General features: G+C 63.1%; 98 protein-coding genes, 13 pseudogenes and 2 riboswitches (2 of these 113 cut by a window edge). Of the genes and pseudogenes, 65 read left to right on the top strand and 46 right to left on the bottom strand.

Annotation, left to right across the window (positions count from 1 at the left end; genetic code table 11):
* On the top strand, window positions 1-493 hold the 3' portion of the coding sequence (locus GKC70_RS11985; RefSeq protein ID WP_342648749.1) for a LysR family transcriptional regulator. It extends 440 nt beyond the left edge of the window; 493 of the gene's 933 nt are visible here — the last part of the coding sequence; its start codon lies beyond the left edge, outside the window; it ends in the stop codon at window positions 491-493.
* Window positions 494-512: 19 nt separating this feature from the next.
* Here the strand turns inward: GKC70_RS11985 and GKC70_RS11980 are convergent, their stop codons facing one another.
* The 6 genes from GKC70_RS11980 to GKC70_RS11955 all read right to left on the bottom strand — a co-directional run bounded on the left by GKC70_RS11980 (window position 513) and on the right by GKC70_RS11955 (window position 6,681).
* On the bottom strand, window positions 513-824 hold the full coding sequence (locus GKC70_RS11980; RefSeq protein WP_029612643.1) for a hypothetical protein: 312 nt from the start codon (window positions 822-824) through the stop codon (window positions 513-515).
* A gap of 104 nt (window positions 825-928) precedes the next feature.
* On the bottom strand, window positions 929-2,233 hold the full coding sequence (locus GKC70_RS11975) for an MFS transporter (protein WP_342648748.1): 1,305 nt from the start codon (window positions 2,231-2,233) through the stop codon (window positions 929-931).
* Window positions 2,234-2,556: 323 nt separating this feature from the next.
* Complete coding sequence (locus GKC70_RS11970) at window positions 2,557-2,769, bottom strand: hypothetical protein (RefSeq protein WP_342648747.1); 213 nt, start codon at window positions 2,767-2,769, stop codon at window positions 2,557-2,559.
* Window positions 2,770-3,003: 234 nt separating this feature from the next.
* Window positions 3,004-4,251, bottom strand: a complete 1,248-nt coding sequence (locus GKC70_RS11965) for an IS256 family transposase (protein WP_342648746.1) — start codon at window positions 4,249-4,251, stop codon at window positions 3,004-3,006.
* A gap of 340 nt (window positions 4,252-4,591) precedes the next feature.
* Entirely contained in the window at window positions 4,592-5,617 is a 1,026-nt protein-coding gene (locus GKC70_RS11960) for an IS110 family transposase (protein ID WP_342648745.1), read from the bottom strand.
* 281 nt (window positions 5,618-5,898) lie between these two features.
* Window positions 5,899-6,681: a hypothetical protein gene (locus tag GKC70_RS11955; RefSeq protein WP_342648744.1), complete on the bottom strand. Its 783-nt coding sequence runs from the start codon at window positions 6,679-6,681 to the stop codon at window positions 5,899-5,901.
* Window positions 6,682-6,919: 238 nt separating this feature from the next.
* On the opposite strand from GKC70_RS11955, the gene GKC70_RS11950 reads away from it, so the two are divergent.
* On the top strand, window positions 6,920-8,170 hold the full coding sequence (locus tag GKC70_RS11950; protein WP_342648743.1) for a hypothetical protein: 1,251 nt from the start codon (window positions 6,920-6,922) through the stop codon (window positions 8,168-8,170).
* Between the two features lie 114 nt (window positions 8,171-8,284).
* On the opposite strand, the gene GKC70_RS11945 is transcribed toward GKC70_RS11950, so the two are convergent.
* The 6 genes from GKC70_RS11945 to cprA form a co-directional block, all read right to left on the bottom strand.
* The gene (locus tag GKC70_RS11945) at window positions 8,285-9,133 is read right to left on the bottom strand and encodes a DUF1989 domain-containing protein (RefSeq protein WP_342648742.1); all 849 of its coding nucleotides are present in this window, start codon (window positions 9,131-9,133) and stop codon (window positions 8,285-8,287) included.
* Between the two features lie 16 nt (window positions 9,134-9,149).
* Window positions 9,150-9,827, bottom strand: coding sequence for a GntR family transcriptional regulator (locus tag GKC70_RS11940; RefSeq protein WP_029615162.1), 678 nt, complete (start codon window positions 9,825-9,827; stop codon window positions 9,150-9,152).
* Window positions 9,824-11,329, bottom strand: a complete 1,506-nt coding sequence (locus GKC70_RS11935) for an amino acid ABC transporter permease/ATP-binding protein (RefSeq protein WP_342648741.1) — start codon at window positions 11,327-11,329, stop codon at window positions 9,824-9,826. Before GKC70_RS11935 ends, GKC70_RS11940 begins: the two co-directional genes overlap by 4 nt.
* Before the next feature lie 15 nt (window positions 11,330-11,344).
* Window positions 11,345-11,914, bottom strand: coding sequence for a transporter substrate-binding domain-containing protein (locus GKC70_RS11930; protein WP_342648740.1), 570 nt, complete (start codon window positions 11,912-11,914; stop codon window positions 11,345-11,347).
* On the bottom strand, window positions 11,829-12,173 hold the full coding sequence (locus tag GKC70_RS11925; RefSeq protein ID WP_342648739.1) for a transporter substrate-binding domain-containing protein: 345 nt from the start codon (window positions 12,171-12,173) through the stop codon (window positions 11,829-11,831). The genes GKC70_RS11930 and GKC70_RS11925 overlap by 86 nt, the downstream gene beginning before the upstream one ends.
* 211 nt (window positions 12,174-12,384) lie before the next feature.
* Complete coding sequence (gene cprA / locus GKC70_RS11920; protein ID WP_342648738.1) at window positions 12,385-13,542, bottom strand: cationic peptide resistance protein CprA; 1,158 nt, start codon at window positions 13,540-13,542, stop codon at window positions 12,385-12,387.
* Window positions 13,543-13,970: 428 nt separating this feature from the next.
* On the opposite strand from cprA, the gene GKC70_RS11915 reads away from it, so the two are divergent.
* Window positions 13,971-15,437 carry a hypothetical protein gene (locus GKC70_RS11915; protein ID WP_342648737.1) on the top strand — a complete coding sequence of 489 codons (1,467 nt, stop codon included), beginning with the start codon at window positions 13,971-13,973 and terminating at the stop codon, window positions 15,435-15,437.
* Entirely contained in the window at window positions 15,418-16,131 is a 714-nt protein-coding gene (locus tag GKC70_RS11910) for a hypothetical protein (RefSeq protein ID WP_342648736.1), read from the top strand. The genes GKC70_RS11915 and GKC70_RS11910 overlap by 20 nt, the downstream gene beginning before the upstream one ends.
* Window positions 16,132-16,342: 211 nt before the next feature.
* On the opposite strand, the gene GKC70_RS11905 is transcribed toward GKC70_RS11910, so the two are convergent.
* On the bottom strand, window positions 16,343-17,368 hold the full coding sequence (locus tag GKC70_RS11905; protein WP_342648735.1) for an IS110 family transposase: 1,026 nt from the start codon (window positions 17,366-17,368) through the stop codon (window positions 16,343-16,345).
* 59 nt (window positions 17,369-17,427) lie between these two features.
* On the opposite strand from GKC70_RS11905, the gene GKC70_RS11900 reads away from it, so the two are divergent.
* Window positions 17,428-20,034 (top strand): hypothetical protein, encoded by a 2,607-nt coding sequence (locus GKC70_RS11900; RefSeq protein ID WP_342648734.1) that lies wholly within the window; start codon window positions 17,428-17,430, stop codon window positions 20,032-20,034.
* Here the strand turns inward: GKC70_RS11900 and GKC70_RS11895 are convergent.
* On the bottom strand, window positions 20,018-21,265 hold the full coding sequence (locus GKC70_RS11895; protein ID WP_342648733.1) for an IS256 family transposase: 1,248 nt from the start codon (window positions 21,263-21,265) through the stop codon (window positions 20,018-20,020). The genes GKC70_RS11900 and GKC70_RS11895 overlap by 17 nt on opposite strands.
* An 81-nt stretch (window positions 21,266-21,346) precedes the next feature.
* Here GKC70_RS11895 and arfB point away from each other — a divergent pair, with 81 nt between their 5' ends.
* Entirely contained in the window at window positions 21,347-21,760 is a 414-nt protein-coding gene (gene arfB, locus GKC70_RS11890; protein WP_342648732.1) for an alternative ribosome rescue aminoacyl-tRNA hydrolase ArfB, read from the top strand.
* 111 nt (window positions 21,761-21,871) lie between these two features.
* On the opposite strand, the gene GKC70_RS11885 is transcribed toward arfB, so the two are convergent.
* Complete coding sequence (locus tag GKC70_RS11885) at window positions 21,872-22,459, bottom strand: FAD-binding oxidoreductase (RefSeq protein WP_342651453.1); 588 nt, start codon at window positions 22,457-22,459, stop codon at window positions 21,872-21,874.
* Here GKC70_RS11885 and GKC70_RS11880 point away from each other — a divergent pair.
* Both GKC70_RS11880 and GKC70_RS11875 read left to right on the top strand, forming a co-directional pair.
* Complete coding sequence (locus GKC70_RS11880; RefSeq protein ID WP_342651452.1) at window positions 22,440-22,940, top strand: IclR family transcriptional regulator; 501 nt, start codon at window positions 22,440-22,442, stop codon at window positions 22,938-22,940. The genes GKC70_RS11885 and GKC70_RS11880 overlap by 20 nt on opposite strands.
* Window positions 22,928-23,047, top strand: a complete 120-nt coding sequence (locus GKC70_RS11875) for a hypothetical protein (RefSeq protein ID WP_342651451.1) — start codon at window positions 22,928-22,930, stop codon at window positions 23,045-23,047. Before GKC70_RS11880 ends, GKC70_RS11875 begins: the two co-directional genes overlap by 13 nt.
* Window positions 23,048-23,083: 36 nt before the next feature.
* Here the strand turns inward: GKC70_RS11875 and GKC70_RS11870 are convergent, their stop codons facing one another.
* A complete protein-coding gene (locus GKC70_RS11870; RefSeq protein ID WP_342651450.1) occupies window positions 23,084-24,001 on the bottom strand; it encodes a LysR family transcriptional regulator in 918 nt (305 codons plus the stop codon).
* Window positions 24,002-24,095: 94 nt separating this feature from the next.
* Between GKC70_RS11870 and GKC70_RS11865 the strand changes: the two genes are divergently transcribed.
* The 7 genes and pseudogenes from GKC70_RS11865 (at window position 24,096) to aepX (ending at window position 32,232) form a co-directional block, all read left to right on the top strand.
* A complete protein-coding gene (locus tag GKC70_RS11865) occupies window positions 24,096-25,301 on the top strand; it encodes an MFS transporter (RefSeq protein WP_342651449.1) in 1,206 nt (401 codons plus the stop codon).
* 15 nt (window positions 25,302-25,316) lie between these two features.
* Window positions 25,317-26,141, top strand: a complete 825-nt coding sequence (locus tag GKC70_RS11860) for a hypothetical protein (RefSeq protein ID WP_342651448.1) — start codon at window positions 25,317-25,319, stop codon at window positions 26,139-26,141.
* 102 nt (window positions 26,142-26,243) lie between these two features.
* Window positions 26,244-27,464, top strand: coding sequence for an MFS transporter (locus tag GKC70_RS11855; RefSeq protein WP_342651447.1), 1,221 nt, complete (start codon window positions 26,244-26,246; stop codon window positions 27,462-27,464).
* Between the two features lie 216 nt (window positions 27,465-27,680).
* On the top strand, window positions 27,681-28,910 hold the full coding sequence (locus GKC70_RS11850; RefSeq protein WP_342651446.1) for a pyridoxal phosphate-dependent aminotransferase: 1,230 nt from the start codon (window positions 27,681-27,683) through the stop codon (window positions 28,908-28,910).
* Window positions 28,911-29,029: 119 nt separating this feature from the next.
* Entirely contained in the window at window positions 29,030-29,884 is an 855-nt protein-coding gene (locus GKC70_RS11845) for a hypothetical protein (protein WP_342651445.1), read from the top strand.
* Between the two features lie 30 nt (window positions 29,885-29,914).
* Window positions 29,915-31,299: pseudogene (gene fumC, locus GKC70_RS11840) on the top strand (class II fumarate hydratase).
* 42 nt (window positions 31,300-31,341) lie between these two features.
* Window positions 31,342-32,232, top strand: a complete 891-nt coding sequence (gene aepX, locus GKC70_RS11835; protein WP_342651444.1) for a phosphoenolpyruvate mutase — start codon at window positions 31,342-31,344, stop codon at window positions 32,230-32,232.
* 84 nt (window positions 32,233-32,316) lie between these two features.
* Here the strand turns inward: aepX and GKC70_RS11830 are convergent, their stop codons facing one another.
* Window positions 32,317-32,952, bottom strand: coding sequence for a hypothetical protein (locus tag GKC70_RS11830; RefSeq protein ID WP_342651443.1), 636 nt, complete (start codon window positions 32,950-32,952; stop codon window positions 32,317-32,319).
* A gap of 299 nt (window positions 32,953-33,251) precedes the next feature.
* Between GKC70_RS11830 and GKC70_RS11825 the strand changes: the two genes are divergently transcribed.
* The 14 genes and pseudogenes from GKC70_RS11825 (at window position 33,252) to GKC70_RS11760 (ending at window position 46,215) form a co-directional block, all read left to right on the top strand.
* Window positions 33,252-33,848: a hypothetical protein gene (locus GKC70_RS11825; RefSeq protein ID WP_342651442.1), complete on the top strand. Its 597-nt coding sequence runs from the start codon at window positions 33,252-33,254 to the stop codon at window positions 33,846-33,848.
* 402 nt (window positions 33,849-34,250) lie between these two features.
* Window positions 34,251-34,706 (top strand): hypothetical protein, encoded by a 456-nt coding sequence (locus GKC70_RS11820; RefSeq protein ID WP_342651441.1) that lies wholly within the window; start codon window positions 34,251-34,253, stop codon window positions 34,704-34,706.
* 76 nt (window positions 34,707-34,782) lie between these two features.
* The gene (locus GKC70_RS11815; protein WP_342651440.1) at window positions 34,783-36,030 is read left to right on the top strand and encodes an IS256 family transposase; all 1,248 of its coding nucleotides are present in this window, start codon (window positions 34,783-34,785) and stop codon (window positions 36,028-36,030) included.
* A gap of 415 nt (window positions 36,031-36,445) precedes the next feature.
* Window positions 36,446-37,675, top strand: coding sequence for a methyl-accepting chemotaxis protein (locus GKC70_RS11810; RefSeq protein ID WP_342651511.1), 1,230 nt, complete (start codon window positions 36,446-36,448; stop codon window positions 37,673-37,675).
* 10 nt (window positions 37,676-37,685) lie between these two features.
* A complete protein-coding gene (locus GKC70_RS11805; protein ID WP_029612024.1) occupies window positions 37,686-38,054 on the top strand; it encodes a response regulator in 369 nt (122 codons plus the stop codon).
* Window positions 38,055-38,077: 23 nt separating this feature from the next.
* Window positions 38,078-38,362, top strand: a complete 285-nt coding sequence (locus GKC70_RS11800; protein ID WP_342651439.1) for an STAS domain-containing protein — start codon at window positions 38,078-38,080, stop codon at window positions 38,360-38,362.
* A 42-nt stretch (window positions 38,363-38,404) separates the two neighbouring features.
* On the top strand, window positions 38,405-40,444 hold the full coding sequence (locus GKC70_RS11795; RefSeq protein WP_342651438.1) for a chemotaxis protein CheA: 2,040 nt from the start codon (window positions 38,405-38,407) through the stop codon (window positions 40,442-40,444).
* A 30-nt stretch (window positions 40,445-40,474) separates the two neighbouring features.
* Window positions 40,475-42,129, top strand: a pseudogene (locus GKC70_RS11790) (methyl-accepting chemotaxis protein).
* 35 nt (window positions 42,130-42,164) lie between these two features.
* Window positions 42,165-42,704 carry a chemotaxis protein CheW gene (locus GKC70_RS11785; RefSeq protein ID WP_342651437.1) on the top strand — a complete coding sequence of 180 codons (540 nt, stop codon included), beginning with the start codon at window positions 42,165-42,167 and terminating at the stop codon, window positions 42,702-42,704.
* Between the two features lie 9 nt (window positions 42,705-42,713).
* Window positions 42,714-43,523, top strand: a complete 810-nt coding sequence (locus GKC70_RS11780; protein WP_116888310.1) for a protein-glutamate O-methyltransferase CheR — start codon at window positions 42,714-42,716, stop codon at window positions 43,521-43,523.
* Window positions 43,520-44,053, top strand: coding sequence for a chemoreceptor glutamine deamidase CheD (cheD, locus tag GKC70_RS11775; protein WP_342651436.1), 534 nt, complete (start codon window positions 43,520-43,522; stop codon window positions 44,051-44,053). The genes GKC70_RS11780 and cheD overlap by 4 nt, the downstream gene beginning before the upstream one ends.
* A pseudogene (locus GKC70_RS11770) lies at window positions 44,016-45,097 on the top strand (chemotaxis response regulator protein-glutamate methylesterase). Before cheD ends, GKC70_RS11770 begins: the two are co-directional and overlap by 38 nt.
* A 91-nt stretch (window positions 45,098-45,188) precedes the next feature.
* On the top strand, window positions 45,189-45,626 hold the full coding sequence (locus GKC70_RS11765) for a DUF3592 domain-containing protein (RefSeq protein ID WP_342651435.1): 438 nt from the start codon (window positions 45,189-45,191) through the stop codon (window positions 45,624-45,626).
* A gap of 10 nt (window positions 45,627-45,636) precedes the next feature.
* Complete coding sequence (locus GKC70_RS11760; protein WP_342651434.1) at window positions 45,637-46,215, top strand: hypothetical protein; 579 nt, start codon at window positions 45,637-45,639, stop codon at window positions 46,213-46,215.
* A gap of 9 nt (window positions 46,216-46,224) precedes the next feature.
* Here the strand turns inward: GKC70_RS11760 and GKC70_RS11755 are convergent, their stop codons facing one another.
* The 13 genes from GKC70_RS11755 to GKC70_RS11695 form a co-directional block, all read right to left on the bottom strand.
* Window positions 46,225-46,974, bottom strand: coding sequence for a hypothetical protein (locus GKC70_RS11755; protein ID WP_342651433.1), 750 nt, complete (start codon window positions 46,972-46,974; stop codon window positions 46,225-46,227).
* Window positions 46,975-46,997: 23 nt separating this feature from the next.
* Entirely contained in the window at window positions 46,998-48,182 is a 1,185-nt protein-coding gene (locus tag GKC70_RS11750) for a DUF2252 family protein (protein WP_342651510.1), read from the bottom strand.
* Between the two features lie 63 nt (window positions 48,183-48,245).
* Window positions 48,246-48,596: a hypothetical protein gene (locus GKC70_RS11745; protein WP_342651432.1), complete on the bottom strand. Its 351-nt coding sequence runs from the start codon at window positions 48,594-48,596 to the stop codon at window positions 48,246-48,248.
* Window positions 48,593-49,975, bottom strand: a complete 1,383-nt coding sequence (locus tag GKC70_RS11740; RefSeq protein ID WP_342651431.1) for an ATP-binding protein — start codon at window positions 49,973-49,975, stop codon at window positions 48,593-48,595. The genes GKC70_RS11745 and GKC70_RS11740 overlap by 4 nt, the downstream gene beginning before the upstream one ends.
* Window positions 49,972-50,634, bottom strand: a complete 663-nt coding sequence (locus tag GKC70_RS11735; protein WP_039577803.1) for a response regulator — start codon at window positions 50,632-50,634, stop codon at window positions 49,972-49,974. The genes GKC70_RS11740 and GKC70_RS11735 overlap by 4 nt, the downstream gene beginning before the upstream one ends.
* Window positions 50,635-50,637: 3 nt before the next feature.
* Window positions 50,638-51,279 (bottom strand): tetratricopeptide repeat protein, encoded by a 642-nt coding sequence (locus GKC70_RS11730; RefSeq protein ID WP_342651430.1) that lies wholly within the window; start codon window positions 51,277-51,279, stop codon window positions 50,638-50,640.
* Complete coding sequence (locus GKC70_RS11725) at window positions 51,276-52,082, bottom strand: SDR family oxidoreductase (RefSeq protein WP_342651429.1); 807 nt, start codon at window positions 52,080-52,082, stop codon at window positions 51,276-51,278. The genes GKC70_RS11730 and GKC70_RS11725 overlap by 4 nt, the downstream gene beginning before the upstream one ends.
* The gene (locus tag GKC70_RS11720; protein WP_342651428.1) at window positions 52,069-52,749 is read right to left on the bottom strand and encodes an iron-containing redox enzyme family protein; all 681 of its coding nucleotides are present in this window, start codon (window positions 52,747-52,749) and stop codon (window positions 52,069-52,071) included. Before GKC70_RS11720 ends, GKC70_RS11725 begins: the two co-directional genes overlap by 14 nt.
* Window positions 52,750-52,757: 8 nt before the next feature.
* Window positions 52,758-54,221 (bottom strand): AMP-binding protein, encoded by a 1,464-nt coding sequence (locus tag GKC70_RS11715; RefSeq protein ID WP_342651427.1) that lies wholly within the window; start codon window positions 54,219-54,221, stop codon window positions 52,758-52,760.
* Window positions 54,211-54,888, bottom strand: coding sequence for a thermostable hemolysin (locus GKC70_RS11710; protein ID WP_342651426.1), 678 nt, complete (start codon window positions 54,886-54,888; stop codon window positions 54,211-54,213). Before GKC70_RS11710 ends, GKC70_RS11715 begins: the two co-directional genes overlap by 11 nt.
* Before the next feature lie 194 nt (window positions 54,889-55,082).
* Window positions 55,083-55,403, bottom strand: coding sequence for a hypothetical protein (locus GKC70_RS11705; protein ID WP_342651425.1), 321 nt, complete (start codon window positions 55,401-55,403; stop codon window positions 55,083-55,085).
* The gene (locus GKC70_RS11700) at window positions 55,400-55,558 is read right to left on the bottom strand and encodes a hypothetical protein (protein WP_162889530.1); all 159 of its coding nucleotides are present in this window, start codon (window positions 55,556-55,558) and stop codon (window positions 55,400-55,402) included. Before GKC70_RS11700 ends, GKC70_RS11705 begins: the two co-directional genes overlap by 4 nt.
* 49 nt (window positions 55,559-55,607) lie before the next feature.
* Entirely contained in the window at window positions 55,608-56,117 is a 510-nt protein-coding gene (locus GKC70_RS11695; protein ID WP_342651424.1) for a peroxiredoxin, read from the bottom strand.
* Window positions 56,118-56,301: 184 nt separating this feature from the next.
* Here GKC70_RS11695 and GKC70_RS11690 point away from each other — a divergent pair, with 184 nt between their 5' ends.
* The 5 genes and pseudogenes from GKC70_RS11690 to efeO (GKC70_RS11670) all read left to right on the top strand — a co-directional run bounded on the left by GKC70_RS11690 (window position 56,302) and on the right by efeO (GKC70_RS11670) (window position 62,022).
* The gene (locus GKC70_RS11690; RefSeq protein ID WP_039577781.1) at window positions 56,302-57,672 is read left to right on the top strand and encodes a gluconate:H+ symporter; all 1,371 of its coding nucleotides are present in this window, start codon (window positions 56,302-56,304) and stop codon (window positions 57,670-57,672) included.
* Between the two features lie 141 nt (window positions 57,673-57,813).
* The gene (efeU, locus tag GKC70_RS11685) at window positions 57,814-58,662 is read left to right on the top strand and encodes an iron uptake transporter permease EfeU (protein ID WP_342651423.1); all 849 of its coding nucleotides are present in this window, start codon (window positions 57,814-57,816) and stop codon (window positions 58,660-58,662) included.
* Between the two features lie 72 nt (window positions 58,663-58,734).
* Window positions 58,735-59,879, top strand: a pseudogene (gene efeO / locus GKC70_RS11680) (iron uptake system protein EfeO).
* Window positions 59,876-61,186, top strand: coding sequence for an iron uptake transporter deferrochelatase/peroxidase subunit (gene efeB, locus GKC70_RS11675; RefSeq protein ID WP_342651422.1), 1,311 nt, complete (start codon window positions 59,876-59,878; stop codon window positions 61,184-61,186). Before efeO (GKC70_RS11680) ends, efeB begins: the two are co-directional and overlap by 4 nt.
* A gap of 20 nt (window positions 61,187-61,206) precedes the next feature.
* Window positions 61,207-62,022: an iron uptake system protein EfeO gene (gene efeO, locus GKC70_RS11670; RefSeq protein WP_342651421.1), complete on the top strand. Its 816-nt coding sequence runs from the start codon at window positions 61,207-61,209 to the stop codon at window positions 62,020-62,022.
* A gap of 206 nt (window positions 62,023-62,228) precedes the next feature.
* On the opposite strand, the gene GKC70_RS11665 is transcribed toward efeO (GKC70_RS11670), so the two are convergent.
* From GKC70_RS11665 to GKC70_RS11655, 3 genes and pseudogenes are all read right to left on the bottom strand, one after another.
* Complete coding sequence (locus tag GKC70_RS11665) at window positions 62,229-63,041, bottom strand: hypothetical protein (protein WP_342651420.1); 813 nt, start codon at window positions 63,039-63,041, stop codon at window positions 62,229-62,231.
* A gap of 35 nt (window positions 63,042-63,076) precedes the next feature.
* A pseudogene (locus tag GKC70_RS11660) lies at window positions 63,077-63,262 on the bottom strand (RHS repeat-associated core domain-containing protein); the annotation flags it as partial.
* A complete protein-coding gene (locus GKC70_RS11655; protein WP_342651419.1) occupies window positions 63,229-64,827 on the bottom strand; it encodes a hypothetical protein in 1,599 nt (532 codons plus the stop codon). The gene GKC70_RS11655 and the pseudogene GKC70_RS11660, both read right to left, overlap by 34 nt.
* 274 nt (window positions 64,828-65,101) lie before the next feature.
* On the opposite strand from GKC70_RS11655, the gene GKC70_RS11650 reads away from it, so the two are divergent.
* The 3 genes from GKC70_RS11650 to GKC70_RS11640 all read left to right on the top strand — a co-directional run bounded on the left by GKC70_RS11650 (window position 65,102) and on the right by GKC70_RS11640 (window position 67,668).
* Window positions 65,102-66,349 (top strand): IS256 family transposase, encoded by a 1,248-nt coding sequence (locus GKC70_RS11650; protein ID WP_342648733.1) that lies wholly within the window; start codon window positions 65,102-65,104, stop codon window positions 66,347-66,349.
* 261 nt (window positions 66,350-66,610) lie between these two features.
* Window positions 66,611-67,504 (top strand): DUF1176 domain-containing protein, encoded by an 894-nt coding sequence (locus GKC70_RS11645; protein WP_342651418.1) that lies wholly within the window; start codon window positions 66,611-66,613, stop codon window positions 67,502-67,504.
* The gene (locus GKC70_RS11640; RefSeq protein ID WP_342651417.1) at window positions 67,501-67,668 is read left to right on the top strand and encodes a DUF1176 domain-containing protein; all 168 of its coding nucleotides are present in this window, start codon (window positions 67,501-67,503) and stop codon (window positions 67,666-67,668) included. Before GKC70_RS11645 ends, GKC70_RS11640 begins: the two co-directional genes overlap by 4 nt.
* Before the next feature lie 19 nt (window positions 67,669-67,687).
* Here the strand turns inward: GKC70_RS11640 and GKC70_RS11635 are convergent, their stop codons facing one another.
* On the bottom strand, window positions 67,688-68,434 hold the full coding sequence (locus tag GKC70_RS11635; RefSeq protein ID WP_342651416.1) for a sulfite exporter TauE/SafE family protein: 747 nt from the start codon (window positions 68,432-68,434) through the stop codon (window positions 67,688-67,690).
* 89 nt (window positions 68,435-68,523) lie between these two features.
* Between GKC70_RS11635 and GKC70_RS11630 the strand changes: the two genes are divergently transcribed.
* Window positions 68,524-69,414 carry a LysR family transcriptional regulator gene (locus GKC70_RS11630; protein ID WP_342651415.1) on the top strand — a complete coding sequence of 297 codons (891 nt, stop codon included), beginning with the start codon at window positions 68,524-68,526 and terminating at the stop codon, window positions 69,412-69,414.
* 128 nt (window positions 69,415-69,542) lie between these two features.
* Window positions 69,543-70,802, top strand: a complete 1,260-nt coding sequence (locus tag GKC70_RS11625) for a DUF2254 domain-containing protein (protein ID WP_342651414.1) — start codon at window positions 69,543-69,545, stop codon at window positions 70,800-70,802.
* A 30-nt stretch (window positions 70,803-70,832) separates the two neighbouring features.
* On the opposite strand, the gene GKC70_RS11620 is transcribed toward GKC70_RS11625, so the two are convergent.
* Both GKC70_RS11620 and GKC70_RS11615 read right to left on the bottom strand, forming a co-directional pair.
* Window positions 70,833-72,125, bottom strand: a complete 1,293-nt coding sequence (locus GKC70_RS11620) for an MFS transporter (RefSeq protein WP_342651413.1) — start codon at window positions 72,123-72,125, stop codon at window positions 70,833-70,835.
* Window positions 72,126-72,237: 112 nt separating this feature from the next.
* Window positions 72,238-72,432, bottom strand: a pseudogene (locus GKC70_RS11615) (DJ-1/PfpI family protein); the annotation flags it as partial.
* 44 nt (window positions 72,433-72,476) lie between these two features.
* Window positions 72,477-72,684, top strand: a riboswitch (cobalamin riboswitch).
* Window positions 72,685-72,792: 108 nt separating this feature from the next.
* Here GKC70_RS11615 and GKC70_RS11610 point away from each other — a divergent pair.
* The 3 genes and pseudogenes from GKC70_RS11610 (at window position 72,793) to GKC70_RS11600 (ending at window position 75,555) form a co-directional block, all read left to right on the top strand.
* Window positions 72,793-73,569 (top strand): ABC transporter ATP-binding protein, encoded by a 777-nt coding sequence (locus GKC70_RS11610; protein WP_039583185.1) that lies wholly within the window; start codon window positions 72,793-72,795, stop codon window positions 73,567-73,569.
* Complete coding sequence (locus tag GKC70_RS11605; RefSeq protein WP_342651412.1) at window positions 73,566-74,534, top strand: ABC transporter substrate-binding protein; 969 nt, start codon at window positions 73,566-73,568, stop codon at window positions 74,532-74,534. Before GKC70_RS11610 ends, GKC70_RS11605 begins: the two co-directional genes overlap by 4 nt.
* Window positions 74,534-75,555 (top strand): annotated as a pseudogene (locus GKC70_RS11600) (iron ABC transporter permease). Before GKC70_RS11605 ends, GKC70_RS11600 begins: the two are co-directional and overlap by 1 nt.
* A gap of 76 nt (window positions 75,556-75,631) precedes the next feature.
* On the opposite strand, the gene GKC70_RS11595 reads toward GKC70_RS11600, so the two are convergent.
* Window positions 75,632-76,153 (bottom strand): acyloxyacyl hydrolase, encoded by a 522-nt coding sequence (locus GKC70_RS11595; protein ID WP_342651411.1) that lies wholly within the window; start codon window positions 76,151-76,153, stop codon window positions 75,632-75,634.
* Between the two features lie 214 nt (window positions 76,154-76,367).
* A complete protein-coding gene (locus GKC70_RS11590; RefSeq protein ID WP_342651410.1) occupies window positions 76,368-77,240 on the bottom strand; it encodes a LysR family transcriptional regulator in 873 nt (290 codons plus the stop codon).
* Between the two features lie 117 nt (window positions 77,241-77,357).
* Between GKC70_RS11590 and GKC70_RS11585 the strand changes: the two are divergent.
* The 10 genes and pseudogenes from GKC70_RS11585 to GKC70_RS11540 all read left to right on the top strand — a co-directional run bounded on the left by GKC70_RS11585 (window position 77,358) and on the right by GKC70_RS11540 (window position 88,409).
* A pseudogene (locus GKC70_RS11585) lies at window positions 77,358-78,742 on the top strand (aldehyde dehydrogenase family protein).
* Between the two features lie 258 nt (window positions 78,743-79,000).
* On the top strand, window positions 79,001-80,071 hold the full coding sequence (locus tag GKC70_RS11580; protein ID WP_342651409.1) for an enoyl-CoA hydratase/isomerase family protein: 1,071 nt from the start codon (window positions 79,001-79,003) through the stop codon (window positions 80,069-80,071).
* A gap of 15 nt (window positions 80,072-80,086) precedes the next feature.
* The gene (locus GKC70_RS11575; RefSeq protein ID WP_342651408.1) at window positions 80,087-81,238 is read left to right on the top strand and encodes an acyl-CoA dehydrogenase family protein; all 1,152 of its coding nucleotides are present in this window, start codon (window positions 80,087-80,089) and stop codon (window positions 81,236-81,238) included.
* Between the two features lie 586 nt (window positions 81,239-81,824).
* Complete coding sequence (locus GKC70_RS11570) at window positions 81,825-82,889, top strand: 3-deoxy-7-phosphoheptulonate synthase (RefSeq protein WP_342651407.1); 1,065 nt, start codon at window positions 81,825-81,827, stop codon at window positions 82,887-82,889.
* 112 nt (window positions 82,890-83,001) lie between these two features.
* Complete coding sequence (locus GKC70_RS11565; protein WP_029615238.1) at window positions 83,002-83,283, top strand: peptidylprolyl isomerase; 282 nt, start codon at window positions 83,002-83,004, stop codon at window positions 83,281-83,283.
* Between the two features lie 46 nt (window positions 83,284-83,329).
* The gene (locus GKC70_RS11560; protein ID WP_342651509.1) at window positions 83,330-85,171 is read left to right on the top strand and encodes an extracellular solute-binding protein; all 1,842 of its coding nucleotides are present in this window, start codon (window positions 83,330-83,332) and stop codon (window positions 85,169-85,171) included.
* Window positions 85,168-86,226, top strand: a complete 1,059-nt coding sequence (yejB, locus tag GKC70_RS11555) for a microcin C ABC transporter permease YejB (protein ID WP_295481962.1) — start codon at window positions 85,168-85,170, stop codon at window positions 86,224-86,226. The genes GKC70_RS11560 and yejB overlap by 4 nt, the downstream gene beginning before the upstream one ends.
* Window positions 86,226-87,242 (top strand): ABC transporter permease, encoded by a 1,017-nt coding sequence (locus tag GKC70_RS11550; RefSeq protein ID WP_342651406.1) that lies wholly within the window; start codon window positions 86,226-86,228, stop codon window positions 87,240-87,242. Before yejB ends, GKC70_RS11550 begins: the two co-directional genes overlap by 1 nt.
* Before the next feature lie 39 nt (window positions 87,243-87,281).
* The gene (hbdH, locus tag GKC70_RS11545) at window positions 87,282-88,049 is read left to right on the top strand and encodes a 3-hydroxybutyrate dehydrogenase (protein ID WP_342651405.1); all 768 of its coding nucleotides are present in this window, start codon (window positions 87,282-87,284) and stop codon (window positions 88,047-88,049) included.
* A gap of 84 nt (window positions 88,050-88,133) precedes the next feature.
* Entirely contained in the window at window positions 88,134-88,409 is a 276-nt protein-coding gene (locus GKC70_RS11540; RefSeq protein ID WP_342651404.1) for a peptidylprolyl isomerase, read from the top strand.
* A 21-nt stretch (window positions 88,410-88,430) separates the two neighbouring features.
* Here the strand turns inward: GKC70_RS11540 and GKC70_RS11535 are convergent, their stop codons facing one another.
* Together GKC70_RS11535 and GKC70_RS11530 are read right to left on the bottom strand one after the other, a co-directional pair.
* A complete protein-coding gene (locus GKC70_RS11535) occupies window positions 88,431-89,057 on the bottom strand; it encodes a LysE family translocator (RefSeq protein ID WP_342651403.1) in 627 nt (208 codons plus the stop codon).
* A gap of 105 nt (window positions 89,058-89,162) precedes the next feature.
* Window positions 89,163-95,515: pseudogene (locus GKC70_RS11530) on the bottom strand (amino acid adenylation domain-containing protein).
* Between the two features lie 412 nt (window positions 95,516-95,927).
* Here GKC70_RS11530 and GKC70_RS11525 point away from each other — a divergent pair.
* From GKC70_RS11525 to GKC70_RS11515, 3 genes are all read left to right on the top strand, one after another.
* Window positions 95,928-96,692: a helix-turn-helix transcriptional regulator gene (locus GKC70_RS11525; RefSeq protein WP_342651402.1), complete on the top strand. Its 765-nt coding sequence runs from the start codon at window positions 95,928-95,930 to the stop codon at window positions 96,690-96,692.
* Window positions 96,693-96,709: 17 nt separating this feature from the next.
* Window positions 96,710-98,128 (top strand): efflux transporter outer membrane subunit, encoded by a 1,419-nt coding sequence (locus GKC70_RS11520; protein ID WP_342651401.1) that lies wholly within the window; start codon window positions 96,710-96,712, stop codon window positions 98,126-98,128.
* Between the two features lie 143 nt (window positions 98,129-98,271).
* Complete coding sequence (locus GKC70_RS11515; protein WP_162889535.1) at window positions 98,272-98,445, top strand: hypothetical protein; 174 nt, start codon at window positions 98,272-98,274, stop codon at window positions 98,443-98,445.
* Between the two features lie 15 nt (window positions 98,446-98,460).
* Here the strand turns inward: GKC70_RS11515 and GKC70_RS11510 are convergent, their stop codons facing one another.
* The gene (locus GKC70_RS11510) at window positions 98,461-99,231 is read right to left on the bottom strand and encodes a TraX family protein (RefSeq protein ID WP_342651400.1); all 771 of its coding nucleotides are present in this window, start codon (window positions 99,229-99,231) and stop codon (window positions 98,461-98,463) included.
* A pseudogene (locus tag GKC70_RS11505) lies at window positions 99,180-100,267 on the bottom strand (metal-dependent hydrolase). Before GKC70_RS11505 ends, GKC70_RS11510 begins: the two are co-directional and overlap by 52 nt.
* Window positions 100,268-100,459: 192 nt before the next feature.
* Here GKC70_RS11505 and GKC70_RS11500 point away from each other — a divergent pair.
* Window positions 100,460-101,344 carry an alpha/beta hydrolase gene (locus GKC70_RS11500; RefSeq protein ID WP_317871115.1) on the top strand — a complete coding sequence of 295 codons (885 nt, stop codon included), beginning with the start codon at window positions 100,460-100,462 and terminating at the stop codon, window positions 101,342-101,344.
* A 13-nt stretch (window positions 101,345-101,357) separates the two neighbouring features.
* Here the strand turns inward: GKC70_RS11500 and GKC70_RS11495 are convergent, their stop codons facing one another.
* Window positions 101,358-102,089, bottom strand: a complete 732-nt coding sequence (locus GKC70_RS11495; RefSeq protein ID WP_029613507.1) for a hypothetical protein — start codon at window positions 102,087-102,089, stop codon at window positions 101,358-101,360.
* Between the two features lie 160 nt (window positions 102,090-102,249).
* Window positions 102,250-102,467: riboswitch (cobalamin riboswitch) on the top strand.
* Window positions 102,468-102,563: 96 nt separating this feature from the next.
* On the opposite strand from GKC70_RS11495, the gene GKC70_RS11490 reads away from it, so the two are divergent.
* The 6 genes and pseudogenes from GKC70_RS11490 (at window position 102,564) to GKC70_RS11465 (ending at window position 108,757) form a co-directional block, all read left to right on the top strand.
* Complete coding sequence (locus GKC70_RS11490; RefSeq protein ID WP_039578008.1) at window positions 102,564-102,749, top strand: CbtB-domain containing protein; 186 nt, start codon at window positions 102,564-102,566, stop codon at window positions 102,747-102,749.
* A 10-nt stretch (window positions 102,750-102,759) separates the two neighbouring features.
* Window positions 102,760-103,452, top strand: coding sequence for a CbtA family protein (locus GKC70_RS11485; protein WP_342651399.1), 693 nt, complete (start codon window positions 102,760-102,762; stop codon window positions 103,450-103,452).
* Window positions 103,452-103,844 carry a cobalamin biosynthesis protein gene (locus GKC70_RS11480; protein ID WP_342651398.1) on the top strand — a complete coding sequence of 131 codons (393 nt, stop codon included), beginning with the start codon at window positions 103,452-103,454 and terminating at the stop codon, window positions 103,842-103,844. Before GKC70_RS11485 ends, GKC70_RS11480 begins: the two co-directional genes overlap by 1 nt.
* A 28-nt stretch (window positions 103,845-103,872) precedes the next feature.
* The gene (gene cobM, locus GKC70_RS11475) at window positions 103,873-104,625 is read left to right on the top strand and encodes a precorrin-4 C(11)-methyltransferase (RefSeq protein WP_342651397.1); all 753 of its coding nucleotides are present in this window, start codon (window positions 103,873-103,875) and stop codon (window positions 104,623-104,625) included.
* Window positions 104,626-104,878: 253 nt separating this feature from the next.
* Window positions 104,879-105,493 carry a response regulator transcription factor gene (locus GKC70_RS11470; RefSeq protein ID WP_039578027.1) on the top strand — a complete coding sequence of 205 codons (615 nt, stop codon included), beginning with the start codon at window positions 104,879-104,881 and terminating at the stop codon, window positions 105,491-105,493.
* A gap of 10 nt (window positions 105,494-105,503) precedes the next feature.
* Window positions 105,504-108,757 (top strand): annotated as a pseudogene (locus tag GKC70_RS11465) (transporter substrate-binding domain-containing protein).
* Here the strand turns inward: GKC70_RS11465 and GKC70_RS11460 are convergent.
* A pseudogene (locus tag GKC70_RS11460) lies at window positions 108,732-110,051 on the bottom strand (PAS domain-containing methyl-accepting chemotaxis protein). The pseudogenes GKC70_RS11465 and GKC70_RS11460 overlap by 26 nt on opposite strands.
* Before the next feature lie 113 nt (window positions 110,052-110,164).
* Window positions 110,165-111,184: a LacI family DNA-binding transcriptional regulator gene (locus GKC70_RS11455; RefSeq protein ID WP_295481935.1), complete on the bottom strand. Its 1,020-nt coding sequence runs from the start codon at window positions 111,182-111,184 to the stop codon at window positions 110,165-110,167.
* A gap of 195 nt (window positions 111,185-111,379) precedes the next feature.
* Here GKC70_RS11455 and GKC70_RS11450 point away from each other — a divergent pair, with 195 nt between their 5' ends.
* The 3 genes from GKC70_RS11450 to GKC70_RS11440 all read left to right on the top strand — a co-directional run bounded on the left by GKC70_RS11450 (window position 111,380) and on the right by GKC70_RS11440 (window position 113,765).
* A complete protein-coding gene (locus GKC70_RS11450) occupies window positions 111,380-111,919 on the top strand; it encodes a gluconokinase (RefSeq protein WP_039578034.1) in 540 nt (179 codons plus the stop codon).
* Between the two features lie 106 nt (window positions 111,920-112,025).
* On the top strand, window positions 112,026-113,378 hold the full coding sequence (locus GKC70_RS11445; RefSeq protein ID WP_317871109.1) for a GntP family permease: 1,353 nt from the start codon (window positions 112,026-112,028) through the stop codon (window positions 113,376-113,378).
* Between the two features lie 84 nt (window positions 113,379-113,462).
* A complete protein-coding gene (locus tag GKC70_RS11440) occupies window positions 113,463-113,765 on the top strand; it encodes a hypothetical protein (RefSeq protein ID WP_342651396.1) in 303 nt (100 codons plus the stop codon).
* 50 nt (window positions 113,766-113,815) lie between these two features.
* On the opposite strand, the pseudogene GKC70_RS11435 reads toward GKC70_RS11440, so the two are convergent.
* Window positions 113,816-114,360 (bottom strand): annotated as a pseudogene (locus tag GKC70_RS11435) (alpha/beta hydrolase) (it continues 381 nt past the right edge of the window).

The raw sequence follows: 114,360 nt of genomic DNA, 5'->3' as shown, positions 1-114,360 counted from the left end.
CCTGCCGGATTCGCAACTGATCGCCATCCCGTTGGGCAGCATTTACAGCGTGCTCTGCGCCTCGCCCGACTATCTGGCTCGCCAAGGGATACCCAAGCAGCCCGAAGACCTGCACCAGCATATCTGCCTGCGCACGGTGGATCCGTTGTTCGAAGAAGACTGGCCCTTCGGTGAAGGGCCGGACGCGTGCGTGATCCATCCGCAGGACACCTTTCTGACCAACGTTGCAGACGCCATGGTCAAGGCTACTGAGCTGGGAATGGGGATTGGCTTGCTGCCTTATTACTCGGCCAGTCAGGCGTTGCAAAATGGCAAGTTGTTGCGACTGTTGGCGCCATATCGTCTGCGCCAGCGGGAGATCTACGCGATCTACCCTTCGCGGCACTATCTGGATGCCAAGGTACGAACCTGGCTGGACTTTCTCAAGGAACAACTGCCGCTGTTGTTCCAGGCCCATGAACAGCGGGTGGACGATCGCACCTGCTGGCGTTGATCGTCCACCGCCCAGATGCTTATTTGCTGTCCTGGTCCTCGGCGGCGCCACCAGTCACACCGGCGCCACTGCCGGTGGCTTCACCGGTGCTGCTGGAGCCTCCGGTGCTACCGTCAGCTGCACCCGCGCTGCTGGTATCGCTGCTGTCGTTATCACGCGTGCCACCTGGGTTGTTGACGCTGGTGCCGTTGCCAGGGGTCTTGCTTTTCTGGATTTCGGCGTTGGAGGCTGGGGCCTTGTGATCGGTGCTGTTCATCTCGCCGGCGGCGAAGGCAGCACTGGAGGTCAGGCCGATGGCCAGGGCGAGTAGGAGCGGACGCGTGCGAACCATGGTGAATCTCCTGTGGGTGATCGTCTTTCGTTCGGCTACCGAGCCGGGGCAGGGTGCCCGGTAGCCGACGAACGGTCGTGGTACGGGTCCACGACCTGACGCCTTCACGCCGTTTCGGTACGCGCGGGTGTAGCGCTCTCGCCGGTTACCGCGTCGACGATCGGCGGGTGGTCCTGGGCGGCGTGGATCAGCTCTTCGGTCATGCGCAGTTCTGCACCCGTCGGCGAGAACGTGGCCGTTGGTGCGAAAGGCGCCGGATGCTCCGGCGCCGGCCGCTTGCCACGACGCCACATGAAGAAGCTGACCATGGCCAGGTTGATCACGGCGAATGCCCAGAACAGACCATCCGCACCGTAGGAGGTCATCACCGGCGAGATGGCCAGCGGACTCATCGCCGAGCCCAACGAGTTGATCAGCAGCAGCCCCTGGATCATCGGCACCAGCGCGTCCATCGGCGCGCGGTCGGCGGCGTGGCTGACCGCCACCGGATACACCGCGAACACGCCGCCGCCGAACAGGAACAACACCGCCGGTAACCAGGGCGAGGACGAAGGCAGCAGCAAGATCACCACCGAGAGCACCACGCACAGCGCGCCCAGGGCGATCAGCACGTCCTGGCGGTCCTTGCGGTCCGACCAGCGTCCGACCGGATATTGCAGCAACATGGCGCCGAGGATCACCCAGGCCATCATGTGACCGACTTCCACCACATCCATGCCAATGCGTTGCAGGTACAGCGGCAGCAGGGCATACACCGCCGCGATGGCCACGCCCGAGCCGAAGCAGCCGACCAGCCCGCTGGGCGTCACGCCCAGCAGTTGCCGTGGTTTGAGCGGCTCGACCTGTTCGAGCAGCGGCGAGACCCGTGGCAGGATCACGATCGGCAGCACCGACAGCGCCGCGAGCATGCCGGCCACGGTGAAAGGTGCGCTGTCGCCGAGACTGACCAGGTCGCCGAGCAAGGCCTGGCCCAGCACGCCTGCGCCATACAGGGCGATCATGTACAAGGCCAGCAGGCGGCCACGGATCTTCGCATCCCCGGCCAGCAGCAGCCAGCTTTCGATCACCAGGAACACTCCGACCGTGGCCCAGCCGTTGAGCAGGCGCAGGGCGAACCAGCCCCAGGTGTCGACGAACAGACCTTGCAGCAGGATGGTGGCAGCGATCAGTGAGGCGAAGCTGCTGTAGGCGCGGATATGGCCGATGCGCAGGATCAGCCGGTCGTTGAAAACGGCGCCGAAGGTCAGGCCGATGAAGAAGCCGGAGGAGACGATACCGATCATCGTCGCCGATTCGCCGGTCTCGCCCAGGCGCAGGGTGGTCAGGGAGTAGAGCAGGCCATTGCCCAAGGCAATGATGAACAGTCCAAGCAGGGGTGCCAGCGCCATGGCCAGCAAACGCGGTGACATACGTACCTCAAGTGATCGATCAGCGGATGAGCCTTTTCGATCACACAGGCCAGGCCGGCCGTTGAAGGGGCGGGGCTGTGCGACGGTGCCAGGGTGGGGTGCGACCAGGGCAAGACTCAACCGCAGACTCGCGCAGGCGAGGTCGGGCGGGGTCGGTTGAGCCTGTGGCACATGGGCGATGTGGGTTAGGCGCAGACGTGGTCATTGCTGCCGGTGGCCACCGTACGAGGCGACTGGGCGAAAAGGGCGCGGCATTCTACGTCCTGGGCCGCGCGCTTGCCAAAGGCCGGCAGGTGCGACAGGACGCCGCACCTTATCCCGAATCAGGATGAGGGTTTAGCGGCCTTTTCCTGATGTTCAGCGCTGGAGGAGGATTCACGGGTAGCCAGAGCCTGGGTGGAGTCTTGGGCTTGTTGCTGTTGTTGCTGGGCCCAGCGGGCATGGTGTTCCTGCAGGCGTTCGGCGCCGCCTTCGGCCAGGGCGGTGGTCATGGTGGTGGCGGTCAGTAGGGCCAGGAGGTAGGGCAGGGATTTCATTTGGGTGGATCTCCGTCATCGATTTGGGTTTCAGGCCGGGTTTAGGGCCGATGGAGGGGATGATGGAGGGGTTGGATTTTCTCAGGATTAACAGGGGTGGGGTTTTGTGGCTGGTTTGGTTTTGGGTGATTACCCGGTGGCTTTGGTGGGGCTTAGTCACCTTTTCGCCCTTAGAGAGTGTCAGATTTTTTGTGTGCGGGCCGATAACGGCCTGCCGTCAGGCTGGCCATGCTTTTACCAGGTCGGCCTGATAAATCGATCTCCGTACAGCATCGCGAATTGATTCATCGCATTTTTCCAGTCATGGGCCGCTGAGCCCCAGTTTGCCGTGATGTTCCGCAGCCCCAGCCAGATCAGCTTGGTGGCGGCCTCATCCGTTGGGAAGTGACCACGCGTTTTGATGATCTTGCGTAGCTGGGCGTTGATGCTTTCGATCGCGTTGGTCGTATAGATCACTTTTCGAATGCCTGACGGGAAGACAAAGAATGGAATCACTCGATCCCAGGCTCTTCTCCATGCCGCAACTACCGTTGGGTACTGTTTGCCCCAAGGGCCGTTTTCAAAGGCATCCAGTGCCTGCTCAGCCGCCTCGGCGTTGATGGCCTGATAGATCGGCTTGAGCGCTTTGGCCAGATCACGACGCTTATCCCACGCTGCATAATCGAGACTGTTGCGGATCAAGTGGACGATGCATGTTTGCAGCGTGGTGGCCGGAAACACGGCGCTTAGCGCCTCTGGCATCCCTTTGAGGCCGTCGGTGACGGCGATCAGCACATCCTCAACGCCGCGCGTCTTGAGGTCATTGAAGACCTTCATCCAGAACTTCGCACCTTCGGTATTTTCGATCCAGATCCCGAGAATATCGCGCGTCCCATCGGGTAGAACGCCCAGCGCCAAGTAAATCGCTTTGTTGCGCACAAGGCCTTCTTCGCGAATCTTGACTCGTAGTGCATCAAAGAAAATGACCGGGTACATCGGCTCCAGCGGCCGCTGTTGCCACGCGCCGATTTCCTCCATCACCTCGGCCGTGACCGAACTGATGAAGTCATGCGAAACATCCGTTCCATACTGCTCGGAGAGGAATGCGCGAATTTCCCGAACGGTCATGCCTCGGGCATACATGGCGATGATCTTGTCATCGAAACCGGTATAACGGCGCTCGTGCTTGGGAATCAGGATGGGCGCAAAACTACCGTCTCGATCACGGGGGATATCCAGCCGCAGCGGCCCCTCTCCAGTCAGAACCGTCTTGCCAGTCCTGCCATTGCGCTGATTGGTTTCATCCTCTGGGCGCTGCGCGCCCGGCAGATACCCCAGGTGGTGACTGAGCTCGGCGTTCAAGGCCCGTTCGATCAACGCCTTCTTGAATGCCGCAGAGGCATCTTCGATAGCCTCCGCAGTCATCAGGCCCTCACCGAACTGCTCGAGCAGCTCCTTGGGGATTTTTGGTAGGTCACGCAGGGGTTTCTTCTTGGTTGGCATACATGCACCTCTTGCTCATGTTATGCCCGAACACAAAATTTCTGACATACCCCGCCCTTACGGCGACCCCCTTTTTTCTTGGAAAAATCTATGGTCACCCCCTTTTTTGCAATACTGATCATTGGGTGAAATGGATGGCTTGCGTAAATCTATCCGGCGTCGATTGGGCTGGTATCCCGCGCCACGATGAGTATTTGCACCTGGCGATCCTAATAAAGTAAGCGGCTTCTGAGAGCCAATTTTTCTTCCAGGATCATCGCCAGGCCGATCGGCCGTTTATTTCATCCGTTGTTCAGCTATCGCAAAACCTGATGGTAAAACTCGGTGCAGCACAACGGGGTCAGGCGTTCAGCGCGCCTGGCTCCGTTTCATATTGCGAGTGTCGAGTGGCAATGGCCCACGCGATGCGTGTCAGTTTGTTGGCCAACGCGCAGGTCACCACGTTGGAGTGGCGTCGTGTTGATAGCGTACGTACCCAGTCGGCCAATGGGCCACTCTGGTACTTCAAACGAAGCATGTAGACACGGGCGCAGAGCACCAGCAAATGCCGAAGGTTCTTGTCGCCACGTTTGCTGATTCCCAGCAAAGTCGGCTTGCCGCCGGTGCTGTATTGCCTGGGGACCAAGCCTACGGATGCTGCAAAATCACGACTGCTGCCGTACTGCCGAGCATCTCCCATTTCTACGGCCAGCAGGCTGGCGGTGATCGGCCCGACACACGGAATAGTCAGCAAGCGACTACCCAGATCATCGTCAGCCAGCTGGCTTGCCAGCTCTTCATCCAGCAGCTTGATCTGCTCGGTCAGGTAGACGAAGTGATCATGCAGGCGCTGCAGCAGTGCGACGAGGCGTACAGGCAGGTCGTGCTCTTCAAGCACTGAAGCGAGGCGTTTGATCACCGCCAGTCCCGTTGGCAGGCTGACGCCGAACTCGAGCAGGAAACCATGCATCTGGTTCACCGTTTTGGTCCGGTCGCGAATCAGTGATTCACGCATCCGATGAGAAACAGAGAGCGTCTGCTGCTCAGGCGATTTTGGCGTCACAAAGCGCATGGAAGGTCGGGAAGCGGCTTCACAGATGGCTTGCGCATCGACAAAGTCATTCTTGTTGCCCTTGACGAAAGGCTTAACGAACTGAGGTGAAATCAGCTTTGCTTCATGCCCTATCGCTTTGATTTCTCGCGCCAGGCAGTGTGAGCCGGCACAGGCCTCCATCACTACCGTGCAAGGGGGATGATTGGCCAGAAACCGCATCATCTGCGGCCTTGAACATTTTTTGCGCAACACTTCTTTGCCGGACTTTTCCTGGGCGTGTAGGTGGAAGGTATGTTTGCCGATGTCGATGCCGATCAGGGTCACGTTGCTCATGATGACGGTCTCCGAAGTAAAAACACCCTACGAAAGCGTACGCCTCGTAGGGTGCCGGGGTGACCATCTCATTAAGGGGGTCGCCGTAAGGGCGAAAAGGTGACTAAGCCTCACCAAAGCCAACGGATAATCACCCAGAGCCCAGAGCCCAGAGCCCAGAGCCCAGAGCCCAGAGCCCAGAGCTCAGAGCCCATGTGGCGCACCGCCGGCAGATCGCGGGGGTCGCTGGCGCAGACGCCCAGGTCCGCCACGCCACCGAACAGGACCTGCATATCTGCCCCTTAGCCACGCCGGGTCGCCGCGCAGCCACGCAGCACGGCTGCCAGCCCCAGGGTCAGCAGCACTGCCAAGCCGATGGCCAGCAGGAAGGTGAGGACGATACCCACATGCGCTAGCAGCCCGCCGAGGCTGAGGTAAAAGGCAATCACGCCGACGCCGCCGATGGCATTACCGCGGATCATGCCGGCCATAGTGAAGCGTCCGCCTTGAACATGCGAGAACACCACCAGCGGCCAGGCGATCACCGGAATCGGCGCGAGCATGCCGCTGACCGCCGGGCCCAGCCAGTGTGCCGCGCCCGTGGTGAGCATCAGCAGCGCTGTCGCGGCGACCATGCGCAGGGGAATCTCCCACCAGCGATGCCGAATCTGCGCCAACTCCGCCGGCCGCGGTTCCCGGGCCGTGGCCCAGACCAACAGCGCGATCAGCCCCAGCGCCAGGCCGATGGACAGCTGCAAGCCACCCCAGTGGGTGAGCGCATAGGACGCCACGGCATACAAGGCCAATGCCAGCATCGCCGAATGCGCGATTGCGAAACGGCGGCTGGCGAACAGGTAACAGGCGTAACTGCCTTGCACCGCCGCCAACCCGCCCAAAGCGCCGGGTACTGCATTCAGGGAAAAGGCCGTGCCCTGTTCCAGGCACAGGAACAGCATGACCAGCGCCGAGGTGATCGGCATGCCGGACAGCAAACCACCGAGCAGGCCGCCCCATCGCCGTGAGGCGAGGGAGACGGCCCACATCAGCAGCGGTGTGGCTACGAGCTTGAGGTAAAGGAGCGTCATGTCGAGCATCTGTCCGATGTGGGCCTATATAGCGACTGGGGCATACCTGCGGCCGCACATTGTCGACGATCCCTACTCTCGAACCAAGCCGCAATGATTCAATCATGAGTACTCACCGAGACCTGACATTTTTGTCAGTGGAGCCGCCCAGCAGCCATGCACTAATGTCGTGAAGGCTTTCGTAAAGATTGATAACAACAGCGCGCGCACCTCATCAAGTTCAACCGGAGGACATGGCATGAAAACAATACGCTCACGCTATCCGCATTATGCGGCCGTTGTGTCTACGACGCTTTTGATGCTACTGATGAGCGGATGGGCGCGCACGCAGACAGAAATGCCACTGCAGGCCTCGACTCAAGCGAATGTCAATTCACTGGAGCTCTATCGGCCGCGCTTTCCTGACTCCTCATCGAGCACTGTGGATGTGGAGGCGGTGGATAATGGAGTCACGATCAGCTTTCTTTATAAGCCCATGACCAAAGGCGATAGCGTCGGCCTGCGCTGGAAGGGCACCAGTCAATGGGATGCACAGGTTCAAACCGTCAACACACCGGGTCAACCGCTGCGGTTTGAAGTTCCTAAGCACGAAATCGTAAAGGATGTTGGAAAGACAGCAGTTGTCACTGCCAGCGTAGGCGCAGGCAATGACCCGCTGCTCATCTCTCCGCCTTTTAACGTCAGTGTCGTTCGAGGTGAAACACCGCCCGATAAGGGACAGGAAGTTGCCGCGCGCCTGAATGGCCGGTACAACGCCACCGCGCACAGCTGCCCAGGAAACTTACCCGCTTACTACTGCAATGGCATCATCATCCGTTCAGTTGACAATGGCAACTTCAACCCTTGGGATCCCAGTCCGACGGCCATAAAGTTGGGGGCGGTCTCTTTTTCCTACTTCCGTGTTGATTCCTATGTCAACAACTTCTACAGGAATGCAGGGTTCATATTCCTCCCACAGACCGAAGCCGCCGCGCAAGGAAAAGGGATGGAGTATTTATGTATCTACGCCTACGATGCTGGCACTATAGTCGGTACCCGGGCTGCGAAAGGCTGCGGTTTGAAGCCACGTACGGCACCTGCGACAGCCGACCTCAGCACCTGCGCCATTAAGAATGCGACCACCGTGTCAAACTGGTATGCATTCACCAAAACCATTCCCAATCGTGACTTTCAATGCTCATTGAGTACGCAAGATGCCGCGCAGTTCGCAGTCAGCTATCAAGTGCGCGCTAACCGCCCCGGGAATATGGAGGCACTGTGGAATGAGATGATGGTCAACCTGTGGCCACAGAACGACGGCGCGAACTTACCGATCGAGGCGTTCTTCTACAAAGTGGGCAATACCATTTCACTCAACGATGCCAAGATATTCCAGACCAAGTTCAAGAATGCGACAGGAAAATGGGTACCGGTGATTGCTCTGGACCTCAATAAGGTCTCAGGCTCACCGTTCAGCTATAGTAGCGCCAATCAAGCCGTTCAGCCTTGAGCGGCACTCGCCGATGACAGGGCTGCCCGATAGCTGCCCCGTCATCTGTTGACGCGCCCCCACTGTACTGACTGCGGACTAGGCGATGTTGGAAACACAGCGACGTTTAGCCGATCACTCCCACTCGGCCTTGGCAATCGCCAGCCCGTGCATGCCTTCGTAGCTTGCGCGCTTGGGCTGCGTCCAGCCTTCCAGCAAGCTGTTCTCAAGGGCGTAGATTTCCACCCCCAGCGGCCGGCAGACCGACAGCGGATCCTGGGCTTCGGGTCCCCACATCGGCAGCGACAGGTCGCCGCCCGGGCAGGTCGACAACGCGCACAGCACATCGATTTCGGCAAAGAACTCCAGATAGTCGCCTTGCTTGGCCGGGCAGGCTTTCATGAAGTACATGTCGTCATGGTTCAGGCCCGTGCACTGGAAGATGTTCAGTACATCGTGCACGTCGAACTCGGTCAGGCCATGGGGCAGCACGGCGCGGGTCAGGTTGGAATGGCAGTGATGGTGGAAATTCTCGCCGGTGAGCATCTTGTTCACGTAGGGGTCGCAGCGGGTGCCGAGCAGGTCGTGGACGCGTCCGCCGTGTTCGTCGACGCCGTAGTCGGCCAGGCTGTCGTCGGTGATGGTCACCAGCGGACGCAGGAACGGCAGGTTCGACCACAGGCGGTCGTAGGTGGTGACGTGGGCGCCCTGCAACTGGCGGGTGCGCGCTGCCCACAGGCGCTCGCGCGGATCGTGGGCGTTCCAGATGTTGAAGTCGCCGACCTGCGGGCCGACGGGGGTGGTGACGCGAAACACGTGACCGGCTGGCACTTTCCAGGCCCGGCCGGTGCGGATCGGCACGTCGAACTGTTCGATCAAGGTGCGTGCATCCTGACGCTCGCGCACGCGGTCGTAGAAGGCCTTGTCCACTTGCAGGGCGGCGCCTTTGCTGACTTGGTAGGCTGCGGGGTAATCCTTGTACATGGGTAAGTCTCCGGTTTCAGGAACGGGGTGGGTGACTGAACAGGTCGAGCAGGGCGTGCTCGGAGTCGTCCAGGTAGCGGGTCATGGCTTCGGCAGCGTCCAGGCGCAGGCCGTCGGCGAGCAGGTCGTGGATCTGCCGGTCACGCTCTAGCCAAGGGCTCTGGAAGTTCTTTTCATCCGGGGCCACGGCGAACACCAAGCGCATCTGCGCTGCGATGTTGGTGAAGAAGGCGTCGAGCAGCGGACTGCGCAGCAGGCCGACGATGTGCTGATGAAAGCGCAGGCTGTGGGTGCCGAAGGCCTGCCAGTCTTCGCGCTCACGGGCCAGCTCCGCGGCCTCGATGGCATCGAGCATGCGGTCGGACTGGTACTCGCGCAGCGGCTTGCTGCCGTGGATCGCCTGCACCTCCAAGGTGCGCCGCACCAGGAAGATGTCGCGCACTTCGGCCACCCCCAGGCGACGGACCATCACGCCTTTGTTGCGCACGTAGGTGGTCAGACCCTCGTGGCCCAACTGGTGCAGGGCTTCGCGCACGGTATTGCGCGAGGCGTTGTAGCGACCGGTGAGGTCCGCCTCGACCAGCGCCATGCCCGACACCAGGCGCCCACCGATGATGTCCTCACGGATTTCGCAGGCCACCTGATCGGCCAGGGACAGGCGCTCGTCGGTCTTTTCCGCGGTTCGATTGCTCATGCCAGTTGCACGTCCTTGAGGAAGCGGCCCATGCGCTCGCTGCGGTTGTCGAGCAACTCGCGCGGCGCGCCGGCCTGGATGATTTCACCGCGCTCCATGAACACCACGCGGTCGGACACCTGGAAGGCGAACTTCATTTCGTGGGTGACGATGACCATGGTCATGCCTTCGCGGGCCAGGTCTTCGATGACCTTGAGCACATCGCCTACCAGTTCCGGGTCCAGCGCCGACGTCGGCTCGTCGAACAGCATCACTTGCGGGCGCATGGCCAGAGCGCGGGCGATCGCCACCCGTTGCTGCTGACCGCCGGAAAGCTGGTGTGGGTATTTGCCAGCGTGCTCGCGCAGCCCCACCTTGCTCAACAGTGACAAGCCGAAGGCGCGCAGTTCGGCGGCACTGGCGTGGCCGTGATGCTGCGGGGCGAGCATCACGTTCTCCAGCACGGTCTTGTGCGGGAACAGGTTGAAGCCTTGGAACACCATGCCGACCTGGACGATGCCTTCCATGTGCAGGCGACTGCCGAGGCTGCCACCTTCCTCATCATGGCCGCGCAGGAACGGTGCGCCGCACAGTTCGACCTGGCCGCGATCCAGGCCTTCGAGCCCATTGAGCGTGCGGATGAGCGTCGTCTTGCCCGACCCCGACGGCCCGATGATCGATACCACTTCGCCGAAGCGGATATCCAGGTCGATGCCCTTGAGCACCTCCAGTGGCCCGTAGTGTTTGCGCGCACCGAGCACACGCATGGCGAACTCGCCGCGCCGCGCGGGGCTGGCACGGGGCGCCGGTGCGGCCTGCGCCGTGTCGTCGGCGACCACCTTGGGCAAGCGCTGGGTAACGTCCAGGTAGCGCTCCAGGCGGCGCAGCAGGTAGCTGAACACTGTCACGATCAGCACGTAGTAGAAGGCCACCGCGAGCATGGTCTCCATGACCAGGAAGTTCTGCGTGTACAACTGCTGGCCGACCAGCAGGATCTCCGATAGAGAAATCACCGACACCAGCGAGGTCAGCTTGACGATGGTGATGTACTCGTTGGCCAAGGTCGGCAGCGCCACGCGCAAGGCCTGGGGAATCACGATCAGCCGTTGCACGCCGGTATAGCGGATGCCCAGCGCCTTGCCCGCTTCCAGTTGACCCTTGGCCACCGCCAGCAGGCCGCCGCGATGGATCTCGGCGATGTACGCGGCTTCGCTCAAGACCAGGGCGATCAGGCCGGCAGCATAGGGGTTGGACAGCAGTACGCTGGTGCTGGGAAATACCTGGGGCAGGTTATAGACGAAGATCAGCAGCACCAGCAGCGGCAGGCTGCGGAAGAACCAGATGTACAGCGCCGCACCACGGTTCAGCGCGCGGTGGCGAGATTGCCGTGCCAGGGCCAGCACGAAACCGAACACGATGCCCAGCAACCAGGTCTCGACGCTCAACTCCACCACGGTGCCGACCGCTTTCCAGAAGTCGCCGTTGACCAGCAGGCCTGCGGCGTAATCCCAATCGAATTGCATGCTTGACGCTCCCGCTTACTGCGCTGCCGCTTGAGGGTTCTGGCCCAGGGCCTGGGCCACTTCGGCCGCGCTCGGTTCAGCGAGGTTGTAGCGGCTGAGCAAGGTCTGGTATTCGCCGCTGGCCTTCATGTCGGCGAAGCCTTGGCGCAGCTCGCTGAGCAGCGCCTCGTTGCCCTTGCGCACGGCCAGGCCGATGACCACGGGGTAGATGAGTTCGTTGGAGCTGATCAGCACACGGCCCTTGAGCTTGTCGGCGGTAATGGCGGCCACGGCGGCGTCTTCGAACTGCACGTCCACGGCCTTGGCCAGCAGCGCCTGCGCCGCTTCCGGCGAGGTGGGGAATTCACGCGAATCAATGGCCGACTGACCATTGGCTTCGCAGTGGCTCTTGGAAAGTGCCATCAGCTTGGGAATCCACGAGCCGCCCTTGATCGAACCAATGCGCTTGCCACACAGGTCTTCTGGCCGTTGGGGCGGAAGCTGTCGCTGGCACGTACCATCAGCGAGGCGCCGCTCTTGAGGTACGGCAGGAAATCGACCTGGGCCGCGCGCTCGGGGTGACGTACAGCGCCGACGCCACCACATCGAAGCGCCGCGCGTTGACCCCCATCACCAGGTTGGCGAAGCGGGTGTCCTGGAACTGGGTGGTCAGCTTGAGGTGCGCGCCGAGCAGGTTCATGAACTGCGGGTCGAAGCCAGCAGGTTTGCCTTGATCGAGGTAGGTATAGGGCGGGTAGGTGAGGTCCGAACCCACGGACAGGCGATCGGGTTGCAGGGTGCCGTCGGCGGCCTGGGCGGCAGCGCTGAGGGACAGGGCGAGGGTGAGGACGGTGGCTCGGGACATAAGGGCTGCTCCACGTGTGATTGTTCAACAATCGTTGCGGAGTGGCTAATCAATAGACGTGCCAACTATGAGTTTGTGCCCGTTGACAAGGATGATTTCGGCAGCGTGGTTGGAAGGTCGCGGGCGGGCGTGCACGCTTTTCGCGCATCCGTATCACCTCGTGAAACACCTGGGTGCCGGGGCCGAAGGTTGGCCCCGGTCTGATCAAGGCTTACTTGAAGTCCCACTGCATCTGCGTGGCGATACTGACGCCGCTGGAGGAGCGCACGCACACGTCCAGGTAGTCGGTGAAACGCGGCGCAGCGGCAATGCCCTCGTCGAGCAGGCGCTGATTGTCGAACAGGTAGTTCAGGTCGGCGAAGCCGCTGTACAGGCGCAAGGCGCGCAGTACCAGCCGTGGGTTGGCCGGGCCGATGCGCGACTCGAAGCTCACTGCCAGCTCCTTGAGGCTGTCGACGTCGATCTTGCGGTAGCGCTCGCCCACCGGGTCCGCACCATTGGCCAGGGCGAAGGCACGGTCGATCTCGGCGAATGTACAGGCCGAGTCATGGCCGGCCGAGATGTGGTACAGGTCGTGATTAAGGCGCGGCTTGAGGGTCAGGCCGATCAGGGCTTCGGCGCAGTAGTCCACCGGGATCACGTCGATCTGTTCGTCCAGCCCGCAGGTGAAGCTCTCCAGGGCGAAGCCCATGCGGAACACCCAGAAGATGCTGCCAGAGGCCTGGCAGCCCAGGCTGCGGTGCCCGACCACGATCGAAGGGCGCGCCACCACCAGGGGCAGGCTGGGCAGGTTTTCGCGCATGCGTCGCTCGATCTCGGCCTTGGAGGCGGTGTAGTCCACCAATTGCTGCTCGGCCTCGGGGAACTCCCACGACTCGCTGATCGGCGACTCGCGCTCTGGCCCGCAACACATGGCGGTACCGACATGCAGGAAGCGTTTGAGGCGCCGCGAGCGGCTCATGACCTCGGCGAAGGCGAAGGTGCCTTCGACGTTGACCGGCCAGATGGTCGGGTTCTTCGAGAAGGAAGCGACGGCGGCGCAGTTGATCACGCGGTCCACCGTCATCAGACGCGGCGTTTCGCGCGCCAGCCAGGTGGTGTCGAGGAAGTCCCCGCAAATGATCTGCTCGGCGCGCAGCGCCATGCGCTCGGCCAGGCCGACGCCGTGCTGTTGCAGGTTGGCGCGCAGACGCTCCAGACCCTGTTCGGCCTCATCGGCACGCACCAGGAACATGAGCTGCGCAGCCTGGCCGCTGGCGATCAGTTGAGCGACGACCGACCCGCCCAGAAAACCGGTGGCGCCGGTGATCAGGATGCATTCGGGCAGCGTGGTAAAGGTGATGGGTTCACCGGTGGTGAGCATGTTCATAATTATCCTCAAGGGCGAGTAGGCCGCCGTTGAATGATAAGTGTGCCGTTCGGAACACGTAATGAACTTAAAGTCATCCGTACGTTCAGTAAAAAGTTACGCCCCAGGCGCACGGTGGCGTAACTGCGGCATTCAATCCGCGGCTGACAAGGTGCGTGGGTTAACTTCAGATGAAAGAAAGTTTACCAGCCACCAAACCACTTCCCCTTGTAAACGCGCAATCGTCCTGGCGCTTCTCTGCGAGATACCGGGAGCCAGGCCGAACAGCACCTAGAAGCGCTTGGCCTGCCCGCTGCGTAAAACGTCCCCGTCGCCTGATAACTTTGTCAGTTGTGGCCTGTCTCTGTGCGCCGTTCAATGGCCCTCATCTCTCGAGCGCTCAGCGCACCCGATCACCTGGGCTACATCCCTTCACGGAGGCGCGTGACATGACCCAGACTTCGAAGACCGAAACGCGGCACGACCCTTACCTGATCTCCACCCAGCCCGACGGTTTGCTCCCCGATATGACCGATTTTTCGCTCGAGCGGGTCGGCAGTGTCGACGGCGGCTGGTGTACCAGCAGCACCCTCAAGGCAGGCCGCGCACTGGCCGAGGGCGAAGTCTTGAGTGCGTTTCTCATCGACCGACTCGACGGCGATATCCGTCGTGTCGATTACTCCGCACCCAAGGCCCAGCGCGCTGCCAAGCAGTGGCCCAAGGCATTCGCCGATCATCTGGCCGCCGCAGGTGAGCCGATGACCGCCGGGGGCTGGAGCGCGGACAACGTCTTTTCGACGGCCACCGAGCCTCTCAGGCTGTGGAGCCCGGCGCGCTACCGCGCGTTCAGCAACGCACCGTTCGCCGCTAACCTGGTGCAGGCATTGGCCTGCGACGACGCCTTCAGCCTTTCGGCGGGTGCAACGCTGTGCCTGCAAGTGCGCGACCTGACCTCTCAGGCCCTGTACGAGCAGCACTTCTTCACCGCGACGGCCGAGCAAGCCGGGACGAACTGGTCCAAGGCGTTGTGCGAGCAGGTCAACCGTGACAGCCGGGTGCTGCGGGCGGGTGTCCTCGACACTTGCACCGTGACCCCCGCCGAAAACGGCAATGCCTTTTGGGTGCCGCAGTGCGCCGAACTGTGTGTGACCCTCACCGAGGCGCACTGGTGGCAAAGCCAGACAATCGAAGGCGGGCAAGCCCTCGATGACGCTCAGCCAATCCAGGCGTGGGTCTACGATGGCTTTTCCCATCGCCTGCTGGCTCACCATCAGTGGACACCCAGCAAGGCCCAGCGCGCCTCAGGCAAGTGGCTCGGCGCCTGGGCGACTGCGCTCAATGGCTCACCGGTATCCGCCTTCCTGCGCGCCTCGACGCATAACCCTCAGGCCGGCCAGGCCGATGAGGCCGACAACCTGTTCCTGTGGCAACGCGGCGATGCACTGCGCATTTTCACAACCCTGCCCGACGCCGTCGGGCGCCAGGCAGGCCCTCACCTATCCTCGGCCTGGAAGGCTGACGCCGGGCACGCGGTGCTGATCACGATTCGCCATCCGTTCAGCCACAAGTTGCTGCACCGTGCCCTGTTCAAACCCCAGGATGCCAACAAGGTCAGTGACCGGGCCAGCTGGTTGCAGGCCTTGGCCGATTTCCTCAAAACGCAGGCCTGGCCGGAATTGCGGATCGACGCCGGCGACCAACCCCTGACCGTACCCCGTTTCAGCGAGCTGCACGTACTGCTGGAGAACGTCGGCGATGGCAAAAGCTGGAGCGACGGCGACTACGTCAAGTACCTGCTCGAGAACGACGACTGGCCGGGTCGCCAGAGCGCCGAACAGGCTCGGTTCACGCTGGCGGCCGGCGATGGCACCGTGCAGATCGACGTTCAGGCGCTCAATGGGGAGCTGGAATTCTGAAAGCGCGCGCGACAAGACCATGCTGACCGTGGGCCATGTCGGCGCCTTGCACCCCAGCCACTTCTGGCACGGCGTGCAGGCCGTGGCGTTCACGCCGTCGCCGCCGATGGACGGGTATGAGGCCATCAGCTTCCTGTGCGAAGACTACGGCAACACCAACCACTCCGAAGTCTTCGACACCAGCCATCACGACCGCACCGGTGTGGACGAACGCAGTGGCCTGTTCCACGCCCATTATCCAATCGCTACCCTGCAAGGCCTGCGTGGACTGGGGCCAGTATGCGACCTGACCTTGCACTACTCGGCGCTGCGCGGTAATGAAGCCGGCCTGGGCGATGGATGGGCATGGCGCTTCTCCAGCATCATCACCAGCTCCGTGCAGGAGATCGATCACCGTGTGCTCACCCTCGCCGAGGGCAGCCCAGTGGTGTTCAACGCCGAGCAGTGGGCCCAACTGGGGGCAGGCAAAGCCGTCAAGACCCCGGCCTGCCGGGTGACCAGCAACAAGGACTACAGCACCTTCACCGTGGAGTACCCCAGCGGTCGTCAGGAGATCCTCAGTAAACCTTCGGCGCCGGGCAGCGACGAGGTTGAACCCAACGATGCCTTTCGCAAAAAAGTGCTTGAGGCACTCAAAGCCATCAAGAAGAAATCTATGGTCACCCCCTTTTTTGCAATACTGATCATTGGGTGAAATGGATGGCTTGCGTAAATCTATCCGGCGTCGATTGGGCTGGTATCCCGCGCCACGATGAGTATTCGCACCTGGCGATCCTAATAAAGTAAGCGGCTTCTGAGAGCCAATTTTTCTTCCAGGATCATCGCCAGGCCGATCGGCCGTTTATTTCATCCGTTGTTCAGCTATCGCAAAACCTGATGGTAAAACTCGGTGCAGCACAACGGGGTCAGGCGTTCAGCGCGCCTGGCTCCGTTTCATATTGCGAGTGTCGAGTGGCAATGGCCCACGCGATGCGTGCCAGTTTGTTGGCCAACGCGCAGGCCACCACGTTGGAGTGGCGTCGTGTTGATAGCGTACGTACCCAGTCGGCCAATGGGCCACTCTGGTACTTCAAACGAAGCATGTAGACACGGGCGCAGAGCACCAGCAAATGCCGAAGGTTCTTGTCGCCACGTTTGCTGATTCCCAGCAAAGTCGGCTTGCCGCCGGTGCTGTATTGCCTGGGGACCAAGCCTACGGATGCTGCAAAATCACGACTGCTGCCGTACTGCCGAGCATCTCCCATTTCTACGGCCAGCAGGCTGGCGGTGATCTGCCCGACACACGGAATAGTCAGCAAGCGACTACCCAGATCATCGTCAGCCAGCTGGCTTGCCAGCTCTTCATCCAGCAGCTTGATCTGCTCGGTCAGGTAGACGAAGTGATCATGCAGGCGCTGCAGCAGTGCGACGAGGCGTACAGGCAGGTCGTGCTCTTCAAGCACTGAAGCGAGGCGTTTGATCACCGCCAGTCCCGTTGGCAGGCTGACGCCGAACTCGAGCAGGAAACCATGCATCTGGTTCACCGTTTTGGTCCGGTCGCGAATCAGTGATTCACGCATCCGATGAGAAACAGAGAGCGTCTGCTGCTCAGGCGATTTTGGCGTCACAAAGCGCATGGAAGGTCGGGAAGCGGCTTCACAGATGGCTTGCGCATCGACAAAGTCATTCTTGTTGCCCTTGACGAAAGGCTTAACGAACTGAGGTGAAATCAGCTTTGCTTCATGCCCTATCGCTTTGATTTCTCGCGCCAGGCAGTGTGAGCCGGCACAGGCCTCCATCACTACCGTGCAAGGGGGATGATTGGCCAGAAACCGCATCATCTGCGGCCTTGAACATTTCTTGCGCAACACTTCTTTGCCGGACTTTTCCTGGGCGTGTAGGTGGAAGGTATGTTTGCCGATGTCGATGCCGATCAGGGTCACGTTGCTCATGATGACGGTCTCCGAAGTAAAAACACCCTACGAAAGCGTACGCCTCGTAGGGTGCCGGGGTGACCACCTCATTAAGCAAGCCTGACTTCCCGAAATTCCCCAGTCACTGGACACAGTGGGTACTGATGGCGCTGGCCCCGGATGTGTATAGAGGTGCAACGGTCATCGATTACACCGAAGCCCTGAGCGCATGGTCCGAGCACGCCAACACCCACGAGCTGAACAGGCGTATCGCCCTGTACGAACGGCCGTTCGTGCAGCTATTGCCTTCACGCATCGTCTCGCAATATGGCGAAGCGCTGGATCTACAGTGGAAGCGCCAGAACGGCCAATTCCTGCTGATGAGCATCAAGAGCGGCGAGTCCGCGCTGTTCAGTGCGCAGTACCTCAGTCCTGAGGCCAAGGCGGGCAGCCAGGTGAAGATGCAGCTGTGGTCTGGGAGCCCGGAAGCGTTCGAGATCGAGCTCAGGCTCGAACACTACCTGCTGCGCACGCTCAAGCGCGTGCAAAAGGGGGCCGTGTTACAGCAGGTGGAATGCGGCTACGACGACGACCCGACCCTGGACCGCGTGCTGTGCCGCCTGCAGGAACAGGACGGGTCGGTAGAGTGCGTGCAGTACGTCAAGCAGGATGCCAAATTGAAAAGCTCGCCTGCCTTGCCGCGCGTGGCCTTGCATGCGCTGCTGCCGGGCGCGGGTCAGCAGAACCATATCGGTCGCTACACCTATACCGGTAGCTACCAGCACCCGGATGACCAAGTTTTCATTGCCGCCGTGCAAAGCGGTCCCCACGCCGCCGTGACCCATGAGTTGCATGCTTTTGGCCTTGATGAGGAAGGAAACCGCACGCCGCTGTTACAGGGCGCGGGCTCTGCGCAGTCCCATTGGTTGGAGTTTTCACTGGGTGATCCGCACACCAAGACCACCTTTCGCTATACCGGGTGGGGGGATGAGTTGGTTGAGATCATCGAGCGAATGCTGCTCAGGATAAACGGTAGCCAGATCGAGGTGACCGCAAAATCTGCACCGGTGGAACGCAAGACGGCGGTGTTGCAATTGTTATGGCGGTATTCGACCAGGAATCGCAAAAAGCTGGCGAGCGAAATCAAGCACCTGCTGAGCCTGTCTCCAAAAACCCAGCGCGCACGTCTGGGCAAAACCGTAGACGCCACCACCATCGTGACCAACGCTCAAGGCAATCCCCTGCGCCTGCGGGTCAAAGGCTCGCACTCCATCCACTACTGCTATTACGGGGACGAGACGCAAAATCAAATTGTGCTGAGCGGCGTGGAAGGCCTGGGCGGGCTACCGAAGCTGGCATGTCCGTTCGTACCGGAATACGCCAGTGCGCCATTGATGGCCGAGTATCAATGTGACGGCTATGGGAATCCTCAGGGACTGAAGCTCTACGGCTACCGGAAAGTCAACCGCGCTGACCGCGATTACCTGGAGTTGGCCGAGGTGGTGTTGGTGGAAGGGGTGCGTGGCACGCTGACCGACGATACGCTCGACAAAAGTGCCACGTGGAAGCTGACCGGCGAACATGCGCTGTGGCATCAGATCAGCACGTCCGTCTCGCAACTGACCATGAGAGTGACGGCGAGCGGAGACAGCAAGGTTTTCGATTGGTCGATCACCCAAAAACAGACCACGTGTGCTCACAACCAGCGCCTGACGCTAACCAACGCTCAGGAGTTTGTCGACAATCCCACGCGGCCCGGCATTCAGGTGACCGCCAATGCAACCACCGCAGCAGGCACGGCCCGAGTGAGTAAGGAAGTTCGCTCACGCCACAGCCGGCGCGCACTGGAAAAAATCGAGAATGGCGTGGAGACGCATTGGGAGCGCGATGCGTCAGGGCGGGTAACTCGAGAAACCGGCTATGTGCTGGCTTCTGGCAGCACGGGCAAGACCGCGAAGCAGGTGGCCGATGAGGATGTCTCATCAATCTACAGCGCCGATGGCAGAAAGGTCGAACGCACGCATAAGGATGGTAGTCAGAGCCTCTCGCACCTTGACGGCCTGCAACGGGCATGGCGAACCGCATGGCGCAAGGCCGCCAACGCTGCCTATGTACCCTTGGAAGAGCACCGTTTCTCAGGATTGGACGAATCCTCGGCGGTTCAGACCTGGGCCTGGGATTATCTACCGGGGGGACAAGCAGTCTGCAAGGACACGCTTAGGCGTGAGTTGGCGGGTAGACAACCGTGGTTGGCGCAGGAAGGTGTCGCAGTGGGGAATCTTCCTGTTACCCATGGACCGGATGTTGCACAGGTATCGGTTAATTTTGCTAAAGATATCTTCCCGCAAAAAACGACCGCAGTTATATTTGAAAACTTAAATATGGCTCGCGAGATGCCAATTGAAAATAGAATTAATTATGTTTTTAATCTACTATCAAAAACACTCCCTAAGAAAAATCTTGAGAAATCGAGATTAAAAGTCGCACTCGGGCATATATTAAGAGGGCCTACCTCGTCCTCAAGCGATAACTTCAATGCCTGGCTTACTTCCATCCTGGAAGAATCTTCAGAGAGGGATCACAATTATTTAAAAGACTTTGGAAAGATCGAGCTGACCCTGAAATCGGAGAGTGTCAGATTTTTTGTGTGCGGGCCGATAACGGCCTGCCGTCAGGCTGGCCATGCTTTTACCAGGTCGGCCTGATAAATCGATCTCCGTACAGCATCGCGAATTGATTCATCGCATTCTTCCAATCATGGGCCGCTGAGCCCCAGTTTGCCGTGATGTTCCGCAGCCCCAGCCAGATCAGCTTGGTGGCGGCCTCATCCGTTGGGAAGTGACCACGCGTTTTGATGATCTTGCGTAGCTGGGCGTTGATGCTTTCGATCGCGTTGGTCGTATAGATCACTTTTCGAATGCCCGACGGGAAGACAAAGAATGGAATCACTCGATCCCAGGCTCTTCTCCATGCCGCAACTACCGTTGGGTACTGTTTGCCCCAAGGGCCGTTTTCAAAGGCATCCAGTGCCTGCTCAGCCGCCTCGGCGTTGATGGCCTGATAGATCGGCTTGAGCGCTTTGGCCAGATCACGACGCTTATCCCACGCTGCATAATCGAGACTGTTGCGGATCAAGTGGACGATGCATGTTTGCAGCGTGGTGGCCGGAAACACGGCGCTTAGCGCATCTGGCATCCCTTTGAGGCCGTCGGTGACGGCGATCAGCACATCCTCAACGCCGCGCGTCTTAAGGTCATTGAAGACCTTCATCCAGAACTTCGCACCTTCGGTATTTTCGATCCAGATCCCGAGAATATCGCGCGTCCCATCGGGTAGAACGCCCAGCGCCAAGTAAATCGCTTTGTTGCGCACAAGCCCTTCTTCGCGAATCTTGACTCGCAGCGCATCAAAGAAAATGACCGGGTACATCGGCTCCAGCGGCCGCTGTTGCCACGCGCCGATTTCCTCCATCACCTCGGCCGTGACCGAACTGATGAAGTCGTGCGAAACATCCGTTCCGTACTGTTCAGAGATGAATGCGCGAATTTCCCGAACGGTCATGCCTCGGGCATACATGGCGATGATCTTGTCATCGAAGCCGGTGTAACGGCGCTCATGTTTGGGAATCAGGATGGGCGCAAAACTACCGTCTCGATCACGGGGGATATCCAGCCGCAGCGGCCCCTCTCCAGTCAGAACCGTCTTGCCAGTCCTGCCATTGCGCTGATTGGTTTCATCCTCTGGACGCTGCGCGCCCGGCAGATACCCCAGATGGTGACTGAGCTCGGCGTTCAAGGCCCGTTCGATCAGCGCCTTCTTGAATGCCGCAGAGGCATCTTCGATAGCCTCCGCAGTCATCAGGCCCTCACCGAACTGCTCAAGCAGCTCCTTGGGGATTTTTGGTAGGTCACGCAGGGGTTTCTTCTTGGTTGGCATACATGCACCTCTTGCTCATGTTATGCCCGAACACAAAATTTCTGACATACCCGATAAGGTGGCAATCACGAGGACTCAGCGATGTTGACCATTTCGAATACCGTGCATCTGTCAGATGCCGACATCGAACTCACTTATATTCGTGCACAAGGCGCCGGTGGGCAGAACGTCAACAAGGTGTCCAGTGCTGTACACCTGCGTTTCGACATCCGCGCCTCGTCCTTGCCCGAATTCTACAAAGGGCGCCTGCTTGCACTGCGTGACAGTCGCATCACCGCCGATGGCGTGTTGATCATCAAGGCCCAGCAGTACCGAACCCAAGAGCAGAACCGTGCGGATGCATTGACGCGTCTTGCCGAGCTGATCGTGTCTGCGGGCAAGACCGAGAAGAAACGCCGCCCCACCAAGCCGACGCTGGGTTCCAAGACCCGTCGCCTGGATGGCAAGGCCAGACGCAGTACCGTCAAGGCGGGTCGGGGCAAAGTGGATTTCTAACCCTGCGCACGGCAGATCGGGTTTCAGTGCGCGCTCGGGATCGCCCCGGACGCGATACAGGCAACGCCCGAGCACGCCCTGCTTTTCACCGCCACACGGATGCCCGCCTCATCAAGCGATGGCATCCAGCATCCGATACCAGGCTATCCCCGCGCCCAGGTACAAACGCTGGAGGCTGTGGAAGGGGATCGGATCCACGCGGGTAATGGGAAACGGTAAAGCCTGGGTCGTGCCGAGAATGCGTTGCGACAGGTGCTTGGCCAGCGTGGTGGACATGGCGATCCCTCGGCCGTTGTAACCCAGCAGAATGCTCAAACCTGGCTCGGGTTCATGCACGTGCGGGAGGAAGTCCCGGGTTAGGCCCACCCTTCCACTCCAGTGATGCTCGAACCCAACGCCCTGGAGCTGAGGGAACACAGAGATCGCCGCACGCTTGAGCGGGTTGAAATCGTTCTGGGATTTCGGTTCTGAGAAAGGCCCGCGCCCGCCAAGCAGCGAACGTCCTGCCGCATCCTTCTTGTAGTACAGCAGGAGCCTGCGTGAATCCGAGCAGACCTCGCCTTGCGGCAGAATCTGCTGGGCGATGTCCTCGGGCAGCGGCGGGGTAGACACGATGAAGCTGTTGGCCGCGATCACGGTTTGCTTGAGACCCGGCCATAGATCGTCGGAGTAGCCATCCGTGAGAAAGAACGCCGTCACCAAGCGATTCCAGCTCACTGCCGAGATCATGGAGATCGGCTACAACTACCTCGCCTCCAACACCCTGGTGGATGTCGCCAATCCCTTCCTCGCAGAGTTGGCCCAGGTCACCGGTGAAACCACCAACCTCACGGAACCGGTCGGGCAGGACATGATCTACGTGGCGCGCTTCGTGGGCCCGAAGTTCATTCCTATCCATCTGCCGCTGGGCAGCCGCATCCCGATGTACTGCACGGCCTCGGGCAGGGCTTACCTGAGCGCGCTCGACCAGGCGCAGATGCTCGAGCGCCTCAAGGGCTGCGAGCTTGTCCAGCACACCCACCAGACCTTGACCACCCTTGAGCAGATCTTCGAGCGGATCGAGCAGGCCCGCAGAAATGGTTTCGCCACCAACTGTGAGGAGCTGTTCCTCGGGACATGGCGCTGGCGGCGCCAGTGCGCAACAGCGACGGTATTCCGGTGGCAGCCGTGCACGTGGTAGCGCCCACCAGCCGCTGGACGGTGGAGGACGCCGAGCGGCGCCTGGCACCGGCCGTGCTGGAGTGTGCGCGCGCGATCACCACGTCGATTCGAGCGTTGCAGCTTTGAGCAGGCACCAGCTTGTTTAGCGCCCCACGGCCCGGACTAGAGCCCGACTGCTGGGGCTCTAGCCTGCAGCAGTTCGTCGAGCACGCCCATGAAGGCGTCCACCAGCTGGCTGCGGCCCTGCTTGCGCGTCAGCACCAGCAACGGCGCGGTGGCGGAGGGGTCGGCGAGCGGGCGATAAGTGACGCCTTGTTTCGCCAGGGCCTGGGCACAGCGTGGCACCAGGGCAACGCCCTGGCCGGCGGCGACCAAGGCGATGATCGAGGTGATTTGCCGGCCGCTGGGCCCTGGACGCACGGGTAGGCGGTCGCGTCGGTAGAGTTGCTCGATGGCTTCGTTGAGCCCTGAGCCGTAGTCGGCCGGAAACAGAATCAGCGGATGCTCACTGAGCTCGGCCAACGTCACCTGTGCCTGCGCGGCCAGCGGGCTGTCGCTGGAGATCGCCGCCACCAGCGGTTCGTCCCCCAACGAAAGTGACTGGATGTCGCTCCGCTCGCACGGCGGCTGCATGCGGCTCATGCCGATGTCGATGCGTCCGTCGGCGATCTGCGACCACTGGCTGACCGAAGCACCTTCCACCAAGGTCAATTGCACGTCCGCAAAGCGCTGGGCAAAGGCCTGAAGTGCCTGGCTGAACAGGTCCGAGAGTGCAATGGAACTGGCGTAGCCCAAGGCCAGTTGCCCGGCACGCCCTGCCGCCAGCTTGTCGGCCATGACCTGGGCCAGCTCCACCTGCTCCAGCACGGCCCGGGCGTACGGCAGGAAAGACCGGCCCTGGGCGGTAAGGGTCACGGTGCGGCTGGTGCGGTCGAACAAGCGGAACCCCAGTTCGGCCTCCATGGCCGAAATCTGCCGGGTCAGCGGCGGTTGCGCCAGGTGCAGGCGCAGTGCGGCACGACCAAAATGCAACTCTTCGGCGACTGTCAGAAAGTAACGCAACTTGCGTAGATCGAGCATCCTGTTCCCTAGGTATTGATCGGTCCGAATTCGGTATTGGTCCTGGTCTGTCGACATATCTTATAAAGCCCGCTGGCCATAAACGAGATGTTGCATGAATTCGCGTCAACAGCGTGCACGCCTCGCCTTGTTTCTGTGTGGCTGTGCGGCATTTCTCAACCTGTATGCGACCCAGGGCATTCTCCATGAATTGGCCCAGAGTTTTCACGTGAGCGTCCGGCAAGCCGGCTGGAGCATCACCGTCACCACCCTGGCGGTGGCGGTCACTGCGCCCTTTGTCAGCCGTTTGACCAAGCGTTTCGATCAGCGCCAGGTAATTGTGCTGGCCGCGCTGGCGCTGGCGTTGCCGGCTGGCTTGGCGGCCTACGCCGGCAGCTTTTCCCAACTGCTGGTCTGGCGACTGCTGGAGGGCGTGCTAATTCCAGTGGTGTTCGCCACCAGCGTGGCCTACATCGGCGACCGTTGGCGAGGTGGTAGCGTGACCGAAGTGACCAGCCTGTATGTGGCCGGCACCGTGCTGGGCGGCTTCGCCGGACGCTTCATCACCGGACTTATGACCGAATACGTAGGCTGGCGCGAAGCCTTTGCCTTGCTCGCGGGCCTGAGTCTGCTGATCGGGGTGGCCATTCATCTGCTGCTGCCGGCCAATCCGCCCCTCGCAGCACCCCGCGCCACCGCAGGCCTCAGCGCCTTGCGCGAACTGTGCCGGCGCCCCTTGCTGGCGGCTTATGGCGTGGGCTTCTGCGTGCTGTTCTCGCAAGTGGCGACGTTTACCTATGCCGGTCTGTACCTGAGTCAGGCGCCGTTCGAACTAGGCGCCGCTGCGCTGGGTGCGATCTACAGTGTGTTTCTGGTGGCCTTGGTGGTGACACCGATCGCCGGACGCCTGAGCAAATCGCGGCCACAGGCCGAGTTGCTGGTGATCGCTGCGCTGCTCGGGGTCTGCGGTTCGGCCCTGACCCTGCTGCCGTCGTTATGGCTGATCGTGCTGGGCCTGGCCTTGAGTTCCACTGGGGTGTTCCTGGCCCAGGCCGCCGCCAACGCGTTCACCACCGCCACGGCCCGCCACAACAAGGCCGGCGCCGTGGGCCTGTACCTGACCTGCTATTACCTGGGCGGCAGCTTCGGTGCTGTGGTTCCGGCGTTGCTCTGGAGCCGTTGGGGCTGGCAGGGCTGTGTCGTGCTGATCGTGGTGTTCCAACTGCTGTCGCTGCTGATCGCCTGGACCGGCTGGAAGCCGCTGGTGCCGCAAACCCCGCCCCCCGAACCGTCGACCCCTAGATTCATCATCCAACAATAAATGCGCGAGGTGACCATGAATAACGTACTGACCCGGCAGAGCCAGTTGCTGAAGATCGTCGAACCCGTTTTGAACGACATGCCGGCCGGTGTCTTGAAGCATGCGCTGTTCGAAGCGTTTTGGAGCGAAGAGGGCGCCCTGGTGGACATCGAGCAGGCCTTCGAGGTGCTCACCTCGCGTCGCCACCCGCCGGCGGTGCTGCGCATGTTCTTCGCCAGTTGGTCGAAGACCAACAACTCCGCTACCAGCGTGTCAGGGCTGGCCAACCGCATCACCTTGCTGGCCCGCTCCGATCAGGGCTCGCAAGCCGCCGACGGCCTGTACCGGGCCTGCGGCAGCCTTCAGCGCATCACCGATGAAGACCTGGGCGCTCTGGGCAATACCCTGCATTCTGACCTGTTCTACAACATGGCCACGCCGATCTGCGGGGATGACCAGTGGCTGCTCAAGGAAAACTGCCTGCCCTCGGCCCAGCACTTCAAGGACTGGACGGATTTTCGCCGCCTACGTGATCGCGACCTCCTGCAGGGCTTGCTGACGACACTGATCCACGAGGTCTATACCCACGGCGAAGTGGAGTTCATCCACCCACTGTACAAACAGTGGTTCGTCCGCGACATGGGAGTGCCAGCTGAGAAAGCGCGCGCCACCGTGGCCTGGGTCACGGTGCATACCGGCGGCACGGAGAGCAATCATTTCGCCCATGCGGTGGCGGCGGTCAACGAGTTCGTCGAGGCCATGCAGGTGCAAGTCGATCCGCAGGCCGCGCGGCACATATTCGCCGAATACCTGCAGCACAAGGCTCAAGTCATGCGCGACTGTGCCCAGCTGTTGCATTGATGGCTACGGCCTGGCCCTGGCAACGGGGCTTCTGGCAGACCCCGGCTCGCCTATCCTCTGGGTGATTGGCCCTTTCTTTCCCTTTTGCAGTCTGTCTTGACCATGAATGAGCTGAAATCTCTTGCCTCCTCCGAGGCATTGCCCGCGGCCGATGTGTCGGTGCGCCGCCGTTCCCTGGTGGCAGGGTGCGGTGCCCACGCTGTGCATGACGGCCTGACTGACGTGATCTATGTGCTGCTGCCGATCTGGCAGTCGCAGTTCGCCTTGAGCTACGCCCAGATCGGCCTGCTGCGCGGTGCCTATTCAGGGATGATGGCCGGCTTCCAGTTGCTGGCCAGCCGCGGCGCCAAGCGTTGGGGGCGCGAGCGCCTGCTGGTGGGCGGCACTGCCCTGGCCGGGCTGGCATACGTGCTGGCGGGACAGGCCGGAGGGCTAGGCGTGCTGCTCTTGGCGCTGCTGCTGGGTGGCCTGGGAGCCAGCACCCAGCACCCGCTGGCGTCCTCGATCATCACCGACACCCACGAGGCTGGGGGTGGTGTCAAGCAAGCGCTGTCCCAGTACAACTTCGCCGGAGACATCGGCAAAACCCTGATTCCTGGGTTGGTGGGGCTGCTGCTGACCGTGATCAGCTGGCGTACCAGCGTGACGCTGATCGGCCTTCTGGGGCTGGCCGCTGCGCTGGCGCTGTGGTGGCTGATTCCATCGCGCACGGTGACCCTGGCCATGCAGCAAAAGGCGCCTAAGACGGTCAAGGGCCAGGGCTCGGTCGGCGGCCTGCGTGCACTGATCCTCACCGGCACCCTCGACAGTGCGGTACGCATGGGTTTCCTGACGTTCCTGCCGTTCCTGCTCAAGACCAAGGGTGCTGGCACCGCCGGTATCGGCCTGGCACTGACCCTGCTGTTCGTCGGTGGCGCTTTCGGCAAGCTGCTGTGCGGTTACCTCGGGGCGCGCATCGGCATGATGAAAACCGTATGGATCACCGAATTCACCACCGCCAGCCTGATCGTGCTGGCGGTATTCCTGCCCTATGTGGGGTTGATGGTGATGCTGCCGCTGCTGGGGTTGGCGCTGAACGGTACCTCGTCGGTGCTCTATGGCGCGGTGCCGGACCTGGCGGGGGCGGGCAAGCGCGAGCAGGCATTCTCGTTGTTCTACACCGGCACAATCGGCGGCGGTGCACTAGCCCCGATGATGTTTGGCAGCCTTGGCGACGTCACCGGAATTCCTTTGGCAGTGATGGCCCTGGCCGCGACCCTGCTGCTGACTTTACCGCTGTCCTGGTACGTGCAGCGTGGCCTGGACGACGACGCTCGGTCTTAGGCTGAGACCGGCAGTGCAGGCTCGGTGCTGGCGTGGTAGGGCCTGCTGCAGGGTGTGTTTTTCCAGTATCAATCACGACACAAACGGTATTGGCGCTTTTTGCGGCTGTCATCAGACTGTAAGACGACCAGCCTGGACCCGCTTTTCAGGTTGCCGGGGTCGCAGGGGTACAAGCTTGGGTCACTCTGTCTTCCGATTGATTTCGCAGGTACAAAAATGACAAGCAGCGAAGCCACGGTCAGCCGTTTTTCCTTGTCCCAGCGTGCGCTGGGCCTCAGTGCTCCAGGCACCTCGAGCATGCGCAGCAAAGCCAACGCCTTGAAGGAGAGCGGCATCAAGGTGATCAATTTCGCTGCCGGCGAATTGTCCTTCGATGCCTGCGAAGACATGCGCGCCGGGGCCACCGAAGCCATCGCCAATGCGCGCAACCGCTACACCCCGCCCATCGGTCTGCCGGCCCTGCGCGAGAAGCTCGCACAACGGGTCAGCCAGCGCACAGGCGTGACGTTCACGGCTCATGAAGTGGCGGTCACGGCTGGAGCTAAGCAGGCGCTCTATAACGCCTGCATGGTGCTGCTCAACCCCGGCGACGAAGTCGTAGTGCCGACGCCATACTGGGAAACCTTTCCCACGCAGATCCGTCTGGCCGGCGCCACCCCGGTGTGCGTACAGACCCGCGCCGACCACTACCGACTGACGGTGGACGCGGTGCGTGGCGCGCTCACCGAGCGCACCCGGATGATCGTCATCAACACCCCCAACAACCCCACCGGCACCGTCTATGAACGCGAGCAACTACTGGCCATCGCCCAGTTGGCTCGGCAGCGACAACTGTGGGTGATGTTCGATGAGTGCTATCGCGGCTTGGTACGCGAAGGCCATGAGCACTCCAACATCCTGGCGCTGTGTCCGGCCTTGAAAGGGCAGACGGTGCTGATCGATTCCTTCTCCAAGAGCCAGGCGGTGACCGGCTGGCGCGTCGGCTATGCCTGCGCCCCGGCGCCAGTGATCGCGGCCATGCACAACCTGCAGGGGCACACCACCTCCAACCCGAGCAGCCTGTCGCAATACGCAGCGCTCAATACCCTGAATGCCGATTCGTCGCACTTCGCCGACCTGGTCAACCCGTTCCTGCAGCGCCAACTGCACGCCGCACGTACCTTTCTGGACCGCCTGGAAGGGGTGAGCTATGCGCCGCCGGAGGGCGCGTTCTACCTGTACATCGATGTCTCCTCCAAGCTCGGCGGTTACTACCACGGCGAACCGGTGCGCGATGTGGATCACCTGGCGGATCTGATGCTGACGGAGGCGCATATCGCCGTGGTACCCGGCTCCGGTTGCGGTGACCCCCACTGCATCCGCATTTCCTACGCCGTGGACTATGAGGAGTTGATCGAAGGCCTGGGCCGTTTCGCCCAGTTCATTTCGATGATCGTCATCGACTGAAGCGATTTTCGCCAACCTGTTCCCAGTGGGACCGAGCCCGCTCCCGAGCCACCAAGGCCGGGCCGGTGTCGTGCAGCTTGTTGTCCGTGAAGTGAAAAACAATGACAGGAGAGAACAACATGGAGAGTTCCCGCAAGGCGTTCGTCGGCTATGTGCACCAGGCTCTGGTTGACGTCGAGGACCGCAACTTGGTGGAGGCCCTGCTGACGGGCTTTGAGAACCACCCCGACAAGCTGGACGGCTACTGCTTGACCTACCAGCACCTGACCTCGCGCACGTGGTCCGAGGACTCGCTATGCACCTTCTTCTGTGGCTGGCGCAGCCCGGATGGCGCAGCCCACGCGGTGTCCAGCATCATCGTGCGGCTACTGCAGGCCGGCGAGGAGCTGTCTGGGGAAGACAACAAACTCAAGCTACTGGAGGCGGCCCGGCACTGCGGCGAGATCATCGTCGAAGACGTGGGCCTGGGTGAGATGCATGGCCATCCCCATCATTCCAAGCTCTACCACCGCATGGCCTCGGCGATCTGCGGCTCGGACAACTGGCGCTTGCAGGACAAGTACCTGAACCCCATCACCAAGGAGTTCTCCACTTGGGTTGGCGAAAAGCGCCCGCTGGCTCCGAACCTGGTGGAGGCCTTGGAGATGATGGCCCTGACCGAGCTCTTCAATACCGGCGAGTACAACCTGATGACGCCGCTGTGGAAGAACTGGCTGCGCGAGTGCCGCGGCTACCCTGCCGGGGAGGCCAACCGCATCGCCAGTTTCCTCAGCGTTCACTGCGGCCCCGTCGAAGCCCGGCATTTCCGCCACGCCACCGAGGCCTTGAAGCTGTACACCCAGGCCATCGGCCAGCAGATCGACTACCGGCGTATCGCAGCCCTGTCCGATGAGTACGTGCTGCGTGCTTGTCAGCACCTGGAGAAGATGGCCAGCGTACTCAGGGAAACAGCGCCGGCCGAGCAGGGCGCCTGACCCTCAATCATCTATTGGAGTACTACCCACATGCGCGTCGAATCCGATTCCATGGGTTCCATTTCGGTACCGTCCAACAGGTACTGGGGAGCCCAGACCGAGCGCTCCATCCACAACTTCCCCATTGGCCGTGCACGCTTCCAGTGGAGCGCACCGATGATCCGCAGCCTGGGCATCCTGAAGAAGGCCGCAGCCCTGGCCAATCTCAAGCTTGGCGAGCTGCCGCAGGCCATTGCGCTGCCCATCGTCCAGGCGGCCGATGAAGTCATCAGCGGACGATTGGACGAGCATTTCCCATTGGTAGTGTTTCAGACCGGCTCCGGCACCCAGTCCAACATGAACGCCAACGAAGTGATCGCCAACCGGGCCATCGAGCTGCTCGGCGGCGAGCTGGGCAGCAAGCAGCCGATCCACCCCAACGACCACGTCAACCGTGGCCAATCGTCCAACGACACCTTCCCCACGGCGATGTACATGGTGGTGGTGACGGAGGTCTTCGAAACCCTGCTGCCGGGTGTGTCGGTGCTGCGCGACACGCTGTCCGAGAAGGCCGAGCAGTATCGGTATGTGGTCAAGGTCGGGCGCACTCACTTGCAGGACGCCACCCCCATCACCCTGGCCAGGAGATCGGTGGTTGGGTCGAGCAGATCGACCATGCCTTGGCGGCCATCGAGCGCAACCTCACCGGACTCTACGATCTGGCCATCGGCGGCACGGCAGTGGGGACCGGGCTCAACGCTCATCCGCAGTTCGGCGAGGAATGCGCCCAGGCCATCGCCGAGCTCACCGGCTACCCCTTCAGGTCCTGTGCCAACAAGTTTTTCGCTTTGTCAGCCCACGATGCCTTGGTCAATACCTCGGCGGCGATCCGCACCTTGGCCATGGCCCTGATGAAGATCGCCAACGATGTACGCTGGCTGGCCAGTGGGCCGCGCTGCGGCATCGGCGAAATCGACATTCCGGAGAACGAGCCGGGCTCCTCGATCATGCCGGGCAAGGTCAATCCGACCCAGTGCGAGGCGTTGACCATGGTCTGCACGCAAGTGTTCGGCAACGATGCCACCGTGGCCTTCGCCGGCAGTCAGGGCAATTTCCAGCTCAACGTCTACAAGCCGGTGATGGTGCACAACGTGTTGGAAAGCATCACCTTGCTGGCCGAGTCATGCCGGGCTTTCAACGACCACTGCGCGGTAGGCATCGAGCCGAACCGCGCGCGCATCGAGACCAACATCGAGAAGAACCTGATGCTGGTGACCGCCCTCAACCGGCACATCGGCTATGACAAGGCCGCGATCATCGCCAAGACCGCTCATCACGAGGGCAAGTCGCTGCGGGAAGTGGCCCAGCAGTTGGGCTATGTCTGTGCGGCGGATTTCGACCGCTACGTGGTGGCCCTGGACATGACCCACCCCTGAGCGAAGCCGGTGTTCCCCAACCACAAGAGGCGTGTGAATCCCATGCAGGAAGCTGATAATCGCCGAACCCTCCTGAGCCAGCTGCTGCGCCGCAAGCGCTGCCTTCGTGTGCTCGAGGCCCACAGCCCCATCTCCGCCTTGCTGGCAGAACAATCCAGGCTGGAGCAGGGCAGCGGACCGAGTCTGGTCTACGACGCCATCTGGTCCAGCTCCCTCACCGACTCGACCCACAAAGGCCTGCCGGACATCGAGATCCTCTCGCCGAGCAACCGCTTGCACGGTATCCGCGAAATTTTCGATGTGTGCTCGCTGCCGATGATTTTCGACGGCGATACCGGGGGCAAGGCCGAGCATTTCGCCATCCACGTGAAGATGCTGGATCGGGCCGGGGTATCGGCGGTGGTGATCGAGGACAAGTGCGGATTGAAGAAGAACTCGCTGTTCGGCAACGCGGTGAGCCAGTCGCAGGACTCCATCGACGAGTTCTGCGAAAAGATCCGCGTAGGCTGCGCCAATCGCAGCCACGAGGATCTACTGATCATCGCCCGTTGTGAAAGTCTGATCCTCGACAAGGGCATGGACGACGCCATCGAGCGCAGCCTCGCCTATGTCGCGGCCGGCGCCGACGGCATCATGATTCACAGCCGCAAGCAGGACGGCCTGGAGGTCCTCGAGTTCGCCCGGCTGTTCCGCCGCCAGTGCCCGCGAGTACCGCTGATTTGTGTGCCCACCAGCTACGCGCACTTGAGCTTCGACCAACTGGAGGAGGCCGGCTTCAACGCGGTGATCTACGCCAACCACATGCTGCGCAGTGCCTACATGGCCATGCGTGATGTGGCGGCAGGGATTCTCGAACATGGGCGGACGCTGGAAGTGGAACCGCGGTGCCTGGGGATCGACGAGATTCTTGATTTGGTGCCGGGGACGCGTTAGGTCGTGTGGGCGTAGTGATGTTGCAGGAAGTGGGGAAGGGCGACGCCCCCTATAGGGGGGCGTCGCAGCCTGCACTGACGCCCGTTACTCGCGGAACAGCCGCTCGTGAATCCAGCCATTGTTCGTCAATACGAAGGCGCGCTTTTCGCGAATGGGTTTTTCCTGGCTGGCAACCATGCGTTTGACGTCGCTATTGACGTCCATCAACGCCGGGGTGGAGGCCCACTTGGGCAGATCGTCGACCTTGTAGGTGTAGGTCACCTCAGAAATCCGGTGGCCCATCATGTCCCCAGGCTCGCTGAACTGCTCAATCTTGTCGACCTTTGCGCGGCCGATGCACAGGCCTGGAATGACGGTGCCATCAGGCTTCGTACGCGCGTCATCTTTGAGGTACTTGCGGCCTTCGTCAGTGAGTTCGTACCGATATTTGATTTCGGTATGGGCTTTCTGAAAGATGTTTTCGGGATAGTCTTTGCGAGACGTCTCCACGGCTGTCAGCACCCCGACCTCGGCCAAGGCATTCAAGGTCTTGTTAGTGCCGTAGACGTCGAATTCCTGGGTGTTCATCGGGAACGTCGATGTGACCAGGCACTCTGGATAGGCCTTGTCGAGCCAGGCCTGCGCGGCTTTTTCGAAGTTTTCTTCGGAGGCTTTCTTGGGGTCCGAGCAGCCGACGAGTGCAGTGATAACGATGGCTAAAGGGAGCAGCATGGTGCGCATTGCGGAGCGTCCTTGTCAGTTGGGATGGACCGGCATCCTGCCAGTGACTGGAATACCGGATGCGGGGTTGGAGAGATTTGCGTTGTGATGGTTCCGTGGGGACGGGAAAGATCTGGTTCTAGGCACAGTTGAGCGGGAACTTGTTTACTTCGTGCCGCCGCGTTTGGTTGACGCTGGTAGATAACTAAACTAAATGAATATTTAGTGTAGTTATTGCTAAATGCTATATCCCCATTGCAGCCTTCAGGGTTCAGCTATCTGGCCTACAATCGCTGTTCCCATTACTAGGAAGTAGGGTCATGTCTAAGCCACTCGTGTTTCTCGACAACTGCACGTGGAATTTTCTTTACGCTAAGCAGGTAGATCTTTTGGCTGAACAAGGGGATGAATACAGCTTTACCGTCAGCGCTCGCGGCTTTCTGGAGATTCCACGGCTCGACCATCCTGATGAGTCTGTCAGACTCATCGGCCTCTATGCTCATGAACAACTAAACCGTCTCGCAGCTCAGCCCGCTAATCGATTTGGTTTTGGCTCTCTTGGTGAGGATGCGCCGTTAGGCACAGCCGGTTTTGGCAGCCTGGAACCAGACGGAACGGTCACTGGCGGTGGCTATTTTGGAACTCTGGAAGGCCAAACTTTTCGTGATGACCCAACCTTGCACAAGAAGATCGGCGGCTTATCTGGTGTCAAGAAAACGAATAGTGGACTTCTCAAGAATGAAACTGATGTTGACTATGGTGAGTGGTCGCTTGATTTCCCGTTGATCACTGACAATCTTAGGGATTTCAAAAATGCCAAATATTTGATCAACATCAAGGATTGGCAGCATGGTCCATTTGGTGATTTTGTCACCTCAGAATTGCTCCGGCTCTCATTCCCAGTCCATACAGCGTAGAGCGGTCATGAACAGCGGTGGCCAGCAGCTAACTGAGCGTTGCCTAGATCACTGGGCCGCCGCTGTTCATGATCGCCGTCAACCGAAGGGCGACAGCTAGATTTCTGCCCAGCCACATCCCGATAGCCTCATACGATGGTGCGCATAATGTATATTATGTTAAATTACATAATGACCGCCTAGTAAAGACGACTTCTCTGATGGGTTCGCCTCAAGGCATGCGTTAACGTGCCCGTCCAATTTCGGCCCAATCAAAGGACAGTCCGTGCCCAATACCACCCCAGTTACCACCTATGCCCCTGACCAGCCAGACCAGAGCATCCCCCGCAGACAACCGAAGACCGCCCGTTCTATGTCGTTTCCAGAGGTAAATTCCTTACGCTCTGGATTCTTTCATTTGGCATGTACCAGCTCTACTGGGCTTTCGCGAACTGGAAGCAACTCGAGCGCAGTACCGGCGAAAAGCTGTGGCCGATAGCTCGCGCACTGTTCTCGGTGTTTTTCACTCATTCCCTTTACCGTGAGGCCGATACTCACCTCAAGCGTAATGGCAGTGATTTTCGGTGGAATCCCATGAAACTAGCGACCCTCTTCGTGATCGTCATGCTAATCGCTACATTAGCCGAAGTTTTGTCGAGCCATAACATTGGTCTCCCCATTGTTGAACTACTGAACCTAGGGCTGCTGCCGGTCACTGGCTGGGTCACTTGGCTAGGCCAGCGTGGACTGAACGCTGCTGCTGGCGACCTCGAAGGTCGCAGCAATGCGCAGTTCACGCCTCTAAACTATGGGTTCATGATGCTTGGTACGCTGTTGCTGGCGCTGGCGTGCTTAGGGCTAATCCTGCCTGCGGAGTGATCACTTAAGTTAGTCAATTGACGGGGGTATGTCAGAAATTTTGTGTTCGGGCATAACATGAGCAAGAGGTGCATGTATGCCAACCAAGAAGAAACCCCTGCGTGACCTACCAAAAATCCCCAAGGAGCTGCTTGAGCAGTTCGGTGAGGGCCTGATGACTGCGGAGGCTATCGAAGACGCCTCTGCGGCATTCAAGAAGGCGCTCATCGAACGAGCCTTGAACGCCGAGCTCAGTCACCATCTGGGCTATCCGCCGGGCGCGCAGCGCCCAGAGGATGAAACCAATCAGCGCAATGGCAGGACTGGCAAGACGGTTCTGACTGGAGAGGGGCCGCTGCGGCTGGATATCCCCCGTGATCGAGACGGTAGTTTTGCGCCCATCCTGATTCCCAAGCATGAACGCCGTTACACCGGCTTCGATGACAAGATCATCGCCATGTATGCCCGAGGCATGACCGTTCGGGAAATTCGCGCATTCCTCTCTGAACAGTACGGAACGGATGTTTCGCATGACTTCATCAGTTCGGTCACGGCCGAGGTGATGGAGGAAATCGGCGCGTGGCAACAGCGGCCGCTGGAGCCGATGTACCCGGTCATTTTCTTTGATGCACTGCGAGTCAAGATTCGCGAAGAAGGGCTTGTGCGCAACAAAGCGATTTACTTGGCGCTGGGCGTTCTACCCGATGGGACGCGCGATATTCTCGGGATCTGGATCGAAAATACCGAAGGTGCGAAGTTCTGGATGAAGGTCTTCAATGACCTTAAGACGCGCGGCGTTGAGGATGTGCTGATCGCCGTAACCGACGGCCTCAAAGGGATGCCAGATGCGCTAAGCGCCGTGTTTCCGGCCACCACGCTGCAAACATGCATCGTCCACTTGATCCGCAACAGTCTCGATTATGCAGCGTGGGATAAGCGTCGTGATCTGGCCAAAGCGCTCAAGCCGATCTATCAGGCCATCAACGCCGAGGCGGCTGAGCAAGCACTGGATGCGTTTGAAAACGGCCCTTGGGGCAAAGAGTACCCAACGGTAGTTGCGGCATGGAGAAGAGCCTGGGATCGAGTGATTCCATTCTTTGTCTTCCCGTCGGGCATTCGAAAAGTGATCTATACGACCAACGCGATCGAAAGCATCAACGCCCAGCTACGCAAGATCATCAAAACGCGTGGTCACTTCCCAACGGATGAGGCCGCCACCAAGCTGATCTGGCTGGGGCTGCGGAACATCACGGCAAACTGGGGCTCAGCGGCCCATGATTGGAAGAATGCGATGAATCAATTCGCGATGCTGTACGGAGATCGATTTATCAGGCCGACCTGGTAAAAGCATGGTCAGCCTGACGGCAGGCCGTTATCGGCCCGCACACAAAAAATCTGACACTCTCATTGACGGGGGCTGAACTCTTCACTCCCCGTTCCCGCCAGACGCGTCCCCAGACGATCGAACGTGTTTCTCACTGGTCCACAGGCGAGCATAGTTCGATCAGCACCGCTCGGACAGCGCACGTACGACACCATCTGTTCCCAGCTCTCGTCACTCGGCCTCACCGCCTCATGAGCTTTAGCGCAGATTGCGAAGGGCAAATCCTGCGCTGGCTCCGTGAGGTAACGGCTGTTCGCCTTTCCCCATTCAGTGCGTGCGTCAGAAATACCTCTGTCAAGAACCCGACGGAAGGCACCTCCAAAACCTCAAGTCCAGGGGCACAGCGCAGATAACCCTCTATCGTTAAAACCGAAACATCTTCCAAGGACGGAACCATGACCCAGCGTCACTCCCCCTCCTCCCCGCTCCCGCTCAGCCGCGTTTTCTCTGGTTCGCCCTGATCCCTGTGCTGCCCGCAGTGGTGTGGCTGCTCACGCAATCCATCTCCACGGCCAACCTGCTGGCCTGTACGGTGCTCGTGCTGATCGGCCTGGGCGTCGGCGTCTTGAGCGCGAAATCCCAGGCCGAGGCCATTCGCCGTGCGCAGGCATTCGCGCTGGATCACGTCACGGCGCAGGCAACGCAGGCCAACACGGCTTCGCGTGCCCAGCTCGACGAGGTGCTGCTCGGCGCGATGCCGATCTGGGCCAAGCAGGTGGAAAGCTCGCGTCAGCAGACCGAAGAAGCGATCGTATCACTGGCCAACCGCTTCACCGGCATCGCCCAGCGTCTGCAGGACACCGTGCAGGCCTCGCAGCACGCCGCCGGCGAACTGGATGGACAAAGCGCCGAAGGCGCGCTCAAGGTGCTGGCGCGCAGCGACAGCGAACTGAGCCAGGTCATCGATTCGCTCAAGGCCACGCAGACCAGCCGCGACCAGACCCTGTCCCAGGTCCGCAGCCTTACCGCGTACACGGGTGAACTGCGCACCATGGCCGCCGATGTGGCCGCGATCGCGGCGCAAACCAACCTGCTAGCCCTTAACGCAGCCATCGAAGCCGCACGTGCCGGTGAGGCCGGGCGCGGCTTTGCGGTGGTGGCCGATGCCGTGCGCAGCCTGTCGAGCAAGTCCAGCGAAACCGGTCAGCAGATGTCGGCCAAGGTCGACATCATCAACAACGCTATCACCCAGCTCGTTCAGGCCGCGTCCAACAGCGCCGAGCAGGACGGTCTTTCGGTGAGCGAGTCGGAGCACAGCATCCAGCAGGTGCTCGAACGCTTTCAGAGCATCACCGGGCGCCTGGCCGAATCGGCCGACCTGCTCAAGCAGGAGAGCTACGGCATCCGCGACGAGATGACCGAGGTGCTGGTCAACCTGCAGTTCCAGGACCGTGTCAGCCAGATCCTCAGTCATGTGCGCGACCACATGCACGATTTGCACGAACACCTGCAGCAAGCCAGCCAGGCGCCGGACCAGGCCGTGGCGGTCGATGCCCGCCAGTGGTTGGCGCGCATGGAGGCGACCTACGCCACCGACGAGCAACGCCGCAACCACCATGGCAACGCGGCCGAACAGCAGCATTCCCAAGACATCACCTTCTTTTAGGAAGTACACCATGGCGAAGAACGTATTAGTGGTCGACGACTCCAGCAGCGTACGGCAGGTGGTGGGCATTGCCCTGAAGAGCGCCGGTTACGAGGTGATCGAAGCCCGCGATGGCCAGGACGCCTTGAGCAAGCTCACCGGACAGAAAGTGCACTTGATCATCAGCGACGTGAACATGCCGAACATGGATGGCATCACCTTCGTCAAGGAGGTTAAGAAGCTCGCCAGCTACAAGTTCACGCCCATCATCATGCTGACCACCGAGTCCCAGGAATCGAAAAAGGCCGAGGGCCAGGCCGCCGGGGCCAAGGCCTGGGTGGTCAAGCCGTTCCAGCCGGCGCAGATGCTGGCGGCGGTGTCCAAGCTGATCCTGCCCTGAGCGTCGTGGACCAGGAGTTCTGCATGCCTATCACTCGCGAAACGCTCGACGGCACCGTCCACCTGGTCATCGACGGTGAGCTGACGATCTACACCGTGGCCGAGCTGGCCGCTGCGCTGCTGCCCGAGATGGGCGCAACAGCGTGTGTGCAGCTCGATCTGTCCCAGGTCACGGAAATGGACGGCGCCGGCGTGCAACTGCTGGCGGTCGTCCAGCGCGAAGCCAGCGCTGCCGGCACGGCGTTGACGCTGACCGACCAGAGCCAGGCGGTCAAACAGGCGTTGCAACTGTGTCGCTGCCTCGTCTAGCCCTCGCCATATGCTGTTCAATCATCGACAAGGACCGTTCAGGTGAGCATCAATCTCGATCAGGCACTGCAAACCTTCATCGTCGAGGCGCGCGAACTGTTGCAGGCCATGGAGCAATCCTTGCTGCAACTGGAAAGCGAACCGGACGACGAGGATGCCATCGGCGCGGTGTTTCGTGCCGCCCACACCATCAAGGGCTCTGCCGGGCTGTTCGGACTGACGCCGATCGTCACGTTCACGCACATCGTCGAAGATGTACTCGACCGGCTGCGTGACGGACTGATAGCGGTCGATGCCGCACTGATCGCCGTGCTGCTCAAGTCCGGCGACCACATGCTGGAGCTGATCGAGGTGGTTGCCAGCCGGGGTGAAGCGCTCTCGCCCGTCGCCGTTGAGCGCGAAGACGCGTTACGCCAAGCGTTGAATGCCTATCGGCACCTGGATGTCCCGCTGACCGGACTCGAAACCGACACCCCTGCTGCACGCGCAGAAGGCCAGGTGCTCTGGCATATCTCGCTGCGTTTCGGCGAGGACGTGTTTCGCAACGGCATGGACCCGCTGTCCTTCCTGCGCTATCTCGAAACCCTGGGGCAGATCGTGCAGTTGCGCACCCTTACCGAGCGCATTCCAGACCTGAGCCGTTGGGATCCTGAAAGCTGCTACCTGGGCTTCGAGCTCGATCTGAGTTCCAGCGCCGGCCACGCCAGCCTCAACGAAGTCTTCGATTTCGTGCGTGAAGACTGTGACGTACACATCAGCCGCGTCGATGAGGCGAGCGAAAGCGCTTCAGTGTCCGGCACCGAGCTGGTCCTCCAGCCCGAGGTCGTGCCTCTGGTGGGCACGCCCCAGCGCGTGACGGCGCCTGCCGAAGGCAAACCCCGCGACGGTAACTATGTGCGGGTCAACGCCGACAAGCTCGACGAACTGATCAACCTGGTGGGCGAGTTGGTCATCGCCAGCGCCGGAGCGAGCCTGCTGGCCCGTTCGTGCGACAACGACCCGTTGCAGGAAGCCACCTCCAGCGTGTCGGGCCTGGTCGAGGAAATCCTCGACAGCGCCCTGCACCTGCGCATGATCCCCATCGGCGACACCTTCAATCGCTTCCGTCGGGTGGTGCGCGATGTCAGTCAGGAACTGGGCAAGGACATCGAGTTGATCATCAGCGGCGCTGAAACCGAGCTGGACAAAACGGTGGTCGAGAAGATCGGCGATCCGTTGATGCATCTGCTGCGCAACGCCATGGACCATGGCATCGAGAATGCCCAGGCGCGGCAGGCGGCGGGCAAACCGAGCAAGGGCCACTTGAGGCTCAATGCCTATCACGACTCCGGCAGCATCGTCATCGAAATCGCCGACGACGGCGCTGGCCTCAACCGTGAGCGCATTCTGCACAAGGCGCAGGAGCGCGGCCTGGTCGCCAGCGGCGCGACACTGACCGACCAGGAGATCTACAACCTGATCTTCGAGCCGGGCTTCTCCACTGCCGAAGCGGTGACCGACCTCTCCGGACGCGGCGTGGGCATGGATGTGGTCAAGCGCAACATCACCCTGCTGCGCGGCACCGTCGATCTGGACAGCCGTCACGGCCAGGGCACGCTGGTGCGCATTCGGCTGCCGCTGACCTTGGCCATCATCAATGGCTTCCTGGTGGGGATCGATCAGTCCACCTATGTGATCCCGCTGGACATGGTCCAGGAATGCATCGAGCTCGACGAACACCAGCCGGTGTCGACGCGTGACCAGGGCTACCTGGATTTGCGGGGCGAGGTACTGCCGCTGGTGGACCTGCGCGAGCACTTCAACCACGAGGGTGCGCCTGCGCGGCGCCAGAACGTCGTGGTGGTGCGCTATGCCGAGCACAAGGCCGGGCTGTTGGTGGACGAATTGCTCGGCGAGTTCCAGACCGTCATCAAACCCCTGGGCAAGCTGTTCGGGGCGCTGCGCGGCATCAGTGGCTCGACCATCCTGGGCAGCGGTGCGGTCGCGCTGATCCTGGACGTCCCTGCCCTGCTCAATCAAATCGTACAACTGGAAGCCCGCCCGGCTCCGGCGTCCCAGGCCCTGTCGGGCACCACGCGTTGACGTTCTTGCACTTCCATGGAGGTTTCCCCGATGAAATGGTTCTACGACCTGAAAATATCCACCAAGTTGATCAGCGCGTTCTTGCTGGTCCTGGCGCTCACCGCGGTGATGGGGGGCTTCGCCATCGTCCAGTTGGGCGCCGTCAACCAGGCGGCGCAGGACATCAAGAGCAACTGGATGCCGTCGATGCGCGCGGCGGCAGGCATGCGCTTTTTGCCGCCAACTATCGCCTGAAGGAAAACCGCAGTCTCGGCACTGACATCGCCGAGCAGAAAGCCCAGGCCGAGCTGGAAGCGGCCGATGCACGCAAGGAGTTCGAGACTCGGCTGGAAACCTATGAAGGCCTGATCGTCAGTGATGAGGATCGGCAACTGCTGTCGAACGTGAAAAGCGCGTGGGCCGCGTACCTCAAGGCCAGTGCGCGACTGTTCGAGCTGTCGCGCCAGAACCAGGAAGCCGAGGCCCGCAGCCTGATCAGGGGCGAGTCCAAGACCCATTTCGACGAGGTCACCGGCCACTTGCAGAAGATGGTCGAACTCAACGACGCCGGTGCCACCGCCGCAGGGGACAAGGGCACCGCCCTGTATGAAAGCTCACGCTGGTCGATCATCGCCGTGTTGATCGCGGCGCTGCTGATCGGCCTGGGCCTGGCCTTGTTCATCGCCCGGATCATCGCCCGCCCGTTGCGCCAGGCCGCCACGGCAGCCGAGCAACTGGCCGAAGGCAACCTCAGTGCCCATATCGAGCCCGGCGCGAAGGATGAAACCGGCATGGTGCTCAATGCCATGCGCAATATGGTCGGCAAGCTGGCGCATATCATCGGCGAAGTGCGCAATGCTGCCGACTACCTGGCCAGCGCCTCGGAGCAGGTCAGCGCCACTGCGCAGTCGATGAGCCAGGCCACCAGCGAACAGGCGGCCAGCGTCGAGGAAACCAGTGCATCGGTGGAGCAGATGAGCGCCAGCATCAACCAGAACACCGAGAACGCCAAGGTCACCGATGGCATGGCCAGCAAGGCGGCCAAGGAAGCCACCGACGGCGGCGACTCGGTACAGCAGACGGTAGTGGCGATGAAGAAGATTGCCCAGCGCATCAGCATCATCGACGACATCGCCTACCAGACCAACCTGCTTGCCCTCAACGCCGCGATCGAGGCCGCGCGGGCCGGCGAGCACGGCAAGGGCTTCGCGGTGGTGGCCGCCGAGGTGCGCAAGCTCGCCGAGCGCAGCCAAGTGGCCGCCCAGGAAATCGGCGAGCTGTCTTCGAGCAGCGTCGAGATGGCCGAGAAAGCCGGCAAGCTGCTGGACGAGATGGTGCCGTCGATCAACAAGACCTCCGACCTGGTGCAGGAAATCAGCGCAGCGTCCGAGGAGCAGGCCGCAGGCGTCGCGCAGATCAACACCGCGATGACCCAGCTCAACCAAGTCACCCAGCAGAACGCGTCGAGCAGCGAAGAGCTGGCCGCCACCGCCGAGGAAATGAGCAGCCAGGCCGAGCAGTTGCAACAGGCCATGAGTTTCTTCGTGCTGGATTCGACCACCAAGGCCGTGGCACAGGGTAACAATGTCGACAGCAGCGGCAAGCTCGCCCGCCCCTCGCCACGCCCGGTCCAGCAGGCACCGCGCAAGGCCTTCGCCTACAGCATGGCCGGTGCGCCGGACGAGTCGGAGTTCACCCGTTTCTGATCAGGGAATTGGCACGGGCCAACCAGGAGAATCATATGGGCGCAGTGATCGCCACCCGTCAGACCGCCAGTGCGGCGGACGAGGATGGGCAGTACCTGACCTTCATGCTCGGGGGCGAGATGTTCGCCATCGGCATTCTGGGCATCAAGGAGATCATCGAATACGGCAGCCTGACCGTGGTGCCGATGATGCCCACCTTCGTGCGCGGCGTGATCAACCTGCGCGGCGCGGTGGTGCCGGTGGTGGACCTGTCGGCGCGTTTTGGCAGGCCCAACTCCACCATCACCCGGCGCTCCTGCGTGATCATCATCGAGGCCAGCACCCAGGAGGGGCAGCCCCAGGACCTCGGGCTGCTGGTCGATACCGTCTCGGCCGTGCAGGAAGTACCGGCCGCGCAGATCGAACCGCCACCCAGCTTCGGCGCGCGGATTCGCGCCGACTTCATCAGCGGCATGGCCAAGGTCGATGGCAAGTTCGTCATCGTCCTGGCCGTCGACAAGGTGCTGTCCATCGATGAGATGTCCAGCCTGGCCGAGGCCGGCCAGTTGCCGGCGCTTGAAGCCGAAGGCCGGTGAGGCGCGACCATGACCGACACTTCATCACTCGACGACCGGGAGTTCGGTCAATTCCAGGCCTGGCTGCACCGCGCAGCCGGCATCAACCTGTCGCCGGCAAAAAAGGCACTGGTAGCTGGGCGTCTGTTCAAGCGCCTCAAGCACTATGAGCTGGACAGCTATGGGGATTATTTCAAGCTGATCATGGGCGACCAGCGCAAGGGCGAGCTGCAGGTGGCCCTGGATTTGCTGACCACCAACGAAACCTATTTTTTCCGTGAGCCCAAGCACTTCGACTTCCTGCGCCAGCAGGTGCTGCCCAAGGCAGCGCCAGGCAAGGTGTTTCGGGTGTGGAGCGCGGCGAGCTCCTCCGGCGAAGAGCCCTACAGCCTGGCGATGACCCTGGCCGAAGGCTTGAACACCACGCCTTGGGAGGTGATCGGTTCGGACATCAGCACCCAGGTGCTGGCCAAGGCGCGCAGCGGGCACTACGCCATGGAGCGTGCCAGTACCCTGCCCCAGCCGCTGCTGAGCAAGTACTGTCTGAAAGGCGTTGGCCGCCAGGAAGGTACATTCCTGATCGACAGGTCGCTGCGCAACCGGGTCAATTTCATCCAGGTCAACCTCAACGAGCCGCTGCCTGGCCTGGGCGAGTTCGATGTGATCTTCCTGCGCAACGTGATGATCTATTTCGATCAACCCACCAAGCGCCAGGTGGTCGCGCGTTTGCTGCCCCAGCTCAAACCCGGCGGCTACTTCATCATCAGCCACTCGGAAAGCCTGCACGGCGTGAACGACACGTTGAAGCTGGTGGCGCCGTCGATCTATCGCAAACCATGAAAACAGCCACGAACACCACCGAACTGATCCTGGCGCCCGGCCAAGTCAGCTTCGCCACGCGCCCGCTGAGGCTGCGGACCCTGCTCGGCTCTTGCGTGGCGTTCACCCTGTGGCACCCGCAACGCCTGATCGGCGGGATGTGCCATTTCATGCTGCCGGCCCGTACCCGCCGCGACCAGCCGCTGGACGGCAAGTACGCCGACGAGGCCCTCGAACTGCTGCTGCGCCACGCCAGGGCCCACGGCACGCGGGCGCGTGACTATCAGGTGAAAGTGTTCGGCGGTGGCGAGATGTTCCCTGAGCAACATCGCCACCTGCCCGATCAGGACGTGGCCAGCCTAAACATCCGTGCAGCCTTGGCCTTGGCCGAACGTCATCACCTGCACCTGGCCGCCCAGGACATGGGCAGCACCGGCTACCGCACCATCCTCTTCGACCTGTGGACCGGCAATGTCTGGGTCCGGCACCAACCAATGGGAACCCTGCGTAAAGATGCCTACCAAAAAAATCAGCGTGCTGCTGGTCGATGATTCGGCCGTAGTGCGCCAGGTGCTGCTGGCGATTCTCAACGAAACGCCGGACATCCGCGTGATGGGCGCCGCTTCCGACCCCATCTTCGCCATGGACAAACTGGCGCGCGAGTGGCCGGACGTGATCGTGCTGGATGTGGAAATGCCGCGCATGGACGGCATCACCTTTCTCAGGAAAATCATGGACGAGCGGCCCACGCCGGTGGTGATCTGTTCGTCGCTGACGCAGAAAGGCGCGGAAACCTCCTTGCAGGCGCTCTCGGCCGGCGCGGTCGAGATCATCACCAAACCCACCACGGGGCTGAAGAGCTTTCTGATGGAGTCAGCCGCTGAGTTGGTCGGGGCGATACGTGCAGCGGCGAACTCCAATGTCAAGAACCTGGGCAGGCGTGTGGTGCGCCCTGCGCCGATGGCTGCGCCCGCGAGCAAGCTCAGCGCGGACGCTATCCTGTCCGCCGCGGGCGGCCAGGCCATGGCACAGACCACCGAACGCATCGTCGCCATCGGCACGTCCACCGGTGGCACCCAGGCACTGGAAACGGTGCTCACCGCGCTACCGAGGGTGTGCCCGGGCCTGGTGATCGTGCAGCACATGCCGGAGAAATTCACCGCGTCCTTTGCCGAGAGGCTCAACAGCATCTGTCAGATCGAAGTGCGTGAAGCGCGCAACAATGACCGGGTGTTGCCTGGCCTGGCGCTGATCGCGCCGGGGGCAAGCACCTGATGGTGACCCGCAGCGGCGCCTACTATCACGCCCAGGTGGTCGAAGGCCCACTGGTGAACCGCCATCGGCCGTCGGTCGACGTGTTGTTTCGCTCCGTGGCCCGCTTCGCCGGCAAGAACGCGACCGGCATCATCATGACCGGCATGGGCGACGACGGTGCACGCGGCCTGAAAGAGATGCTCGACGCCGGCGCCGCCACCGTCGCCCAGGACGAAGCCAGTTGCGTGGTATTCGGCATGCCCAAGGAAGCCATCAAGCTCAATGCCGCCCAACGCATCATGGCGCTGGGCGATATTCATCAGGCGATTGTACACAAGTGAGCGGCAGCAGCCTCACGCGGCGAGGCTTGACACTGATGCCCAACTTGGCTGCAATACCGGCCGTTTCAAGGACGATGCAAGGATCGCCGTCATGGCCAAGACGCCCCTCGCCTCCCGAGGCAATTTCCTCCGGGCCCTGCTTTTTCTCCCGCTGGGCCTGTGTCTGCTGTACCTCACCTTCTGGCTGGTCGAAGAACGACTGGACTTCATCGCCCACGCGCAACGTGCCGAAGGCCACGTCAGTGCGTTGAACGCCGGCGGCAGCCATCCCCAGATCGACTTCGCCACTGCCTCGGGCGACACCTTCAGCTACCCCGAAAACGGGCTGATCTTCGGCTACTCGGTGGGCAATCCAGTGGCAGTGCTGTACCGCGCAGAATCGCCCGCCGCCACCGCGATCATCGATGATCGTGGTGCACTGTGGGGCGCCAGTCTGCTGAGCGGACTCTTCGCGCTGGTTTCGCTATCAGGTGGCGTCTATCACGCGGTCGCCTGGATTCGGGAACGTCGTCGCGCTCAATCTGCATAAGGACATTCAGATGCACATCCCCTTGCCTGTCACCGTCAGTGAATGGCGTTACAAGACCGCCACCGGTGGCGGCCTGACCGTGGTATTCGCCGCCGCTACCGGCGGCGCGCTCACCCTCACTGACCCCAACGGCGTCGACCATCAGTTTCGCTACGGTTCGGTAGGCTTTGGCGCCGGCCTGGGCGCGCGGGTGCCGCGCTTCGGTAAGGTCAATTTGAAGATCCGTGGCAAGAGCGTTGGAGCCGCGGGTGCGACCGAACATCTACCTGCAGTCGGCCGGGTACTGGTGGCCGATACCATCGCTTCGCGTGACTTGGTGCGCGAAGATTTCGGAGGCGCCTGCGTGTTCATCGAAGGCGGAATCGGGTTGCTCGGCGGCGCCAGCGGCTCGGCCATGCTGTTCGGCCTCGATTCCAAGTTACTGGCGATGACGGCCGCGACGCTGACTCCAATTGGTAATCTGCTGCTGCCGCACGACAGTGCAGTACGTCTGTTGCGCTCAGCCAAAGGCGTGATCATGGCCGCCGGCCTGAACGTGGGGATACAGGCCGGCGGAGGGGCAACGATCACGCTGGGCGGGCTGTTCTAGACGTGCAAGTCACGACCCACTCAGTGCATCTTTCGGAACGAAGATCCACCCTTCGTCAGGGGGCGCCTGCGCAGGCGCCTCAGCCAACAGTTCCGGTTTGAATGAGAACAGCCAAGCAAGCAGCGCTGCGGTCAGTGCATCGCGCTCATCGTCATGCCAGCCGGTAATGTCCGCCTCAGACTGCTGTAGACAGCGGCGCCTGAGTTCATCGACGACAACGGACCGATTCGCCGCACTGGGATAAGCTTCGATGGCCCTGACGTGCTCGCCGTCGCTCCAGACGCCGCAGCGTTGACGCTGAGGGACGAAGCGCGCCAGCACATGCATGCCTTTGGTGGCCTGGCTGCCAATCATATCTTTCACCGCCGAGAGCGGAGAAAGTCCGCGCTCGAACAAAAAGCGTTCGGTGAATCGATACAGATACGGGTTGGAGGCTGAGGCATGGACCTGCGCAACCGCACGGGCGTCGGTCAGCAACCTGAGAAATTCGCAGGAAAACCCCAGCGGTGTGTCGATGGCCAACACAATCTCAGTGCCCTCGCTCAGGACGGGCTCGACCTGGCAGTGATCGAGCACCCCTTGAATGAAGTCAGACGTGCAGAGCGACTGGTTGATCAACGCACGAAGGTTGCCACGCCAAGGCGCTCCCATCACGTGGAGGTCCTGGTCGAGGATGACCAGCGCATCTCGACTGAGACGATTGCGCTCGCAGTTCCAACCGCCAACATCCCAGCCAATCAACACTGTTTGCTGTTCCAAGCCACTACCCTCGGCCGTGCGAATCAATGCTCCAACGCATATTGCCTGCAATGCGCCAGATACCCTTGCTCGTGACTGCCCACCAACTGAATCACGTTGCTCCACAACCACGACGGCGCATCCAGCGTCTCGGAACGGTGCAGTTGCAACTCCTCGATCCAGGCCGCGCGCGTGCTCAGGTCCATTTGCCGGGCATGGGCATGACCTACCACACGGGCCAGATACCCTGCGGCGCGGCGTGCTTCCTGCTCGCTGAGCTCATCGAGTTCCAGTTTCATGTCCTGGGGCAGCAACTCACGGACGAAGAAGCCGTGATCGAGCATGCGCACCGCCACCATGCGGTTGCCCAGGCCCGGCGAAAGATGCCGAGCACCTTCGACCACGCGCCGGGCATTGTCGCGCGGCATCGAGGCGCGGGCGGTACGGGGGGCGGCGGCGGCGATGGCTTCCTTGACGTCCAATAAGCAGAACTCCTGGTCGTCGCCCTCGCCAACCGCCATCAGCACGGCATAGCGCAACAGGCCCAGTGAGCTGCAGCCCTTGACCCAGTAGGCCGAGTCCAGCAGCTCCACGCGATCCTCCGGGCTACGGCCCTTGAGCGAGGTCACCAGGGTGTGGATGTCGTCCGAGGCGCAGAGCTTGCGCACCGCCGTCTTTTCCTCGCGCGACAGCGGCCAGAAATGCTTGCCCAGCGGAATGCTCGGACGCACCCGCTCCATGCGCTCGCGGGCCAGGTGTTTCCAGGTGCGGCGCACGGCGGTGCGCATGCCAGCCTTGACCTGCGCCGGCCGCTCGGGCCCTTCGTCATCGCTCTGTTCGAAGGCCTGGGCGTAGCCCTGCATCATCTCCTCGAGCATGCGCGCAGTGACCACGCCCGGCAGGTCCGAGCTGCGTGCGGCGGTGGCCAGCGACAGGCCCAGTCGCACCAGGTCATGGGCTGGATTGCCGATCACGGTCTGGTCGAGATCGCGGATGTGGATGTCGATACGGCCCTTCAGATCCCCGGTCGGACCCAGGTTACCGGCGTGACAGTCGCCGCAGATCCACACCGCCGGCCCGCTGGGCAGGCGGCGCCCGGATTGACTGTGCAGCCAGTCGTAGAACTGCACGGTGCTGCCACGCACATAGGCATGCGCCGACCGGGCCATCTTGAGGTTGCGCAATTGCGTGAGGGTGTCGATACGGTCTGAGGGGCGCGGTAGTTTCATGGACATCTCGGATCCAGGCGATATCAAATTGACTTCAATCTGACACAGTTGTTCCGAAATGTTTCAAGAGGTCTTCAGGCGTGCCCATCGCGTCAGCACTTCGTCCCAGCATCGCGAGATTTCGGCACCGATCCGTCCTCTGGCTGGCATTCCCGGCGAATAAGGGCGCACCGCCAGGTGGGCTTCGAGAAACGCGTCCGTCCATCCGGCCCACTCGCCCGCCATGGACTGCAGATTGCTGTGCAGGACCGGATAAACCTCGTTCCACAAGATGCTCTGCACCTGGTCAGGCGTGTAGCCAGTCTGAGCCAGACGCTGCACGACCCCGTCGAAACTGAGGTCGACATCGGTGTCCAGAAAGAACTCCGACAACGCTTGCCACACCCGCAGTCGATCCGCGTCAACGGTGCTCATGAGGCTCCCCCTGTGCTCGCCAGCGGAATCGACAGGATGGCGGCCAGCCCGCCCTCGGCTCGGTTTTCCAGGCGTACTTGACCGCCCAGGCGCTCGACGATGGCCGCGACGATGGAGAGTCCCAGCCCTGCCCCGTTCGGGCTGTTGCGGCTGTAGAACCGTTCGAACACGCGCGTCAGGCTGGCCTCTTCGATACCCGGGCCTTCATCTTCCACACTGAGTTCGAGCTGCCCACCGCGTTGCTGCAGCGAAACGCAGATACGTCCGCCCGGTGGCGAGTGCTCCACGGCATTGGCCACCAGATTCTGCAAGGCGATGCCCAGCACGCCGGCATCGACCGTGGCCAGGTGATCGCCCTCATCGAGTTGCAAAGACGGTTCCTGGCCACGCTCCAGAATCCAGGGCGTCAATTCGGCCAAGGTCTCGGTGACCACTTCGCCCAGGTCGATCGGCGTGTCCACGCGCTGGCCCAGGCGCGGTTCCAGGCGCGCCAGGGTCAACAGCTGGTTGACCACCCGCGTGAGGCGATCCACGGCACCGATCAGGAAGCCCAGGGCTTTTTGCCGTTCGGCCTCGCTGGTGGCGGCTTCGGCGTTCTGCGCGTGAAGACGCAGAATGGCCAGCGGCGTACGCATTTCATGGGCCGCATCGGCGATGAAGCGGTGTTCGCGGCGCAGCAAATCGTCGATCTGCGCCAGCAAGCGGTTGATCGCCGCCTGCATCGGCTCCAGCTCCGAGGGCAGCGGCACCAGTTGCAGCGGCTCCAGCGATTGCGCATGCCGTGCGCGAATCACATTGGCCATGTTCTGCAGCGGTTGCAGACCCCAGCCGATGGCGGCCCAGACCAACAGCGCCAGGGCCAGGCTGCCGATCAGGAACGGGAACAAGGTATGGCGCACGATGCGGTCGATCAGGTCGAAGCGCACATCCTCGCGCTCGCCGACCCAGATCACCCAGTGACGCGCCGGCACCGGTAGCACAAAGCCGCGCCAGCACTGGCCATCGACCACGATTTCGGAAAAGCCTGGGGTCACCGGCAGCGGTGTCAGCACCGGTGCACTTGGGGTATTGACCAGGCGCGTGCCGGCGTCATCCCAGACCTGGAACGCCAGCTTGCTTTCATAGGGATGGCCCACCCGGTGCCGGCCGGCCTGGCTAAGGGCGTCGTTGAAGGCCTGGTACAGCGAGGTCCGGCTGCCCTCCTCCACCGGCAGGCTCATTACGCCCTGCAGAAGCCGCGCGTTCTGCGCCAGGTGGGCGTCGTAGATCTCGGTGATCTCATGGCGGCTGTCATGGTAGTTGTACAACGCCAACAGGCTGGTACCGACCACCAGCAGCAACATCACCCGCCACAGTGTGCGCTGGCGCAGCGAACTCATGCCTTGCCCTCGACCAGGTAGCCGATGCCGCGCACGGTGCGGATCAAGCCGTTGAACAGCTTCTTGCGTAGCTGGTAGACGTTGACTTCCAGGGTGTTGCTCTCCGGTTCCTCGTCCCAGCCGTAGAGCAACTGGGTGAGCCGCTCGCGGGTGAAGACCTTGCCCGGCTGCGCCAGCAACTCGTGCAGCAGGCGGTACTCCTTGGGCGTGAGCACCACCGGCCGGCCCTCGTAGTGCACCTGCTGGGTGGCCGGGTCGAGGCTCACTCCTGCGTGTTCGATCAGCACCCGTGCTCGCCCGGCACTGCGGCGCAGCAACGCGCGCAGGCGGGCCTTGAGCTCGTTGAGGTCGAAGGGTTTGACCAGATAGTCGTCGGCACCGGCATCCAGCCCAGTGATACGGTCATCGGTGGCGTCACGGGCGGTGAGCACCAGCACCGGCAGGTTGTCACCGCCCGCCCTCACCCGCCGCAGCACCTCGATGCCATCCAGGCGCGGCAGTCCCAGGTCGAGAATGGCCAGGTCGAAGGTCTCGTGCTGCAAGGCGTGCAGGCCGCTGGCGCCATCGCGCAGCCAGTCGAGTGTATAGCCCTCCTGGCGCAAGCCATCGCAGATGCCTTCGCCCAGCGCCGTATCGTCCTCCACCAGCAGCAGCCGCATAGATCAGTCCTGTTTGTCCTTGAGGGTCTTGAGTAACGCGGCGATATCGCTGCGCCGCCCCTGATCGGCCAGCTCGCGCCCCGGACGTGGCGGTGCCTGCAGCGCCTTGTTCAGCGCAGCGCGGGCCTCGTCGTAGCGTTTGCGCCGAACCAGATGATCGGCCCAGAAGTAGTTGCTGTCGATACCGTTGGGGTTGATTTGCAGTGCCTGGCCCAACAAGGTTTCGGCCTTGTCGCTGTCGCCGAAGCCGATCGGCCAGCCCGGCACCTGGTCGTAGAGCGTGCCCAGGCTGGTATAGGCCGAGCCCTGCAAGGCCCCGGCGTCCAGGGCGATGGCCTGCTCCAGGCTGGCCCGCGCCGCCTTCACTTTGCTCAGCGCGCCCAGCCCGCCGGTCGCGCCGGCCCAACTGCTGTTGACGATGCCGTTCCAGATCAGCGGTTCGGCCGCGCCCGGATACTGCCGGACGAAGGTTGCAGCGTCGCCGGCCAGCTTCTCGAAGGCCTCGCTGCGCTGCTCCTTGGGGCTCTGGTACTGGATCTGCGCCCAGCGCTGCTGCAAGTCGGCCAGCCGCTGCGCGCCGCCTGGGTCCAGCGCCCAGGTAGAGGATGAGAACGCCAGCAGCGTGGCGAGCAACAGACGCTTCATTTCAACGACGCCTTCGAGTGTCCGTCGACGTGGCGACGGATCATGGGTAATTGCTTGCGCAGCGCACGGTCGACGACGCCTGGCAGTAGGCTGTTGAGGCGCACGAACAGCTTCTCCGGCCAGCCCAGGTACAGCTCGCTGCGTTCGCTCTGCACGGCGTCGAGCACGGCCCGTGCGACATCGACGGGGTCGTCCATGCCGACCTTGAGCGCATGATTGAGCGCCATGGCGGCGCTGCTGTTCATCGATGTACGGGTGGCCCTGGGCGCGGCGTACAGCACGCTCACCGAGGTGTCGGCCAGCTCCCGGCGCAGCGCCTCGGAGAAGCCGCGCAGGGCGAACTTGCTGGCACAGTAGGTGGCATAGCCCGGATAGCCGATCGAGCCGTAGGTCGAGCCGACATTCACCACCAGCGCCTTGGGCTGGGCGCGCAACAGCGGCAGGCAAGCACGGGTCAGGTGCAGCGGCGCCTTGAGGTTGATGTCCAGCAACTCGTCCAGGGCTTGTTCGTCGAGTTGGTCGAGCAAGGCGAAGCGATTGACCCCGGCGGCATTGATCAGCACGTTGACACCGCCCAGCGCTCGCGCCTGTTGCACCACCTGGTCGCGACCGCTGGGGTTGCGCAGGTCGGCGCTGTGCCAGGTGAGGTGCTGCGGGTAGCGCTTGAGCACCCCGGCCAAATCGCCCAATTGTCGACTGACCGCCAGGACCCGAGCCCCCGCCGCGCATAACTGCTCGGCCAGGGCTAGGCCGATTCCGCCACTGGCACCGGTCAGGATCACCACACAGTCAGGCAGGCGCATGCTGTACGCCCTGCGATTCACTGAGTGGCAGGCCGCGGAACATTTCGCTGTAGAGGTGGTACACGACCTTGGCCGCATCGAGCACGGCCTGCTGGTCCTCGGGCTGCTCCAGACGGTTCATCAGTGTGCGGTAGGTGACCATGTGCTCCTGATCCAGGGCACCGTGCGAGCTCAGGTAGCTGAATGCCCTGTCGGGCAGTTCCAGGCTGCGCTGCAAGGTACCGGCCGCCTGGGTCGCCAAGGCGATGCTGGTGCCCTCGAGCACGTTGACCATGCCGAACAACCCCACCGGATTGCCGCGTGCGATGAGGTCGTAGAGATAGGCGACCATCAGCTCGATGGGCAATGCCGGTCGGCCGTCTCGCACAGCCTCCCAGTCGCCGCCACAGGCCTTGATGTCATCGAGAATCCACTGTTCGTGGCCGTATTCTTCCTCGATGTACTCGCACACCGCGCCGCGCAACCATTCCAGGCGCCGTGGCAGCCGGGCACCGCACGCCATCATCAGCGGTACGGTATGGCGCACGTGGTAGTACGCCTGGGTCAGGAAGGCGATGTAGCTGTGGCGGCTGGCCTGCCCAGCCAGTGCCTGGCGGATGACCGGAACGGCGAACAGCGCCTCGCGTTGAGTGGCGGTCTGTAACTGCAGGGTGTCGAAAAAAGCCATGGCGAACCTCACAACGCAATGTCGGATAGCAAGCGGTGGTAGCGCGCCAGAATCGCCTCGCGACGCGGGCGACCGTTGGCGGTCAGGGTGTGCAGGTGGCTGTCGAGCGGCTCGGGCAGACGGCGCCAGTGATGAACACGGGCATAGTCCGGCAGGCGCGCATTGCCCTGCCGCACGGCCTGCTCGATATCGGCATCGCTGCTGGCAGGGTCTCGCGGCCAGAGCAAGGCGACGTTGCGCGGCAAACCCTCGCCGTGCACGAACACCTGTGCAAGGGCGCCGCACTGGGTCAGTTCGGCCTCGACCCACTCGGGGCTGACGTTGCGTCCGAAGCTGGTGATGAACTGGTGCTTCTTGCGCCCGTTCACGTACAGGTAGCCCTGCGCGTCCAGGTAACCGAGGTCGCCGGTGGCCCACCATGACGCGTGCAGCGGCGGCTCGCCCAGATAACCCAGCAGCGTGGAACCTGCGACCAGCACTTCGCCGTCCTCGGCGATGCGCACCTGCACGTGCGGCAAGGGCTTGCCGACGCTGCCCAAGCGGTACGCGCCGGGCCTGTTCAGGGCCACCACCGACGCGCACTCAGACAGGCCATAGCCTTCATACACCGGCAGGCCAATCGCCTCGGCGCGCTCCAGTAACGCCTGGGACACCCGCGCGCCGCCCACCGCCACGAACCGCAGCGCGCCCACTGGCATCAACCCGCGCTCGATGGCGGTGACCAGGCCCAACAACAACTGCGGCACCAGGATCAGGCTGTGTGCACCGCTCAGGGCTATCGCGCCGAGCAGTCGCTTGAAGTCGACCTGGGTGGCGCCGCTGATGCCCAATTGCGCCTGCGGGTACAACTGCACGCACGCACCGGCCATGAGCGCGGCATACACGCCCAAATTCTCCAGCAACACCCCCAGCGGCAGCACCGCCAGGTAACGCTGGGCCGAGGCGTTGCGGCTGGCCTCTTCCAGGGTCCGGGCGACGCACAGCATCGCCTCGGCACTCAAGCACACGCCCTTGGGTTGGCCGGTGCTGCCGGAGGTGTAGGTAATCTTCGCGGTGCCTTCGGGCAAGGTCACCGGCTTGGGTTCTGAGCGATGCCAGAACGCAGCGGTACGGCTGAAACCGGCGCTGAGTAGCTGAGCGGTCCACACCTCATCGACCAACGCCAATGTGGTGCCGCTCTGCTGCACGCAATGCTCGAACTGCTGGGGGCTGAAGAACGTTGGAATGACAACGCACGGGCAGCCGGCAAACAGCGCTGCCAAGTCCCAGAGCAACGCCTGCGGGCCGTTGTCCAAGGCCAGGATCAGTGCGGCTGGCGCCTGACGCTCCAGCTCGCCTGCACGGCGCTCCACTTCATCACGCAACTGCGCCCAGGTGACCCGCTCGTCGGCTCCCTGCACAGCCACCTCGTGCGGGCAGTCACGGGCTTGCACGCTCAACCTGTGCCAGAAACGCTCGAGTTCATGCGGCATGTCCGGACTCCTCCACCACCTGCGGCAGTCCCAGGCGTTGGAATAGCCCGATGCGCGCCAGCGCGGCAAAACCTTGGCCGATGTTGCCCACCATCACCTTGGGCCGCTGGTTGTAGTAGCGGCCCCACTGGACGTGTTCCTCACCCAGGCGTCGCGGATCGGCCACGCCGAGCACGCTGGGTTGCAGCCCCAGGCGGCGGAAGCTGTTGACCAGTGACGCCGCCCCGGTGAACGTCACCCACTGCAGCCCGCGCACGGCCAGCAGCCAGGTGATGAGGATGATCATCAGCCGGGCGCTGCCGGCGTCGACCGAGGCCAGGTTGCCCACCTCGACCCATTGCCCGCGCTCCACCACGGCGCCCTGCACATCCGCCAGTGCCAGGTGGACAGGCATGTCCAGGTAGCGCTCGACAAACAGTGCACCGCTGCTGGCTGGACGCACCCCGGCAGCGGCGACCAGGCGCCCGGACGCATCGCGCAGGGCCAGCAACTCGGGCAGGTAGTGCTGCACATCGGCCTGATGGCGGTCGGCGAAGCACTGATGGATGAACTGCTCCAGCTCACTGCGCCCGGCGTCGGCGGCCAGGTGCAGGGTCAGCTGAGCAGAGGCGGCGGCGGGGCCGCCTACAGACAACGGGAGCAAGGTGCTCCATGGCAGATGTGACATGCGACTCCCCCTGGGATCGGCGTGTGGGGGAAGTATCCGTAGCGAATCTGAAAGGAGTCTGAAGTGCCGGACATCTTACTGCTGGACCTGTTGATGGCCTTTTATCCTGCGGCGCATGTGGCGCTGAGCTTCAGCGACCTGCTACCTCGGGGTTCCAATAGCGCGATGGGGAAAGCGAGCGTGGATTGGGCACTTCATTCCGGTGATCGCTCGTCGTACCAGGCGGCATACGGGGTGTTGCCGACCTTGCGGCGGTTGTAGTCCGGAGCGCCATCGGTCCACCACACCGGCCCCCGCTCGCCCAGCGCCACCTTGGCGGCGTCGACCTCGGCGCGGGCGCTGCGCAGCGCAGCAGGGTCATCGGCCAGGCGGGCTCGCCTGACCGCACGCCGCGCCGCCATCAACTGGCTGACCAAGGCCGCACGGCGTGGTTCAGGCAACGCCGGGTCGCTGCAGCGCCATAGACGCCGCTTGACCACGAAATAGCGGCCATCCGGCGTGGTGGGATACTTCACCGATACTGATCGTCTTCGCTGTCGTCTTCGACAAGGTCCGCGTCGTCGGCCTCGTCAGCGTCATTCAATGCCGGCGAGGCTGGCTTGCGTGGGTCGTTGATGAAAGGCACACGGCTTGGGCCTTGTTCTTCGAGACCTTCGGTTTCTGGCTGCATGGTGATTCCTCCGTTGCTGCGAGTTTGGAGTCGCCGCCGGGCCCGTCGTTCAGTCGCGGGCGCGCACCACGGCGAGCAGCGTCTGCGCGTCGCTGACCTCGAACTTGCCCGGCGCCTCCACCGCCAAGTGCCGGACCACACCGTTGTCCACCAGCAGCGCGTAGCGTTGCGAGCGATAGCCCATGCCCCGTGCGGACAGGTCCTGGCCGAGGCCCAGGGCCTCGGTGAATTGGCCATTGCCGTCGGCGATCATCTGCACGGCAGTGCCCACCTGCAGGCTCTTGCCCCAGGCCTGCATGACGAAGGCATCGTTGACCGAGACGCAAAGGATCTCGTCGATGCCAGCGGCGAACAGTTCCGGTGCGGCCGCGACATACCCCGGCACATGGCGCTCCGAACAGGTCGGGGTGAACGCGCCCGGCAGCGCGAAGATCAGCAGCTTGCGCTGATCGCAGCGCTCGCGCAGCGAAAAGGCGTTCGGGCCGATGGCACATGCGCCCTCGGCTTCGCTGTATTGATAAAGGGTGACATCAGGGAGCATCGCGCCACGTTCGATCATCGCTGAGATTCCTGGGAAGAGAATTAAGGCAGGTGCGTTTGTATCAGGTTTGACGCACCTGGGCTTTGTAAAAAATCTTTCATGCACCGGACCCGCAAATCGCCCACCGCGCTAGTCATCTATATGAATGTCTGCGTTATAGTTTTCGAAACTCGTAACAAGACATTACAAGAAGAGGTTTGCCTTGGATCTTTCACACGCCGCGTGGCTCGCCCACGACACCCGTCTGCTGATCTGCTGCGGGGCTGCCATCGCCTGCATCGTGGTGCTGATCAGTCTCACCAAGCTGCCGCCGTTTCTCTCCATCCTCATCGGCACCTTCGTCGCCGGCCTGGGCGCTGCCCTGCCGCCGGAAGCCGTGGCCAAGGCGTTCGCCAAGGGTGCAGGCAGCCTGCTGGGCGAGGCCGGCATGATCATCGCCCTGGGCGCCATGCTCGGCGCGCTGATGGCCGAGTCCGGTGCCGCCGACCGCATCGCCTCGACGCTGTTGCGCCATGCCCGTGGTAAAGCGCTGCCCTGGGTCATGGCTGTGGTGGCCATGGTGATCGGCCTGCCGCTGTTCTTCGAAGTGGGCCTGGTGCTGATGGTGCCCGTGATCTTCGTCATCGCCCGGCAGTCCGGGCAACCGCTGCTGAAGGTGGCGATCCCGGCACTGGCCGGCATGACCACGCTGCACGCCCTCATGCCGCCTCACCCCGGCCCGCTGATCGCGGTCAGCGCGCTGCACGCCGACCTGGGCACGACCATGCTGCTGGGCCTGTGCATCGCGGTACCGGCGGTGATCCTCGCCGGTCCCCTGTACGGCATCTGGCTGTCACGGCGTATGCAGGTCGAGGAGCCTGCGGAACTGGGCGAGTTGTTCACCGCCAAGGTGCAGACTCGGCGCAAGCCAAGCTTTGCCATGTCGCTGCTGATCATCCTGCTGCCGGTGCTGCTGATGCTGGGCAGCACCTTGGCCAAAGTCGCCATGGCGCCCGAGAGCAGCCTGGCACTGACCTTGAAGTTCCTCGGCGAGCCGCTGATCGCACTGGGGTTGGCGGTGATCGCGGCGGTGATCTGCTTGGGCTGGTCGATCGGCATGGCGCGCGATCAGGTCGGTGGCGTGCTGCGCAAGAGCCTGGCACCGATTGCCGTGTTGCTGCTGACCATCGGGGCCGGTGGTGGACTCAAACAGACGCTGCTCGAAGCGGGCGTGAGCGACACCATCAGCAAGGTCGCCAGTGGCGCCCACCTGTCGTACGTGCTGTTGGCGTGGCTGATCGCTGTGGCCCTGCGTCAGGCCACGGGCTCGGCCACCGTCGCCACGACCACCACGGCGGGTATTCTGGCGCCGCTGATGACGGGGCTGGCGAGCACCCAGAGTTCGCTGGTGGCGTTGGCCATCGGCGCAGGCTCGGTGTTCTTCTGCCACGTCAATGACGCCGGGTTCTGGATGGTGCGCGAGTACTTCGGCTTGCAGCTCAAGCAGACGCTGTGGGTGTGGTCGGTGTTGCAGACCATCGTTTCGGTGGTGGGGCTGGTCGGCACGCTGCTGTTGTGGCAATGGCTGCAGTAAGATCGACCGGCGAGGAGTACATCCGTACTCCACTCGCGTCGCCTGCTAAGTTAAATATTCTTCACATGCGCTAATGATTCTCATTGAGGTAGATTCGCCGGCGACCTATCCATTCGCGCCAGCGGTCATCCCGGGAGAATCATGCTCGTTCCTTTCCTCATCATGCTCCGCGAGGGCATCGAAGCGGCGTTGATCGTCGGCATCATCGCCAGCTACTTGCGCCAGACAGGTCGCGGCCAGTGGATGCCGGCTGTGTGGATCGGCGTATTCCTGGCCATCGCGCTTTCGCTGCTGGTCGGTGCCGGCCTGGAGCTGATGAGCAGCGAATTTCCGCAGAAGCAGCAGGAGCTGTTCGAGGCCGTGGTCGGGTTGGCGGCGGTGGTGATGCTCAGTGCCATGGTGCTGTGGATGCGTAAGGTGGCGCGGTCGATCAAGCAGGCCCTGCACGTCTCGCTTGACGCCGCGCTGGCCGGCTCCCGGCACCAGGCCTGGGCGCTGATCGGCATGGTGTTCTTCGCCGTGGCCCGCGAAGGCCTGGAAACGGTGTTCTTCCTGCTGGCCGTGTTCCAGCAGAGCAGCGGCCCTGCGGCGCCCCTGGGCGCCTTGCTGGGTCTGTTGGCTGCGGTTCTGATAGGCGTGGCGCTGTATTCGGGCAGCCTGCGCCTGAACCTGTCGCAGTTCTTCCGCTGGACCGGCCTGTTCATCCTGGTGGTCGCCGCCGGCATCCTGGCCAATGCCGTGCAAGCGCTGCACGAGGCCGGTGTGTGGAACGCGTTGCAAGCGGTGGTCTTCGACAGCAGCGCTGTGCTGCCGCAGGACGGGCCGACCGGCTCGGTGCTGGCCGGCATGTTTGGCTACCAGGACACCCCGACTGTCAGCACGCTGGGCGCCTATCTGCTCTACCTGATCGGTGCGCTGCTGCTGTTCTTCTGGCCGGTCAAGGCCGCGCCGTCCTCCTCCTCGAACGCACAAGGCCCGCATGAGCCGTGATCAAGGCGGCACGCCCGCCACGCCCCCTCCCCGCGCCTGCTGCGCCTGGCCCTGGTCGGCAGCGTGCTGCTGATGGCCGGCGCTGGCGTGGTGTTCTACTACGCCGCCCAGCAAGCCCAAGCCAAGCGTTCGACTGGCGCCGGCCAGGAAACCCTGGTCACGCTGCGTGACCACGCCTGCGAGCCGAGCGACCTGAGCGTTGCAGCCGGCGTCAACCGTTTTCGCATCGTCAACCAGTCCCAGCGTGCCGTGGAGTGGGAGATCCTCGACGGCGTGCTGGTGATCGAGGAGCGCGAGAACATCGCGCCGGGCTTGTCGCAAGTGATCACCGCCAACCTGCAGCCGGGCCGCTACGCGATCACCTGCGGCCTGCTGAGCAACCCGCGCGGCAGCTTGACCGTCACCCCGACCGCCGCGTCCGAGGCCGCTGCCCAGGCGCGCCCGACCCTGACCGCCTTCATCGGGCCGCTGTCGGAATACCGCGTCTACCTGAGCAGCCAGGGCTCGGCGCTAGTACGCGCGGGGGCGGCGCTGCAGCAGGCGATCCAAGCGGGCGACCTGCAACAGGCGCAGACCGCCTATGCGCAGGCGCGACTGATCTATCAGCGCATCGCAGGGGCCAGCCAGCGCCTGGGCGAGCTGGACAACCGTATCAACGCGCGCGCCGACTACTTCGAGCAGCGCGAGCAGGACCCGGCGTTCGGCGGCTTTCACCGCCTCGAATACGGCCTCTTCCAGCAGCGCAGCAGCGCCGGCCTGGAGCCGGTCGCACAAGCCCTGGCCCACGACCTGAGCGAACTCAAGACGCAACTGCTGGCCCAGTCCATCGCGCCAGCGCAATTCACCGGCGCGGTGGTGCGCAACCTGCAGAGCCTGGCGCAGAGCCGCAGCAGCGGTGAAGAAGAACGCTACAGCCACCTCGATCTGCCCGGCTTCGCGGCCAACCTAGAAGGCGCGCGCAAGGTGATCGACCTGCTGCGTCCGTTGCTGGCCCGAAACGCCTCCGCCCCCTGGCAGCCGTCGACGCCGCCATGGCCCAGTTCGACCAGCAACTGAAGGCGCTGCGCAGCGACGACCAGTTCTTGCCTTACGACCAGGTAACGCCCGCGCAAAGGCAGCAGATTGCCGAAGGCGCCCAGCACCTGGCCAATGCCATCACGGCCCTGAATCCCGCACTGGGACTGGACGATTTGCCGACACAAGCGAGCCCCCAATGACCGACTGCGACACCGCCAACGCCCCGCTCTGCCCTCAACGTCGACGCCTACTGGCAGGCCTGGGTGCCGCCGGGGTGGCCATCGCCGGCGCCGGGCTGAGCGGCACTGCCCTGGCCGCGCCCTCCCCGGCCAAGGTCACCGAGGCCCCGCACAGCGACCGCACCCAGGAACGCAATACCTGGCTCGGTGCCCACCAGCCGGGCATCGTCACGCCGCGCCCGACGGCGGGCATGTTCGTTGCCTTCGATGTGCTGGCGCAGAACGCCGAGGACCTCGAACGGCTGTTCCGCACGCTGGAGCAGCGCATCCGTTTCCTGATGGCCGGAGGCCCGGTGCCGCAGGTGGACCCCAAGCTGCCACCGGTCGACTCCGGCATTCTGGGTCCAGTGGTCACGCCCGACAACTTGACCATCACCGTGTCGGTCGGCGAATCGCTGTTCGACGACCGCTATGGCCTGGCCGCTGCCAAACCGGTGCGTTTGAGCCGTATGAGCGGCTTTCCCAACGACGCCCTGGAGGCCGAGCGCTGCCACGGCGACCTGGGCCTGCAGTTCTGCTCCAACTCGCCGGACACCAACATCCACGCCTTGCGCGACATCATCAAGACCTTGCCGGACCTGCTCTACGTGCGCTGGAAGCAGGAAGGCTCGGTGCCGCCCCAGGCACCGCACAAGGCCGACGACCCCGAACAGAGTGCACGCAACTTCCTGGGCTTTCGTGACGGCTCGGCCAACCCGGACTCCAGCGACGCGGGCCTGATGGATCGTGTGGTCTGGGTCGGTGCGGGTCTGGAGCCGGCTTGGGCTGCGCATGGCAGCTATCAAGTGGTGCGCATCATCCGCAACCTGGTCGAGCGCTGGGACCGTACGCCGCTGCAAGAGCAGGAATCGATCTTCGGCCGCAAGAAGACCAGTGGTGCACCCATGGACGGTCAGCGCGAAACCGACATACCGAACTACCCGAAAGATCCACACGGCAAGCTGACGCGACTCGACGCCCACATTCGCTTGGCCAACCCACGCGATGCCGGCAGCCAGGCCAACCTGATCCTGCGCCGCCCGTTCAACTATTCCTCGGGCGTCGGCAAGAACGGTCAGTTGGACATGGGCTTGCTGTTCATCTGCTACCAGGCCGACCTGGAGAAAGGCTTCATCACGGTGCAGAACCGCCTCAACGGCGAGCCGCTGGAGGAGTACATCAAGCCGGTGGGCGGTGGCTATTTCTTCGTCCTGCCGGGCGTGACGCACGCGCAGGACTTCATCGGCCGTTCGCTGCTCGGCGCGGCCGCCTCTTCCAAACCCGTATGACCTGGACCAGGACGCACACCATGAACAACACCCGTCTCGCCCTGCTGCTCGCTGTTGCCCCGCTGCTGGCCAATGCCGCCACGGTGGATCCGCTGACCCTGGTCCAGCCGGTGTCGGACTACAAGATCTACGTCACCGAGAAAGTCGATCAACTGGTCAGCGACACCCAGCTGTTCACCCAGGCGGTGAAGCGGGGAGATCTGGCCAAGGCCCAGGCGTTGTATGCCACCACCCGCGTCAACTACGAAACGATCGAACCGATCGCCGAGTTGTTCAGCGACCTCGATGCGGCCATCGACTCACGGGTGGATGATCACGAAAAAGGCGTGGCTGCCGAGGATTTCACCGGATTTCATCGCCTGGAATATGCGCTGTTCGACCAGCATACGACCCAGGGCCAGGGGCCAATTGCCGATAAACTCATCGCCGATGTCAAAGACCTGCAGAACCGTATCGCCACCTTGACCTTCCCGCCGGAGAAAGTGGTGGGTGGCGCGGCGGCGCTGCTCGAAGAAGTGGCGGCGACCAAGGTTTCGGGGGAGGAAGATCGCTACAGCCATACCGACCTTTACGACTTCCAGGGCAATATCGACGGCGCGCAGAAAATTTTCGAGCTGTTCCGGACGCATTTGGCAGCGCAGGATCAGGGGTTTGTCGCCAAAGTTGACAAGAACTTTGCGACGGTCAATGGATTGCTGGCCAAGTACAAGACGGCTGACGGTGGGTTCCAGGCTTATGACAAAGTGGCTGAGCGGGATCGCAAGGCCATGATTGGGCCGGTCAATACCTTGGCTGAGGATCTTTCGACGTTGCGGGGGAAGTTGGGGTTGAACTGAGTTAGGTTGGTTGCACTGCTTAGATCGGTTCGGACGCATGCAATTCGATATCACTAAACTGTTGCCGAGCTCGATACCGCTACCTTCAGTATGTTTACATTAGTCGCATATTGCTTATCGCCTTTATGGCCCAGACAACTGGCATCTTTATCAGGTGCCAGTTGCCCCAGGCGGAGCCGCATCCGGCCCCATGCCGCAGCATCATGTCAGCAAGTGCCCGCCACCCCGTGATTCCAGCGGTACTGATCTTTGAGCGGTACGGAGTAGCGTCCCCACGGCGTAATGGGGCCTGAGGCATCATCGCTGGCCATGGCGATGAAGGCGTCGATCGAACCGCGCGTGATGTACACCTCGATCGCCTTGCCCGTTACCCAGGCCCCTGCGCTCAGGCTGCGTGAGCCCGTCGCGAAGTTGTTGAGCCGATGGGCCTGGCGCAGCGCCGTGCCATACGCGCCCATGCGTGCATAGCGTGGGTTGTTCAGGCTCAGGTGTGGCGCCTCACCCAGGTAATCGATCAACTGCTGGCCGGCGGCCTTGAGCGTGGTCATCGCGCCCGAACGAGCACTGTTCGCGGGCGGCAGATTACCCAGTTGCTGCCTGGCGTACTCCATAGGCCTCACCGCGCTGCGCGACAGCCTTGCACCGGGTTTGAGACGTGAGAGCGTCTTGCCCAGTTGGCGGGTAGACCGCATCGCCCCTTTGATCAGGCTCGGCACCTTCTTGATCAAACCCAGCGCACTTTCGGCCAGCGACAGCACCCCGAAGGCCAGCGACGCATAGCCCAGCTTTCGGGAAAGCTCGGGGTTGATGTCTTCGGTCAGCACCGAGGCGACCTCGAAGCCGAACGAGAGCACCGCACAGGTCGTCATCGCGACGAAAAATACCGACGCGGCCCCGCCGGTCATCACCGAGGCGGCGATACCGACGACCGTCAGCACCGCCGACAGCGCCAGGCCTCGCCAGCGCCCGCCGACCGGCATGGGTTTGGTCTCGCGCAGCACCTGCGCATAGTTGGCCAATTCCTGATCCTGCCCCAGCGGCTGAGCATGATCGCGCCACTGGGGTCGTGCAGGTTGACCGGATCCGGGCAGTGGGCATAGTCGTTGAGGCCGCCTTCACCGAAGGGGCTCAGCCAGTCAGGCTGGGCATGACGGCGCAGGCTGGGGTCGTAGCAGCGGTAGCCGTTGCCTGCGTGATAGTGACCGGTCACCGGATCGCGGCGCATGCCGTTGTAGCCACTGACCAGACCCTTGAGCGCCGCCCCTTCGCCGAAGGGCAGCAGGGGCGCCAGTTGCAGGTCGGTACCGCAGACCTGGCCGACGATACCCGATTGGGGTCGTCGATCAGCCAGCGCACCTGGTCGCCGTCGTATTGCGCCAGACCCGGAGAAATGTGCAGGCTGCCCGTGGCGTTGCCCGTCTTGTCGAAGCACACCTGGCCGATCAGCTCGTCGCCGTCATAGCGCAGTTCCTGGGTGGTCTGTTGCTGCTCGTCGTATTGCGCCGCGAGGCGCTGCAGGCCGTCGTATTCATAGCGTGCGAGCAGGGTGCCTTGGTCGTTCTTGATGCTGCCGAGCTGACCGGCGCCCGTGTAGGTCAGCACGCGCTTGTGGCCGTCCACCTGCAACTGGCCGTTGCTGTTCCAGGTCAGCGAGGTCTTTTGCGTACCGCTGCTTACCGAGGTCAGGCGCGTGGGATCCGAGGCCGTCTCGTAGTTGAAGGTCTGTGTGACCGCATCGCCCTGGAACGGCGTGCTGATGCAGCGCGTCAGGTTGTCCAGGCTGTCCCAACTGAACGTCTGCGCCTTGATCGGGGTGCCATTGCCATCCTGCGGGCAAAGCGCCGCAGTTGCGGCGTCGCACGTGTAACTGTCGAGGCGGTCGAGCAGGTCATAGGTGAAGCGCTCGGTGCGCAACAGCTTGCTGCCCTGGTAGCTGGCTTTGCTGGTCAGGCGGCCGTCGCCGCGCCAGGTCATGTGCTGGCTGAAGCAAGGCGCGCCATTGCGCAGGAAGGTGCGCACGACCTCCCGGCCGAAACCATCGTGTTCACTGTCGACCTGCCATTGACCGGCACCGGTCAGGGCATGCGCCTGCCGCGATTGCAGGTGGCCAAGCGCGTCATAGCGGTAGCGCACGTCCTCATGCGCCTGGCAACTGCGCAGTAGTCGTTCTTGGCTGTCGAGGAAGGTGCGTCGCAGGCAGCCGTCGGCGCGCAGCGCAGCCACTGGCTGCCCGCGCAGACTCTGCCACTCCGCGGTCTTGACGGTACCGCGTGGAGTTTTTTCAGTGATTTGCCGCCGCCCGGGTACCTGGGCGGCGGCGAGGGTGTGCAGCCAGGCAGCATGGGTGGGTGAGTCGGGTGCAGCAGTGAGTACCGTCGATCCGTCAGCCTGGGTCTGGCTGTACAGCGCCTTGCCGTCGACCTCCAGGCGGGAGCCCTTGGCATCGCTCACGCGCTGCAGTTTGGTCTTGTCGGGGAGCGTGATGGCCTGTTCGTCGAACCCATATTTTCGGCTGCCAATCTTGCGTGTAGTGAGCGTGCCCACAGGGCTGAGCGTTTGCGTCGCGATCACCTTACCGTCGACGGTCAGGGTCTGAACGCGGTTGCTGAACCCCTCATAGGCGCGCTCGAGGGTCGTGTCATCCGGCCGAACGACTTTGGTGACTCGGCCGAGGATGTCGCGTTCTAGCGTGTAGGCCTGGGTTTGGGTGTCCAGGGTACGGGTATGGCGGATGACGCGGCCGTCGGTGTCGTAGTGCTCATCGACTTGCAGGTGCTGCTGGCCTGCGTTGTCCGCCCATTGCACGGCGTGTTGGAAGGTGCCGTCGGTATTGGCGGTGTCGGTGATTGTGCGTTGCGACAGAGGCTGCGCGCCGAGACCGTGTTGTTCGATTAATAGAGCGGGGACTTCAGCAGTAGTATCAAGTAGGAGTTCTGAATGAGGCGCTTGGGCGCCCATCTGTGATTTTACATCCGATAGTCCTAGGCCCCTAGGATCACGAATAGTTCAAGTATGTCCTCGATTTCAGGGTATGTCAGAAATTTTGTGTTCGGGCATAACATGAGCAAGAGGTGCATGTATGCCAACCAAGAAGAAACCCCTGCGTGACCTACCAAAAATCCCCAAGGAGCTGCTTGAGCAGTTCGGTGAGGGCCTGATGACTGCGGAGGCTATCGAAGATGCCTCTGCGGCATTCAAGAAGGCGCTGATCGAACGGGCCTTGAACGCCGAGCTCAGTCACCATCTGGGGTATCTGCCGGGCGCGCAGCGTCCAGAGGATGAAACCAATCAGCGCAATGGCAGGACTGGCAAGACGGTTCTGACTGGAGAGGGGCCGCTGCGGCTGGATATCCCCCGTGATCGAGACGGTAGTTTTGCGCCCATCCTGATTCCCAAGCATGAACGCCGTTACACCGGCTTCGATGACAAGATCATCGCCATGTATGCCCGAGGCATGACCGTTCGGGAAATTCGCGCATTCATCTCTGAACAGTACGGAACGGATGTTTCGCACGACTTCATCAGTTCGGTCACGGCCGAGGTGATGGAGGAAATCGGCGCGTGGCAACAGCGGCCGCTGGAGCCGATGTACCCGGTCATTTTCTTTGATGCGCTGCGAGTCAAGATTCGCGAAGAAGGGCTTGTGCGCAACAAAGCGATTTACTTGGCGCTGGGCGTTCTACCCGATGGGACGCGCGATATTCTCGGGATCTGGATCGAAAATACCGAAGGTGCGAAGTTCTGGATGAAGGTCTTCAATGACCTTAAGACGCGCGGCGTTGAGGATGTGCTGATCGCCGTAACCGACGGCCTCAAAGGGATGCCAGATGCGCTAAGCGCCGTGTTTCCGGCCACCACGCTGCAAACATGTATTGTCCACTTGATCCGCAACAGTCTCGATTATGCAGCGTGGGATAAGCGTCGTGATCTGGCCAAAGCGCTCAAGCCGATCTATCAGGCCATCAACGCCGAGGCGGCTGAGCAGGCACTGGATGCCTTTGAAAACGGCCCTTGGGGCAAACAGTACCCAACGGTAGTTGCGGCATGGAGAAGAGCCTGGGATCGAGTGATTCCATTCTTTGTCTTCCCGTCGGGCATTCGAAAAGTGATCTATACGACCAACGCGATCGAAAGCATCAACGCCCAGCTACGCAAGATCATCAAAACGCGTGGTCACTTCCCAACGGATGAGGCCGCCACCAAGCTGATCTGGCTGGGGCTGCGGAACATCACGGCAAACTGGGGCTCAGCGGCCCATGACTGGAAAAATGCGATGAATCAATTCGCGATGCTGTACGGAGATCGATTTATCAGGCCGACCTGGTAAAAGCATGGCCAGCCTGACGGCAGGCCGTTATCGGCCCGCACACAAAAAATCTGACACTCTCCCATTATCACAGCCTCCGGGGCTAGCCCATAGCCTGGAGAGCCGAGGACGTGAAAGCGCCGAGCCCCATCCGATCGACGGACTGCGACTATTTTGACTGTGACCCCTCCCCTCATTCTTGTGCGAATCGCTCACCCAGGCTGCTTGCCACACCGGTTCATGCGTTAATCCCTGCTCCCAGTCCATTCGCACGCCTCCACCATGCGCCGTCTTCTCGCCCTGCTGACCTGCCTGATCGCCTCTACCGGCCATGCTGCCGACTCGCCGCCGCTGTCCCGAGACATCAAGGACTGGAACGTCACCTGCGACAACGTGCGCACCTGCACCGCCGTCTCCACCCGGCCTGCCAGCGCCGAGCTCGGTGAGTTGTATTTTCCACTGCGCATCGTGCGCAAGGCCGGGCCTGAAGACGCGTTGCACATCAGCGTCTTCAGCTTCAACGACCTGCATGGCGATCCGCTGATCGACTACGAATCGCTGCGCATGCCGCTGGTCGAGCGAAAGCGCGCGGACTTCGACGTGACCGAGGTACCTGAACTGCGCAGTGCGAGCGATGCGGATGCCCTGACCTTCATCCACGCACTGCGCAACGCCAGGCAGTTGGCCTTCAGCACGTCGGATGGCCCCTCGAGCGCCTCGCTGATCGGCATGACCGCTGCGCTGTTGTTGATGGATGAGGTGCAGGGCCGGATCGGTACCGTCACCGCGCTCGCGCGGCCGGGAGACGCGCCGGCCAGCGACGTGCCGCCGGCCCCGCCCACGCCCACGTTGCCGGCCTGGACCGCTCCGTCCTCCCTGAGTGCCCCGCAGACGCAGCAGCTACTGGACGCTGCCATGGCTGCGAGCCGCGCCGACTGGCAGCAAGATGTCATCGAAGACGACGAGCCCACCGGGAAGGTTTATGCGCTGACGGACGAACAAGCGCTATTGATCGTGCAGACCGGCTGCAGCGCCTACAACTGCGATTATCGGCTGTACCTGATGCCCCTGGCGCACCCGGAACAGGTTCGGCCTGCGCCCTTCCAGACGATCGCCCAGTTGCCTGACCTGGCCCCGAGGGCAGCGTCCAATTCGATACGGCAACGGGCGAGTTGACCAGTCTGCAGTTGGCCAACGGCATGGGTGGCTGCGGCGTAACGACACGCTGGCGCTATGACGGAGAACGTTTCGTGCTCAGTCATGCGGCTCAGATGAGTGCCTGCATGGGCTTGAACGATGCCGATTGGCCGGTGCTGTGGGAGACCGCCGTGCAGCCGTGATCGGGACCGGCCTCGTTGATCACAAAAAAGGCCGCGAGGCCAACTCCAGCCCCAGCACTGCCAGAAAAAGCAAAAAGCACTGCTTGAAATGCTTCGGACTGATCCGCGTTCGAATGGACTGCCCAACGAACATGCCCACCAACGCAGGAATGACAGCCAGCGTCGAAAGACCCACCTGCTCGAATTTCATACCGCCATGCAGCAGCAACCCCGCAGCCAAAGCCACCGTCGAGGTGGTAAAGGACAACCCAAGCGCCTGCACCAACTCGTCCCTTTCCAACCGCAACGACTGCAAATACGGGACCGCCGGCATTACGAACACACCAGTAGCGCCGGTGATGGCGCCCGTTACCAGACCTATGACCGGCGAGAGATAGCGTTCGGCACGCTGGGAAACAACGAAGGTTGTGGCGAACAGGGCATAAAGCGCGTAGACGAGCAGCGCAATACCCAAGGCAAACCCAGACCATGCCGGATTGACTGATACAAGCAATGCCGCTGCCGGCAGCGTTCCCACGGCAATGGCAGCCTGCATGGGCCATAAGCGACGTATCAAGTGGTAGGTCTCTGGCCCGGATACGCACTGCCAGACATTGGTCACCAATGACGGAATGATCAACAGTGCGGCAGCGGAGGACGGTGGCATCTCGGTGCCGAGCAATCCCATCGCGACAGTGGGCAACCCCATACCAGTGACGCCTTTCACTGCCCCTGCGGCGATGAAAGTCAGCGTCAGCATCACCACTAAAAAATAGGTCTCGTTCATCCCCCGATTGAAGGCCATCGCACCCGGTGCGCACAATCAGGACTTTTTCCGCTACCCTTCGGGCAGTCCGAAGGGTCAAGGAGACGTTGATGCGATTCGATCTAGCCGACCTTCGTCTTTTTCTCTGTGTGCTCGACGCCGGCAGCATCACGCAAGGCGCGCTGTCGGCGAACCTTGCCTTGGCATCGGCCAGTGAGCGACTGCGTAGCATGGAGGCCGATGCAGGGGTTGCCCTCCTGGAGCGCCATTCACGCGGCGTCACCGCAACCCAGGCGGGCGAAGCGGTTGCCCACCATGCTCGGCTCATACTGCAACAACAAGCCGTTCTGAAAGGTGAACTCAGGGGATTTGCATCGGGTGCTCACGGCACACTGGCCTTGTACGCGAACACGGCAGCACTGACCCATTTCCTTCCCCCGAGACTTGCCGATTGGCTGGCTGCCCGGCCACACCTGCATATGGACTTGCGCGAGCGAACCAGCGCAGAGATCGTGCAAGGGGTCACCGCGGGATTGATCGAAGCGGGCATCGTGTCTGATTCTTCCAACGCTGCGGACCTGTGTGTTCGCCCAATTGCACGGGACCACCTCGTGCTCATCGTGCCCGCCACTCACCCGCTCGCCACGCGCAAAGCAGTGCATTTTTTTGAAGTGGTTAATGAGATCTTTGTCGGCCTGGCTTCGGGTAATGCCCTGCAGGATCACCTTGAGGATCAAGCCAAGGCCCTTGGCCGTCGATTGACGCTGCGCATCCAGATGAAGACCCTCGAGGGACTGTGCACGATGGTCAACCGGGGGATCGGAATGGCAATCTTGCCTCAGTGCATCGCTGCCCGACATCGACGACGCCACTCATACTCGACCTTGGCTATCGAGGATGAGTGGGCACGCCGCCAATTGTGTGTGGTCTATCGAGAGTGGCTGACATTGTCGCCAGCCATGCAAAGCTTGCTGGAGCACTTGGGTGCCTGTGCCGATTGACCCCATCGTTTCAGCATGAAGAACAGCCCATCCCCAATAAAACTTTCAGCGCCCCGCACCACTCAACCAGGCACTGCGCCAATCTCTGTACAGGGCGCACCGTTCCTCACCTGCATAGGTAAAAAACGATGATCGCTCGATGGCGCTGGGCCTTGGGTCAAATGACCAAGCGACTGTGGTTCCGTGCCACGTTGTTCTCGTTGACCGGCGTGATCACCGCGCTGCTCGCCATCACCTTGCGCGATTTCGTACCCCCCACGCTACCGGCGAAAATCGGCGCCGATTCGGTCGACAAGATCCTGAGCATCATCGCTTCGAGCATGCTGGCGGTCACCACCTTTTCACTGAGCACCGTGGTCTCCGCCTACAGCGCCGCCAGCAATGGCGTCACACCCCGGGCGACCACCCTGGTGATGGAGGACTCCACCACCCAGAACGCCCTTGCGACGTTCATTGGATCGTTTCTGTTCAGTCTGGTCGGCATCATCGCGCTGAGTACCGGTGCTTACGGCGCGCAAGGCCGGGTCGTGTTGTTCGCCGTGACCCTGGTCATGATCGTGCTGATCATCTACACCCTGCTGCGCTGGATCGACCACTTGTCCACGCTCGGCAGAGTCGGTGAAACCATCGACCGGGTCGAGCGCGCGACCCTCGCAGCCCTTGAGCAGCGTGCCCGCTGGCCGTTCATGGGGGCCGCCCCCTACCCCGTCGACTTCGACCTGCCCGCGCAGGCAATGACGATCGTCAGCGTGGACACCGGCTATATCCAGCACATCGATGTGGGCGCACTCGCGGTGGTTGCCAAGCGGCATGACGTCGAGATCTACCTCGAGGTACTGCCTGGCAGCTTTGTCCACCTGGGTGCGCCCCTGGCACGCCTGCTCGACACGTCCTCAGCCAGCAGCGACCTGGAAACCGAACTGCGCCACGCGATCACCGTGGGTCTGCGCCGCACCTTCGATCAAGACCCGCGTTTCGGCCTGTCGGTGCTGGCAGAGATCGCCTCGCGCGCCCTGTCCCCGGCCACCAATGACTCCGGTACGGTAATCGATGTGATAGGGCGCGGGGTGCGCTGTTTCTCTAAATGGGCACTTCAGCCCGCCGACACCGATGATATCGACGAACACTGCCGGCGCGTGCATGTACGCTGCGTCGAGGTACACGACCTGTTCGACGACTTCTTCACCTTGATCGCTCGCGACGGCGCGGGCTTGCTGGAAATCGACATTCGCATGATCAAGGCCTTGATCAGCTTGACCGACATCGACTCCGCCCGCTTCGGCACGCAGTGCCGATTGCACGCGGCACTGCTGGTCAAACGCGCCGAGACGGCGCTGGTCCTGGATGAGGAGAAGACACGGCTCAGGGCCGTGGCCGCCCCTTGCTGACTGAGTGACCGGCTCAGCCAGCACCGGCACTCACTGTGCGGCGACCCGGCCGCGCACCGCCATTTTGCGGTACAACACCAGCGTTGCGCTCAGCGCGCACAGCGCGGCGAAAGTCACCCAGTACGCGGGCGCGGCCTTGTCGCCGGTCTCATGAATCAGCCAGGTTGACATCACCGGAGTGAAGCCGCCGAACAAGGCCGTCGCCAGGCTGTAGGCTAGCGAGAACCCCGCGACCTTGACATCTGCCGGCATGAGCTCGGTCAGCGCGGGGATCATCGCGCCGTTGTACATCGCGTACAGGAACGAGAACCACAGCAGCACTTCCAGCATGTGCGCGAAGCTCGCCGCTTGCGCCAGGTAGGAAAGCGCCGGATAAGCCGTGAACACGGTCAGTACGGTCATGGCGATGAGCATCGGCTTGCGTCCGAAGCGGTCGCTGAGCGTGCCGCCGATCGGCAGCCAGAAGAAGTTCGACACCCCGACCAGCAGCGTCACCAACAAGGCATCGGTAGTGCTCAGGTTGAGGACGGTCTTGCCGAAGGTCGGCGCATACACCGTGATGAGGTAGAACGCGCTGGTGGTCATCGCCACCATCAGCATGCCGCCCACCACCATGCCCCAGTTCTGGCCGAGGGTGGCGATCACCTGCTTCATGGTCGGGCGATGGCTGCGGTTTTCGAAGGCTTCAGTTTCTTGCAGGTTGCGGCGCAGGAAAAAGATGAAGGGAATGATCAGGCACGCTACGGCGAACGGTATGCGCCAGCCCCACTCGCTGATCTGCAAGGGCTGCAGCGACTGGTTCAAGGCATAACCCAAGGCGGCGGCGACGATGATTGCCACCTGCTGACTGCCAGACTGCCAACTGGTGTAGAAGCCCTTTTTGCCGGGTGTGGCCATTTCGGCAAGATAGACCGAGACACCGCCCAGCTCTGCCCCGGCGGAGAAGCCTTGCAGCAACCGCCCGATCAGCACCAGCAGCGGCGCCCAGTAGCCAATGGTGGCAAAGCCGGGCACCAGTACGATCAGCAGCGTGCCACTGGCCATGATCGACAGCGTCACGATCAGGCCTTTGCGCCGACCGACGTCGTCGATGTAAGCCCCCAGCACGATGGCGCCCAGCGGGCGCATGAGAAAGCCTGCCCCGAAGACGGCGAAGGTCATCATCAAGGACGCAAACTCACTGGAGGCCGGGAAGAAGGCCCCCGCGATCTGGGTGGCATAGAAGCCGAACAGGAAAAAGTCGAATTGTTCGAGGAAGTTACCCGAGGTGACGCGAAACACCGCAGCGGCTTTGGACCGAGCGGCATGAGGTGACGCAGGCATAGACGGTTCTCCAGCGTAAATCTTCTTGGTGTTGTGCACTTCACCGTCTGGAGTATGCCGGACACATCCTGAAACGATTAATGAAATCTGTTCATGCAACCCCTGGCGCTGTTCAGGGGTTCTCGGTCCAGTCGAACGCCATCTGCCGGGCCGTGCGCTCGGCCAAGGCTCGGCTGTGAAGACGCTCGACCAAGTGCAGGCTCATGTCGACACCGGCACTGATGCCGGCCGAGGTGACCAAGGCGCCTTGGTCGACCCAGCGCACGCCCTCGAGCACGTCCAATGCCGGGAACATGGCCTTCAGATCCAGGCGCGCCGGATCGGTTGACGCATGGCCGACATAAATGCTCAGATGCGCCCCTTGTTTCAGGTGTCCCCGGCCGCCGCGTCGGGGATTAAACGGGAAGCCGGTGCCTCGCCCTTGGCGAGCAGTCCGGCGCTGCCCCCGCAACGGTAGGCGAGCGAGATATTCGATACACCACTGTGCCCAGGGCATGGGAAGGTGAATGTCTCAGGTTCCTCGCAAGCCCGGAGACCGGCCTGCTGCAGCTATTGGCAACTCCCGCGGCGGGCGGGCACTGGCCGGTTTTCGCGAGCGTCGGCGCGCGTCACCCGCGTGCACCTGAGCCGTAGGGGAATCTTCAATTCCGCGATGGTCGGCTCGTGCATGTCCTGCCCTACCCTGCATCTCCACGCGCTGCACTGGTCGCCTCACGGCGCGCCACGGCCATTGCTGGACAACATCGATCTGCACGTTGGTCCTGGCGAGTTCGTCGGCCTTATCGGCCCCAACGGCAGCGGCAAGACCAGCCTGCTGCGGTGTGCCTACCGCTTCAGCCGGCCCGATGCCGGCCAGGTACGACTCGAAGGTGAAGACATCTGGCAGCGCACGCCGCGCTGGGCGGCCCAGCGCATCGCCGTGATGCTGCAGGAATTTCCCGAAGACTTCGGGCTTAGCGTGCGCGACGTGGTGGCCATGGGCCGAACGCCGCACCAAGGCTGGTTCGATGGCGACGCCGATACCGCGCTGATCGACACCACGCTGGACCGCCTGGGCCTGCTGCCCCGCGCATTGGACGCCTTCACGTGCCTGTCCGGTGGTGAAAAACAACGGGTATTGCTGGCCCGCGCACTGGTGCAGCAGCCGAGGCTGCTGATCCTCGACGAGCCCACCAATCACCTGGATCCCCGCTTCCAACTGGCCCTGCTGCAACAACTGCGCGGCACCGGCCTGAGCCTGCTGGCCAGTTTCCACGACCTCAACCTGGCCGCCGCCTTCTGCGATCGGTTGTACGTGCTCGACGCCGGTCGCGTAGTGGCCCACGGCACGCCGCAGCAGGTGCTCACCGAGCAGTGCCTGGCCGAGGTCTTCGGTGTGCGCGCGCTGGTCGACTGCCACCCTTTGGCGCCCCATCCACGCATCACTTGGATCAGTCCCGCATGAAAGCGTTGTTCGCCTGCCTGGCCCTGCTGGCCGCCCTGCCCCTCGCCGCTCAGGCGGCGCCTTACCCGGTGACCGTTCGCAGTTGCGACCGCGACGTGACCTTCGATCACCCGCCGCAACGCGCGGTCAGCCATGACATCAACCTCACCGGCATGCTGCTGGCACTGGGACTGCGCGATCACATGGCCGGCTACAGCGGCATCAGCGGCTGGAAGACGCTGGATCCGAGCCTGCGCCAGGCGCTCGACGGCCTGCCGGAGCTTGCCCCGCGCTATGTCTCGGTCGAAAACCTGCTCGATGCCGACACCGACTTCTTCTTCGCCGGCTGGGCCTACGGCATGCGCATCGGCGGTCCGGTCACGCCACAGACCCTGGCGCCTTTCGATATACCGGTGTACGAGCTGAGCGAGTCCTGCTCCTGGATCATGCCTCAGCGTCACGCCAGTCTCGATGACCTTTACCGTGACCTGGACAACCTGGGACGGATTTTCGATGTCCGCGAGCGCGCCGCTGCCCTGGTGCAGCACATGCGCCAGCGCATTGAGCAGGTGGCGCAACGTACCGCCCACGCACCTCAGCGCGCGCGGGTGTTCCTCTATGACAGCGGCGAGGACCGGCCGATGACGTCCGGTCGCCTGGGAATGCCGCAGGCGCTGATCGATGCCGCGGGAGGGGACAACGTCATGGACGATCTGGCCGCCAGTTGGACCCATGTGAATTGGGAGAGTGTGGTAGAGCGCGACCCTCAGGTGATCGTCATCGTCGACTATGGCCCGACGACCTGGCAGCAGAAACGCGACTTCCTGCTCGCCCAGCCGGCGCTGGCCAGCGTCGAGGCGATCCGCAAGCAGCGCTTCGTGGTGCTGTCCTACCTGCAGGTCACGCCGTCGGTGCAAAACGCCGAGGCGATCGAGGTCTTGGCCAAGGCCCTGCATCCTGAGTTATTCGCCGAGGCCCAGCGGTGATGCCGATTCGCAACTGCGCACGCTATCGCCTGCTGATGCTGGCGCTGCTGGCCATGCTGCTGCTGTCGTGTCTGCTGTCGCTGGGCTTTGGCTCGGCCCAGGTGGCACTGGGCAAGGTGCTGGGTATCGTCCTGCACCACGTCGGCTTGGCCGAGTCGGGAGACTGGAGCCGTGGCCAGGCGCAGATCGTCTGGCAGATTCGCGCGCCACGCGTGATGTTGGGCGCGTTGGTCGGCGCAGGCCTGGCGCTGGTGGGCGGCGCACTGCAGGCGGTGACCCGCAATCCGCTGGCCGACCCGCACCTGCTGGGCGTGAGTGCCGGAGCGGTGTTCGGCGCGGTCCTGGTGGTGCTGTTTCTCGGCCCTTTTGCCGGGGTCTTCAGCTTGCCGCTGGCAGCGTTCATCGGCGCACTGGGCAGCATGCTGCTGGTGCTCGGGTAGCCAGCCGGGGCGGCCGACTGGAAAGTGATCGCTTACTGTTGGCGGGGGTCGCGGTGTCGTTCGTCGTGATGGCCACGGCCAACTTGCTGCTGTATACCGGTGATCCGCATGCCGCAGCGTCGGTGATGTTCTGGATGCTCGGCGGGCTGGGCTTGGCGCAGTGGTCGTTGCTGTGGCTGCCGGCGCTCTGCGTGCTGGCCGGGTTCGCGCTGCTGATGAGCCAGGCGCGGGCGCTCAATGCGCTGATGAGCGGCGAGCAAACCGCCGTGAGCCTGGGTTTCGATACCCGCGCGGTGCGAGCTCGGGTGTTCGTCGGCACGGCGCTGCTGACCGGAGTGCTGGTTTCGCTGTCCGGCGCCATCGGCTTCGTCGGCCTGATGCTACCGCACATGGCGCGGCGTCTGGTAGGGGCAGAGCATCGGCGGCTACTGCCCGCCTGCGCCCTGCTCGGCGCGCTGTTCATGATCTGGGTGGATGTGGGCGCGCGGACGCTGATCGCCCCGCAGGACTTGCCGATCGGCATCGCCACAGCGGCCATCGGTGGCGTGTTCTTCATCCTGCTGTTGCGGCGCAAGCACTGAGCCTGCGTGAGGAGGAAGCGGGCCGCTTGCCCGAACTGCACCGCCAACTTGACGCCGGCGGTGCAGCGCTCAGCGCTTAGAACGCGGCGCTGTAGAACAGCGCATACGACTCGATACCGTCGTTAGGCTGCTTGATACCAGCGTTGGAGTAGTGCGTAGCACGGATGCCAACCTTCTGCTGACCCGGCAGCTTCACGCCGAAGCCAATACGGTCTTCGAAGTTGAACGCTGAACCCAGCTTCTGATCGCCCACATCGGTTTTAGAGAACACGGCGACACCGACACCGGCTTCGATGAACGGCACGTAGCCCGAGTCGCCGAATTCATAGGTGAACACCGGGCTGAACGACAGCGAGTGCGCGCCGCTGTAGTCACCGCCTTCCCAGTAGGTGTAGTCGGCGTCCCAGTAACCGCTGACGTGGCCGACGCTGCTTTGCAGCCATTTCTTGTCCCAATCGAAGGACATGCCCAGGCGATAGGTCATGTCGCCCTGACTGGTGACGCCCACGGCGCCCGACACTTGGGCGGCCTGTGCCAATTGCGTACCGGCCAGCGCCAGCACTGCCACGGCCAACGAGGTGGCGAGACGGTTCTTCATCAATGACTACTCCAGGTGAACTTGACGGACAGGCAGTCGATGGTAGGCGGCCTGCGGCAATTGGGGGTGTGCCCCTCTATTCTGCGCTTGTGCCCACGACATCCCATCTGGGACACAAGTAGTAATACTTGTCCGATTATCATCACGCCAGTGTCAAGATGAAAGTTATTTGCCACCATTTTGTGAAAAAATGTTATTGAGTCATAGGTTTTGGCTATTTACACATCTCTTTACGCTCCTCAAGCAGCCGAATGAACATGCTCAAGCTTCGCGACACCGTCCCGCGACGCCACACCAGCCAGGTCCTGAGGTAGCGAAAATCCTCACACAACGGCCAGGCGCTGACGGTGCTCGCCCCAGGCATGCTGTCGAGCATGCTGCGCGGCATCAACGCCAGACCGGCCCCGGCACTGACGCAAGCAAGCATGCCGTGGTAGGACTCCATTTCATGGATTTTGCCTGGCACCGCGTGATCTTTGACGAACCAGCTTTCGAAGTGATGGCGATAAGAGCAGTTGGCGCGAAAGGCATAGATGTTCTGGCCGTTGACATCCTGGGCACGACCGATCGGCGCGTGGTTCAACGGCGCGATGACCATCATTTCCTCTTCGAAGACCGCAATGCCTTCCAACGTCGGGTGCAATACCGGGCCATCGACGAAGGCCGCCACCAGGCGTCCGGACAATACCCCTTCGAGCATGGTCCCCGACGGCCCGGTGGACAGGTCCAGGTCGACTTTCGGATAGCGCTGGTTGTAGGCCGCCAGCAGTGCCGGAATACGCACCGCCGCCGTGCTTTCCAGAGAACCCAGGGCGAAGGTGCCCTGCGGATCCTCCCCGGCGACCGTGGCGCGGGCCTCCTGTACCAAATCCAGGATACGCCGGGTGTAGTCGAGAAAATTCCAGCCCGCCGGTGACAGCCGCAATCGGCTTTTCTCGCGGATGAACAACGCCACGCCCAAGTCTTCTTCCAATTGCTTGATGCGGGTGGTCAGGTTCGACGGTACTCGATGAATCTGTTGAGCCGCTGCGCTGATGCTGCCGTGCTCGGCGACTGCCTTGAACATCTCCAGTTGCACCAGGTCCACAGCTTTTCTCCATTCGTGAATGATTCGCTCAGTATTATTCAGTTTTCATCAAATCGATACGCTTTTAGTCTGGCCACAATCGAAACGACACCGTCCAGGACAGCAAGAGGAACAGCCATGAGTGCCATTAGCAGCCTGACCCATGCCATTTCCGTCGATCCCTTCACCGGCGAGCAGATCGGCGTCTACCCGTACGACACCGAGGCCGCACTGGACGCAGCCTTGCAGCGGGCCAAGCACGGATACACTCAATGGCGCCAAGTATCGCTGGCGCAACGCAGCGCTTACCTGCGTGCTCTGGCTGAGGCCTTGCAGAGCCGTCACGAAGCCTTCGCCCAGATGATTGCCCGCGAAATCGGCAAGCCGATCGCTCAGGCGCGGGGCGAAGTGAGCAAGTGCGTCGGCCTGTGCCAGTGGTATGCCGAGCACGGTCCGGCCATGCTCACCCCTGAGGCCACGCAAGTGGAGAAGGCGCGCATCGAGTACCGTCCGCTGGGCCCGATTCTGGCGGTGATGCCCTGGAACTTCCCGATCTGGCAGGTCTTGCGCGGCGCCGTGCCGGCTTTGCTGGCGGGCAACACCTATGTGCTCAAGCATGCACCGAACGTCATGGGCAGCGCCTATCTGCTGGCTGAACTGTTCAACCTGGCGGGTCTGCCGCAGGGCGTGTTCGAAGTGATCAACGTCACCCCGACGGCGTGACCCGTGCGATCAACGACCCACGTATCGCCGCCGTGACCCTCACCGGCAGCGTGCGCGCCGGCATGGCCATCGGCGCCCAGGCCGGCGCCGCGCTGAAGAAGTGCGTGCTGGAACTCGGTGGGTCGGACCCCTTCATCGTGCTGGCCGATGCCGACCTGGACGAAGCGGTCAAGGCTGCGGTGATCGGCCGCTACCAGAACACCGGGCAAGTCTGCGCGGCGGCCAAGCGCTTCATCATCGAAGACAGCATCGTCGAGGCGTTCAGCGAGAAGTTCGTCGCCGCCACCCGCGCGCTGCAGCTCGGCAATCCGCTGGACGACGACACCTACATCGGCCCGATGGCGCGCTTCGACCTGCGCGACGAACTCGACGGGCAAGTCCAGGCCACCTTGGCCGAAGGCGCTACACTGCTGCTCGGCGGCCACAAGCTCGACGGTGCGGCGAACTTCTACGCCCCCACGGTACTCGGCGACGTCACCCCGGACATGACGGCCTTCAGGCAGGAATTGTTCGGCCCGGTGGCCGCGATCACCCGTGCTCGCGATGCGCAGCACGCGGTGGAACTGGCCAATGACAGCGATTTCGGTCTGGCTTCGACGATCTACACCGCCGATCTGGCCCTGGCCGAGCGCATGATTCCTGCGCTGGACACCGGCGCGGTGTTCATCAATGGCTATTGCGCCTCCGACCCCCGCGTGGCGTTCGGCGGTGTCAAGAAAAGCGGGTTCGGCCGTGAACTGTCGCACTTCGGCCTGCGTGAGTTCTGCAACGTACAAACCGTGTGGCTGGACCGTCACTGATTCCTGTTCGAGCGCGCGACGTCGCCACGGTGCAATGCCGCTGCGACGTCACATCATCTCCACCAGTGCGCACCTTTCAAGCAAACCATTGCCCTGCCCTTGCGGTCCTATTCAGAACCCGTCGCTGACGCAAAAATGCACCCGACTGCTGCATTTTTGTCGATTGTGCCGGGTAAATATGCATGGCAGGATCCCTCGATCCTCCAGCGTATTTCCAGACTTCACATGGAAAATCAATAACAAAGCAGGGAGAACGTGATGACCGTCCACGCTCCACTTCCGTCCACCGATCAGGTGCTGGCCGATGTCCGCAACCATATCGGCCACCTCACCCTCAACCGTCCCAGCGGCCTCAACGCCCTGACCTTGGATATGGTGCGCAGCCTCCACCAGCACCTCCAGACCTGGGCGCAAGACCCACGGATCAAGGCGGTGGTGCTACGCGGCGAAGGCCCGAAAGGCTTCTGTGCCGGCGGCGACATCCGCTCCCTGCACGACAGCTACAAGGCCGGCAGCGACCTGCACGAGCGCTTCTTCGTCGAGGAGTACGCACTCGACCTGTGCATTCACCACTACCGCAAGCCGGTCCTGGTGATCATGGACGGTTTCACCCTCGGTGGTGGCATGGGCCTGGCCCAAGGCGCCGACCTGCGCATCGTCACCGAGCGCAGCCGGCTGGGCATGCCAGAAGTCGGTATCGGTTACTTCCCGGATGTCGGCGGCAGCTACTTCCTGTCGCGCATTCCGGGTGAGCTGGGTACCTACCTGGGGGTCAGCGGCACGCAGGTTCAGGCCGCTGACGCCCTGTATTGCGGGCTGGCGGACTGGTATCTGGCCAGCGACCGGCTCAGCACCCTGGACCAGGGCCTGGACGCGTTGAATTTCGGCAGTCATCCGCTCAAGGACCTGCAAGGTCTGCTGGCCAAACTGGGCACCCAAACCCTTGAGGATGCGCCACTGGCACGCCTGCGCCCGGTGATCGATCACTACTTCGGCCAGCCCGACCTGCCCAGCATCCTCGAACAACTGCGCAGCGTGCGCATCGGTGATAGCCAGCAGTGGGCGCACGCCACCGCCGACCTGCTGGAAACTCGCTCGCCGCTGGCCATGGCGGTGACGCTGGAGATGCTGCGTCGTGGTCGCCACCGCAGCCTGGAAGACTGCTTCGCCATGGAGCTGCACCTGGACCGCCAGTGGTTCGCCCACGGCGACATCGTCGAAGGGGTGCGCGCCTTGATCGTCGACAAGGACAAGCAGCCGCGCTGGAACCCACCGACCCTCGCCGCGCTGTCCAGCCAGCGGGTCGATCAATTCTTCGAAGGCCTGTGAGCCGGGAGTCGTAGCATGCAAGACCTGGAACTGAGCGAAGAGCAGATCATGATCCGCGACATGGCCCGCGACTTCGCGCGCGGCGAGATCGCACCCCATGCACAGGCCTGGGAGAAGGCCGGCTGGATCGATGACGCCGTGGTACGCGCCATGGGCGAACTGGGCCTGCTGGGCATGGTGGTGCCCGACACCTTCGGCGGCAGCTACACCGACTACGTGGCCTACGCCCTGGCTGTCGAGGAAATCTCTGCCGGCGACGGCGCCATCGGCGCGCTGATGAGCATCCACAACTCGGTGGGCTGCGGTCCGCTGCTGGCCTATGGCACGTCCGAACAACAGCAGCAGTGGCTGCCACGCCTGGCCAGCGGCGAAGTGATCGGCTGCTTCTGCCTGACCGAGCCCCAGGCCGGCTCCGAAGCCCATAACCTGCGCACCCGCGCCGAGTTGGTCGACGGCCACTGGGTCATCGACGGGGCCAAGCAGTTCGTCAGCAACGCCAAGCGCGCCGGACTGGCCATCGTCTTCGCCGTCACCGACCCGCAGTTGGGCAAGAAGGGCCTGTCGGCCTTCCTGGTGGAGACCGACAACCCCGGCTTCAAGGTCGACCGCAGCGAACACAAGATGGGCATCCGCGCCTCCGACACCTGCGCCGTGACCCTCGACGCCTGCCGTATCCCCGAGGCCAACCTGCTGGGCGAGCGCGGCAAGGGCCTGGCCATCGCCTTGTCCAACCTCGAAGGCGGACGCATCGGCATCGCCGCCCAGGCTCTGGGCATCGCCCGCGCGGCCTTCGAAGCCGCGCTCACCTATTCGCGCGAGCGTATCCAGTTCGGCAAGCCGATCAACGAGCACCAAAGCATCGCCAACCTGTTGGCCGACATGCAGGTGCAGCTCAACGCCGCGCGGCTGCTGATCCTGCATGCAGCGCGCCTGCGCAGTGCGGGCAAACCCTGCCTGTCGGAGGCCTCGCAAGCCAAGCTGTTCGCCTCGGAAATGGCCGAACGGGTGTGCTCAATGGCGATTCAGGTGCATGGCGGGTACGGGTATCTGGAGGACTATCCGGTCGAGAAGTACTACCGGGATGCGCGAATCACCCAGATCTACGAAGGATCGAGCGAGATCCAGCGCATGCTGATCGCGCGGGAACTCAAGCACTATGCGGTCTGACAGCCCTCATCTCCGGTACTCGTTGCACACGCGGGTGCCTGAACGCCGCGTGCAATCACCCCGATAGCATTTACCGATTGAACACCGCGCAGCGCTGCAGTAAGCTCGGTTTCATTCATTGGAGAGCAACATGTCGAAACACACCTGCAATCACGCCATCACCGCCGGACGCCTCGTGCGCCCTGTGCTGGCCGTTGCCGGTCGTGACGTCGCAGCCTGCTCCTACTTTGGGTATTGGTTTAGCCACTAGGCGCCGATACCCACCCGGCGCCCACCTTCGAGGGGCCGCCGAACATGAGACTACTCAAACCCCCGGTCGGCCCCCCGACCGGGGGTTTTGCGTTTAACGGCTTCTACATTCGTTCAGCACTTCTGAGGACAACACCATGAACTACGTCAGCTATCCCTACGCCTTCCCCCACGCCTGGCGATTTAGCCATTCCCGTTCGGGCCAGCCTGCCGCCTCCGTACGGACCCTGACCGGTGGCAATGCTGCACGCAACGCTCATCCGACAACCTGTCGAACACCTCGATAGGGCCGACGGCGCGGGCCCACACCCGCCGTCCGCCCAAGGAAAACCTCGCCATGCATTCTTCGAACCTCGCCTTGCCCCTGACCCAACCCGTTGCGGCCAACGCCGCCGTCAGCCAACGCCTACCCAGCCCGCACCTGCTCAAGCAGCAGATGCCGCTCTGCAGCGAACTCGCGCAACAGGTCCATGACCATCGCCAGGCCGTGCGCGCCATTCTCGACGGCCGCGACTCACGTCTGCTGGTGGTGGTCGGCCCCTGCTCGATCCACGACCCGCGCTCAGCCCTTGAGTACGCCGACCGCCTCGCCGCCCTGAGCCGTGAGCTGAGCGACCAGTTGCTGCTGGTGATGCGCGCCTACGTCGAGAAACCACGGACCACCGTCGGCTGGAAAGGCCTGGCCTACGATCCGCACCTGGACGGGAGCGACGACATGCATGCCGGCATCGCCCTGTCGCGGGGCTTGATGCTGGGCATGCTCGAACGCGGTCTGCCGATTGCCACCGAACTGTTGCAGCCCATGGCTGCCGGCTACTTCGACGACCTGCTGAGCTGGGCTGCCATCGGCGCGCGCACCACCGAGTCGCAGATTCACCGGGAGATGGTCAGTGGCCTGGAACTGCCAGTCGGTTTCAAGAACGGCACCGATGGCGGCATAGCCGTCGCCACCGACGCCATGCGCAGTGCCGTCGCGGGTCATCGTCATTTCGGCATGGACGCGCAGGGTCATCCCGCGATCATCGAGACCTTCGGCAATCCGGATACGCACCTGGTACTGCGTGGTGGGCATAAAGGCCCGAACTACGACGCCGACAGCCTTGCACTGGCCCGACAAGGCCTGGCCAAGGCCGGTTTGCAGGCTCGGATCATGGTCGATTGCAGCCACGCTAACAGCGGCAAGGACCCAGCGCGTCAGCCGGCGGTATTCGAGGACGTCCTGGATCAACGCCTGGCCGGCGACACCTCGATCATCGGCGTGATGATCGAGGGGCATCTGTTCGAGGGTTGCCAGGCATTGGGCAAAGGCGCCTTGAAGTACGGGGTGTCGATCACCGATGGCTGCCTGGGTTGGGACAGCACCGCCGAGCTGCTGCGCGATGCAGCCCGGCGACTGTCTTGAGATCGCCCGACGCACGCATGCCGGAGCAGTTGTCGCTAGACTCGGCGGGCGCAGACACATGCCCAAGCTTTGCTGTAGGCTTGTATCTTCATTCATCCAAGGAATTCCTGTCATGGCACGTGCCACCGCCCGTCACATCCTCGTCAGCACCGAAGACAAGTGCAACGAACTCAAAGCCCAGATCGAAGCCGGTGCCGACTTCGGCGAAATTGCCAAGGCCAACTCCAGCTGCCCCTCCAGCCGCCAGGGCGGCGACCTAGGCTCGTTCGGCCCCGGTCAGATGGTCAAGGAATTCGATACCGTGGTGTTCAGCGCGCCGGTCAACACCGTGCAAGGTCCGGTGAAAACCCAGTTCGGCTATCACCTGCTGGAAGTGACCAGCCGCCAGGACTGACCCGCTCTTGTTCGCCCGCCCCTGCAGTGCCCTTGTGGGAGCGGGCATCGCCTGCCCCCGTCTGGCCGTGTTGCTGGTCGGGGCGTGGCTGAGCACCGCCAGCCTCGCCGCACCCTCGCACGCGTTGACCGTCTACGACGAACCGCCTCGCTACCGCGCCGACTTCCCACACTTCGATTACGTTGACCCGGACGCGCCCAAGGGCGGCAGCCTGCGCCGCTCGGCACTCGAAATCGGCCAGTACGACCATGTTTTGCCCTTCATCGATGAAGGAACCGGGGTCAGTCAAGTCGATGGCTGGCTCTATGCACCCTTGGCCGTGCGCTCGCTGGATGAGCCGTACACCGTCTATGGACTGATCGCCCGACGCATGGAGCGCGGCCCTGACGATGCCTGGCTACGGGTGGAGATCGATCCCCGCGCGACCTTTGCCGACGGCAAGCCGGTGCGCGCCGAAGACGTGCGCTTCACCTTCGAGCTGCTGATGAGCAAAGGCAGCCTCAAGTACCGCACCCAGTTCGCCGACGTGACCGCCGTCAGCGTCGAAGGTCCGCGCAGCGTGCGTTTCGATTTTCGCCAACCTCACGGTCGAACCCTGGCACTGGACCTGGCCAGCCTGCCGGTGCTGCCTGAACATGACTGGAAGACCCGCGACTTCGCCCACGGTGGCGGTTTCGATACACCGCTGGGCAGCGGCCCCTACCGCATCGCGCGCCTGGACAATGGCCGCAGCATCACCTTCGAGCGCGATCCCAACTGGTGGGCCCGCGATCTGCCCGTCAACCGCGGACGCTACAACTTCCAGCGCATTCGCGTGGAGTACTTCGGCGACACCGAGGTGGCCCGCCAAGTGCTCAAAGGCGGCGGTTACGACTACAACCGCGAGTTTTCCGCCACCGGGTATACCCAAGGCTACAACGGTGCCGCGCTGGCCGACGGTCGCCTGCAGCGCGCGCAATTAGGGCCGGACAAACCGCAAAGCGCCCAAGGCTTCGTGTTCAACCTGTCCAGGCCGATGTTCGCCGACCGCCGTGTGCGCCAGGCCCTGGCCCTGCTCTGGGATTTCGAGTGGAGCAACCGGCAGATGATGCGCAACCTCTACATCCGCCAGCAGAGCCTGTTCTCCAATACGCCCTTGGCCGCCCGCGAACTGCCCGATGTCGAAGAACTGAAGATCCTCGAACCCTTGCGCGGGCAGATCCCCGACCACGTGTTCACCCAGGTGTTCAAGGCACCGGTGACCAATGGCTCGGGCATCATCCGCCCGCAACAGTTGCACGCGCTGCAACTGCTGCAAGCCGCTGGCTGGCGCCCCGAGGGTGATCGCCTGGTCGATGCCGAGGGCACGCCGTTGAGTTTTACCTTCCTCAACGGCCAGGCCGGCCTGGAGCGCCTGCTGCTGCCATGGAAGCGCAACCTGGCGCAGATCGGCATCGAGATGAACATCCGCAACGTGGACTCGGCCCAGTACATCAACCGGCTCATGGCGCGCGACTACGACATGGTCATCACCGGCTATCCCGTCACCCTGTCGCCTGGGGCCGAGCAGTACAACTACTTCGGCTCCGCCGCCGCCCACGACCCCGGCTCGAACAACCTCATGGTGCTCCAGGATCCTGCCGTGGACCGGCTACTCGACGGCCTGGTCCACGCCTCGACCCAGGCCGACATGCAGCGCTACGCCCATGCGCTGGATCGGGTGCTGCAATGGAATTATTACTGGATCCCCAACTACTACCCGCCGGGAAGCTCCACCGTCTGGTGGAATCGCTTCGGGCTGCCCAAGGTGCAGGCCAGGTATGACGAGGGGCTGGACACCTGGTGGGAGGTCAGCCCGACTGCGCTGACCGAAGCGCAGATGGCCGAGCGCTTGAAGGCGGCACCATGACCGGCTATCTGCTGCGGCGTCTGCTGCTGATCGTGCCCACGCTGCTGGCGATCCTGCTGGTGAATTTCGCCATCGTCCAGGCCGCCCCCGGCGGGCCTGTGGAACAGGCCGTGGCCCGCCTGCAGGGCATCGGTGGCGGCGCGCCGGGGGCACGTGTCGAAGCGCTTCAAGGCCAGTCTCGCGCCAGCCGGGGCCTGGACCCGAAGATGATCGAGCAGATCAAACACCAGTACGGCTTCGACAAGAGTGCCCCCGAGCGGCTCTGGCTGATGCTCGGCCAGTACGCCAGGCTCGACTTCGGCCACAGCTTCTTTCGCGGCGCCAAGGTCACCGACCTGATCCTCGACAAGCTGCCAGTCACCCTGTCGCTGGGCCTGTGGGCCACGCTCATTACCTACCTGGTGTCGATCCCACTGGGCATTGCCAAGGCCGTGCGCCATGGCAGCCGCTTCGACGCCTGGAGCAGTGTGCTGATCGTGGTCGGCTACGCCCTGCCCTCGTTTCTGTTCGCCCTGCTGCTGATCGTCCTGTTCGCCGGCGGCACCTCGCTGAACTGGTTTCCCGTGCGCGGGCTGGTCTCCGAAGATTTCGACCAACTGAGCCTGCTGGGCAAAGTCGCCGATTATTTCTGGCATCTGGTACTGCCGGTCGGCGCCCTGGTGATCGGCGGTTTCGCCACCCTGACGCTGCTGACCAAGAATGCGTTTCTCGAGGAGATTTCCCGGCACTACGTGGTCACTGCAAGGGCCAAGGGCTTGAGCGAGCGCCGGGTGCTGTACGGCCATGTGCTGCGCAATGCCCTGCTGCTGGTGGTGGCCGGCGTGCCGCAGGCCTTGATCAGCGTGTTCTTCGCCGGCTCCCTGCTGATCGAAGTGATCTTCTCCCTCGACGGCCTCGGGCGCCTGAGTTACGACGCGGCAGTGTCCCGGGATTATCCGGTGGTGTTCGGCACTTTGTTCATCTTCACCTTGGGTGGCCTGCTGATTCGCCTGATCGGCGACCTCTGCTACACGCTGCTCGACCCGCGGATTGACTTCGACGCGAGGGCGCACTGATGCTGTCGCCTATCGCCCGACGTCGCCTGCAACGTTTTCGCCGTAACCGCCTGGGCTGGGCGTCGCTGTGGCTGTTCGGCGCGATCCTGCTGCTGAGCCTGGGCGCCGAACTGGTCGCCAACGACAAACCACTGCTGCTCAGCTATCAGGGCGAGCTCTACAGTCCGGCACTCAAACGCTACACCGAGCAGCAGTTCGGCGGTGAACTGCCCTTCCAGCCCGATTACCGCAGCACCTACGTGCGCCGGCTGATCGAAGCCCAAGGCGGATGGATGCTGTTCGCCCCCATCCCCTTCAGCGCCGATACGCCCAACTACGACCTGGAGGTGCCCACGCCCAGTGCACCGAGCACGGTGAACTGGCTGGGGACCGACGACCAGGGCCGCGACGTGCTCGCCCGGGTACTGTACGGCACCCGGGTGTCGCTGCTGTTTGCCTTCGCGCTGACGCTGCTCAGCGTGCTGATCGGCGTCAGCGCCGGGGCCTTGCAGGGCTACCACGGGGGTTGGGTCGACCTGCTCGGCCAGCGACTGCTGGAGGTCTGGTCGGGGATGCCCGTGCTGTACCTGCTGATCATCCTTTCCGGCTTCGTCGAACCGGACTTCTGGTGGCTGCTGGGCATCCTGGCGCTGTTTTCCTGGCTCACGCTGGTGGATGTGGTGCGCGCCGAATTTCTCCGCGGCCGCAGCCTGGAATACGTCAAGGCCGCCCGCGCCCTGGGCCTGAGCGACACCCAGGTGATGCTCAGGCACATCCTGCCCAATGCCCTGAACGCGACGCTGACCTATATTCCCTTCATGCTCACCGGTGCCATCACCACCCTTACCGCCCTGGACTTCCTCGGCTTCGGCATGCCCGCCGGCAGCGCCTCCTTGGGCGAGTTGGTAACCCAGGGTAAGCAGCACCTGGAGGCGCCGTGGCTGGGCTTCACGGCATTCTTCGCACTGGCGACGATCCTTTCGCTGCTGGTGTTCATCGGCGATGCACTGCGCGAGGCATTCGACCCGCGACGCTGACCCGGTCCCTGTTCATCCGTTCGCTACCAGGAGTTGCACATGACGCTCGCAGGCAAGACAGCATTGGTCACCGGTTCCACCAGCGGTATCGGCCTGGGCATCGCCCAGGTGCTGGCGCGGGCGGGCGCGAACATTCTGCTCAACGGCTTCGGCGATCCACAGCCGGCCCTCGACGCGATCCGCGGCCATGGCGTGAAGGTCGGCCATCACGCAGCGGACCTTGCCGACGTGGCGCAGATCGAAGCGCTGTTCGCTTTCGCCGAGCATGAGTTCGGCGGCATCGACATTCTCGTCAACAACGCTGGAATCCAGCACGTCGCACCGGTTGAGGCGTTCCCAGTACAGCGCTGGGACCAGATCATCGCGCTCAACCTGTCGGCCGTGTTCCATGGCATTCGCCTGGCCCTGCCGGGCATGCGCGCGCGTGGCTGGGGGCGCATCATCAACATCGCCTCGGTGCACGGGCTGGTCGGCTCCACGGGCAAAAGCGCCTACGTCGCCGCCAAGCACGGCGTGCTCGGGCTGACCAAGGTAGTGGCGCTGGAGACAGCGACCACCTCGATCACCTGCAATGCCTTGTGCCCAGGCTTCGTGCTGACCCCGCTGGTGCAGCAGCAGATCGACGCGCGTGCTGGCGATGGCGATCCACAGCAGGCCGAACATGAGCTGCTGGCCGAGAAGCAGCCTTCACGGGCCTTCGTGACCCCGCAGCAGTTGGGCGAATTGGCGCTGTTCCTGTGCAGCGAGGCTGGCAGCCAAGTGCGTGGCGCGGCCTGGAACGTCGATGGTGGGTGGTTGGCGCAGTGACAGGGAGCGCTGCGTATTGGGCAGGTCCGAAGCGACGTCATCAGGCATAATGCCCTCTTTTTTCGCCGCAGCTACAGGTACGCCATGAAAGCACAAGCCCGCCACATCCTGGTCAAGACCGTCGAAGAAGCCGAGCAGCTCAAGCAGCGCCTGGCCAAGGGCGAGGCGTTCGACGTGCTGGCCAAGAGGTTCTCCACCTGCCCTTCCGGCAAACGCGGCGGCGACCTGGGCGAAGTGCGCCCAGGGCAGATGGTGGGCGTCATCGACCAGGTGATTTTCAAGAAACCGCTGCGGGTGGTGCACGGCCCGATCAAGAGCAAGTTCGGCTATCACCTGGTGCAGGTGTTCTACCGCGATTGAGGGGCTTCACCGACGGGCGGTTCAGCGCGGCCGCGCGACCAGCAAGCCGATCCCGGCACACCCCAGCAGCGAGGCACTGACCCGGTTGAACAGCCGCCGCGCGCGTGGGCGGTTGAACCAACGCTGCAGGAACACGCCCAGGCCGGCGTAGACGGCGATAGCGATCCACTCCAGCAGCAGGAACCACAACCCCAGCCAAAGGAACTGCTCAGCGAACGGCGTGCGGCTGTCCACCGTCACGAACTGCGGCAGAAACGCAGTGAACAACAGGATCGCCTTGGGATTGCCCGCCGCCACCCAGAACTCTTGCCGTGCCAGGCGCCAGAGCCCCCTGCGCGGGCTATCGTCGACCGGCCCGGTCGCGACCGGGGCGCGCCACAGCTGCCAGGCGATGTAGAACAGATACGCCGCCCCCGCCAGCTTGATGCCCAGGAACAGGTACTCGCGGGTGTGCAACACCACGGTCAGCCCCATCGCCGCCAGGGCGATCATTGCGGCGAAGGCCAGCAGCCGCCCGCCTCCGGCCAGGCAGGCGGTGCGCAGGCCATAACGGCTGGCATTGTGCAGCGACAGCAGGTTGTTCGGGCCCGGCGCCATGTTCAGGGCAAAACAGGCGGGGACGAATAGCAGCAAGTTCGACGCGTCCATTGTTGTTCTCCGTGGCGGACGGCCGCAGCGTCGCGCCGCAGCCCCCGCCCGGTCAAGCACAGTGGCGCGTCATTTGGCCGGCACAGTAGCGCCAACCTGGGGCGATCAGAGCCTGCGCCTGGCCTTGAGGCCGGGGATCGTGGTGGCGGCGATCTGCACCTCGGCACGTGGCTGGCCGGCACTGGCCGCCAGTGCGGCCAGGGTCGGCTGACGGAACAACAGGCGGGCATCGGCCTGCAGCCCGGCTTGACGCATCCGCGCCACCACATTCACCGCCAACAGTGAATGACCGCCCAGCTCGAAGAAATTGTCGTCGCGGCCCACCTGTTCGACCTTGAGTACCTCGCTCCAGATGTGCGCCAGGGTGCACTCCAACGCCCCGCGTGGTGCTTCGAAAGCACGCGTAATCAGGGCTTGTGGACCGGGTTCGGGCAGCGCCTTGCGGTCGACCTTGCCGTTGGGGCTCAACGGCATTTCGTCTAGCGCGACGAAAGCCGCAGGCACCATGTACGCCGGCAGCCGTGCCAGCAAATGATTGCGCAGCACTTCGAGCGACGGCGCACACTGCCCTTCGCGACAAGTAAAGTAGGCCACCAAGCGCTCATCGCGCACCAGTACCGCGCTCTGACCCAGCGCCGGATGCGCCGCCAGCAGGGCCTCGATTTCGCCCAATTCCACACGCAATCCGCGCAGCTTGACCTGAAAATCGTTGCGGCCGATGAACTCCAGCTCGCCGTCTTCACGCCAGCGCGCCAGGTCGCCCGTGCGGTACAGGCGGTCGCCTTGGACGAAAGGACTGGCGATGAAGCGGTCGGTTTCCAGCGTTGGCAGCCCGAGGTAGCCGCGGGCCACCCCAATACCCCGATCAACAGCTCTCCCACAACGCCCTTGGGCACCGGCCGGCCATGGGTATCGACCACGTAGAGGCGGGTATTGGCGATCGCACGGCCAATGGGCGGTGCCACCGACGGCAAGGGTTGATCAGGTTCCAAGGTCCAGGCGGTGCTATCCACCGTGGCCTCGGTAGGGCCATAGACGTTGTGCAGGCGCACCTGGGGCAGGCGCTCGCGCAGCAGCGTGGCCAAGGCCAGGGTCAGCTCCCCGCCGCCGCAGAAGATGTCCCTCAGGCTGGTGCATCGCTCCACGCCCGCTTGTTCGAGGAAGACATGCAGCAGCGCCGGTACGAACTTGACCGTGGTTACCTGGCGGTCCTGGATCAATTGCATCAGGTAGTGCGGGTCGCGGTGCCCGTCCGGGCGCGGCAGCACCAGGCGCAGCCCGGCGCACAGCGGCCAGAACAGCTCCCAGACCGAGCCGTCGAAGCTGAACGGCGCCCGCTGCAGCAGCGCGTCGCCTGGCCGTGGCGGACACAGCGTCGAACTCCAGTGCATCAGGTTGCCCAGGCCGCGGTGCTCGACCATCACCCCCTTTGGCGTTCCGGTGGAGCCTGAGGTGTACATCACATAGGCCAGATTCGACGCGCTCAAGGCCACCTCAGGCGCGTGCTTCGAGTGCGCCTGCCAGGCCGGCAGGTCGAGATCGACCAGCGCCACCGCCTGCGCCTCGAACAAGCCACGGGTCGCGGCCTGGACCAGCACGGCCACAGGCGAACTGTCCTGAACCAGATAGCGCAGGCGCTCGTCCGGGTATTCAGGATCGAGCGGCACGTAGGCCGCCCCCGCCTTGAGCACGCCCAGCAGCCCTACCAGCAACGGCAGGCCGCGCTCCAGGCATACACCGACGCGGCTGTCGGGCTTCACCCCGAGGCCAATCAGATGATGGGCCAACTGGTTGGCCTGCTCGTCGAGCGCGCGGTAAGTCAGCGTGGCCTCGTCGGTCTGCAAGGCGATTGCCTCAGGCGTACGCCGCACTTGCGCCTCGAACAGCGACGGCAAGGTTCGACCCCGCAGTGCGTGGGCTTGCGCAGTATCGTTGAAGCCCTCAAGCAGCTCCCGCCGTTCGCCCGGCGGTACGCAGCACAGCCGCTCGAGGGGTTGCGAACTGTCCTGCTCGAGCGCCTCGCACAGCACCTCCAAGGCATGCTGCAGATACGTCAGCACCCGACTGGCGCCCAGTGCCTGGGGCGCACGCACGCCCAGACGCAGGCTGTCGCCCTGATCGTCCACCGACAGCACCAGGGCGTGACTCTGCACCTCGCTGGCCTCCAGGAGTTGCGCACCGGGCAGCGTCGACTGTCCGTGGGTCAGTCCATGGCGGAAATTGATCAGGCTGTTGAACAGCGGCACACCCGCAGGCAGACCACTGCACTGCTGGGCCAGCGAAAGCGGTGCGTCCTCGTGCTCCAACAAGGCAGCCAATGCGCCTTGAGTGTCACCCAGCGCCTGGGCCACGCTGCGTCCGGCCAGGTGCAGGCGCAGCGGCAAGCTGTTGACGAACATGCCCAGCGCGCGATCGGCGCCCTCCCCGGCCATCATCCGGCCCAGCAGCACCGTGCCGGTCACCACCTCGTCACGCCCGGCCAGCGCACCGAGGACCTGGGCCCAGGCCAGGTGCAACAGGCTGGGCAGCCCGACGTCGTGCTGCCTGGCCAAGCGTCGCAGGCTGTCGTTCAGCCTGCCGGACAGCGGCTGTTCGAGGCTTTCCAGCGTTTGCGGCGACACGTCGTGCGTCGGCATGCCTGGCAGGGATGGCGGCGCCTCGACCCCTGCCAGCAGCGCGCGCAAGAACACCTCGTGCTGCGCCTGGCGGGCCTCGGCGCCGCTGAGCGCGACGTAGTTGCGGTAGGGTACGGGCGTTGCCAAAGCCTGTTGTGTGCCGCTCAGCATGGCGCGCAACTCGCCCAGCAGCACCTGTACCGAGACGGCGTCGTTGACCAAATGGTGAAAGCGCAGCAAGCCCAGCCAGCGCCCGTGCTCGATGTCCTCGGCGCCGGCCAGCGCCATCATCGGGGCGTGGCGCAGGTCCAGGGAACGTTGCGCGGTGGCGAAATGCGCGCGCAGTTGCCCAGCCGCGTCGTGGCAGGCGATCTGCAGGACTTCCACGGGCAGGCGAGCCTCACGCCACACCACCTGCTGCGGCTGCTCCAACCCGTCCCAGTACAGGCTGGTGCGCAGAATGTCGTGGCGGTCGACCACATGCTGCAACGCCTGGGCGAAGGCCTCGAAGCCGGCGCGGTCGGCGAAGGAGAACAAGGCCTGCTGCTGGTAGGGATCGTCGCCGCCACGCAGGTGGTGATAGAGCAAGCCTTGTTGCAGCGGTGCCAGCGGGTAGATCTCCTGAACGTTGGCGGCGCCTCCCGGTACGCTGGCGACGATCAGGTCGATCTGGGCCTGATCCAGGCGGGCAAGGCTCAACAACTGCGGGGTTATGCGGGTGCAGCCGCGGGGTACGCGGTTCCCGGCCACCTCGATCACACCTGCCTGACTGGCGGCTGCAAGGCTCGCCAAGGTCGGCTGCCCGAACAGCACCTGGACATCGGCGCGCAGGCCCTGCTGACGCATGCGCTCGACCAGTTGCACCGCCAGCAGCGAGTGGCCGCCAAGCTCGAAGAAGTGATCGTGTCGGCCGATAGCGGGTACGCCAAGCAGTTCGCTCCACAGCGCCGCCAGACGCTCTTCCACATCGCCGCGCGGCGCTTCGTGGACGCGGCGCACCCAAGCGTCCTGGCCCAACGCCGGCAGCGCGCGCCGGTCGAGCTTGCCATTGGTGGTCAGTGGCCACTGCTCTACGCGCTGATAACCCGCTGGTAGCAAGGCCGCTGGCAGCATGGCGCGCAGGTGCTCGTGCAAGTCGCCCGGGGTTGGCGCATCGCCGATGAACCAGGCCTGCAACTGCTCGTCGCGCAGCAGCACCACCGCTTCGTCCACCTGCTCATGGCTGGCCAGCGCAGCCTCGATCTCGCCAAGCTCCACGCGCACCCCACGGATCTTCACCTGATCGTCGTTGCGTCCCAGGTATTCCAGGGCGCCGTCGTCACGCCAGCGCACCAGATCCCCGGTGCGGTACATTCGCGCTCCGGCTCGAGAGCTGAACGGATCGGTCAGGAAACGCTCGGCGCTCATCTGCTCGCGTCCCAGATAGCCGCGAGCAACACCCAGTCCGCCGACGTACAGCTCTCCGGGTACGCCAATCGGCAGCAATCGTTGCTGGGCATCCAGGACGTACAACTGGGTGTTGGCGATCGGGCCGCCGATGTGCAGTGCAGCGCCTGCGGTGACCCGCCCAGAACTGGCCACCACCGTTGCTTCAGTAGGTCCGTAGTTGTTGATCACCGCATAAGCCCGCTCACACGACAGCGTGCGCAGGCGGTCGCCGCCGATCAGCAGGGTACGCAGGGTGGGATGATCTGGCTGCGTGAAGGCGTATTCGGCTACGGGGGTCGGCAGGAAGCTCACCTGCAGCGGCTGGGCACGCCACCAGCGCAGCAGCGCGTCGAGATCCTCGCCTGCTTCACCGACCGGTGCCAAGTGCAGGGTGGCGCCCGCGCACAGGGCGGGCCAGATTTCCCAGGCCATCGCATCGAAGCCGAAGCCTGCCAAGCTCGAGGTGTGCGTATCGACCGTCACATCGAAGGCGGCGCAATGCCAATCGACCAGATTGGCAAGCATCTGGTGTTCGACCATCACCCCCTTGGGCTGCCCGGTCGAGCCGGAGGTGTAGATCACATAGACCAAGCTGTGGGGATAAAGGCCGGCGACGCTAGGGTTATCCAGTACGCCCTCAGGCGGCGGGCAGTCGTCCAGCTCCATCACCGGTACGTCGTGGCGTGGCAGATGCTCGAGCAGTCGGCGTTGGGTCAGCAGCGCCACCGGCGCGCTGTCTTCGAGCAGATAAGCCAGGCGCTCGCGAGGATGCGCTGGATCGATCGGCACGTAGGCTGCTCCGGCCTTGAGCACGGCCAACAGCCCCACCAGCGTGTCGAGTCCGCGCCGCGCCAGCACGGCCACCCGCTGCTCGGGCTGCACGCCTTGGGCGATCAAGCGCCAGGCCAGGGCGTTGGCCCGCTGGTTCAGTTCGCCGTAGCTCAGCGATTGCCGCTGATGTACCGCAGCCAACGCGTGCGGCCGCTGTGCGGCCTGGGCTTCGATCCGTCGATGGACACAGGGTTCGCCTATCGGCTGCTGCGTCGCGTTCCAGTGACGTAGCCGATCATGTTCATGGGCGGTGAGCAGGTCGAAATCGGCAACCGTCAGCGTGGGCGTTCGCAGGCCTTGATCGAGCACATGCATCAAGCGCTCGCCCAAGGCGTGGGCCTCATCGGCCGAAAGCCAGGCACGATGATGCACCAGGTGCAACCAGGCTTTGTCGGTGTGCCGGTTGCTGCGCAAATGGATGGCCAGCGGCGTGGATTCGTGGCTATTGGACACCTTGACCGTGTGGCCGCTGGCGGCGCCAAAGCGGTAATCATGGTCGTCCTGTTCGTAGGACACCGACACTTCGAACAACTGGCGGCGCTCTTCGCCCAGCAGACCCAGCGCCCGATTCAGTTCGCTGACCGGCAGACGCTGATGGCGGAAATCCTGGCGCAGGGTATCGCGGATGGCCGCGATCAGCTCGGTGAAGGACAGGCTCGCGGAGAAGGCCAGCGGCACCGCGCTGACCTGAACGAAGGTGCCCAGGGTGGTCTTGAACCGCGCCCCACCCCGATTGAGTATCGGCAGCCCCACCACCCAGTCCTCGCGCTGGGCGCTGCGCGTGAACAGCACATGCAGCGCCGCCAGCAACACATGAAACGCCGAGGCCTTATGGGTCTGCGCCAGTTGCTGCATGCGCGCGTGCAGGCTCGCAGGGAACGTCTGCACGCAGGTGCGTGCCGGGGCCTGGTCGGTGGCGCGGCGGTGGTGATGCCGCGCGGCGAGCAAGGGTTCTGGCACCTGCGCGAAGCGGCCGAGCCAGTAGTCGCGGTCGCGTGCCTGGCGGGACGAGTGGCGATACTGGCGATCCTCGTCGATGAACGCCGAGTAACACATTTGCGCGGCCGGCGGCGAGGTGCCCTCGACCAGCGCTGTGTAGTGGTCGCCCAGCGCCTTGATCAACTGCGCGAAGCCCCATCCATCGAGTAGCAAATGGTGTGCACGGCTGACAAGCCAATGGCGGTCGGGCGCCAGACGCAACAGGGTGAACGTCAACAGCGGGCTGCCGTCGAAGCGATAGGTGTGCTGCATGTGCGCCTGTACCCACGTGAGCGCGGCAGCGGCGGGATCGGTTTGCGCGGACAGATCCAGCATCGCCAACTCGACGGCTTCAGCTTCACCGACGGGCGCGAAGCGCTGTAGCGGCAAACCTTCGGCGCCTGCGTCGAGCAGCAACTCGGTACGTAGTACCGGATGCGCCGCCAACAATGCCCGCAAGGCCTGGTGCAGTGGGTGCGGTTGCAAGTCACCGCGCAGGTCGGTGTACCCACCGGTGGTGTAGAGCGGCGAGTCACCTCGACTCAACTGGTCGAGCCAGATGTCGCGTTGAGCACTGGTCAGAGGGTAAGTATCGGCGGCGGGCATGGGCTGGGAGGTCCTTCTCCGTTGTTCGTCGGTCGATTCAAGCACCCTGCCCCTGCGACGTATGGCCCATTAAACCCGGACACCGGCGGGATAAGCGCAATTTGCGGATTCTTCTGTAGGACATCGGCTATTTGTTCGCCGCCGAGATCACCTACCCGTCCGCACTTAGCCTGGAAACGTGTTGCGATCATCGGCATTTTGACGCCAATTTGCTGACCATTAAGGCTCAAACGTTTTACTTCACCTGAAACGGCTCTCCAATTGGTCGCTTATCGGTGCCATTTTCTGTCCCCGGTTTCCACTACAGACGCGACCTGCACCACCGGTCTTGAATAGCGCCGCCTTCGCTCGGGCAGCCTCTGCGCCGGTGGCTGACTCGTCGGTGTAGTACACGAATCAAGGATGAACAGACATGAAACTCGACCCCCGCCGCCTGAGGCCGCACGATGCGCGCCTCTATCTGCAACTGGGTGAACTGATCGCCAGTGCCAGCGAGCCTGACTTCGCCGGTCACATGCTGCGATTCGTCGACGGACTCGTGCCGGTGCACCGGCTCGACCTGAGTGAGTGGACGATCGACAGCCGCCAGGGCTGCGTCGAGCGGACCAGGATGCTGGGCAGTGCCGGGGCGAGCGACGCGCTCTGCTCGGCAACCCCCACCGGCCTTGCCTTGCTGCAGGACATCGTGCAGATGAAAGACCCGCTGCTGATCCAGCACAAGCGTTCACAGCGCAAGGGCAGCGCACACCAGCATCTGCATCAGTGCAAGCTGGTGTCGCGCAGCGGTGACCGGCGCTGGGTGATCGGCTTTCATCGATCGCTCAGCCAACGCGCCTTTTCGCTCACTGAGCTATCGCTGCTCAAGCGTCTGGCCGACACACTGCTGCCCTTGCTGGAGTATCACGCGCAGCGCCTGACACCCGGCACCGACGAGGACTCGGACAGTGCCGACCTATTGCGCCAGGGCTTCGACGAGCGTTTGGCGCAGGAAGCGGTGCAGCTCTCCAGCCGCGAACAGCAGGTGTGCCTGGGCCTGCTGACCGGAGGCACCGTGCCGGAAATGGCGCAGCGGCTGAACGTGAAGAACAGTTCGGTGGAAACCTACCTCAAGCGCGCCACCGCCAAGCTCGGCGTCAGTGGGCGCCACGGCCTGGCCCGATGGATGGCCGGCGCTTGAGCCAGACAGAGAACACCATGCTTAGATACCCTGCCGCCCTGCTCGTGTTGCTGCTCAGCGGCTGTACCCTCACCCCCGATTACCATCGGCCACCCTCGCCCGTGCCAGCGCGCTTCGCCCAGACCCAGGCGGCCCCGGTCGAGCCTGGCGTTTCTGATGACCGCCTGCGCGGCCAGATGGTCTTTCGCGACCCGCTGCTGCGCGAGTTGATCGAACGCGCCCTGCGCGACAACCGCGACCTGCGCGTGGCGGCGCTCAACGTCCAGGCCTACCGTGCGCAATTTCGCCTCCAGCGCGCCGAGCAGTTGCCGCACCTCTTCGCCGATGCCCAAGGCCAGCGCCAGTACCTGCCACGGCGGATGACCGGCAGCGATGACGGCGCCATCAGCCAGACCTACTCCGCCACGTTGGGCCTGAGTGCATTCGAGCTCGACCTGTTCGGCCGCCTGCGCAGCCTTAGCGACAAGGCCCTGCTGACCTATTTGGCCAGCGAACAGGCCCGCCGCAGCGTGCAACTCACCCTGGTGGCCAGCGTCGCCAGCAGCTACCTGACCTGGCGCGCCGACCTGGAATTGCTGGCGCTGTCACGCCAGACCCTGGAGGCCGATCAACAGCGTCTGCACCTGACCCAAGGTCAGCGTCGTGCCGGCAGCGTGTCGGCCTTGCAGGTGCTGCAAGCCCAGACCCGCGTCGAGACGGGCCGTACGGCGGTTGCTCGCTACCAGCGCCAGGTCGCCCAGGACGTCAATCAGTTGTCCCTGCTGGTGGGCTCAACGCTCGACGAGCGCCTGCCGGGCTTGCCGCTGGCGGCCGAACAGGTGGTCGAGCTACCCGCCGGGCTGTCCGACGATCTGCTGCAACGGCGGCCCGATATTCTCGAGGCCGAGTACCGTCTGCGCGCGGCCAACGCGGATATCGGAGCAGCGCGCGCTGCCTTCTTCCCTGGCATTCGCCTGACTGCCAGCGCCGGCAGTGCCAGCCGCGAACTCTCCGGGCTGTTCGACGGCGGCAGCGGCACGTGGCTGTTCCAGCCGCAAATCAGCCTGCCACTGTTCAACGCCGGCAGCCTGCGCGCGAGTCTTGATTATGCGCAACTGCAGAAAACACTCGAGGTGGCGCGCTACGAAAAATCCATCCAGACCGCGTTCCAGGAGGTGTCCGATGGTTTGGCTGCGCGTTCGACCTATCGTCGGCAACTGCTGGCGCAGCGCGACCTGGTGGACGCCACTCAGCACTACTACGACTTGGCGAGCAACCGCTATCGGGCGGGAGTGGACAGCAGCCTGACCTTCCTCGATGCGCAGCGTTCGTTGTTCAGCGCGCGCCAGGGGCTGATCGATGACCGACTGGCACAACTGCTCGCCGAGGTGAACCTGTATGTGGCCTTGGGCGGCGGGTGGGCAGTGGACGAACAGCACCGTCGGTCGGCCCCTTGAGCGTTCGCATGGACACTGCGGGTGTCGGCTGACTCACAGCCTATGAGGGCGGCCAATGGGCTGCCCCTCACTCCTGTGTTGGCCTGCCTGCGGGCAGGCCTTTTTCCAGCCTGCGGTACAGCGAGAGTCTCGAGGTGAATACCATGAACGACAAACACCGGATGGGTGGCGGCGATGCGCAGACCGAATGGCCTGACCTGGATCCTGAACAGCGCAACGACCGCGTCGACGACCCCGACGCGGCACCTAACCTCACCGACGATGATCAGGAAAAGCATCCCACCGTGCCACGTGTCGACCCTGACTCGGGCGCCTGAGCCCAACGCCTACCGTCACCCGGTGCCGGACACACGCATGATCAGCACCGCCTTGATCACCAGCAGATGCAACGGATAGAACCCGTAGGCCCAACGTCCTACAGGGCTGATGCGCCAGCGGTTGCACGCAAGCATTCGCCACCCAAGGGGAATCGCCAAGGCAGCGCTGGCCATTACCATCCATGTGAAGGGCTGTGCCAGATGCGAGGCCAGCCAACTGTTGGTCATGTTGCCGGCGATGGCCAACACCATCGGCAACACGAATCCCACCCGCAGTCCGTTCCACAGCAACAGGCAACCGGCGGGCAGTAACACGCCCGGCAGCCCGTACATCAACCGATCACGGGTTAGCCATGCCACTAGCACCGCCGAAACTGCTGCCAGCCGCGCCAGCCGTTGTGGATGATGCACACCCCATGCGCAGAGCAGGCCCAAGGTCAGCGTCGGCATCACGCTGAAAGTCGTTGTTCCCGTGTCCAGCCAGCGATAAGGCGGCTCCGAGAGCATGCAGAACGCCAGCATCCAAGCCAGGTAGCGCGCATGGGTCGAGCGGTACAACTGCCCCGATGGCACGCGCATCACATGGCAGGCGATCACTAGACAGAACAACGGGAACGCCAGCCGACCGGTGACGAACAGATCGACGGCCTCGGGCCACAGGTAACGCAGGTGATCGGCGACCATGCTGAGGATGGCCACCCACTTGACCAGGTCGAGCCCGGCCGAGCGACCGTTCAGCGAGACACCCCGGACGCTGCCGCAGGCGCCATCGCCCGTGCCGTCCACGCCTGCAACGGCAGCGGCGGGTGCTGGTCGAAGATGCGCCGCCCGATCAGCGCCAGATCACCGCCGTTGAACATCGAAGTGCCATTGTCGCGCCAGCGCGACGGCGTTTCGACCTGCCACTGACCTTGTGCGTCGCGACGGGCCATGGCGAAGCGGAAATTGTAATTACCGGGAATCCCCATGCGCAGGTCGGTGACTACCAGCGTACTGCCGACCACGTCGTAGCGCAGCCAGTCATCGGTAAACCAGCGCAGACGCGTGTACAACGGGTCGTCCTGCAACACCTTGGCCAGTGGCGTATTCAACGACAGGTATTGCATCTCCGGCGGCTCGCGGTCGAACAAACTGCTCACCCTTCGTAATAGCCGTCGTCCTCAGTCTTGGCCAGGACTCGCCAGAGCAGGTTGTTGAACGCCATCGGCATGGCGCGAACTTCGCGCGGCGCCACGCCTTGCGCCTGCAAGGCCTGTTCGAAGCGCCGTTCGACGGTCATGCGCCCGGCCAGTCCAAAACCCAGGTACGCCGTGCTGAAGATCAACGCCGCCGTCATCAAACCCCGGGCTCTGCGCCCTGGCCCGCGCCAGAAGGCGTAAGCCACGGCCATCAGCAAGGGCAAGGTGTAGATCGGGTCGATGATGAACACGGCGGCCCAGCTCAGCGGCGTCAGTGTCAGCGGCCAGAACAACTGGGTGCCGTAGACCGTGAAGGCGTCCAGCAGCGGATGAGTGACCAGCACCAGCCAGAACGCCACGAACAGTCGCGGCCAGCGGTAGCCTGCGTCTGGCCTGCGGCGCCGACCGATGCAGGCCACCAGCCAGGCGAGCAGCAAGGCCACCCCAGTGAGGACGAAGATCGAATGGGAAAAACCGCGGTGATAGGTCATCTGCGACACCGGATCGGCGTAGTGGATCACCACATCCAGGTCCGGCACAGTGGCCAATGCCGCGCCATAGACCAGCGCACGGCGCCCCTGCAGACGGCCGAGTAAGGTGCCCTGCAGCGCCGCGCCCAATACAGCTTGGGTAATCGAGTCCACGATCAGCGTTCCATTGACAGTATCGGAGAAAGCTAACCCTCCTACGCCACTGCGAGCAAGGACCGGCCTGGCTGTTGTGCCGTGAGCGACACAGCTTGTAACCCTGTCGCCGAACCGCTCGGGGAAAATTTCCTACAGCCAGCAGCGAGGTTCTGCTAAAACGCTTCGGTGCCTTGTCCTGCGACCTTATTCATGACCGCCACCCTGTTCTCTCATCTCAAACGCCGCTGGTTCACCTGGCTGGCCGTGGCCCTGCTGGTGATCGGCCTGCCAACGGGCTGCGCCGTGCTGCAACATAAAGAGCGTGAGCTGGTGTTTCGTATCGAACCCGGTCAAGCCAGCTGGTTCCATGGCCTGCCGGCTGGCGTACAGGAGCTGGACTTGCGTGCGCGCAGCTTCACCCAGGGGCAGAGCCTGCATGCCTGGTGGTGGCCTGCCAAACGCGCGGATGCACCGGCGATCCTTTATCTGCATGGCGTACGCTGGAACCTGACCGGCCAGTTGTTCCGCATCCAGCAACTGCATGCCATGGGTTACTCGGTACTGGCGGTGGACTACCGCGGCTTCGGCCAGAGCCGGGGCGGCCTGCCGTCGGAAACCACGGTCTACGAAGACGCGCGCATCGCCTGGGACCGCTTTGCCCAACTGCAGCCGGTGCCGGGCAAGCGCTTGATCTTCGGCCACTCGCTCGGTGGCGCCGTGGCGGTTGAACTGGCCTCCGAACTTTCCCGGCAGGCCCGCAGCGACGGCACGCCAGTGCCCGCACGCGGCCTCATTCTGGAATCGACCTTTACGACACTTGGCGACGTCGCCGCTGCCGTGGCCAATACCAGCCTGCCGGTGCGCTGGTTGCTGTCGCAGAAGTTCGACTCGCTGGGCAAGATCGGCGAAGTCGGCCTGCCCGTGCTGCTGGTGCATGGCCTGGACGATCGCTACGTGCCGCCGCGCTTCAGCCAGGCCCTGTTCGACGCCGCCCAGGAGCCCAAGGCTCTGCTGCTGGTGCCCGGCGCGACCCACAATAACAGCATGAGCCTGGCGGGCCAGCGCTATCGGCGCGCCATCGAAGCTTTGCTGTAGGGCCGCCGGCGGCTCATTGCACGGGCAGGAAGTTCATCAGCAACAGGCTTTGGGCGTAGTTCAGGCCAATGCGCCGATAGCGCTCGTCGAGCATCTGCGCCAGCAGGTCCAGGCGCGCGACGATCTTGCCGAACTCCACGGCGAAACTCAGGTTGCTGCCCTCCTCGGAAATCTCGTTGGAGAACAACAGCAGCACGCCGTTGGCGTCCTGGCGTTGGCTGAGCATCCAGGTAGCCTTCTCGATGTTGCGCGCGGCGTTGTTGACGAACAATGGATCGATGGCGTCGGTCATGTAGAACTCGGTGCGCCCGCCATGGGCGGTCACCAGCATGCTGCCGATGGCATAGATGAAGGCGCCCACCCGGTCACCGCGAAACTCGGGGCTCAAGGCATAGCTCAGGGCCGCCAGGTCACGGCGTTGGCCCAGTTGCGCCAGCGGCTGGCGCTGCTCGATGGCTTGGCGGATCTGCCGCTCGGCGGTGGCAGCGTCCAGGTAGCCGGACTGACGCCACTGGTTGGGGTTGCGCAGGTACAGCTTGTTCATCAGCAGATAGAGGCTCTGCAGGTTGTCGCGCATCGACAGGGTCGCCATGCGGTCGACGCTGGTCTGGAACAGTTCGCTGGGATGGCCATTGCCCAACTGGGTGAAGACATCCTGACCCTCCTGGCGAGTACACGCGCACAGGGTGATCAACGTGCCCACCAGCAACAGGCGAGCGCCATGACGAAGAGCAGGAACAGGCATCGGCACCGTGGTCCGGGTCAGCGGCCAAGCCGGGAATCGGCGCAGCCAGGCCCTGCATAGAGCCTGCAAATGTAAAAAAGTGCGACGCCTGTGCACAAAGCCCGTCCATGGCGAGGGTATTTGGTAACAAGAATTGACGGCGCGCGCATGACCGTGATCTGCTTACACCCTTACGTCGGGTGCCCCTTGCAGGGGTGAAACGGGAAACCGGTGCGTCGAGGCCCATTCCAGGGTTCGATCAGTCCGGTGCTGCCCCCGCAACGGTAAGCGAGCGAGCGTCTGATCCACTGTGTCCAAGGCATGGGAAGGTGACGCTGCTGTTGGAGGCCTTGCTTCTGCTCGCCAGCCCGGAGACCGGCCCGACGCTCAGTCATCACACCCCGCGGTGGGCGGGCGCTGTTGCCGATTCCTGGACGTTGTCGCTCCGGGCTCGCCGCGCTTGCTGTCGCCATGAAAAAAGCAGAGGAATGCGTCATGTCCGTCACCAGCGCCAAACACAGCATTGCCACGCCCGTCAGTCTCAGCCAACGCCTGGTGGTCGCCATCGGTGCCAGTCTGCTGGGCCTGTGCCTGGTCTACTTCGCCGGGTTCTCACACCTGGAGGCCGTGCATAACGCGGCCCACGACACCCGCCACAGCGCCGCCTTCCCTTGCCATTGAGGGTCCAGCGATGATTACGCGTATTGCCCGCACCGCAGGCTTCAGTGGCCTGCTCGCTGCCCTGCTGCTGACCCTGCTACAGAGCTTCTGGGTGGCCCCGTTGATTCTTCAGGCCGAAACCTACGAAAGCGCAGCCCCGGCCGAACAGCATGAGCACGCTGCAGGCCAAGCCGTGGCTGCCCATGAGCACGACAGCGAAGCCTGGTCTCCGGAAGATGGCTGGCAGCGTGTGTTATCGACCACCGGCGGCAACCTGGTGGTGGCGGTCGGGTTCGCCTTGATCCTCGCCGCGTTGTACAGCCTGCGCGAGCCGGGACGCGTCAGCACGGGTGCCCTGTGGGGCCTGGGCGGCTTCGCAGTGTTCTGCCTGGCACCGACGCTGGGCCTGCCGCCGGAGCTGCCGGGCACGGCCGCTGCCGACCTGGGCCAGCGCCAGACCTGGTGGATCGGCACCGCAGCGGCCACAGCCGTGGGCCTGGCCCTGTTGGTGTTTGCCCGGCATTGGTTGGTCAAGGTACTGGGCGCCGCGCTGCTGGTCGTTCCCCACCTGATCGGTGCCCCTCAGCCCGAGGTACACGAGAGCCTGGCGCCCGAAGCACTCGAAGCGCAATTCAAAGTGGCCTCCTGGTTGACCAACGCGGCGTTCTGGATTGCGTTGGGCCTGCTCAGCGCCTGGCTCTACCGTCGTTCCGCTCAGGCCTGATGAGCGCGCTGTACGCAGGCTTCGGTTGCCGCCGAGGGTGCTCTGTCGAGGTGCTGGAGCACCTGCTACGGCGCAGCCTCGCGGCCCACGGCCTGGCCATCACGGCCGTGCGCGGAATCGCCAGTATTGCGTTGAAGGCCGATGAGCCGGGTCTGAGCGCGCTGTCACGGCGCCTGGCCCTGCCTCTGGTGTGCTACGACGCGCAACAACTGCGGCCCTTCCTGAACCAGCTCAGCCACCGCTCAGAAATATCCCACAAAACCACGGGCTGCTGGGGCGTCGCCGAAAGCGCGGCACTGGCACTGGCCGGCGGTCAGGGGGATCAGCCGCGCCTGCGCATTTCCCGCCAAGTGTTCGCTAACGCTACCCTGGCAATTGCCTGCAACGGCTAGCACTGCTTCTCCTACCCAAGGAAGTCTCATGACGGTCTACTTCATCGGGGCCGGCCCCGGCGATCCCGAGCTGATCACGGTCAAGGGCCAGCGCCTGATCCGCCAATGTCCGGTGATCATCTACGCGGGATCCCTGGTACCGGCAGCGGTGCTCGAGGGCCATAGCGCTCGCACCGTACTCAATAGCGCCGAACTGCATCTGCAGCAGATCGTCGACGCCATGCACGATGCCCACCAGCAAGGCCTGGACGTGGCTCGCGTGCACAGTGGCGACCCGAGCCTATATGGGGCGATCGGTGAGCAGATACGCCATCTGCGCGAACTGGGGATCGACTACCAGATCATCCCGGGCGTCACCGCCACGGCCGCCAGCGCCGCCTTGCTCGGCTGCGAGCTGACGCTGCCGGATGTGGCGCAGACGGTAATCCTCACCCGTTACGCCGATGCCTCGCCCATGCCCGCTGGCGAGCAGTTGGCTGACCTGGCACGCCATCGCAGCACGCTGGCGATCCACCTGGGAGTGCGTCACCTGCCGAAGATCGTCGCCGAACTGCTGCCGTATTACGGCGCCGATTGCCCGGTTGCCGTGGTCCACCGGGCCACTTGGCCGGATCAGGACTGGGTGCGCGGCACACTCGCCGATATTGTCGAGGGTGTGGCAGCGAAGGGTTTTCGGCGTACCGCGCTGATTCTGGTCGGCCATGTCCTGGGCGATGCACCGTTCTCTGAATCGGCGCTCTACCGGGCAGGCCACGCCCACCTCTACCGGCCGCTCAGTTGACCGGGCGCCTTCCCTGTCTAGGCCGCGTCCTACACGCTCGCGATAGCGCTCGCCGCGAGCGTCATCTCAATCCCACATCCTCAGCCGCTTTTGTAGGGAATATCTACATCCTGTGGCGGCTTTTTCCACACGCCTATACTCGCCATTATCAAAGCGTTCTGATGGACGTATCGTGCGCGCAGCCAGATTGGCCCTACAGACGCATTCCTGGGTAATGCCAGGAACGAACATAAATTCTTACAGGAGCTTGCCCATGACCACCGTACTGATGGTCGATGATCACCCAACCGTCCGCCTGGCCGTGCGCATTCTGCTCGAGCGCGAACGCTTCGAGGTGGTCGGCGAATCCGGAAACGGGATCGAGGCCGTGCAAATGGCGCGTCAGCTCTCACCCAAGGTGGTGATCCTCGATATCGGTCTGCCGGGGCTGGACGGCATGGAGGTGATCAAGCGCCTGCAGATGCTGGAGCCGGCGCCGAAGATCATGGTCCTGACCGGGCAATCTTCCGAGCTGTACGTACGCCGCTGCCTGGATGCCGGCATCGCGGCCTTCGTCAACAAAGACGAAGACCTCGACGCCCTGCTGTTCGCGCTCAAGGCCTTGGTCAAGGGTTATTCGACGTTTCCGCAGATGTCGGTCAACAGCAACACACTTGAGTCGGAGACGGTGCGCCTGAACAGTCTGTCGAACCGCGAGATGGAAGTGCTGCGCCGGCTTTCACGCGGGGAGAACAACAAGTACATCGGCACCGCCATGAACCTCAGTGCCAAGACCATCAGCACCTACCGTGGCCGCATCGGCGATAAGCTCAAGACCGAGTCGCTGGTGGAAATGGTCGATCTGGCCAAACGCAACAACATCACCTGAGCCCGCGCCCATGACGCCCTGGCTGCGCAGACTGTTGCTGATACTGACGCTCACAGTGTCGGCAGCCGCCGTGGCGGACAGCCAGCCGCGTCAACTGCTGGCCCGCTCGCTCAGTGCCAGCCCAGCGCTGGTATTGAGTCAGGACGATCGGCAATGGCTCGATGAGCGCAAGGTGCTGGTGCTGGGTAGCTCCCAGCCCGACTATCCACCGTTTGAAATCAACATCAGCCCGCAGGACTACGAAGGCCTGAGCGCCGACTATGCCGGTCTGATCGGCGAGCAGTTGGGCATTGCGATCACGGTGCGGCGCTTCGCTAGCCGTACAGAGGCCATCGATGCACTACGGCGCGGCCAGATTGACCTGCTCGGCAGCTCCAACGGCTTCGAGGCGGAAGATGGCCAACTGGCACTGAGCCACCCCTACGCCGACGATCTGCCGGTGATCGTGACCCGCCAGGACCGCCCTCAACTCGACGATCAAAGCCTGGCCGGAATGACCTTGGCCATGGTCGATCACTATGTGCCTGCCAGCACGGTGCGTGCGCTTTACCCCCAGGCCCGACTACAGCTCTACCGCTCGACCCAGGCCGGCCTGAGCGCCGTGGCGCTGGGCAGTGCCGACGCCTATATCGGCGATGCGATCAGCTCGGACTACGCCATCGGCCGCGCCTACCAAGGTCTGGTGCGCATCGATCACTTCGTGCCGACGCCTGCCGGCAGCTTCGCCTTCGCGTTGGACCAGCACAACGTCAGGCTGCTGAAGCTGGTCGATCAGGCACTGGAGCGCATCACCGACAGCGAACGCCTGAGCATCCTGCGCCGCTGGTCCAGCGGCAACACCAGCCTGCTACTGCAACGTCGTCTGGCCACGCTCACTGCCGAGGAGCAACAGTGGCTGGTCACGGCGCCGACACTGCAGGTGCTGGTCAATCCCAGCCTGGCACCCCTGACCTTCAATGACAGCCAACAGCAACCAACCGGCATCACCCTGGAAGTGCTCAAGCAGATCAGCCTGCGCACCGGGCTGCGCTTCGAAATCGTCGAGCGCGATTCGGTGGCGGCCATGGTCGACGAGGTGGCAAGGGGTGCCGCCCACATGGCCGGTGCGCTCGACTACAGTCGCGAACGTGCCTCGCGGGTGCGCTTCACCCGCCCTTATCTGGTCAGCCCGACGGTGCGCGTGGTACGCCGCAACGCACCGCTGACACAGCGCTTGGACGATCAGCGCATCGCCCTGGTGCGCGGCGCCTCCCCGCACGTGGCGCTGCTGCAACGCTACCCTGCGGCCAGGGTCATCGAGAGCGACAACGCGCTGACCATGATGGAGTCGGTGGCCAAGGGCGAAGCCGATGTCGCGCTCATCAGCCAGATCGCCGCGGCCTATTACCTCACCCACGTGTTCAAGGACAAGCTGCGCATCGCTGGCTTGCAAGACGACGAACAGTCCGTCGCTGCGTTTGCCGTGTCACCGGATCTGCCCGTGCTGCAATCGATTCTGGACAAGGCGCTGCTGAGCATTCCGCCGGACGAACTCGACCAGTTGATCAACCGCTGGCGCACCAGCACCATCGCCAGCGATAGCCTGTGGGGCAACTACCGTTCACTGGCCCTGCAAGTGCTGGTGCTATCGGCGGTCCTGTTGGCCGGCGTGGTGTTCTGGAATGGCTACCTGCGCAAGCTCATCCACCAGCGCAGCGAGGCGCAACAGGCATTGCAGACGCAGTTGACGCTCAGTCGCAGCTTGCTCGAGCAATTACGTGTTGCCAAGGAGGAGGCAGAGCGCGCAAGCCAGGCCAAGAGCAGTTTTCTGGCGATCATGAGTCACGAAATTCGTACGCCGATGAACGCCATCATGGGGCTGCTGGAACTGGCGCTGAACGATCACCGCGAAGGCCGCAGCGATCCGCAGGGCCTGCAAACCGCGCATGATGCAGCGCGTGCCCTACTCGACCTGATTGGCGACATTCTCGATATTTCACGGATCGAATCCGGCCATATGACCTTGCAACGCGTTCCCGCCGACCTGGTCGAGCTGGTCAGGTCCGTGCTGCGTGCATTCGAGGCCAATGCACGCCTGAAGGGTCTGGCGCTGCAGGCCAGCCTGCCAGACGCGCCGACCTGGGTCAGCGTCGATGCGGTGCGCTTGCGCCAGATCATCGCCAACCTCATCAGCAATGCCATCAAGTTCACCGACCAGGGTCAGGTCGATGTCCGGCTCCAGACCGAACCCGACGCCGAGGGCTGGCTGCGCGTCGAGCTGCAGGTGCAGGACAGTGGCATCGGCATCAGCCAGGCGGACCAGGCGCGGCTGTTCAAAGCCTTCGGCCAGCTCGACAGCCAGCGCGTCCGTCACGGTGCAGGACTGGGCCTGATCATCAGCCGAACCCTGTGCCAGCTCATGGCAGGCGAACTGCATTTGCAGAGCCTGGAAGGCGTCGGCACGCGGGTCGAGGTCAGACTCAGGCTACAGAGCGCCACCCCCGTGCCCAGCAGCGGCTCAGCCTTGCCCGTCGAAGTCATCGATGGCAACCCCTTGCGCATCCTGGTGGCTGACGACTACCCCGCCAATCTCATGCTCCTGGAAAAGCAACTGCATAGCCTCGGTCACCACGTCAGCCTCGCGGAAAACGGTGAGGCGGCGTGGGTCCTGTGGCAAGCGGGGGATTTCGACGTGGTGCTCACCGATTGCAGCATGCCGGTGATGGACGGCCATGAATTGACACGTCGTATCCGCGCCTTGGAGCGCGAACGCGGCCTATCGCCTTGCACCATTCTGGGATCACGGCCAATGCCCAGGCCGAAGCGCGAGCGCAATGCCTGGCCGACGGCATGAACGACTGCCTGTTCAAACCCATCGGCCTGCAGCTGCTCAAGGCCCATCTGCCACAGGCGCCCGCGCGTACGCCTGATCGCCCGGAAAGCGGTTTCGACCTTGCTCAACTGCGCCACCTCACCCAGGACGACGCCAGTCTCACCCGGCGTCTGCTCGAACAACTCGCACGCAGCACCGCCGAAGATCTCCAAGCCCTGCGCACGCTCCCGCCCGACTGCGCTCCTGCGGAGCTGAAAGCGCTGGTCCATCGGATCAAGGGCGGCGCGCGCATGCTCAAGGTACGTGGCGTGGTCCGCGACTGCGAGGCCTTGGAACAGGCCCTCGCCGATGATAGCCCCAGCGCCGAGCACCTACGGCGCCTGGAGACGAATCTGCAGGGGCTGGAGCTGGAACTGCGCCGAGGGCTCAATGCAATTGCAGGGTCGAACTGATCTGGCTGATGGCATCGACCACGTGCCGCGAGCCCTGCTGGATCTCCATGATCACCGTGCCGGCTTCATTGGCCAACTCAACGCCCATCCCCGTGCGTGACAGGCTCGACTGCATGCTGGCAACTGCAGTCAACGACAGATCCTGGTTCTGGCGCACCACCTCGACAATCTCCAGCGTCGCCTTGCTGGTGCGTGCCGCCAGGCTGCGCACTTCATCGGCGACCACCGCGAACCCTCGACCATGCTCCCCGGCGCGTGCTGCCTCGATGGCTGCATTGAGCGCAAGCAAGTTGGTCTGGTCGGCGATCCCGCGAATGGTCAACACGATCTGCCCGATCACCTGTGACTGTCGACTCACGGCATCGATGCTGCGCGCGGCATCGTTGAGCTCGACGGAGATCTGTTCGATCACCTGCACGGCCTGCTGCACCACCTCGGTGCCCTTGCGCGCGCAAGCGTCGGTCTGCACCGAACTGGCATGGGCGGCCTCGGCTGCGCTCTGCTGGGTGCTGATCTGGTCGGTGATATCGCTGGCGAACTTGACCACCTTGTACAGGCGGCCCTTGCTGTCGAACATCGGGTTATAGGAAGCCTCCAGATACACTGTCCGGCCTTGTCTATCGATGCGCTCGAAGCGGTGGGAATGGTACTCGCCGCGGTTCAGCGATGCCCAGAACTGTCGGTACTGCTCCGATTCACGCTCATGGAGGTGGCAGAACAGACCATGGTGGCGTCCGACCACCTCATCGAGCTTATAGCCCATGGTGTCGAGGAAGTTCTGGTTGGCGGTGATCACCCGCCCTTCGGGGGTGAATTCGATGACCGCCATCGAGCGCCCGATGGCCTGGAGCAGGCTCTCGCGCTCATGGGATTCGCGGGAGCGCTGGGTGACATCGGCCGCCACTTAGATCACGCTGGTCACCTGCTGCTGCTCGTCGAGCACCGGCATGTAACTTGCCTCCAGCCACACCTCGCGGCCCGCCTTGTCGAGGCGCTCGAAGGTGCCGCTGATGGCCTTGCCCTGACTCAGTTCGTGCCACAGTTGCTGATACTCGGCACTCTTCGCGTAGTCGGGTTCGCAGAACAGGCGATGGTGCTGGCCGAGGATCTCGTCCACCGTGTAGCCCATCGCGGCACAGAACTTGGCATTGGCTTGGAGGATGACGCCGTCAACGGAGAACTCGATCATGGCCATCGCCCGGCTGATCGCGGCCAGCTTGGCTTGCACCGCAGCCAACGCCTCCCGGCAGCGCTCGTTGTGCATCGAATCGGACTTGCGCTGAAAACCGAACATGCGCCGAACCTCCTTGTATGGGCGGGAATGTGCAGAGCATATAACGGAATTGGCACCATGCAAGCGATGCGGCATCGCCGTTTGTCCAGTGCCCCAACGACCGCAACGCGGGCTTAGGAACTCTCCCGCACAACCAGTTCGAAGCCCATGTCCTGGCGCTCATCGACCACACGCTTTCCGTCGAGCAGGTTCAGCAGCGCCTGGGCAGCATGGCGCCCCACGGCGGCGCGCGGGGTTCGGATGGACGTCAGTCTCGGCACCATGTGCGCCGAGGCCGGCAGGTCATTGAAGCCGACCATGGCCACCTGCTGAGGCACCTCGATACCCTGGCGAAGGGCTTGCAACACAGCGCCTTGAGCCAGGTCGTCATTGCAGAAGAAAATCCCGTCCACCTCCGGCGCCTGTTCCAGCAGACGACTGAACAATTCGCCGCCCAGGCCAATGGACGAGGGTTGCGGATCGAGCACCTCCAGCGCCGGTGCGGCCAGCCCGGCTTCGCGCAGGGCCTGCCGGAAACCCTCGGCGCGCTGCATCACCCTCGGGTCCAGCTGCGCCGCGATGAAGGCCAGACGCCGCCGACCACGGGCAATCAAATGCTCGGCGGCGGCGCGGCCGGCGCACTGCTGGGAGAACCCCACCGACAAGTCGCCCGGCTCCCCGCCCAGTTCCATCATGTGCACGCAAGGCACGCCGCTGGCCGCGAGCATCTGCCGCGAGGCCTCACTGCGCTCGAAGCCGGTCAGCAGGATGCCGCAGGGCTGATAGGCCAGATAATTGCGGATGAGGTTCTCTTCTTCGCCGACATCGTAGTGGTAATTGCCGATCAGCACTTCCAGGCCACGCGGACGCATCACCTCATGGATCGCTTCGAGGGTGTCGATGAACAACTGGTTGGACAACGACGGAATCAGCACCACCACCGAGTGGCTGCGCGCCGAAGCCAGGGCGCGGGCGGCGGGATTGGCCACGTAGCCCAGGCTCGCGGCCGCTGCCACGACTTTTTCCACCAATGCCGGGGCAACGGTGCTGACGCCGCGCAACGCGCGCGAAGCGGTGATCGGGGAAACCCCGGACAATCTGGCGACTTCGGCCAGGGTGGGACGACCGGTGGTGCGGGAGCCGATGCGGGTCATGGATGTTGTAATTTTACTACTTGCAAGAAGGGGAACGGTCTCTAAGGTAGCGCTGTCTCAGGATGCAGGCAACGCCTCAATCGTTGCAGCAGTCCGAACTGCGTATCACAAAATCAATAACACCCGGGAGGGTGGCGCCTGCACCACTGCTCGTCGAGCGTGAGACAGCGCTGTCTTACCCCGCAGGAGGTACCGATGAACCCTTCCCTTTGCGCCATTGTGGTCATGGGCGTGGCAGGCTGCGGCAAAAGCTGCGTCGGCTCGGCCATCGCGGCCCGAAGTGGCGGTCGCCTGATCGAAGGCGATGCTTTCCACCCTGCCGAAAACATCCGCAAGATGAGCGCCGGTATTCCCCTGGACGACAACGACCGCGCCGGTTGGCTGACGCGCCTGGGCGAAGAATTGCAGGCCATCGTCAAGGCCGGCGAGCGCCCCATCCTCACCTGCTCCGCGCTCAAGCGCCGCTATCGTGAAACCTTGCGCCAGGCCATGCCGGGCCTTGGCTTCGTATTTCTCGAGCTGAGCCCCGAGGAAGCCGAGCGCCGCGTACTGGCCCGCCCCGGCCACTTCATGCCCGCCAGCCTGATCGACAGCCAGTTCGCGGCCCTCGAGCCGCCTCATGGCGAACCCCTCACGCTTGCGCTGGATGCCACACGTCCGATCGCCGCGCTGGCCGAGCGTGTGAACGACTGGCTAAAGCCCTGCGGTGAGCGGAGCCTGGCGCGAACCGCCTGAGTGCGGTTTTCCGGCTCACCAAAGATAGCGCTGTCTTGATGCCTTGCACTCAAGACCTACCCTGCTCCGCCACTACAACAACGACAAGACCGAGGCATAGACTCCCATGTTCGGACTGGCTACTGATACTTACCTGCTGCTCGACGCGCTGGTCACCATCGTCGGACTGATCCTGCTGATCACCCATTTCAAGGTTCACCCCTTCGTCGCCCTGACCCTGGCTGCCGGCTTTCTCGGCCTGACCTCGGGCATGCCGGTGGCCAAGGTCATGAAATCGTTCCAGGACGGCTTCGGCGGCGTGCTCGGCTTCGTCGGCATCGTCCTCGCGCTGGGCACCATGCTCGGCAAGCTGATGGCCGACTCCGGCGGCGCCGACCAGATCGCGCAGACGCTGATCCGCGCCTTCGGCAAGCAAAAGGTGCACTGGGCGATGATGTTCGCCGCCTTCCTCGTCGGCATCCCGCTGTTCTTCGAGATCGGCTTCGTGCTGCTGATCCCGCTGGTATTCATCGTCGCGCGCCGCTCGGGCGTGTCGCTGGTGAAGATCGGCATCCCGCTGCTGGCAGGTTTGTCAGTGGTGCATGGCCTGGTGCCGCCGCATCCGGGACCGCTGCTGGCGATCGGCATCTTCCACGCCGATATCGGCAAGACCATCTTCTATGGCCTGCTGGTAGCACTGCCCACCGCCGTGATCGCCGGCCCGTTGTTCGGCAACTTCATTTCGCGCTACATCCCCGGCAACCCCTCCCAGGAACTGATGGATCAGATCGCCCGCGAATCGGACCAGAAGAACCTGCCCAGCTTCACCGTCACTCTGGTCACCGTGCTGTTGCCGGTCGCGCTGATGCTGCTCAAGACCTTCGCCGACGTGGTGCTGCCGACCGACCATATCGTGCGCCAATGGATGGACCTGATCGGGCACCCGATCACCGCCCTGCTCGCTGCCCTGCTGCTGGCCTTCTATACCTTCGGGTCGGCGCGCGGTTTCAGTCGTCAGCAGATCATGAAGATGCTCGACCACAGCCTGGCGCCCACCGCAGCCATCGTGCTGATCGTCGGCGCCGGGGGCGGCTTCAAACAGATGCTGGTCGATACCGGCGTCGGCAACGTGATCGGGCAGATGGCAGTCCAGGCCGAAATCTCACCGATCCTACTGGCCTGGCTGGTGGCCGCGGTGATTCGTATCGCCACCGGTTCGGCGACGGTAGCCACCATCACCGGCGCCGGCATCGTCGCGCCGGTGATAGAGCTGGTGCCTGGGGTCAACCGTGAGCTGCTGGTATTGGCCACCGGCGCTGGTTCGCTGATCCTCTCCCACGTCAATGACGCCGGCTTCTGGTTGGTCAAGCAGTACTTCAACATGACCGTGGCTGAAACCTTCAAGACCTGGAGCATGATGGAAACCATTCTCTCGGTGGTCGGCATCATCTTCATCATGTTGCTGTCGACGGTTGTCTGACCGTCGGTCGGGATAATGGCACCTTGCCGCGCATGACAGGACCCAAGGGAAACACGCCCTGTTCTGCGCAAAGGAGTTTGCCCCATGAAGCGATCCCTGACCCGTTCCTGCCTGCTGGCCGCCCTGCTGTGCTCACCGCTGGCGATGGCCGTCGGCACTGGCACCACCTACCCGGACGACCCGCACAACCCAGGCCCTGCGCCTGGGGTGGACAGCACCCTTAATCCCATCCAGCAGCCCATGCCTCGTGACACCGACCCCCGTGTGCCCAACGCCGAGAGCGAAAGCCCGTCGATCAAGCAAAAGGAGGATGCTGACCTGCCAGGTATGGATCAAACCGGGTCAGAAGGCGCCGGAGCGCAGGGGGATGGCGGCGCCAATCGCTGAGTGGCATTGACGCGGTGCAATCCGCTGCACCGCTGCCTGCCCAGCAATACTCACTCGTTAACGCGACGCAGTACTGGCGCGCCTTCATGGCGCGCCAGAATCCGTCCTATCTGCTCGGCCAAGGCTCGCTCAGGTTCATCGAGGTGAAAATGGTGCCCACCCGGGTACCACGACACCTGCGCATGAGGGGCAAGGCGGATTTACGGCGTTTGAACACGGGGCCTGCACACATGCCCTGGCGGGCCAGAATCAGGTACAACGGGCAGTGAATCTGCTGGAGCAGCTTGCACGCCTCTTTCTCGGTCAAGGGCATGCTTTCCGGGAGCGCCAGCCGTTCATCATGGCGCCAGCGATAGCCATCGCCCGTCTGCAGCAGGTCTCGCTGAGCCAGTAACCTGATTGCCTCCTCGGATACCTCAGTGCCCAATCGGTCGCGACGCTGTCCCATGGCTTGCTCGAGGTTCTCGAATCTACTACCCGACAACGGCTCGGTGCTGCCCGCTTGGCTGCGCTGCACCATGCGCTTTAGCCGATAGGCGCGAGCCAGATGCGGCAGCCGCTCGCCCTCATCGACGGTGAAGGGTACTCCCATGCC

The sequence above is a fragment of the Pseudomonas sp. REB1044 genome, assembly GCF_038813925.1.
GTDB classification, from domain to species: domain Bacteria; phylum Pseudomonadota; class Gammaproteobacteria; order Pseudomonadales; family Pseudomonadaceae; genus Aquipseudomonas; species Aquipseudomonas boreofloridensis.
This window is presented reverse-complemented; position numbering and strand designations above follow the sequence as displayed.

Excerpts from the sequence above, each read along its gene's own strand:
- GKC70_RS11695 (WP_342651424.1), bottom strand. The coding sequence starts at position 56,117 with ATGATCGAACGTGGCGCGATGCTCCCTGATGTCACCCTTTATCAATAC.
- GKC70_RS11905 (WP_342648735.1), bottom strand. The coding sequence starts at position 17,368 with ATGAGCAACGTGACCCTGATCGGCATCGACATCGGCAAACATACCTTC.
- GKC70_RS11725 (WP_342651429.1), bottom strand. The coding sequence starts at position 52,082 with ATGCGCCTGCCTGACTGTGTGGTGATCCTGACCGGTGCCAGTGGCGGA.
- GKC70_RS11745 (WP_342651432.1), bottom strand. The coding sequence starts at position 48,596 with ATGAGCACCGTTGACGCGGATCGACTGCGGGTGTGGCAAGCGTTGTCG.
- GKC70_RS11440 (WP_342651396.1), top strand. The coding sequence starts at position 113,463 with ATGAAGCGATCCCTGACCCGTTCCTGCCTGCTGGCCGCCCTGCTGTGC.
- aepX (WP_342651444.1), top strand. The coding sequence starts at position 31,342 with ATGCAGGAAGCTGATAATCGCCGAACCCTCCTGAGCCAGCTGCTGCGC.
- GKC70_RS11750 (WP_342651510.1), bottom strand. The coding sequence starts at position 48,182 with ATGAAACTACCGCGCCCCTCAGACCGTATCGACACCCTCACGCAATTG.
- GKC70_RS11535 (WP_342651403.1), bottom strand. The coding sequence starts at position 89,057 with ATGGACGCGTCGAACTTGCTGCTATTCGTCCCCGCCTGTTTTGCCCTG.
- efeB (WP_342651422.1), top strand. The coding sequence starts at position 59,876 with ATGACCGACTGCGACACCGCCAACGCCCCGCTCTGCCCTCAACGTCGA.
- GKC70_RS11455 (WP_295481935.1), bottom strand. The coding sequence starts at position 111,184 with ATGACCCGCATCGGCTCCCGCACCACCGGTCGTCCCACCCTGGCCGAA.
- GKC70_RS11925 (WP_342648739.1), bottom strand. The coding sequence starts at position 12,173 with ATGTCCCGAGCCACCGTCCTCACCCTCGCCCTGTCCCTCAGCGCTGCC.
- GKC70_RS11620 (WP_342651413.1), bottom strand. The coding sequence starts at position 72,125 with ATGCCTGCGTCACCTCATGCCGCTCGGTCCAAAGCCGCTGCGGTGTTT.
- efeO (WP_342651421.1), top strand. The coding sequence starts at position 61,207 with ATGAACAACACCCGTCTCGCCCTGCTGCTCGCTGTTGCCCCGCTGCTG.
- GKC70_RS11500 (WP_317871115.1), top strand. The coding sequence starts at position 100,460 with ATGACCGCCACCCTGTTCTCTCATCTCAAACGCCGCTGGTTCACCTGG.
- GKC70_RS11485 (WP_342651399.1), top strand. The coding sequence starts at position 102,760 with ATGATTACGCGTATTGCCCGCACCGCAGGCTTCAGTGGCCTGCTCGCT.
- GKC70_RS11815 (WP_342651440.1), top strand. The coding sequence starts at position 34,783 with ATGCCAACCAAGAAGAAACCCCTGCGTGACCTACCAAAAATCCCCAAG.
- GKC70_RS11625 (WP_342651414.1), top strand. The coding sequence starts at position 69,543 with ATGATCGCTCGATGGCGCTGGGCCTTGGGTCAAATGACCAAGCGACTG.
- GKC70_RS11955 (WP_342648744.1), bottom strand. The coding sequence starts at position 6,681 with ATGACGCTCCTTTACCTCAAGCTCGTAGCCACACCGCTGCTGATGTGG.
- cobM (WP_342651397.1), top strand. The coding sequence starts at position 103,873 with ATGACGGTCTACTTCATCGGGGCCGGCCCCGGCGATCCCGAGCTGATC.
- cprA (WP_342648738.1), bottom strand. The coding sequence starts at position 13,542 with ATGAACATGCTCACCACCGGTGAACCCATCACCTTTACCACGCTGCCC.
- GKC70_RS11825 (WP_342651442.1), top strand. The coding sequence starts at position 33,252 with ATGTCTAAGCCACTCGTGTTTCTCGACAACTGCACGTGGAATTTTCTT.
- GKC70_RS11870 (WP_342651450.1), bottom strand. The coding sequence starts at position 24,001 with ATGCTCGATCTACGCAAGTTGCGTTACTTTCTGACAGTCGCCGAAGAG.
- GKC70_RS11540 (WP_342651404.1), top strand. The coding sequence starts at position 88,134 with ATGAAAGCACAAGCCCGCCACATCCTGGTCAAGACCGTCGAAGAAGCC.
- GKC70_RS11630 (WP_342651415.1), top strand. The coding sequence starts at position 68,524 with ATGCGATTCGATCTAGCCGACCTTCGTCTTTTTCTCTGTGTGCTCGAC.
- GKC70_RS11895 (WP_342648733.1), bottom strand. The coding sequence starts at position 21,265 with ATGCCAACCAAGAAGAAACCCCTGCGTGACCTACCAAAAATCCCCAAG.
- GKC70_RS11805 (WP_029612024.1), top strand. The coding sequence starts at position 37,686 with ATGGCGAAGAACGTATTAGTGGTCGACGACTCCAGCAGCGTACGGCAG.
- GKC70_RS11950 (WP_342648743.1), top strand. The coding sequence starts at position 6,920 with ATGAAAACAATACGCTCACGCTATCCGCATTATGCGGCCGTTGTGTCT.
- GKC70_RS11610 (WP_039583185.1), top strand. The coding sequence starts at position 72,793 with ATGTCCTGCCCTACCCTGCATCTCCACGCGCTGCACTGGTCGCCTCAC.
- GKC70_RS11605 (WP_342651412.1), top strand. The coding sequence starts at position 73,566 with ATGAAAGCGTTGTTCGCCTGCCTGGCCCTGCTGGCCGCCCTGCCCCTC.
- cheD (WP_342651436.1), top strand. The coding sequence starts at position 43,520 with ATGAAAACAGCCACGAACACCACCGAACTGATCCTGGCGCCCGGCCAA.
- GKC70_RS11740 (WP_342651431.1), bottom strand. The coding sequence starts at position 49,975 with ATGAGTTCGCTGCGCCAGCGCACACTGTGGCGGGTGATGTTGCTGCTG.
- GKC70_RS11515 (WP_162889535.1), top strand. The coding sequence starts at position 98,272 with ATGAACGACAAACACCGGATGGGTGGCGGCGATGCGCAGACCGAATGG.
- GKC70_RS11450 (WP_039578034.1), top strand. The coding sequence starts at position 111,380 with ATGAACCCTTCCCTTTGCGCCATTGTGGTCATGGGCGTGGCAGGCTGC.
- GKC70_RS11845 (WP_342651445.1), top strand. The coding sequence starts at position 29,030 with ATGGAGAGTTCCCGCAAGGCGTTCGTCGGCTATGTGCACCAGGCTCTG.
- hbdH (WP_342651405.1), top strand. The coding sequence starts at position 87,282 with ATGACGCTCGCAGGCAAGACAGCATTGGTCACCGGTTCCACCAGCGGT.
- GKC70_RS11980 (WP_029612643.1), bottom strand. The coding sequence starts at position 824 with ATGGTTCGCACGCGTCCGCTCCTACTCGCCCTGGCCATCGGCCTGACC.
- GKC70_RS11910 (WP_342648736.1), top strand. The coding sequence starts at position 15,418 with ATGGGGAGCTGGAATTCTGAAAGCGCGCGCGACAAGACCATGCTGACC.
- GKC70_RS11850 (WP_342651446.1), top strand. The coding sequence starts at position 27,681 with ATGACAAGCAGCGAAGCCACGGTCAGCCGTTTTTCCTTGTCCCAGCGT.
- GKC70_RS11935 (WP_342648741.1), bottom strand. The coding sequence starts at position 11,329 with ATGCAATTCGATTGGGATTACGCCGCAGGCCTGCTGGTCAACGGCGAC.
- GKC70_RS11595 (WP_342651411.1), bottom strand. The coding sequence starts at position 76,153 with ATGAAGAACCGTCTCGCCACCTCGTTGGCCGTGGCAGTGCTGGCGCTG.
- GKC70_RS11490 (WP_039578008.1), top strand. The coding sequence starts at position 102,564 with ATGTCCGTCACCAGCGCCAAACACAGCATTGCCACGCCCGTCAGTCTC.
- GKC70_RS11570 (WP_342651407.1), top strand. The coding sequence starts at position 81,825 with ATGCATTCTTCGAACCTCGCCTTGCCCCTGACCCAACCCGTTGCGGCC.
- GKC70_RS11645 (WP_342651418.1), top strand. The coding sequence starts at position 66,611 with ATGCGCCGTCTTCTCGCCCTGCTGACCTGCCTGATCGCCTCTACCGGC.
- GKC70_RS11800 (WP_342651439.1), top strand. The coding sequence starts at position 38,078 with ATGCCTATCACTCGCGAAACGCTCGACGGCACCGTCCACCTGGTCATC.
- GKC70_RS11820 (WP_342651441.1), top strand. The coding sequence starts at position 34,251 with ATGTACCAGCTCTACTGGGCTTTCGCGAACTGGAAGCAACTCGAGCGC.
- GKC70_RS11635 (WP_342651416.1), bottom strand. The coding sequence starts at position 68,434 with ATGAACGAGACCTATTTTTTAGTGGTGATGCTGACGCTGACTTTCATC.
- GKC70_RS11975 (WP_342648748.1), bottom strand. The coding sequence starts at position 2,233 with ATGTCACCGCGTTTGCTGGCCATGGCGCTGGCACCCCTGCTTGGACTG.
- arfB (WP_342648732.1), top strand. The coding sequence starts at position 21,347 with ATGTTGACCATTTCGAATACCGTGCATCTGTCAGATGCCGACATCGAA.
- GKC70_RS11860 (WP_342651448.1), top strand. The coding sequence starts at position 25,317 with ATGAATAACGTACTGACCCGGCAGAGCCAGTTGCTGAAGATCGTCGAA.
- GKC70_RS11480 (WP_342651398.1), top strand. The coding sequence starts at position 103,452 with ATGAGCGCGCTGTACGCAGGCTTCGGTTGCCGCCGAGGGTGCTCTGTC.
- GKC70_RS11960 (WP_342648745.1), bottom strand. The coding sequence starts at position 5,617 with ATGAGCAACGTGACCCTGATCGGCATCGACATCGGCAAACATACCTTC.
- GKC70_RS11765 (WP_342651435.1), top strand. The coding sequence starts at position 45,189 with ATGGCCAAGACGCCCCTCGCCTCCCGAGGCAATTTCCTCCGGGCCCTG.
- yejB (WP_295481962.1), top strand. The coding sequence starts at position 85,168 with ATGACCGGCTATCTGCTGCGGCGTCTGCTGCTGATCGTGCCCACGCTG.
- GKC70_RS11495 (WP_029613507.1), bottom strand. The coding sequence starts at position 102,089 with ATGCCTGTTCCTGCTCTTCGTCATGGCGCTCGCCTGTTGCTGGTGGGC.
- GKC70_RS11700 (WP_162889530.1), bottom strand. The coding sequence starts at position 55,558 with ATGCAGCCAGAAACCGAAGGTCTCGAAGAACAAGGCCCAAGCCGTGTG.
- GKC70_RS11855 (WP_342651447.1), top strand. The coding sequence starts at position 26,244 with ATGAATGAGCTGAAATCTCTTGCCTCCTCCGAGGCATTGCCCGCGGCC.
- GKC70_RS11445 (WP_317871109.1), top strand. The coding sequence starts at position 112,026 with ATGTTCGGACTGGCTACTGATACTTACCTGCTGCTCGACGCGCTGGTC.
- GKC70_RS11930 (WP_342648740.1), bottom strand. The coding sequence starts at position 11,914 with ATGTGGTGGCGTCGGCGCTGTACGTCACCCCGAGCGCGCGGCCCAGGT.
- GKC70_RS11565 (WP_029615238.1), top strand. The coding sequence starts at position 83,002 with ATGGCACGTGCCACCGCCCGTCACATCCTCGTCAGCACCGAAGACAAG.
- GKC70_RS11650 (WP_342648733.1), top strand. The coding sequence starts at position 65,102 with ATGCCAACCAAGAAGAAACCCCTGCGTGACCTACCAAAAATCCCCAAG.
- GKC70_RS11730 (WP_342651430.1), bottom strand. The coding sequence starts at position 51,279 with ATGAAGCGTCTGTTGCTCGCCACGCTGCTGGCGTTCTCATCCTCTACC.
- GKC70_RS11575 (WP_342651408.1), top strand. The coding sequence starts at position 80,087 with ATGCAAGACCTGGAACTGAGCGAAGAGCAGATCATGATCCGCGACATG.
- GKC70_RS11830 (WP_342651443.1), bottom strand. The coding sequence starts at position 32,952 with ATGCGCACCATGCTGCTCCCTTTAGCCATCGTTATCACTGCACTCGTC.
- GKC70_RS11710 (WP_342651426.1), bottom strand. The coding sequence starts at position 54,888 with ATGTCACATCTGCCATGGAGCACCTTGCTCCCGTTGTCTGTAGGCGGC.
- GKC70_RS11550 (WP_342651406.1), top strand. The coding sequence starts at position 86,226 with ATGCTGTCGCCTATCGCCCGACGTCGCCTGCAACGTTTTCGCCGTAAC.
- GKC70_RS11945 (WP_342648742.1), bottom strand. The coding sequence starts at position 9,133 with ATGTACAAGGATTACCCCGCAGCCTACCAAGTCAGCAAAGGCGCCGCC.
- GKC70_RS11785 (WP_342651437.1), top strand. The coding sequence starts at position 42,165 with ATGGGCGCAGTGATCGCCACCCGTCAGACCGCCAGTGCGGCGGACGAG.
- GKC70_RS11970 (WP_342648747.1), bottom strand. The coding sequence starts at position 2,769 with ATGAAATCCCTGCCCTACCTCCTGGCCCTACTGACCGCCACCACCATG.
- GKC70_RS11940 (WP_029615162.1), bottom strand. The coding sequence starts at position 9,827 with ATGAGCAATCGAACCGCGGAAAAGACCGACGAGCGCCTGTCCCTGGCC.
- GKC70_RS11520 (WP_342651401.1), top strand. The coding sequence starts at position 96,710 with ATGCTTAGATACCCTGCCGCCCTGCTCGTGTTGCTGCTCAGCGGCTGT.
- GKC70_RS11720 (WP_342651428.1), bottom strand. The coding sequence starts at position 52,749 with ATGGCTTTTTTCGACACCCTGCAGTTACAGACCGCCACTCAACGCGAG.
- GKC70_RS11965 (WP_342648746.1), bottom strand. The coding sequence starts at position 4,251 with ATGCCAACCAAGAAGAAACCCCTGCGTGACCTACCAAAAATCCCCAAG.
- GKC70_RS11780 (WP_116888310.1), top strand. The coding sequence starts at position 42,714 with ATGACCGACACTTCATCACTCGACGACCGGGAGTTCGGTCAATTCCAG.
- GKC70_RS11715 (WP_342651427.1), bottom strand. The coding sequence starts at position 54,221 with ATGCCGCATGAACTCGAGCGTTTCTGGCACAGGTTGAGCGTGCAAGCC.
- GKC70_RS11915 (WP_342648737.1), top strand. The coding sequence starts at position 13,971 with ATGACCCAGACTTCGAAGACCGAAACGCGGCACGACCCTTACCTGATC.
- efeU (WP_342651423.1), top strand. The coding sequence starts at position 57,814 with ATGCTCGTTCCTTTCCTCATCATGCTCCGCGAGGGCATCGAAGCGGCG.
- GKC70_RS11865 (WP_342651449.1), top strand. The coding sequence starts at position 24,096 with ATGAATTCGCGTCAACAGCGTGCACGCCTCGCCTTGTTTCTGTGTGGC.
- GKC70_RS11470 (WP_039578027.1), top strand. The coding sequence starts at position 104,879 with ATGACCACCGTACTGATGGTCGATGATCACCCAACCGTCCGCCTGGCC.
- GKC70_RS11760 (WP_342651434.1), top strand. The coding sequence starts at position 45,637 with ATGCACATCCCCTTGCCTGTCACCGTCAGTGAATGGCGTTACAAGACC.
- GKC70_RS11580 (WP_342651409.1), top strand. The coding sequence starts at position 79,001 with ATGACCGTCCACGCTCCACTTCCGTCCACCGATCAGGTGCTGGCCGAT.
- GKC70_RS11525 (WP_342651402.1), top strand. The coding sequence starts at position 95,928 with ATGAAACTCGACCCCCGCCGCCTGAGGCCGCACGATGCGCGCCTCTAT.
- GKC70_RS11735 (WP_039577803.1), bottom strand. The coding sequence starts at position 50,634 with ATGCGGCTGCTGCTGGTGGAGGACGATACGGCGCTGGGCGAAGGCATC.